General features: G+C 39.3%; 108 protein-coding genes and 1 pseudogene (2 of these 109 cut by a window edge). 39 read left to right on the top strand and 70 right to left on the bottom strand.

Annotated elements, in window-relative coordinates; all coding sequences use genetic code 11:
* The 9 genes from EHW67_RS17605 to EHW67_RS17565 all read right to left on the bottom strand — a co-directional run.
* Window positions 1-175: the 5' portion of an aspartate/glutamate racemase family protein gene (locus EHW67_RS17605; protein WP_126163701.1), read on the bottom strand. It extends 581 nt beyond the left edge of the window; the window shows 175 of its 756 coding nt (coding positions 1-175); it begins with the start codon at window positions 173-175; the stop codon falls past the left edge of the window.
* A 129-nt stretch (window positions 176-304) separates the two neighbouring features.
* Window positions 305-1,114, bottom strand: a complete 810-nt coding sequence (locus EHW67_RS17600; protein WP_126163700.1) for an SDR family NAD(P)-dependent oxidoreductase — start codon at window positions 1,112-1,114, stop codon at window positions 305-307.
* A gap of 122 nt (window positions 1,115-1,236) precedes the next feature.
* Entirely contained in the window at window positions 1,237-2,202 is a 966-nt protein-coding gene (locus EHW67_RS17595) for a 2OG-Fe(II) oxygenase (protein WP_126163699.1), read from the bottom strand.
* Between the two features lie 176 nt (window positions 2,203-2,378).
* Complete coding sequence (locus tag EHW67_RS17590) at window positions 2,379-3,365, bottom strand: zinc-dependent alcohol dehydrogenase family protein (RefSeq protein ID WP_126163698.1); 987 nt, start codon at window positions 3,363-3,365, stop codon at window positions 2,379-2,381.
* 119 nt (window positions 3,366-3,484) lie between these two features.
* The gene (locus EHW67_RS17585; RefSeq protein WP_126163697.1) at window positions 3,485-4,345 is read right to left on the bottom strand and encodes an AraC family transcriptional regulator; all 861 of its coding nucleotides are present in this window, start codon (window positions 4,343-4,345) and stop codon (window positions 3,485-3,487) included.
* Between the two features lie 135 nt (window positions 4,346-4,480).
* Window positions 4,481-5,314 (bottom strand): DUF4437 domain-containing protein, encoded by an 834-nt coding sequence (locus EHW67_RS17580; RefSeq protein ID WP_126163696.1) that lies wholly within the window; start codon window positions 5,312-5,314, stop codon window positions 4,481-4,483.
* 2 nt (window positions 5,315-5,316) lie between these two features.
* The gene (locus EHW67_RS17575; RefSeq protein WP_126163695.1) at window positions 5,317-5,790 is read right to left on the bottom strand and encodes a cupin domain-containing protein; all 474 of its coding nucleotides are present in this window, start codon (window positions 5,788-5,790) and stop codon (window positions 5,317-5,319) included.
* A 19-nt stretch (window positions 5,791-5,809) separates the two neighbouring features.
* Window positions 5,810-6,817: a zinc-binding alcohol dehydrogenase family protein gene (locus tag EHW67_RS17570; RefSeq protein WP_126163694.1), complete on the bottom strand. Its 1,008-nt coding sequence runs from the start codon at window positions 6,815-6,817 to the stop codon at window positions 5,810-5,812.
* A gap of 16 nt (window positions 6,818-6,833) precedes the next feature.
* Window positions 6,834-7,508 carry an NAD(P)H-dependent oxidoreductase gene (locus tag EHW67_RS17565; protein WP_126163693.1) on the bottom strand — a complete coding sequence of 225 codons (675 nt, stop codon included), beginning with the start codon at window positions 7,506-7,508 and terminating at the stop codon, window positions 6,834-6,836.
* Between the two features lie 168 nt (window positions 7,509-7,676).
* Between EHW67_RS17565 and EHW67_RS17560 the strand changes: the two genes are divergently transcribed.
* Both EHW67_RS17560 and EHW67_RS17555 read left to right on the top strand, forming a co-directional pair.
* Window positions 7,677-8,561, top strand: a complete 885-nt coding sequence (locus EHW67_RS17560; protein ID WP_126163692.1) for an AraC family transcriptional regulator — start codon at window positions 7,677-7,679, stop codon at window positions 8,559-8,561.
* 92 nt (window positions 8,562-8,653) lie between these two features.
* Window positions 8,654-10,495, top strand: coding sequence for an SLC13 family permease (locus EHW67_RS17555; RefSeq protein WP_126163691.1), 1,842 nt, complete (start codon window positions 8,654-8,656; stop codon window positions 10,493-10,495).
* Window positions 10,496-10,525: 30 nt separating this feature from the next.
* Here EHW67_RS17555 and EHW67_RS17550 read toward each other — a convergent pair whose 3' ends face one another.
* From EHW67_RS17550 to EHW67_RS17540, 3 genes are all read right to left on the bottom strand, one after another.
* Entirely contained in the window at window positions 10,526-11,308 is a 783-nt protein-coding gene (locus EHW67_RS17550) for a patatin-like phospholipase family protein (RefSeq protein ID WP_126163690.1), read from the bottom strand.
* Between the two features lie 129 nt (window positions 11,309-11,437).
* Window positions 11,438-11,872, bottom strand: coding sequence for an Hsp20/alpha crystallin family protein (locus tag EHW67_RS17545; protein ID WP_126163689.1), 435 nt, complete (start codon window positions 11,870-11,872; stop codon window positions 11,438-11,440).
* 429 nt (window positions 11,873-12,301) lie between these two features.
* Window positions 12,302-13,603, bottom strand: coding sequence for an MFS transporter (locus EHW67_RS17540; protein WP_126163688.1), 1,302 nt, complete (start codon window positions 13,601-13,603; stop codon window positions 12,302-12,304).
* A 189-nt stretch (window positions 13,604-13,792) separates the two neighbouring features.
* On the opposite strand from EHW67_RS17540, the gene EHW67_RS17535 reads away from it, so the two are divergent.
* The 3 genes from EHW67_RS17535 to EHW67_RS17525 all read left to right on the top strand — a co-directional run bounded on the left by EHW67_RS17535 (window position 13,793) and on the right by EHW67_RS17525 (window position 17,364).
* Window positions 13,793-14,899, top strand: coding sequence for a Gfo/Idh/MocA family protein (locus EHW67_RS17535; protein ID WP_126163687.1), 1,107 nt, complete (start codon window positions 13,793-13,795; stop codon window positions 14,897-14,899).
* Between the two features lie 205 nt (window positions 14,900-15,104).
* Window positions 15,105-15,584 (top strand): Hsp20/alpha crystallin family protein, encoded by a 480-nt coding sequence (locus tag EHW67_RS17530; protein WP_126163686.1) that lies wholly within the window; start codon window positions 15,105-15,107, stop codon window positions 15,582-15,584.
* A 226-nt stretch (window positions 15,585-15,810) separates the two neighbouring features.
* The gene (locus EHW67_RS17525; protein WP_126163685.1) at window positions 15,811-17,364 is read left to right on the top strand and encodes a Do family serine endopeptidase; all 1,554 of its coding nucleotides are present in this window, start codon (window positions 15,811-15,813) and stop codon (window positions 17,362-17,364) included.
* A gap of 152 nt (window positions 17,365-17,516) precedes the next feature.
* On the opposite strand, the gene EHW67_RS17520 is transcribed toward EHW67_RS17525, so the two are convergent.
* From EHW67_RS17520 to EHW67_RS17495, 6 genes are all read right to left on the bottom strand, one after another.
* Window positions 17,517-17,939 carry an OsmC family protein gene (locus EHW67_RS17520; protein WP_126163684.1) on the bottom strand — a complete coding sequence of 141 codons (423 nt, stop codon included), beginning with the start codon at window positions 17,937-17,939 and terminating at the stop codon, window positions 17,517-17,519.
* A 65-nt stretch (window positions 17,940-18,004) separates the two neighbouring features.
* On the bottom strand, window positions 18,005-18,553 hold the full coding sequence (locus EHW67_RS17515) for a carboxymuconolactone decarboxylase family protein (protein WP_126163683.1): 549 nt from the start codon (window positions 18,551-18,553) through the stop codon (window positions 18,005-18,007).
* Window positions 18,554-18,637: 84 nt separating this feature from the next.
* Window positions 18,638-19,483: an AraC family transcriptional regulator gene (locus EHW67_RS17510; protein WP_126163682.1), complete on the bottom strand. Its 846-nt coding sequence runs from the start codon at window positions 19,481-19,483 to the stop codon at window positions 18,638-18,640.
* A gap of 302 nt (window positions 19,484-19,785) precedes the next feature.
* A complete protein-coding gene (locus EHW67_RS17505) occupies window positions 19,786-20,886 on the bottom strand; it encodes an MBL fold metallo-hydrolase (RefSeq protein WP_126163681.1) in 1,101 nt (366 codons plus the stop codon).
* Between the two features lie 90 nt (window positions 20,887-20,976).
* Window positions 20,977-21,549 (bottom strand): TetR/AcrR family transcriptional regulator, encoded by a 573-nt coding sequence (locus EHW67_RS17500; RefSeq protein ID WP_126163680.1) that lies wholly within the window; start codon window positions 21,547-21,549, stop codon window positions 20,977-20,979.
* A 167-nt stretch (window positions 21,550-21,716) separates the two neighbouring features.
* Window positions 21,717-22,598 (bottom strand): DUF4382 domain-containing protein, encoded by an 882-nt coding sequence (locus EHW67_RS17495; protein ID WP_126163679.1) that lies wholly within the window; start codon window positions 22,596-22,598, stop codon window positions 21,717-21,719.
* 252 nt (window positions 22,599-22,850) lie between these two features.
* Here EHW67_RS17495 and EHW67_RS17490 point away from each other — a divergent pair, with 252 nt between their 5' ends.
* Window positions 22,851-23,546 (top strand): dioxygenase family protein, encoded by a 696-nt coding sequence (locus EHW67_RS17490; protein ID WP_126163678.1) that lies wholly within the window; start codon window positions 22,851-22,853, stop codon window positions 23,544-23,546.
* Between the two features lie 102 nt (window positions 23,547-23,648).
* Here the strand turns inward: EHW67_RS17490 and EHW67_RS17485 are convergent, their stop codons facing one another.
* The 3 genes from EHW67_RS17485 to EHW67_RS17475 all read right to left on the bottom strand — a co-directional run bounded on the left by EHW67_RS17485 (window position 23,649) and on the right by EHW67_RS17475 (window position 27,679).
* Window positions 23,649-23,843: a cold-shock protein gene (locus EHW67_RS17485; protein WP_126163677.1), complete on the bottom strand. Its 195-nt coding sequence runs from the start codon at window positions 23,841-23,843 to the stop codon at window positions 23,649-23,651.
* Between the two features lie 428 nt (window positions 23,844-24,271).
* Window positions 24,272-26,782: a TonB-dependent receptor domain-containing protein gene (locus tag EHW67_RS17480; protein ID WP_126163676.1), complete on the bottom strand. Its 2,511-nt coding sequence runs from the start codon at window positions 26,780-26,782 to the stop codon at window positions 24,272-24,274.
* Between the two features lie 87 nt (window positions 26,783-26,869).
* On the bottom strand, window positions 26,870-27,679 hold the full coding sequence (locus EHW67_RS17475; protein ID WP_126163675.1) for an AraC family transcriptional regulator: 810 nt from the start codon (window positions 27,677-27,679) through the stop codon (window positions 26,870-26,872).
* 448 nt (window positions 27,680-28,127) lie between these two features.
* Here EHW67_RS17475 and EHW67_RS17470 point away from each other — a divergent pair, with 448 nt between their 5' ends.
* From EHW67_RS17470 to EHW67_RS17455, 4 genes are read left to right on the top strand one after another with little or no spacing between them, the layout of a single operon-like run.
* Window positions 28,128-28,706: a TetR/AcrR family transcriptional regulator gene (locus tag EHW67_RS17470; RefSeq protein WP_126163674.1), complete on the top strand. Its 579-nt coding sequence runs from the start codon at window positions 28,128-28,130 to the stop codon at window positions 28,704-28,706.
* A 31-nt stretch (window positions 28,707-28,737) separates the two neighbouring features.
* On the top strand, window positions 28,738-29,370 hold the full coding sequence (locus EHW67_RS17465) for a nitroreductase family protein (protein ID WP_126163673.1): 633 nt from the start codon (window positions 28,738-28,740) through the stop codon (window positions 29,368-29,370).
* Between the two features lie 11 nt (window positions 29,371-29,381).
* Window positions 29,382-30,380 carry an NADP-dependent oxidoreductase gene (locus EHW67_RS17460; protein WP_126163672.1) on the top strand — a complete coding sequence of 333 codons (999 nt, stop codon included), beginning with the start codon at window positions 29,382-29,384 and terminating at the stop codon, window positions 30,378-30,380.
* A 39-nt stretch (window positions 30,381-30,419) separates the two neighbouring features.
* On the top strand, window positions 30,420-31,097 hold the full coding sequence (locus tag EHW67_RS17455; protein WP_126163671.1) for a type 1 glutamine amidotransferase domain-containing protein: 678 nt from the start codon (window positions 30,420-30,422) through the stop codon (window positions 31,095-31,097).
* Window positions 31,098-31,196: 99 nt separating this feature from the next.
* Here EHW67_RS17455 and EHW67_RS17450 read toward each other — a convergent pair whose 3' ends face one another.
* From EHW67_RS17450 to EHW67_RS17440, 3 genes are all read right to left on the bottom strand, one after another.
* On the bottom strand, window positions 31,197-32,063 hold the full coding sequence (locus EHW67_RS17450; protein ID WP_126163670.1) for an aminotransferase class IV: 867 nt from the start codon (window positions 32,061-32,063) through the stop codon (window positions 31,197-31,199).
* A 51-nt stretch (window positions 32,064-32,114) separates the two neighbouring features.
* Window positions 32,115-32,627 carry a DUF4440 domain-containing protein gene (locus tag EHW67_RS17445; protein ID WP_126163669.1) on the bottom strand — a complete coding sequence of 171 codons (513 nt, stop codon included), beginning with the start codon at window positions 32,625-32,627 and terminating at the stop codon, window positions 32,115-32,117.
* A 198-nt stretch (window positions 32,628-32,825) separates the two neighbouring features.
* Window positions 32,826-34,949, bottom strand: a complete 2,124-nt coding sequence (locus EHW67_RS17440; protein WP_126163668.1) for a M3 family metallopeptidase — start codon at window positions 34,947-34,949, stop codon at window positions 32,826-32,828.
* Between the two features lie 352 nt (window positions 34,950-35,301).
* On the opposite strand from EHW67_RS17440, the gene EHW67_RS17435 reads away from it, so the two are divergent.
* Complete coding sequence (locus EHW67_RS17435; protein ID WP_126163667.1) at window positions 35,302-35,688, top strand: DUF2784 family protein; 387 nt, start codon at window positions 35,302-35,304, stop codon at window positions 35,686-35,688.
* A gap of 113 nt (window positions 35,689-35,801) precedes the next feature.
* Window positions 35,802-36,542, top strand: a complete 741-nt coding sequence (locus EHW67_RS17430) for a phytanoyl-CoA dioxygenase family protein (RefSeq protein WP_126163666.1) — start codon at window positions 35,802-35,804, stop codon at window positions 36,540-36,542.
* 80 nt (window positions 36,543-36,622) lie between these two features.
* Here EHW67_RS17430 and EHW67_RS17425 read toward each other — a convergent pair whose 3' ends face one another.
* The 3 genes from EHW67_RS17425 to EHW67_RS17415 form a co-directional block, all read right to left on the bottom strand.
* Window positions 36,623-38,005, bottom strand: a complete 1,383-nt coding sequence (locus EHW67_RS17425; RefSeq protein ID WP_126163665.1) for an FAD-binding oxidoreductase — start codon at window positions 38,003-38,005, stop codon at window positions 36,623-36,625.
* Window positions 38,006-38,066: 61 nt separating this feature from the next.
* On the bottom strand, window positions 38,067-38,549 hold the full coding sequence (locus EHW67_RS17420) for a cupin domain-containing protein (protein ID WP_238389979.1): 483 nt from the start codon (window positions 38,547-38,549) through the stop codon (window positions 38,067-38,069).
* A gap of 386 nt (window positions 38,550-38,935) precedes the next feature.
* On the bottom strand, window positions 38,936-40,027 hold the full coding sequence (locus EHW67_RS17415) for a nickel-binding protein (RefSeq protein ID WP_126163664.1): 1,092 nt from the start codon (window positions 40,025-40,027) through the stop codon (window positions 38,936-38,938).
* Window positions 40,028-40,282: 255 nt separating this feature from the next.
* Here EHW67_RS17415 and EHW67_RS17410 point away from each other — a divergent pair, with 255 nt between their 5' ends.
* Window positions 40,283-41,593, top strand: coding sequence for an MFS transporter (locus tag EHW67_RS17410; protein WP_126163663.1), 1,311 nt, complete (start codon window positions 40,283-40,285; stop codon window positions 41,591-41,593).
* Window positions 41,594-41,630: 37 nt separating this feature from the next.
* On the opposite strand, the gene EHW67_RS17405 is transcribed toward EHW67_RS17410, so the two are convergent.
* Together EHW67_RS17405 and EHW67_RS17400 are read right to left on the bottom strand one after the other, a co-directional pair.
* Window positions 41,631-43,625, bottom strand: a complete 1,995-nt coding sequence (locus tag EHW67_RS17405; protein ID WP_126163662.1) for a heavy metal translocating P-type ATPase — start codon at window positions 43,623-43,625, stop codon at window positions 41,631-41,633.
* A gap of 54 nt (window positions 43,626-43,679) precedes the next feature.
* Window positions 43,680-44,246, bottom strand: a complete 567-nt coding sequence (locus EHW67_RS17400; RefSeq protein ID WP_317126890.1) for a Fur family transcriptional regulator — start codon at window positions 44,244-44,246, stop codon at window positions 43,680-43,682.
* Between the two features lie 139 nt (window positions 44,247-44,385).
* Here EHW67_RS17400 and EHW67_RS17395 point away from each other — a divergent pair, with 139 nt between their 5' ends.
* Window positions 44,386-45,693, top strand: a complete 1,308-nt coding sequence (locus tag EHW67_RS17395; protein WP_126163661.1) for an alpha/beta hydrolase family protein — start codon at window positions 44,386-44,388, stop codon at window positions 45,691-45,693.
* Window positions 45,694-45,834: 141 nt separating this feature from the next.
* Window positions 45,835-46,410 carry a pseudouridine synthase gene (locus EHW67_RS17390; protein ID WP_126164132.1) on the top strand — a complete coding sequence of 192 codons (576 nt, stop codon included), beginning with the start codon at window positions 45,835-45,837 and terminating at the stop codon, window positions 46,408-46,410.
* A 90-nt stretch (window positions 46,411-46,500) separates the two neighbouring features.
* Here the strand turns inward: EHW67_RS17390 and EHW67_RS17385 are convergent, their stop codons facing one another.
* Both EHW67_RS17385 and EHW67_RS17380 read right to left on the bottom strand, forming a co-directional pair.
* Window positions 46,501-47,199, bottom strand: coding sequence for a protein-L-isoaspartate(D-aspartate) O-methyltransferase (locus EHW67_RS17385; protein WP_126163660.1), 699 nt, complete (start codon window positions 47,197-47,199; stop codon window positions 46,501-46,503).
* A 122-nt stretch (window positions 47,200-47,321) separates the two neighbouring features.
* Complete coding sequence (locus EHW67_RS17380; protein WP_126163659.1) at window positions 47,322-48,008, bottom strand: 3-keto-disaccharide hydrolase; 687 nt, start codon at window positions 48,006-48,008, stop codon at window positions 47,322-47,324.
* Between the two features lie 452 nt (window positions 48,009-48,460).
* Between EHW67_RS17380 and EHW67_RS17375 the strand changes: the two genes are divergently transcribed.
* Complete coding sequence (locus EHW67_RS17375; protein ID WP_126163658.1) at window positions 48,461-50,755, top strand: type IA DNA topoisomerase; 2,295 nt, start codon at window positions 48,461-48,463, stop codon at window positions 50,753-50,755.
* A 12-nt stretch (window positions 50,756-50,767) separates the two neighbouring features.
* Here the strand turns inward: EHW67_RS17375 and EHW67_RS17370 are convergent, their stop codons facing one another.
* The 5 genes from EHW67_RS17370 to EHW67_RS17350 all read right to left on the bottom strand — a co-directional run bounded on the left by EHW67_RS17370 (window position 50,768) and on the right by EHW67_RS17350 (window position 56,113).
* The gene (locus tag EHW67_RS17370) at window positions 50,768-51,385 is read right to left on the bottom strand and encodes a DEAD/DEAH box helicase (protein ID WP_126163657.1); all 618 of its coding nucleotides are present in this window, start codon (window positions 51,383-51,385) and stop codon (window positions 50,768-50,770) included.
* A gap of 260 nt (window positions 51,386-51,645) precedes the next feature.
* Entirely contained in the window at window positions 51,646-52,491 is an 846-nt protein-coding gene (locus EHW67_RS17365; RefSeq protein WP_202912002.1) for a 1,4-dihydroxy-2-naphthoyl-CoA synthase, read from the bottom strand.
* An 86-nt stretch (window positions 52,492-52,577) separates the two neighbouring features.
* On the bottom strand, window positions 52,578-53,828 hold the full coding sequence (locus EHW67_RS17360) for a glycosyltransferase (RefSeq protein ID WP_126163656.1): 1,251 nt from the start codon (window positions 53,826-53,828) through the stop codon (window positions 52,578-52,580).
* A 9-nt stretch (window positions 53,829-53,837) separates the two neighbouring features.
* Complete coding sequence (locus EHW67_RS17355; RefSeq protein ID WP_126163655.1) at window positions 53,838-55,349, bottom strand: DEAD/DEAH box helicase; 1,512 nt, start codon at window positions 55,347-55,349, stop codon at window positions 53,838-53,840.
* A 254-nt stretch (window positions 55,350-55,603) separates the two neighbouring features.
* The gene (locus EHW67_RS17350) at window positions 55,604-56,113 is read right to left on the bottom strand and encodes a DUF6155 family protein (protein WP_126163654.1); all 510 of its coding nucleotides are present in this window, start codon (window positions 56,111-56,113) and stop codon (window positions 55,604-55,606) included.
* Between the two features lie 220 nt (window positions 56,114-56,333).
* Between EHW67_RS17350 and EHW67_RS17345 the strand changes: the two genes are divergently transcribed.
* Complete coding sequence (locus EHW67_RS17345) at window positions 56,334-57,197, top strand: sigma-70 family RNA polymerase sigma factor (protein WP_126163653.1); 864 nt, start codon at window positions 56,334-56,336, stop codon at window positions 57,195-57,197.
* Between the two features lie 517 nt (window positions 57,198-57,714).
* On the opposite strand, the gene EHW67_RS17340 is transcribed toward EHW67_RS17345, so the two are convergent.
* Window positions 57,715-59,532, bottom strand: a complete 1,818-nt coding sequence (locus EHW67_RS17340; RefSeq protein WP_126163652.1) for a hypothetical protein — start codon at window positions 59,530-59,532, stop codon at window positions 57,715-57,717.
* Window positions 59,533-59,555: 23 nt separating this feature from the next.
* Window positions 59,556-61,358, bottom strand: a complete 1,803-nt coding sequence (locus EHW67_RS17335; protein WP_126163651.1) for a response regulator — start codon at window positions 61,356-61,358, stop codon at window positions 59,556-59,558.
* A 212-nt stretch (window positions 61,359-61,570) separates the two neighbouring features.
* On the opposite strand from EHW67_RS17335, the gene EHW67_RS17330 reads away from it, so the two are divergent.
* Complete coding sequence (locus EHW67_RS17330; protein WP_126163650.1) at window positions 61,571-62,860, top strand: dipeptidase; 1,290 nt, start codon at window positions 61,571-61,573, stop codon at window positions 62,858-62,860.
* On the opposite strand, the gene EHW67_RS17325 is transcribed toward EHW67_RS17330, so the two are convergent.
* Window positions 62,857-63,255, bottom strand: a complete 399-nt coding sequence (locus EHW67_RS17325) for an acyl-CoA thioesterase (protein WP_126163649.1) — start codon at window positions 63,253-63,255, stop codon at window positions 62,857-62,859. The two genes, EHW67_RS17330 and EHW67_RS17325, sit on opposite strands and share 4 nt — an antisense overlap.
* Before the next feature lie 327 nt (window positions 63,256-63,582).
* Between EHW67_RS17325 and EHW67_RS17320 the strand changes: the two genes are divergently transcribed.
* Complete coding sequence (locus tag EHW67_RS17320; protein ID WP_126163648.1) at window positions 63,583-63,996, top strand: glyoxalase; 414 nt, start codon at window positions 63,583-63,585, stop codon at window positions 63,994-63,996.
* A gap of 102 nt (window positions 63,997-64,098) precedes the next feature.
* Here EHW67_RS17320 and EHW67_RS17315 read toward each other — a convergent pair.
* A pseudogene (locus tag EHW67_RS17315) lies at window positions 64,099-64,787 on the bottom strand (DUF2461 domain-containing protein).
* A 90-nt stretch (window positions 64,788-64,877) separates the two neighbouring features.
* Here EHW67_RS17315 and epsC point away from each other — a divergent pair.
* Complete coding sequence (gene epsC, locus EHW67_RS17310; RefSeq protein ID WP_126163647.1) at window positions 64,878-65,672, top strand: serine O-acetyltransferase EpsC; 795 nt, start codon at window positions 64,878-64,880, stop codon at window positions 65,670-65,672.
* Window positions 65,662-66,549 carry a cysteine synthase CysM gene (cysM, locus tag EHW67_RS17305; RefSeq protein ID WP_126163646.1) on the top strand — a complete coding sequence of 296 codons (888 nt, stop codon included), beginning with the start codon at window positions 65,662-65,664 and terminating at the stop codon, window positions 66,547-66,549. The genes epsC and cysM overlap by 11 nt, the downstream gene beginning before the upstream one ends.
* 10 nt (window positions 66,550-66,559) lie before the next feature.
* On the opposite strand, the gene corA is transcribed toward cysM, so the two are convergent.
* Both corA and EHW67_RS17295 read right to left on the bottom strand, forming a co-directional pair.
* Window positions 66,560-67,654 (bottom strand): magnesium/cobalt transporter CorA, encoded by a 1,095-nt coding sequence (corA, locus tag EHW67_RS17300; RefSeq protein WP_126163645.1) that lies wholly within the window; start codon window positions 67,652-67,654, stop codon window positions 66,560-66,562.
* A 122-nt stretch (window positions 67,655-67,776) separates the two neighbouring features.
* Window positions 67,777-68,562 carry a tRNA pseudouridine synthase A gene (locus tag EHW67_RS17295; protein WP_126163644.1) on the bottom strand — a complete coding sequence of 262 codons (786 nt, stop codon included), beginning with the start codon at window positions 68,560-68,562 and terminating at the stop codon, window positions 67,777-67,779.
* A gap of 341 nt (window positions 68,563-68,903) precedes the next feature.
* Between EHW67_RS17295 and EHW67_RS17290 the strand changes: the two genes are divergently transcribed.
* Window positions 68,904-69,386, top strand: coding sequence for a hypothetical protein (locus EHW67_RS17290; protein ID WP_126163643.1), 483 nt, complete (start codon window positions 68,904-68,906; stop codon window positions 69,384-69,386).
* Between the two features lie 8 nt (window positions 69,387-69,394).
* On the opposite strand, the gene EHW67_RS17285 is transcribed toward EHW67_RS17290, so the two are convergent.
* Together EHW67_RS17285 and EHW67_RS17280 are read right to left on the bottom strand one after the other, a co-directional pair.
* Window positions 69,395-70,864, bottom strand: coding sequence for a magnesium chelatase (locus EHW67_RS17285; RefSeq protein WP_126163642.1), 1,470 nt, complete (start codon window positions 70,862-70,864; stop codon window positions 69,395-69,397).
* Between the two features lie 18 nt (window positions 70,865-70,882).
* Window positions 70,883-72,025 (bottom strand): vWA domain-containing protein, encoded by a 1,143-nt coding sequence (locus EHW67_RS17280; protein WP_126163641.1) that lies wholly within the window; start codon window positions 72,023-72,025, stop codon window positions 70,883-70,885.
* 77 nt (window positions 72,026-72,102) lie between these two features.
* Between EHW67_RS17280 and EHW67_RS17275 the strand changes: the two genes are divergently transcribed.
* Together EHW67_RS17275 and EHW67_RS17270 are read left to right on the top strand one after the other, a co-directional pair.
* Complete coding sequence (locus EHW67_RS17275) at window positions 72,103-72,918, top strand: DUF1853 family protein (RefSeq protein WP_126163640.1); 816 nt, start codon at window positions 72,103-72,105, stop codon at window positions 72,916-72,918.
* A gap of 132 nt (window positions 72,919-73,050) precedes the next feature.
* Entirely contained in the window at window positions 73,051-73,443 is a 393-nt protein-coding gene (locus EHW67_RS17270; protein ID WP_126163639.1) for a hypothetical protein, read from the top strand.
* Between the two features lie 82 nt (window positions 73,444-73,525).
* Here the strand turns inward: EHW67_RS17270 and EHW67_RS17265 are convergent, their stop codons facing one another.
* The 20 genes from EHW67_RS17265 to EHW67_RS17170 all read right to left on the bottom strand — a co-directional run bounded on the left by EHW67_RS17265 (window position 73,526) and on the right by EHW67_RS17170 (window position 94,148).
* Window positions 73,526-74,935 carry a Gfo/Idh/MocA family protein gene (locus tag EHW67_RS17265; protein ID WP_126163638.1) on the bottom strand — a complete coding sequence of 470 codons (1,410 nt, stop codon included), beginning with the start codon at window positions 74,933-74,935 and terminating at the stop codon, window positions 73,526-73,528.
* 136 nt (window positions 74,936-75,071) lie between these two features.
* A complete protein-coding gene (gene hisIE / locus EHW67_RS17260) occupies window positions 75,072-75,692 on the bottom strand; it encodes a bifunctional phosphoribosyl-AMP cyclohydrolase/phosphoribosyl-ATP diphosphatase HisIE (RefSeq protein WP_126163637.1) in 621 nt (206 codons plus the stop codon).
* Between the two features lie 81 nt (window positions 75,693-75,773).
* On the bottom strand, window positions 75,774-76,529 hold the full coding sequence (hisF, locus tag EHW67_RS17255; RefSeq protein WP_126163636.1) for an imidazole glycerol phosphate synthase subunit HisF: 756 nt from the start codon (window positions 76,527-76,529) through the stop codon (window positions 75,774-75,776).
* A gap of 44 nt (window positions 76,530-76,573) precedes the next feature.
* Complete coding sequence (gene hisA, locus EHW67_RS17250; RefSeq protein ID WP_126163635.1) at window positions 76,574-77,305, bottom strand: 1-(5-phosphoribosyl)-5-[(5-phosphoribosylamino)methylideneamino]imidazole-4-carboxamide isomerase; 732 nt, start codon at window positions 77,303-77,305, stop codon at window positions 76,574-76,576.
* Between the two features lie 124 nt (window positions 77,306-77,429).
* Entirely contained in the window at window positions 77,430-78,014 is a 585-nt protein-coding gene (gene hisH, locus EHW67_RS17245) for an imidazole glycerol phosphate synthase subunit HisH (protein WP_126163634.1), read from the bottom strand.
* Between the two features lie 24 nt (window positions 78,015-78,038).
* Window positions 78,039-79,220 carry a bifunctional histidinol-phosphatase/imidazoleglycerol-phosphate dehydratase HisB gene (hisB, locus tag EHW67_RS17240; RefSeq protein WP_238389978.1) on the bottom strand — a complete coding sequence of 394 codons (1,182 nt, stop codon included), beginning with the start codon at window positions 79,218-79,220 and terminating at the stop codon, window positions 78,039-78,041.
* A gap of 1 nt (window position 79,221) precedes the next feature.
* A complete protein-coding gene (hisC, locus tag EHW67_RS17235; protein ID WP_126163632.1) occupies window positions 79,222-80,280 on the bottom strand; it encodes a histidinol-phosphate transaminase in 1,059 nt (352 codons plus the stop codon).
* 131 nt (window positions 80,281-80,411) lie between these two features.
* A complete protein-coding gene (gene hisD, locus EHW67_RS17230) occupies window positions 80,412-81,695 on the bottom strand; it encodes a histidinol dehydrogenase (RefSeq protein ID WP_126163631.1) in 1,284 nt (427 codons plus the stop codon).
* 2 nt (window positions 81,696-81,697) lie between these two features.
* Window positions 81,698-82,129: a GNAT family N-acetyltransferase gene (locus EHW67_RS17225; RefSeq protein WP_126163630.1), complete on the bottom strand. Its 432-nt coding sequence runs from the start codon at window positions 82,127-82,129 to the stop codon at window positions 81,698-81,700.
* 11 nt (window positions 82,130-82,140) lie between these two features.
* Window positions 82,141-82,998 carry an ATP phosphoribosyltransferase gene (gene hisG, locus EHW67_RS17220; RefSeq protein WP_126163629.1) on the bottom strand — a complete coding sequence of 286 codons (858 nt, stop codon included), beginning with the start codon at window positions 82,996-82,998 and terminating at the stop codon, window positions 82,141-82,143.
* A gap of 240 nt (window positions 82,999-83,238) precedes the next feature.
* Window positions 83,239-84,054, bottom strand: a complete 816-nt coding sequence (locus tag EHW67_RS17215; protein ID WP_126163628.1) for a prohibitin family protein — start codon at window positions 84,052-84,054, stop codon at window positions 83,239-83,241.
* A gap of 19 nt (window positions 84,055-84,073) precedes the next feature.
* The gene (locus EHW67_RS17210; RefSeq protein WP_126163627.1) at window positions 84,074-86,107 is read right to left on the bottom strand and encodes a vWA domain-containing protein; all 2,034 of its coding nucleotides are present in this window, start codon (window positions 86,105-86,107) and stop codon (window positions 84,074-84,076) included.
* 143 nt (window positions 86,108-86,250) lie between these two features.
* Window positions 86,251-87,000 (bottom strand): 3-oxoacyl-[acyl-carrier-protein] reductase, encoded by a 750-nt coding sequence (gene fabG / locus EHW67_RS17205; protein WP_126163626.1) that lies wholly within the window; start codon window positions 86,998-87,000, stop codon window positions 86,251-86,253.
* 185 nt (window positions 87,001-87,185) lie between these two features.
* Window positions 87,186-88,058 (bottom strand): succinate--CoA ligase subunit alpha, encoded by an 873-nt coding sequence (gene sucD / locus EHW67_RS17200; RefSeq protein WP_126163625.1) that lies wholly within the window; start codon window positions 88,056-88,058, stop codon window positions 87,186-87,188.
* A 73-nt stretch (window positions 88,059-88,131) separates the two neighbouring features.
* Window positions 88,132-89,064: a UDP-3-O-(3-hydroxymyristoyl)glucosamine N-acyltransferase gene (locus EHW67_RS17195; protein WP_126163624.1), complete on the bottom strand. Its 933-nt coding sequence runs from the start codon at window positions 89,062-89,064 to the stop codon at window positions 88,132-88,134.
* A gap of 50 nt (window positions 89,065-89,114) precedes the next feature.
* Complete coding sequence (gene efp, locus EHW67_RS17190) at window positions 89,115-89,681, bottom strand: elongation factor P (protein WP_126163623.1); 567 nt, start codon at window positions 89,679-89,681, stop codon at window positions 89,115-89,117.
* Window positions 89,682-89,686: 5 nt separating this feature from the next.
* Window positions 89,687-90,472, bottom strand: a complete 786-nt coding sequence (gene lpxA / locus EHW67_RS17185) for an acyl-ACP--UDP-N-acetylglucosamine O-acyltransferase (protein ID WP_126163622.1) — start codon at window positions 90,470-90,472, stop codon at window positions 89,687-89,689.
* A gap of 3 nt (window positions 90,473-90,475) precedes the next feature.
* Complete coding sequence (locus tag EHW67_RS17180; protein WP_394343595.1) at window positions 90,476-91,882, bottom strand: bifunctional UDP-3-O-[3-hydroxymyristoyl] N-acetylglucosamine deacetylase/3-hydroxyacyl-ACP dehydratase; 1,407 nt, start codon at window positions 91,880-91,882, stop codon at window positions 90,476-90,478.
* A complete protein-coding gene (gene lpxD / locus EHW67_RS17175; protein ID WP_126163620.1) occupies window positions 91,879-92,895 on the bottom strand; it encodes a UDP-3-O-(3-hydroxymyristoyl)glucosamine N-acyltransferase in 1,017 nt (338 codons plus the stop codon). The genes EHW67_RS17180 and lpxD overlap by 4 nt, the downstream gene beginning before the upstream one ends.
* Window positions 92,896-92,918: 23 nt before the next feature.
* Window positions 92,919-94,148: an HD domain-containing protein gene (locus EHW67_RS17170; protein WP_126163619.1), complete on the bottom strand. Its 1,230-nt coding sequence runs from the start codon at window positions 94,146-94,148 to the stop codon at window positions 92,919-92,921.
* Between the two features lie 37 nt (window positions 94,149-94,185).
* Between EHW67_RS17170 and porX the strand changes: the two genes are divergently transcribed.
* From porX to EHW67_RS17140, 6 genes are all read left to right on the top strand, one after another.
* Window positions 94,186-95,730, top strand: coding sequence for a T9SS response regulator signal transducer PorX (porX, locus tag EHW67_RS17165; RefSeq protein ID WP_126163618.1), 1,545 nt, complete (start codon window positions 94,186-94,188; stop codon window positions 95,728-95,730).
* A gap of 164 nt (window positions 95,731-95,894) precedes the next feature.
* Window positions 95,895-96,305 carry a tRNA (adenosine(37)-N6)-threonylcarbamoyltransferase complex ATPase subunit type 1 TsaE gene (gene tsaE, locus EHW67_RS17160; protein ID WP_126163617.1) on the top strand — a complete coding sequence of 137 codons (411 nt, stop codon included), beginning with the start codon at window positions 95,895-95,897 and terminating at the stop codon, window positions 96,303-96,305.
* Window positions 96,306-96,528: 223 nt separating this feature from the next.
* Window positions 96,529-96,717: a hypothetical protein gene (locus EHW67_RS17155; protein ID WP_126163616.1), complete on the top strand. Its 189-nt coding sequence runs from the start codon at window positions 96,529-96,531 to the stop codon at window positions 96,715-96,717.
* A 93-nt stretch (window positions 96,718-96,810) separates the two neighbouring features.
* Window positions 96,811-97,368 carry a hypothetical protein gene (locus EHW67_RS17150; protein WP_126163615.1) on the top strand — a complete coding sequence of 186 codons (558 nt, stop codon included), beginning with the start codon at window positions 96,811-96,813 and terminating at the stop codon, window positions 97,366-97,368.
* 57 nt (window positions 97,369-97,425) lie between these two features.
* Window positions 97,426-98,625, top strand: a complete 1,200-nt coding sequence (locus EHW67_RS17145) for an alanine dehydrogenase (RefSeq protein ID WP_126163614.1) — start codon at window positions 97,426-97,428, stop codon at window positions 98,623-98,625.
* Between the two features lie 3 nt (window positions 98,626-98,628).
* On the top strand, window positions 98,629-99,009 hold the full coding sequence (locus tag EHW67_RS17140) for a DUF4258 domain-containing protein (protein WP_126163613.1): 381 nt from the start codon (window positions 98,629-98,631) through the stop codon (window positions 99,007-99,009).
* A gap of 121 nt (window positions 99,010-99,130) precedes the next feature.
* On the opposite strand, the gene EHW67_RS17135 is transcribed toward EHW67_RS17140, so the two are convergent.
* Window positions 99,131-100,297, bottom strand: coding sequence for a proline dehydrogenase family protein (locus tag EHW67_RS17135; RefSeq protein WP_126163612.1), 1,167 nt, complete (start codon window positions 100,295-100,297; stop codon window positions 99,131-99,133).
* Window positions 100,298-100,389: 92 nt separating this feature from the next.
* Here EHW67_RS17135 and aroB point away from each other — a divergent pair, with 92 nt between their 5' ends.
* Window positions 100,390-101,451: a 3-dehydroquinate synthase gene (aroB, locus tag EHW67_RS17130; RefSeq protein ID WP_126163611.1), complete on the top strand. Its 1,062-nt coding sequence runs from the start codon at window positions 100,390-100,392 to the stop codon at window positions 101,449-101,451.
* Between the two features lie 118 nt (window positions 101,452-101,569).
* The gene (locus EHW67_RS17125; RefSeq protein ID WP_126163610.1) at window positions 101,570-101,896 is read left to right on the top strand and encodes a hypothetical protein; all 327 of its coding nucleotides are present in this window, start codon (window positions 101,570-101,572) and stop codon (window positions 101,894-101,896) included.
* Here EHW67_RS17125 and EHW67_RS17120 read toward each other — a convergent pair.
* The 3 genes from EHW67_RS17120 to EHW67_RS17110 form a co-directional block, all read right to left on the bottom strand.
* The gene (locus EHW67_RS17120) at window positions 101,893-102,414 is read right to left on the bottom strand and encodes a DinB family protein (RefSeq protein WP_126163609.1); all 522 of its coding nucleotides are present in this window, start codon (window positions 102,412-102,414) and stop codon (window positions 101,893-101,895) included. The genes EHW67_RS17125 and EHW67_RS17120 overlap by 4 nt on opposite strands.
* A gap of 105 nt (window positions 102,415-102,519) precedes the next feature.
* Window positions 102,520-102,999: an Lrp/AsnC family transcriptional regulator gene (locus EHW67_RS17115; protein WP_126163608.1), complete on the bottom strand. Its 480-nt coding sequence runs from the start codon at window positions 102,997-102,999 to the stop codon at window positions 102,520-102,522.
* Between the two features lie 111 nt (window positions 103,000-103,110).
* A complete protein-coding gene (locus tag EHW67_RS17110) occupies window positions 103,111-104,211 on the bottom strand; it encodes a M14 family metallopeptidase (RefSeq protein ID WP_126163607.1) in 1,101 nt (366 codons plus the stop codon).
* A 303-nt stretch (window positions 104,212-104,514) separates the two neighbouring features.
* Here EHW67_RS17110 and EHW67_RS17105 point away from each other — a divergent pair, with 303 nt between their 5' ends.
* The 3 genes from EHW67_RS17105 to EHW67_RS17095 are packed head-to-tail and all read left to right on the top strand — an operon-like array spanning window position 104,515 to window position 106,139.
* Window positions 104,515-104,892 carry a helix-turn-helix transcriptional regulator gene (locus tag EHW67_RS17105; protein ID WP_317126889.1) on the top strand — a complete coding sequence of 126 codons (378 nt, stop codon included), beginning with the start codon at window positions 104,515-104,517 and terminating at the stop codon, window positions 104,890-104,892.
* A 51-nt stretch (window positions 104,893-104,943) separates the two neighbouring features.
* Window positions 104,944-105,324: a DNA topoisomerase IV gene (locus EHW67_RS17100; protein ID WP_126163605.1), complete on the top strand. Its 381-nt coding sequence runs from the start codon at window positions 104,944-104,946 to the stop codon at window positions 105,322-105,324.
* A 2-nt stretch (window positions 105,325-105,326) separates the two neighbouring features.
* The gene (locus EHW67_RS17095; protein ID WP_126163604.1) at window positions 105,327-106,139 is read left to right on the top strand and encodes a TerC family protein; all 813 of its coding nucleotides are present in this window, start codon (window positions 105,327-105,329) and stop codon (window positions 106,137-106,139) included.
* A gap of 150 nt (window positions 106,140-106,289) precedes the next feature.
* Here EHW67_RS17095 and EHW67_RS17090 read toward each other — a convergent pair whose 3' ends face one another.
* Window positions 106,290-107,171 carry a hypothetical protein gene (locus EHW67_RS17090; protein WP_238389977.1) on the bottom strand — a complete coding sequence of 294 codons (882 nt, stop codon included), beginning with the start codon at window positions 107,169-107,171 and terminating at the stop codon, window positions 106,290-106,292.
* Window positions 107,172-107,981: 810 nt separating this feature from the next.
* On the opposite strand from EHW67_RS17090, the gene EHW67_RS17085 reads away from it, so the two are divergent.
* The 4 genes from EHW67_RS17085 to EHW67_RS17070 all read left to right on the top strand — a co-directional run bounded on the left by EHW67_RS17085 (window position 107,982) and on the right by EHW67_RS17070 (window position 115,023).
* Window positions 107,982-108,677, top strand: coding sequence for a LytR/AlgR family response regulator transcription factor (locus EHW67_RS17085; protein WP_126164130.1), 696 nt, complete (start codon window positions 107,982-107,984; stop codon window positions 108,675-108,677).
* A 352-nt stretch (window positions 108,678-109,029) separates the two neighbouring features.
* Entirely contained in the window at window positions 109,030-109,428 is a 399-nt protein-coding gene (locus EHW67_RS17080; RefSeq protein ID WP_126163602.1) for a hypothetical protein, read from the top strand.
* A 75-nt stretch (window positions 109,429-109,503) separates the two neighbouring features.
* Entirely contained in the window at window positions 109,504-113,841 is a 4,338-nt protein-coding gene (locus tag EHW67_RS17075) for a CusA/CzcA family heavy metal efflux RND transporter (RefSeq protein ID WP_126163601.1), read from the top strand.
* A 12-nt stretch (window positions 113,842-113,853) separates the two neighbouring features.
* Entirely contained in the window at window positions 113,854-115,023 is a 1,170-nt protein-coding gene (locus EHW67_RS17070) for an efflux RND transporter periplasmic adaptor subunit (protein WP_126163600.1), read from the top strand.
* 215 nt (window positions 115,024-115,238) lie between these two features.
* Here EHW67_RS17070 and EHW67_RS17065 read toward each other — a convergent pair whose 3' ends face one another.
* A protein-coding gene (locus EHW67_RS17065) for an aldehyde dehydrogenase (NADP(+)) (protein ID WP_126163599.1) crosses the window boundary here: on the bottom strand, window positions 115,239-115,343 show its end. The gene runs 1,479 nt beyond the window's last position; the window shows 105 of its 1,584 coding nt (coding positions 1,480-1,584); its start codon lies beyond the right edge, outside the window; it ends in the stop codon at window positions 115,239-115,241.

The raw sequence follows: 115,343 nt of genomic DNA, 5'->3' as shown, positions 1-115,343 counted from the left end.
TTTCCCCCATAAGGTATTTGGTCCTATCGATGATTTTATGCGGTACAGATAGCATGGATACGGGCAAATGTTCTTGGTCCGATGTTGCTTCCGTAAGGTCGTACACCTTCTTAATTAAATCTATTCCTGCATAGCTGCCCACCCCACCAACAATGCCTATCATTTTATTTGTCATACTACCAATTTTGGATAAAATTGTCATTTAAAAAAGAGACAAAGTAATGGTATTATTGTCCCAATCAGTTCTAAATATTTGCTAATTTTTTACCTTACCCATTAAATTTTATTACTATCATGGACTACATCAGGAAATTTGCAGACTATCCAGGACATTATTGGTATTAACAATTAGCGCCTCTATTTTTGCCTGATCATAAGCCTCCGAATGTGCCGGTGCAAACACACCACTGTCGTTGTCAAAATATTTGCCAGAATCATTCTTATAGTGGTCGGCAATTGCCAGTTTCACCAATAAATTTGCACCCTTATCAGCCGGGGCCCAATACTGGCCATAGGCTTCTTTCGCCATTTTTGTGTTTAACAACGAACCCGGGTTCACGGCAATCACGGTTAGGTCCGGTTCTTTGGCGGCTAGATCAAAGCTCCACATGGTCAATGCCAATTTGCTCTGTGCATAGGCATCGTTTACGCCTAATGTAACTTTTCCTTTCAAGGCAGTCATAGAAACAGGGGCTTGGGCCGCAGAACTCAAATTGATGATTCGCGCATCATCCGCCTTTTTAAGTAGCGGCAAAAGTTGGTTTGTTAAAACATAGGGAGCCAAATAATTTACAGTTAAGCGTATGTCTATCCCATTTGGGGCAGCATTCTGCCTACTTTTAAGAATACCTGCATTGTTAATAAGGACATCCAATTTGGGACCCTCATTTTTCATCTGTTCCGTCATATTGGTAATCGTTGCCAAATCAGAAAAATCAGCCACAAACCCCTTAACATTCCCGTTTTTTGACAGCTCCTTAATTTCGGAAACAACATGTGCCAATTTTTCCGGACTTCTACCATGTAGATAGATATTGTGTCCTTCTTTGGCCAATTGTAGGGCCGTTAATTTGCCAATTCCGTCCGTACTTCCTGTGATTAATATATGTTTCATTGTATTTTTCTATGTTGATGAAAACTGGCAACATTTGTATTGCCAGTTTTATATGTTAATGTTTGTTTTTAATAGTAAACTAATTACAAAGTTAACTCCATGATAAATAACTTTTACCCTTTTTAAAACGGTGCAACAGTATCTTTTGGTCCTTCTGGTAAGCTCCAACGTTGGCGAGCGGTAACATTTTCTAATGCAACATCTTTGATAGTATTGCTACTACTGATATTTCCGTAACTACTTGTGCTTCCTCTAGCAATTTGCATACGGTCACCGTACAACCAAACTACTAAATTACTGCGTTGTCCGCTTGTAATTGGGTGTGTTGCGTGTGGTACATTACCTCTGTGAATAATGGCTTTTCCAGGTTCAAAAGTGGTTTGCACCGTTTTACCTGAATCTTTATCATAAAAATCAACTATTGAACCAGTAAATGCTTCGTCTGGTAAGTTGGTATTGATATTTAAAGTTGCTGATGAAGCATCGGTATGTGCGTGTAAATCCTTGTCCTTATCGGGATTGTACTGTATTGAAAATCCAAAAGTTTGATTGTCATAACCATACGTACCCAATAATAATCGAGCTATCGGACGCATAAAACGATCCATAATGTCATTGTAAAAAGCTTGAAAACTTGGCGCTGCCAAATGTCCTTCTGAGCGTGGATCTAACATTATTCCATAACGATTTAATTGAATGCCATAGGGCGCACGTCTTGGAATTCCTGAATTAACAACGTCTTCTAAATACTTACGGAAATCGGCTAAACGTTCTAAATCAAAAAACTGAGTCTCGTACACACCAGGAATAATTTCTTCCCACAAATCGGCTACGGCGTTTTCTTTTTCTGGGTTTTCCCAAGCATCGTTAATGGCTTTTCTCAATTTAGGGTCAAGTAAACTTTCATCTGGCAATAGTAAATTGTCTTTGTTTTCCACTTCCCATTCTGCCCAAGCCTCTTCTAGTAATTTACGGTTATCTTTCCAAAATTCGGAAACCGAGGCTTCACGATTTAAGGAAGCTTCTCTTGAAGGTAATTCCAGAGCACGAGCTAGCTCAAGTGCATTTATATTTATGATTGTTTTCATGATTATTTTTTTTTAAATTTATACTTGCCTTTTTTCTTGTTATTTAAAGCAAAATAAGGCACAAATACCGTTTTGCTTTTGGTAGTAAAAATGGTTGTTTTAGTAAAAGACAAGGTTTGAAGCATTTAATAGGACCGAACAATTATTGAGGGAACAGCGCCAATCCTAAATTATAACTAGTTTTCCACCACTACTTTACCTATAGCTTTTCCGCTTTGTAAATGTGCATAAGCATCACCAACTTGTTCTAATGAAAATGTGTGGTCATCTACTATTGGGGCAAGGTGCCCTTCGTTAGAAATTTTTGCCAAACGCTCTAAAATTGAACCGTGAACGTCTCTTTTAAAATTGTGCAACATGGGTATCAACATAAAAACCACGTGTAAGGATGCCCCCTTGAAATGCAGTGGTGTTAGGTCTAACTCACATAATGATACTGTAGTGGCAATATGTCCGTTTAACGCTACCGCTTCAATGGATTTATTAAGGTTTGGACCTCCAACCGTATCAAAAATAACATCAAACCCGGCTCCGCTTGTGTACTTTGCCGTATAATCACTCACAGATTCTGTCATATAATCTATTGGCGTGGCTCCAAACTTTTCAATAATTGCAAACTGTTTTTCTCCAGCTCCCGTAGCATAAACCTCCGCTCCAAAATACTTTGCCAATTGTACTGCCAAATGGCCCACACCTCCAGAACCACCGTGAATCAATACTTTTTGACCCTTTTTTACTCCTGCCCTGGTCAAACCTTCATAAGCGGTGATAGCCACTAATGGTAAGGCTGCAGTTTCGCGCATTGTCAAATGTTTTGGTTTGTGGGCAACCAAATTGCTGTCCGCTACAATATATTCCGTTAATGTACCTGGTAAATCGCCCAGACCACCTGCACAACCGTACACTTCATCGCCTACTTTAAAACCTTCAACACCTTCTCCAACAGCTTCTACTGATCCTGAAAAGTCCATTCCCAATAAGGCAGGAGTTGCTGGTGATATCGGTAAGTCGGTTCCCATGTTTTTAATCATGGTGTCTATAGTGTTAACGCTGGATGCCGCTATTTTTACTAAAACGTGATTTGCTTTAACTGCTGGTTTATCAATATCGGATGTTGTGAATGTTGCATTTTCTCCGTAATTGTTTAATAACATTGCTTTCATAATCTATTTAAATTTTAATGTGATGTATTATTTACATTACAAAGATATTTTAGAGAGAAAGCTTTGTTTTGGTATAAAACAATGTGGCATTGGTAAAAAATAAGGTTTATGATAATAACCTAGGCCAAATTAGCCTTAAAAGCGCTTAAGCTAATACCTTTATAGGTTTTAAACGTCTTGTTTAAATGACTAGAGTCTGTAAAACCAAGATCCAAGGCAATTTCTGAGTCTTGGGCATCTGTGTACTTTAAGCGGGTTTCTACCAGTTTTAATTTGTAATTGATGATGTATTTTTTAAGTGAAAGATCGGTATGTTTTTTAAAGTACTCACTAATGTAATTATCTGCCATGTGGAATTCATTAGCCAAACTTTTAGTACTTAACAATTCAGAACTATAAATATTGGCGTGAATGTAATTTATAATTTGTTGAATTTTAGAGGACTTTATCTCTTTTACTTCAGAAGAATTTACATACTGAATATTACGAGCAATTAAATGTAGAATTACAGATAACGAATTCTGAATGATGAAAATATCGTGTGTTTGTTTATTTAGATATTCAGTCGCTACCATATTTACCAAAGATACCAAGTGCGCCCTATCCGATGCTGTTTCAAACTGCAATTCGCGTAGTTGATGGCTTTCGCTATTTAAGATTTCTTCAATTTTACGAAACCAATTGTTTACTGGTAACTCTTGGTTATGTGAACTGGTATTTCTGAAAAAATTCTTTAAAAATTTAATGGCAATGGTACTTGTGGCTGTTTCGGCTTCAACGATGTAAATATCATCAGGAACAAATACAAACACACTATTTGGCGTATAATTAACCGTTTTTCCGTTTATTTTAATAGTACCATTACCGGTTTCAAAATATAAAATCTCGAAAAAACGAATATTGGTATACTCACAAAACGAAAAAAATGTTTGGTCTTTGTATTGTTGAATAACGATGTTTTCTAGAATAGTTCTTGCCATAACTACTAATTTAACATTTTAAAAATGAAAAAGCCACACGGACAATTTTCAATGCGGTGGCTATTCTACTGGCAATCAATCAAAAAAAAAAAAAAAAAAACGCAGATACTACTTTTTAAAATTAGTTTCGGTTATTTATTTAATTTTAAAGTTGCCATTGGACCGAATGTAAATAACAGCCTCGGTAGCTGCACTCAGTACGGGAGAAGCATTTTCTTCGGCACTGAAATAAGAACCTGGTTCTAACACATTTTCATCATCTTTTTTAGAAAATTGATGTGTTACTTTACCAGATATAACGACTGCTCTAAAATTTGGACTTAAATTTTTAATACTTCCTTTAAATCCGGCAGGTAGTCTTAAAAGTGTTGCTCGTAACTGGTTGGTTTCATGGCTTCCCCATAAAAAAGCAGTTTCTACCTTGCTTTTTTCTGAAACCCACTCCATATCCTTGGCATGCAACCATACTAGGTTAGATTCGTCTATATTAATTGGACGCTCACCATTATCAAAAGCTTCAGACATTGGTTTTACCAAATACGGACCTTCTTGAATATCCAAAAGTGCTAAATTATCTTCGCCATCGGCTGCGGTAATATGCGCTTCACCCGCTGGTTGTTGCCAGTACGATCCGGCTGGCAACCATTGTTTCTCCGCTTTTTCATCCTCATTGTGCAATAAACCCTTAATTACCACACCTCTGTACGTAATGTTGTGGATATGTGGTGGTGAGGAAAAGCCTTTATTAAACTTTACCAAAAAACCAGATGGTTCGTTCTTGGTACGGTCTCCCCAGAGTTGACCTGCAGCCGGACTTTTATCTCCTCTAAGCGGATTTAACCAACCCCAATCTATCTGATCTTGGGTTACTACCTCGTTTTTACTTTTTGCGTTGTCTGTAGTGGGTGTTTGTGCGGTAGCTGTTATCGTTAATGCTAATGCAAAAACACCTAATGTTAACTTTTTCATACTTACTGTTTTTTGTTTGTGTCCTTTAGATACTCTGGTAAATCGTTGGATAACCAATCTTGGCGTACAGGTACATGTACATCCAAATCCACCGTAGGTTCCATTGCCCAAAATTCATGCGGCACATTTTCTGGGAAAACAATTACTTCCCCACCAGAAACAATTACAAATTCCTCTTTACCATCCATAATGGTCTTTATTTTCACCTTCCCAGATATTATGTATGTTATCTGTTCGTTGGGGTGTTTGTGCCAAGGAATATGTGCTGCCTTTTCCAAATTGAAAATGGTCATTTGTCCTTTTTCACCATGAAACCATTTGCGTGTAATTCCGACACCTATGGTATCAGATTTCATTTGGTCAAAATTGAAATGTTGCACCTTTGAGGTGGCTACAGAATCAATATTCGTAATTTGAGCCGAACCCATTGATCCAATGAAACAAATTATTAGTGGTATGTATATTTTATGAGTCATTAAAGTGTTTTTATTGGTTTTAGAACCCTTCTAAAACAATTTTACCTTTTGCTTTACCTGTTTCTAAAAAAGCGTGGGCCTTTCTAAGGTTCTCGGCATTTATGGTTCCGAAGTGCTCACCTAAAGTGGTTCTGATGGTTCCGTTATCTATCAATTCGGAAACCTTACTAAGAATGTTATGCTGCTCCATCATATCCTCTGTCTGGAACATAGAGCGTGTAAACATTAATTCTATATGGGTAGAAACCGCTTTTCCTTTAAAGGGCATTACGTTTAGCGATTTTGGGTCATCAATAAATCCGAATTTACCTTGTGGTTTAATCAGTTTGGCAATTTCATCTACGTGCTGTTCCGTAGCGTTTAAGCTTACGACATACTCTGGAGCTGGCAAATTGTATTTCTCGAACTCTTCACTCAATTTATTTCTGTGGTTAACAACCGTGTCTGCACCTAATTCTTTTAACCAAGCCGTTGTTTCTTCACGCGACGCCGTAGCAATAACGTTCAACTTTGTTAGCTTTTTGGCCAGTTGAACCAAAACAGAACCTACCCCACCGGCGGCACCGATGACCAATATGGATTTGGAGGCATCATCTTTTGAAACCTCTAATCTATCAAACAACATTTCGTATGCCGTAAGTGTGGTCAATGGTAAAGCGGCCGCTTCGGCACAAGACAAGCTTTGCGGTTTTTTGCCCACAATGCGTTCATCTACAATTTGGTACTCGGCATAACTACCTTGACGCGTAAAATCGCCCGCATACCAAACTTCATCTCCAACAGTAAACAGCGTAACATCTTCGCCAACTTCTTTTACAGTTCCTGTCGCATCCCAACCTATTACCTTCCAACCATCGCCCTCAACAGGCATATTTGCCCTCACCTTATAATCGGCCGGATTAACAGAAATGGCCTTTATTTCCACTAAAATATCTCTTCCGGTTGCTTTAGGCATTTCTAATTCTATGTTCTGCAAAGATTTTACATTGTTAATTGGTAAATTCTCCTTATATCCTATAGCTTTCATTTTTTTTATTTTTTTATTATATCCAAGTAACGATATCCTCCTTGTTTCTTCTGACTTTGGCAAACTCTGGTTCATTTTTCCTATACCCAAAAGCAGCCATATAAGATAAGCCGTATTTGTTTGTGTCCACACCAAATTTTTCTTGCAGCAGGGATTCTGCTTTTTCCTGGTGAAACCCTTCTATTGGACAACTGTCTATGCCTATCAATGCAGCTGCGGTCATCATGTTTCCCAGGGCAATATAGGTTTGCTTTGAGGCCCAATCAAACAACTTCTTATCATTGTCCAGATTGAAATCGCGCTCCTGAAATTCCCTATAAAACTTGGAATACGTTTCTATAACATTGGCCGGAAATTGCTTTACTTCCTTCATCATGGACATGATATAATCGGAATCCCATCTCGTCATGGATGCCTTCATGCTCAAGCCCAACACAAAATGACTGGCCGTATCTAATTTTACCGGTGCTCCCCAAGCCACAGGTTTTAAGGCTTCCCTTAATTCCTTATCCTGTACCACTATAAAGTGCCAAGGCTCAAAACCAAAGGAGCTTGGGGATAAATGTGCCGTTTCCAAAATGAAATCCATATCGGTATCTGATACTTTTTTTAAAGCATCAAATTCTTTGGTAGCATGTCTAAATTTAAAGGCATTAATAATTTCTTCTTTTGCAATGTTTGGTGCGTTCATATTGTATCTTTTTTGCTTTCAGTTTAATTTCTGGTACAAAGATACCTGCCTTAGACTGGTCTTTATTGGTACAAAAATTGGATTTTTATGTACTTTTAAAGGTTATTAATGGATATATGCCACCTAAAATGTTTATTTTAGTTAGTTTTGAATAAAAAATAATGAAATATGCAGGTTTTAGAGACATATAAACCTTTTGAAATACAAGAAATTGAATTGTCGGAATGGAAACAGCGCCCCGTAAAGAACAATTTTTTTGAACTGGTTTTGATTAAGGAAGGTGAAGGAACCCAATGTATCAACTATAACGAATACAATTATAGCAAAGGCAGCATATTTTTGTTGCCTCCTCTAAAGTGTCACTCCTTTACCATAGAAAAGCCAACCCAATTTGTTTTTTTAAAGTTCACCGATTCCTTTTTCAAAAATGCGAAACGAAACACTATTGATAGGAACGAATGGTTTAAGGAAGCTGCCTACATATTATCCAATTACAACCAATTACCAGGAGATATTATTAAGAATGACGTGGACAGGAGCCATTTGGGAAATTTAATTTCCATAATCCTACAGGAATCCAGAAATTATGGAGAGGAATCCGTTAACCTTATCACTAGTTTAATGACCAGTATTTTAGAAATACTGATCAGAAATATTAAAAAGAGCAATTACTTTGATTTTGCCAAAAAGAACACCGAAGATAAAATTTCAAAAATGCTCGTCTATATCAACGAGAATATTAATAAGCCCGAGCTTTTGAAGGTGGAAAACTTGGCAGATGTATTTATGATGTCTACTACCTACGTAAGCGAATATTTTAAAAAGCAGGTAAATATGTCCTTAAGGGAATATATTATCAAAGCAAAGCTAAAACTGGTAGAAATAAGACTTTTAAACTCCAACTACACCCTTACCGAGATTGCTGATGAATTAGGCTTCACCGATGTTAGCCATTTGTCCAAAACATTTAAAAAGTATGTAGGCACCACCATCCGTGAGTTCAAGAACAAGGGGGAATATATGCTTTTAAAGCGTAGTGCCTGTACTGTTTAACCATAATGGGTTCCCAACGCTTTCCTCCTCAAATGGGTTTTCCCAAACCCCTCGATTGTCTTATATTTATGGAAGACCCATAACTATGGAATATGAGCTTTGAGATTGCCTTGATATTCGCGATCATTGGCATAATAGTGATACTGTTTGCCTTTGAGATATTTCCTATGGACAAAATCGCCTTTTGTATTATGGGCGTTTTAGTGTTGTTTGGACTCATAAGCCCCGAAGAAGCCATAAGTGGTTTTTCCAATTCGGCGGTCATCACCATACTATGTCTAATGATATTGGCCGTTGCCCTTGAACAAAACGGCGTAATTTCATGGATGGCGAACGGACTGAAGAAATTTCGAACCTGGCCCGTTTTTTTTATAATCCCCCTTTTTATGTTTGTTACAGGATCCATTTCGGCGTTTATCAGCTCTACGGCGGTAGTAATTGTTTTTATCAAAATCATAACCGAATTATCTGATAAATACAATGTCTCCAAGAGCAAATTACTCCTACCTATATCCTATGCCAGCATTTTAGGGGGCAGTTGTACCTTAATGGGCACCTCTACCAACCTTATCGTTAATTCCATATATACCAATAGAACCGGTGATAGCTTGGCTTTTTTTGAATTTTCCTGGCTTGGGGTCATATTCTTGATTGTCGCTATACTAGTAATAAGCTTTTCTTCACACCTGCTACCTAAGGACCCAAAGGAAAAATTGTGGGAACAATATGATGTGGACAAGTATATAACCACTTTGGAAATAAGTCCACATTCCGATCTTATTGGCCAACAACTCTCCGACACCTTTCTTGGTAAACAGGATATTTCCGTATTAAAATTATTCCGAACGGGATTGGACAGCCCCGCCCCTTTAAAAAAGGCAATACTTCAGGCCGGCGACCGATTGATGCTATCTTGCACCCTGGAGCATCTCATGCAATTAAAAAGAGATACCGAAATGATCGTTTCCCCCAAAGAGGAAGAACCGGGCGTTTACAGCCATTTCGAATTCAAGGATGAAGAAGCAACAACTGACCGTCGTGCCAATAACAAACAAAATATACAGACCATTTTAGTGGAGATGATGATGATGCCAGGAGCCCGATTCCTAGGAAAGACCCTAGGCGAGCTCAAACATTCATTTTTGCACGATGCCATTCCCTTGGCCATAAAAAAAAGAAAAAACCTCCGAAATTTAAAAGAGAGAATGTATACCGATGATATGGATCTAACACGATTAAAGGTGGGTGACCGGGTACTCTTGGAAATTGAAAGGGATAAGATCAAGGATTTTGACCTGTCTGACAATGTAGCCATTTTACAACAATACGAGGCCCCTGAAAGCGCCAAATCTTCCAAGCGCAACCTCACTCTTTTTATCTTATTGGCCGTAATTGTACTTGCCGCAACCGGTACTTTAGACATCCTATCGGCCACCCTTCTAGGTTGCATGGCCCTATTGCTTTTTAACGGGGTGGATTTGGAAAAGGTCTACAAAAAAATTAATTGGCAGATCCTATTCCTATTGGCTGGCATGATTCCCTTGGGGATTGCCATGCACAATACAGGGGCAGATGACTGGATATCCCAGAAATTATTGTTATTGATGCAAGGAAAAGACCCCATGTTTTCTGTTGGCATTTTATTTTTGGTGACCATGTTACTCAGCAGTGTTGTATCCAATAATGCCACCGCCATCATTATGGCCCCAATTGCCATTTCACTGGCAACTGGCATGCAGCTTCCCGTAAAACCCTTTGTCCTGGCTATTATGTTCGCCGCCAACTTTAGTTTTTTCACCCCCTTGGGCTATCAAACCAATACCCTCATCTATAGTATGGGTCTATATAAATTTAAACACTTTTTTATCTTGGGGGGAATTATATCTATTGCACTCCTTATTCTAGCCACTCTTTTGCTCTCTACCATGCTGTAAAATTTATCTGGTACCAAGCTTTGAGCAAGATTAAGCCCGTACGTATTCCTTCAAATACCTTGAAGCATGCTCATACCCTATCATAAAAGCCTTTTCTACAGCCAAATCATCCGAAAACTTAATATATTCCAGATCTTTGGGCCTAAACAAAATATCCACAGCACAGAGTTTTTCCCTACAATTGGCATGCAACATTAATCGCTTGGTACGCTTGGCCAAGCTGATGGGATCATCTAATTTACCCTTGCCAATTTCCTTCATTCCAGAGGTGTAACTTCCTATTACAACGTCCAATTCATCGGACAAAACCTCAATAGGGAAATTATTCATAATTCCTCCATCTGCGTAAAGCATACCATCTATTGTCACGGGACTAAACACTGGCGGTAATGCCGCGGAAGCCAATAAGGGCAAAAGCAGCTTACCAGAATTAATAGTTTTTGGAATTCCTTTTTGAAGATCGGTAACAGTAACAAACAGTCTCCTCTCCATTGCTTCAAAAGTGTCTTTCCCAAAATAATTGGACATAAAATATAGGTATTTCTCCGTATCAAACAGTCCAGGCTTGTTGGTAGAAAAGAAACTGTACCTAAATAGCGGTGTCTCCTTAAAAAAATCCAGCATTTGAGCAAAACTCATCCCCTTTGCATAAAACGCTCCTATGACAGCGCCTGTACCCACACCAGAGACCGCATCTGCATAGATCTCATACTCGTGCAAGGCCTTTATGGCACCAATATGAGCCATGGCTTTTACCCCACCCCCTGATAACACCAAGCCAATATTTTTTTTCTGTAGGTCCTGTAATTTCATTTTCCCCTAGTTGTTTCCGCTCACTAATTCTAAAGACTTAACCCTGCATACATTCATTTTATACCCTGCACCAATTTAGTAGGTAGTCATTTTTTGACAGAATTGGTAGATGGCAACTACAAAATCATCTTAATTAATGTTTATTACCCTTTGGCTAGGAGCAATATTCTTCTTACCAATTTTTAAATGCAACAATCCATTCTTCATCCTCGCTTCAACTTTTTCCGGATCAGCGTTATGTGGCAAACCAAAGGCCCTATAAAAGGAATGATGCACAAATTCCTGACGCAGCCATTGCTTATTTCTTTCTTCGTTGGACTGTTCCACCACAGCATTGATCGTTAGGTAATCATCTACAACTTCTATTTGCACATCCTTTTTTTCCAAACCAGGCAATGCCACAGAAAGTTCAAAAGCAACTTCTCCATCGCTGATATTGGTAGAGGGAATGGTTACCAACTCCTCGTTCTCTTTCTTCCGTTTAGGCAATATCCTATCCACAAAATTGTCCAGGAATGGCGGAATTTTAATTGTCTTATCCAAAGCTTTTCCAAAAATTTTCATAGTGCATTAATTTTATAGGTTAAACAATTAGTACACAAAAAAAACTTCAAAATAGACCCATCGTTTAAGGTCCGTAAATTTCTACCGTAGTGCGTAGTACCGCTACTATCATAAAGTTCTCCAACCCAAATTGGAGAATTACGCCCCTTTATTAATTTGTGCCATAAAACACATTTGACAAAGTTAAAGCATAAAGGTGGCCGTAATCACAAAGATTTATGGATTAAAATACCCAAATACAAACCGACAAAAAAAATGCCAAAATTTACAAAAAGTGGGTTTTCAAAATTAATTTAAAGAAAAATTATGAATTCCATCATAGTCACAAAACAAATAATGACAAACAGTCAAAGTTACACTTCACGGCTCATAAAATTTTGACAGAAAACATAGCTCTGGCCAATACTTTCCTTAGGGTAATCTTAAAGTCTACTGGGGGTTTTTCACCTTTAAAGAGCCAATAACAAGAAACAACAAAAACGCCAAAGCAACATAACCAATATAGCGGTAAGATCCCAAGGTGGTATAGCAATAACTGAAGAGACTTGGTGCAACAGCACTGGCAATGACCAGAAAACTCATTACCTTCCCTGTAATGGAGCCCAAATATTTTCTACCGTAAAACCGGGGCCATGTAACCGCATTGATCACCGCGAACAAACCACCCATAGTACCCAATCCACCCACCAACAAATAAACCCCTATAGGAGATGAAAGCAACAATAGTCCCAATGAGGCCAACACCCCACTGCCCAACATTACAAACAAATAGATTTTATGCTGAATGTAGTCACTGAGTATATTACAAAAGGTAGACACAAAAATTGCCGTGACAGACATAGGCAAGAAAATGGCAATAGCCTCTGCTTTGGAATAATCCTGGCTCCCAAAAATAGACACCACATGAAAGGTAAATCCGGTAACATAAAAACTATTAAAAGCCAAAACCAGTCCAAACATCCAAAAGGCACGGGTTTCTTTTGCCTTTTTTAGGGTAAAGTTAACCTCATTTTCCTCCTTTTTTTGCTGCTCTTCATCCATTGCGTATCCATCCGGTAGCAGATTAAAATCTTCCGGCCTGTTCCTATACAATTGTAAAATACAGAAGCAAAAAATAAAAAGACAGATTGCCATAATCTGCCAGCTAACCTCCCAGCCATGATCATCTATTAGACTGTTGATCAATATAGGGGAACTGGAAAAACCCAAGGATACGGTAATACTGCTAATAGAGTTTATTTTCCCCCTATTTTTTTTGAACCACATCATGATCATATTCCTGGAAGCCATGGTCAATACTCCCTGACCACTGAATCTTATCAAAAAAAACAGGAAGGTCATCAATAGAAAGGGAAGCAACCAGGACTTAAAACCAAAAAAAGCCTTTAAGCCCTCACTTATTTCTACCGATACGGAGCACAACCATAGGGACACCCCTAACAGCAAGGAGGCAAAAAATGCAACAATTCTAGCCCCATAGGCATCAAACCAAATGCCAGCGCGGGCTACCAGGGCAGAACTTATCAAAGTGCCCAGCATATAGGCATTACTGAACTCATTTCTACTTAGCCCTAAAGCATCCTTGACAGGGTCTGTAAATACAGACACACCAACAGTTTGTCCCGGGATACTGGCCAAAACACCAATACTGCCAATAAAAAGTACCACATAGCCATAAAAAAAAGGAAATTTTTGAGGTTTTACCAATGATATTTTAGTGAGATCTCGCATGCTTGGTGATAAAATGCGCAAAGATAATTGTTTTAAAAGGATATACATTTTAGTTATACAAAACACTCCTTAATTAAGCGTGACAGACTGCGGCTCCAAACTGTCCACCAAATATTAAGAACAAAAGAAACCTCGACTGCCCAATTATAACTTCATTTTATTATTTTAGAACAAACAAATACGAGTATTATGGGTTCTAGAAGAAATTTTTTGGAGAAATTGACCATTTCAACCATCAGTATACCAATATTATACAGTCCAACAAAACTGTTTGCGGCCTCCACAGCCCCTTATGAGGGGCCTATTTTAAGGGTTGCCATTATGGGACTGGGAAGTTATGGTACACGAGTAGCCAAAGCAATGGAATCGTGCAAAAGGGCCAAACTGGTGGGCCTCATTAGCGGTACTCCTTCCAAAGTGGTAAAATGGCGTGCCAAATATGATATTCCAGAAAAGAATTGCTACAACTACGACAATTTTGACAACATTAAAGACAACCCGGATATAGATGCCGTCTATGTGATTACCCCAAATGCCCTTCATAAGGAGCAGACCATAAGGGTTGCCAAAGCCGGTAAACATGTTATCTGTGAGAAGCCCATGGGTATCAACGCCAAAGAAGGCCAGGAAATGGTAGATACCTGTAAGGCCGCCAATGTAAAATTGTTGGTAGGCTATAGAATGCACTATGAGCCCAAAACGGTAGAGGTGATTAAAATGAGAAAGGCAGGCGAATTTGGAAAACTCAAGTTCTTTCAAGGCCTTTCCGGATTTACCATCGGAGACCCAACCCAATGGCGCTTAAATAAAGAATTGTCTGGCGGGGGAGCCATGATGGACATTGGTATATATTCCATTAATGGAGCCAGATATATGCTTGGGGAAGAACCCATATGGGTTACGGCCCAAGAAACCAAAACAGATCCTATAAAATTTAAGGAAGGCGTGGATGAAACCATACAGTTTCAGATGGGATTCCCTAGTGGCGCCGTGGCCTCCTGCCTGTCCACTTATGCCATGAGTCATCTGGACCGTTTTTTTCTTAACGGCGAAAAAGGTTTCGTAGAAATGCGTCCCTCTACCGGATATGGCCCCATAAAAGGAAGAACACATAAAGGAGAACTCACACAGCCACACATTACCCACCAAACCCTACAAATGGACGGCATGGCCCAACTTATTTTTGAAGAGGTGCAGCCTATTGTCCCTGTAGACGGGGAAGAAGGAGTTAAGGATTTAAAAATTATCGACGCCATATATAAAGCCGCTAAAACAGGTGAAAAAGTAAGCCTGTAAACACCTAGGAAGTATGACATATTGACATTACTCATTGTCTTAATAACCGACATTATGTCGGTTTTTTATTGCTTCGACTAAAGCACGGAGAACAATATCCAGACGTCCGAGACTAAAACCACTTTGGCATTTTGTTTGCATTTTATAGGGTGAAATCAATTTGTATTTCAACTGACTTAATGTTTAACTTAAAATTTTTATTATTATGAGCACTTTAGTTAATGTTCCTAAAAATGGAAGTTTAGCAAACGTTAATTCACAAACAAGCTTCCCTAATTGGTCAAATTGGATAGACAATTTCCTTAATAATGACCAATTGCCTTTATTGAATAGTTTAAATTTTAATCGGGGCATTACACTTCCTAAAGTTAATATTTTGGAAACAGCAGACGCTTACGCTGTGCAAATGGCAGTTCCTGGTCTAAAAAAAACCGATTTTCATATAGACCTTGAAGAGCAGCTTTTATCTATTTCCGCCGAATTGCAGGAAGAACACGATAGCCCTGATGCGCAGTATACCCGCAGGGAGTTTGGATACTCCTCGTTCAAGAGAACGTTTAGCCTACCGGAGACGGTAAATGATGATCAGATAGAAGCCAGCTATAACGACGGAATCTTAAGCATTCACTTGCCTAAAAAAGAGGAGGCCAAACGCAAACCTGCAAAAACCATTAAAATTTCATAATTAAACCCAAGAATTTTAGGTATTGGTAGGGGGCACTATAGGCCCCCTACCTACCCATTTGGGTTGGTACTACTTTAAGAGAGCCCATTTCTTAATAATTGACCCAAGAACTGCAATCAGGGGCAATATTGTATGGGAACATTCCAGTGTTTGCAATTACTTTTAAGTCAGATAAGTTAGAATGAAACAGCGACAAAATAATTTGTAACAATAAAAATTGGATAAGATGAAAAAGACAGTATTTATTTCAGCCATATTATCCCTATTAATTAGTCTGGGTGTTGTTTGGGGATACCAAAATTTTGGCAACAACACCGTTGAAATTAAACATGTGCCAGCTACTGCTACTTCTAAGGTACTATATGCTGCCAATGCGGATGGGGAAATAGCCCCTTTGGATTTTACCAAAACCACCGATAAGGTCCTAAATGCCGTGGTACACATTAGTTCTAAGCGAAAGATACCCAATAACACTGGTCAGATGTACCAATACCGGAACTTGCCAGATCCCTTTCAGGATTTTTTTAAGGAAAGTCCGTTCGGAAATTTCTTTAACAAGAGATACGAATATGGACAACCTAACGAAAAGAAAGATGGGGAGTCCCAAAAAATAAAACCCAAAAGCTTACCTGTAATGGGCACGGGCTCTGGAGTAGTAATTAATGAAAAAGGTTACATCCTTACCAACAATCACGTTATAGACCATGCCGATGAAATAGAGGTTACACTACATAACAATGGCACCTATAAAGCTACGGTGGTTGGAACCGACCCCTCAACAGATTTGGCCCTTCTACAAATTAAGGCAGATGATCTAACTGCCTTGCCCATGGTAAATTCAGACGATGTAAAAGTAGGGGAATGGGTATTGGCCGTTGGCAACCCTTTTAGTCTTAATTCTACTGTAACCGCAGGTATTGTGAGTGCCAAAGCGAGAAACATAAACATAAACAAGGATAAGTTTGCCGTTGAAAGTTTTATACAGACCGATGCCGCCATTAACCCGGGCAACAGTGGAGGGGCATTGGTTAACCTAAACGGTGATCTTATTGGTATCAATACCGCAATAGCCAGTAGAACGGGATCATACAGTGGATATGGTTTTGCCGTGCCCAGCAATATTGCCAGTAAAGTAGTAGAAGACCTACTAAAGTACGGGGCCGTACAAAGGGGTATGCTTGGGGTAACTATTCGTACAATGGATGGACATTTGGCCAAAGAAAAAGACATTGCCCTTCAGCAAGGAGTATACGTGGAAAAGGTTGCCCAAAATAGTGCTGCCGATGAAGCAGACCTAGAGGAAGGAGATATTATTTTAAGCGTAGATGGCAAAAAGGTTTTAAATTCCCCTATGTTACAAGGCATGATAGCCGAAAAAAGACCCGGAGACAAAGTAAAGTTAAAGATAAGCCGTAAGGGAAAAGAGAAAGAAATTAACGTAGTACTAAAAAGCCGACAAGGAAGCACAAAATTGAAGAAAAAAGAACATCAAAAAATACTCAACCAATTGGGTGCCGAATTGGAAAATATTGATAAAGAACTAGCCGAGAAATTAAATATTGACGGTGGCGTTAAGGTAACCCAACTTTATGCTGGCAAGCTTAGACTACAAACACAAATGCAGGAAGGGTTTATCATTACCCACATCAATGGTAGGAAAATAAAGGATATAAATGATGTTATGGAATCCTTGAACAATCAAAAAGGCGGTGTGATGATAGAGGGCATCTACGAAGAACTTCCCGGAAAGCATTATTATGCCTTTGGATTGGATTCCTAAAATTGGGTATCTAGATCGCATTCTTTATAAAAATACCAACAAAAAAAGAGACCTTATTGGTCTCTTTTTTTGTTCAAATTAAACGCCTAAGATTTAAAATAGGCCTACTAAACGCCAATAGCGATAAAAATCAGTGGCACTATGACCATCTACTAGGCTAGTACAGCACTCAGTTCTTCGGATTCTCGGAATTCCCAATCGCCACGTACCAATCTGGTTACATAACAATTGTCGGCCTCTTTAATCAATATATTACGCTGCTCATCCGTAAGATCCCCTTCAATATGGATACGGGAGGTTACAACTGTCTTAAAATTGCCATCTTGCTGCCTTTGGGCCAACTGCTCCAATTGGGCATCCACTTCACCTATCTCCCAGCCTTTTCTTCTAGCCACATTTCTGATGGTGGCTACCTTACACATAGAGATACCGGCCAATAACAGCTCTACCGGGGAAAACCCTAAATCCGTTCCCTTAGACGGTATGGGTTCATCGCCCAGAATAGCATGTTTTCCATTACTGATTACAGATTGATAGCCTATAGGTAAATTCTTAATATTTATTTTTGTGCTCATAGTTTTGCTTTTTACCGCCCCTTCCAACTTTTTTATAAGAGGGGCATTCATTTACTATAATTTCTTTAAACGCTTGTTGCCTGTAAGGGTTGGGCCAAAGGAAAGTCGATTTCAAAATCGGCTAAATTGTGAATTAGGTTACTTATGGTCTTATCTCCAATAACAATAACTACATCAATCAAATTGGCTTCGGTATATCCTGCTGCAAAAAACTGTTCTTTAACCGTGTCTGAAGCCCTACCGTTATTTTCAACTGTAGCCCGAACAAATTTTGCCAAGGCATCTAGCTTACCATCAAAACTGGCCGTAGCATTCCGGATTTCCAATATTTGATCCTCGGTAAAACCGTTCATTTTACCAATCTGGGTATGTGCGGACAAACAGTAATTACAACCGTTAAACTGACTTACTACTAAATTAATAACCTCTTTCTCCTTTGCTTTTAAGGTTGATTTACGATTCTGCAGGGTTAGATAATCGCCCAATGCCGTTTCATTCTTGGCATAATAGGCGTATAAATTAGGCACAAAGCCTATCGCCTTTTCCAGATTACTGAAAATTGCTTGATTGTTGGCAGATACTTCCTCTTTAGTGGGGACTTGAAATCTTTCCATTGTCTTAAAATTTAAATTGTTATACTTTTTTTTAACAATGCAAAGATGGGGAGTAATCAAGGGTAGCTGTTAGGTAGTACTTCCCTAAGAGTTGGCAATTGTTCCCATGTTCCCTTTTCCTTTATATTCCGATGGGGAAATTCCCTCATGCTTCTTAAAAAAACGACTAAAGGATTGTATGTCCTCAAAACCTAGTTCATAGGCTATTTCCTTAACAGGACTATCAGTATAGTACAGCTGCCGCCTAGCTTCCAACATAATGCGTTCATGGATGAATTTTAAGGGCGACTTCGCATTCATTTTTGAAAAAATATTGGAAATGGTCTTAGGTGACCTATGAAGTATTTCGGCATAGTCCACAACCTTGTGCTTAGTCCTAAAATACTGCTCTACCAAAAAATTAAATTCTCGTATCAGATCCGTCTCACTCTTTTCCTGAGGATAGTTTTCTTGACTTTTATAGAGACGGGCACATAGTATCAAATAACGCTTTAACATCATTTGCAGCATACTTATCTGCAAATTATCATTGGATTGCATCTCCATAACAAACATTTCCCACAGGGTTTCAAATTTTATATAATCGTCCTCCGAAATTCCTATCACCGGGAGTTGCGAAGCTCCAAAGAACAATACCCCTTTACAGCCTACCTCGCTATCGTGATCCAAAATACAATAGAAAGGCCTGTTGAATCTTAAAAATCTAATTTTTCCTATCCTCTTGGGTACAATACGGTGAAATTCCGTTAAAAAAACAATATGGCCTTTGGAAAAGATCTCCTCTTTTCCATCTATTACCAATACATTTTTTTCTTCCTGAAACCACAGAATGCTGAGACTACCCTCTATATGCTCTTTTAAAACATCGCAATTACTACTATCAATTGTTTTTAAATAGAGGTATTCCTGTGTATTTCCAATAAATTTCATAGTACTATGGCTATTTCTGTATTTTAGGGCTCCAAAAGAACACATACTGCTATCATGCAACAGAATATCAGTTTATCTCCGTCCTTTTTAAAGTTAAGTAGTCGTAAAAACCCTCAAAACTTGCATCACCATACTTCCATAGCTATTGGCCGAGAATAATTTATAATCCACTCCCAAGCAATAAATAAACTAAAAGCAACAAAAGTTCCAAACAAAAATTACTGATGGAATTTAACACAACTTAGACATACAAGGCAATAGCTTATAATCCTTAAAAACTGTAATTATGCACAAAACTCAAATTATTTCCACCATTCGGAGGTCGACGCTTCTATTTTATTGATGTTGATAGGCTCCCCTATTCTTGGAGTCAGCACCTCTAGGTTTAATTCTTTAGCTTTAACCGAAACCCGTTCTACGGGCTCCGTCCAAGGGTGCATGGCCAGTTTAAAGGCGCCCCAATGAATTGGCATAATCAGCCGTGAACGCACATCTAAGCCTGCCTGTGCAGTTTGTTCCGGGAACATATGGATATCTGGCCACATCTCATTATACTGCCCACATTCTAGCATCGCAATATCGAACGGACCAAATTTATCCCCTATTTCCTTAAAATGGGGTCCATAACCACTATCGCCACTAAAAAATATTTTATTGTTGTTTGATTGTATCACCCAAGAACTCCACAGAGTTCTGGCTCTATCCGTAATTCCTCTCCCTGAGAAGTGTTGGGCAGGGGTGCATCGTATTATTATATCCTCATGGGAGGTTTCTTGCCACCAATCCATCTCCATTATACGCTCTCTTTCAACACCCCATTCCCGTAAATGTGCCCCAACTCCCAAAGGGACGTAAAACATTTTTACCTTGTCCTTTAGTTTCTGAATGGAGCCATAGTCCAAATGATCGTAGTGGTCATGGGAAATGAGTACGACATCTATATTGGGAAGTTTTTCCACATCAATAGGAAGCTCCTTGCTAAATCTAGTGGTGGCAAGCATGGGGTGCGGTGCAGGTACTTTTCCAAACATCGGGTCTATCAAAATGGTTTTGCTGCTTATTTGCAATAAAAAAGTAGAGTGACCAAACCAGACAAGACGTGTACTGTCCTTTTTCTGAACAATTTCCAAGGAATCCAGCTTATCAACTGGAATATCCATAGGAGGTTTTGTATTAGGTAGAGAACCGAAAAATCCGGCCAAACTTTTACCCATATCCCGCATACTCATGTCAAGTTTAACCTCTTCTTTGTTAATAAACTTTCCACCCCTATAATTAGGAGATTTTGCATACGCCATTTTCTGCTCCTTTGTGGGAACCCCTCCAAACTCGGGGCTTAAATACAAGAACATCACCGCAATTAATATGATCAAAAGAAATCCGCCTCCAATTATTATACCCATATTCCTTACTATTTTTTTAATTATTTTCATCTTCTAAGTGCAAATCCATTTATTTAATCGAATATTTATTCTATTATAATTCAAAAAAAATTAACTTTTTATGGCGTCCCAAACCATGGAGAACATAAGGTCCATATTATTCTGGCTGAGTTCCATTTTATCATGAATAATCAACTTCACCGTTTCGCCCATAACTGCAATCAATATTGCCATAAGGATATCGTTATCAACATTTTTAAGTAGCCCCTCCTTCTTTCCTTGGTCAATAAGTGCAGTAGATAGCTTACTTTTTCTCTCCTTTACCGAATTGGGTAATTTCCCATAATATGGGGATTTTTTCAATTGTTCCAGAAAACTCATTTCCTTCCTATGATTTATACTAAAATTGACCCAAAACAACCAAACTGTTTTTAATTTTAGCTTAAAAGGCAAAGCTTCCACTATCTCCTGTTCACTTCTCTGACTCTCCCTTTCTATTAGGTCTACAGCTATAGACATTATTAGATCTTCCTTATTCTTATAATAAACATAAAGTGTTGATACAGATAGCCCCACGCGTTTGGCCAAATCTGCCATTTTTACACCGGCAAACCCCTTTTCAGAAACAACACACAAGGTGTTTTCCACAATAGCCAGCTGTTTTGTTTCGTCTTTTACCCTCATCTTGTAAAAATAACATATTATATCGAATAAATATTCGTTTTATATAATTTTTCAACACATTTTGTCCCCCCCCAGGACCATAACTATAACCAGCTTTAAAAATAGTCATGGCAAAAAAAAGGTGTGCCTTAAGGCACACCTTTCCAAACCCGATAGAGTCTTATATTTTAATCCTGAACAACCATATTAAAGTCTTGTACGGTCCTATTACCCGCAATAATTTCAATATCGGCAGCCGTTTGAATTTGATAACCATCCAGCTCCACTTCCACATCATAGGAACCGGCACTTAGCCCCAAAACCTTATAATATCCGTCTGCATCACTAAATGTAGTTGTATTTAAGGTGTCGGCCGCGAAAACTGCCACTTGAGCTCCTTCCAGCCCAACAACAAGATCTTCCTGCAAAGTGGACACCATTCCAGATAATGTACCAGCAGTAGACAGATTGCAAGCCTTGATTACGGGTTTAAAATTAAATCCCTTAATATCCGAAATTAAGTTTCCCCCGCCCCTGGCAACAAAGGATTTACTTACATCAAAATCCAACAAAAGATCGGAACTTAATCCACCACTTACCACTATTCCCGGTTTAATAAAGACTTTGATCCCTGACTGTTCTCCGCTAGGCACCTTTAAATCATACGTAGTGCCATCAACCAATACCACGTTAACACCCTTTACATAGACTCTTACCAGATCATAGGTCCCCACCGGAACATCAACATCCACCAAATTAGTAGTAACACCGTTGGTCAGATCCAATAAGTTTACCTGAACTTCCTCTTCCATCAGTACTATGAAAGAAGATTCATTATCATCGTCCACATCATCATTTTCTTCCAAATTTATATCCATATCCCCTTTATAACGGGCTTCTACCTTAAAAACAGTAACATTGGCTTCCGCTACCATATCATGTGGGAAGGGAGCATCTGTTAGATCAATGGACAACTTTCCATAATCACTATTTCGGTCATCATTATCCGTACAGGATGCCATAACTATAAAAACCAATAATAATACACTTGATAATAAACGAACTTTCATAACTCCAATTTTTAATGTTAATATCAATAGGCCTAAGCTTAAACAACAAAGCGTTATACAAGATAACAATCAAAGTTGGGCAATACCCTACCCATTTATTCATTTATTTCCATTTTTTCGATGAAATACAGACTTTTTGTTACTTTTTCTCTTACAAGTGAGAAATCAACCTACTGAATTCCAGTTGTTTTTATAATCATCAACGAAAAATCCTTAACTTATAGATAATTTATCATCCAAAGACAAGCCAAGATGAAAAGAACAGATTTTTTAAAAAAAGGCTTAATAGGTATGGGGTCACTGGTTGCCGTCCCCACCGTATTGCATGCCTGCTCCAAGGATAAGGATCCATTCAATGAAAAGGAAGAGCTAGTGGAATGCGAATTATCACCCAGTGAAACCACTGGTCCATTTACCATTAAGACTCCTTCCCAATTAATGAGGGAAAATATAGTTGGGGACAGATCCGGGGTTGCAATGCTCATTACCATTAGTGTGCTGGACAAAAGCAACAACTGTAACCCTTTATCCGGTGTCCTTGTAGATATTTGGCATTGCGATGCCCAGGGCTACTACTCTGAATATGGAAATACCTCCTTACAGGAAGAGGATTTTACCCAATCGCATTTTCTACGAGGCCGACAAACAACGGATGCCAATGGGAACGCCAGTTTTATAAGTATTTTCCCAGGATGGTATCCAGGTAGGGCTCCGCATATTCATTTGGAAATATTGACTGTCAATGAAACCTCTATACGGGTGAGTCAAATTGCCTTTCCAAAATCAGTTTGTGATACCGTCTATACTTCTACAGACTATAAAGGGGAGGCGGACACCCTAAATACGGGGGACAGCGTTTTTTCGGATGGGGTAGACGGGAATATGACCGACTCCCTTACAGGCAATAATACAGATGGTTATACGCTATTGAAGACGATTGTAGTATAATCTATCAGTATTTAAATGAAGAATTCTGGATTATAGCAAAAAAAAAAGACCGTCTAAATAATTTAGACGGTCTCTTCTTTTCATTAAACTTGGAAGTATATATTATATAACTTGTACGTTTACTGCATTCAATCCTTTTTTACCTTCTTTTAGATCAAAAGATACTTCATCTCCTTCACGGATTTCATCGATCAATCCAGAAATGTGTACAAAATGATCTTTTTCAACACCTTCTTCGGTGATAAAACCAAAACCTTTAGTGTCGTTGAAAAATTTTACTGTTCCTTTACTACTCATCGTAATGTAATTAAATTTATTATAATATTATTTTGCAAATATGGTGCTAATAATTTAAACAACAGCAGTTTAGTTCCAAATCTTTTGAAAATTCACCGAAAAAAGTGGTTATTTTTACCTCAAGCCCCTATTTTCATGACCTCTAACCGATTAATTTTCAGTTATTCCCGTATTTTTTGAGCTCATTTTATCCTGTTTTAGGTTAAAGCCTTCTTAAAAAGCTATGACATAAATGCGTGAAGTAGCATAAAATACCATATTTGAATTTAACTATATCCTAGTGTTTACTGCTAGCGTTCACCACAAAACAATGGTAGTTTATGATTATAGGTTGTTATACAGATAGATAGATCCTCTATAACAAAAAAGGTTCGGCAAAGTAAATAGCCGAACCTTTTTTAAATTGTCTTATTACTATACCGGAGGTATTAAAATTCTTTTTTACCAAATTCGCTCTCTATAAACTTGGACTTATTTTTAATAGCATTAAAGGTATATGAAAGATTTATAGATATCATGTCTACCTCATACCTGTAATTGGTTGTGGTATAAAATTCATTCTCCTTAAAGGTGGTTATTCGCTGTTCATTGGTATCAAGCATTCCCATATCTATATTTTGCCATTGCAAGGTGGCCGTTAACCTATCGTCAAAAAACGACTTCCTAAACGTTAGGTTGGGGGAGTAAAACCTTGAATCTTCACCCTGGGCTGTATTGGTATCCGATAAATAATTGAATGTAAATTGTAGGGAGGCATTTTCCCAAAAGGAATAGGTAGAATTTAGGTTCAAAGAATAAATGGTAGCACTACTGTTTACATCGTAGTTTCTACTAACACCATCTCTGTGTCTAAAGATAAAGGCCCCGTCTATATCATAGGAATAAATATTGGCCCCTATGTAATTGGTCCAATTATCCGTTGGCTTTAGTTGCGCCCCTATTTCAATTCCCAAGGCACTACTTTTTCCTACATTGGAATACACTCTATTGATTATACTGTCCAGTACCGCCCCATTGGCTTCATATGCCAAGGTATTTACTCGGTTAATTACATTGTCTACATGTCTATAATAAGCAGTTGCGCTAAATGAATTGCCTCCTCTTAAACTTTTGGTCACTCCCAATTCTACCAAATCAATAAATTCTGGTCTTAATTGATTGTCCCCTTGTTCAAAAACCTCTGAATGCTCCCTCTCTGCAAAACTGTTCATTTTAAGGGTGGTTGTTCTTTCTACCCTTTTGCTGTAGGCCGCCTTTAATTTTGTCCTATCATTAACGGCATATTGCAGGGATGCCGAAGGGAACAACTTTACGAAATTGTACTTATAGGTTTGTTCTGGATCGGCAGTCCTTAACTCTTCCGAATAGGTACGGTCCATAGATTCCAAACGCACACCTCCTGCATAGTCCCATTTACTGCTTGCCCCTGTTAGTTGAGCATATCCGGAATGAATGGTTCTCTCAAGGCTTATATTACTGGAAAATTCCGGTACCAATACACCGTCACGCTCATAAACAAATTCGCCAGTATGGTCAATATTCCTATATTGATATCCTGTTTCCAGCATCCCGAAAGAAAAAGGTCTAAATTGGTAGTCTAGATTTACCCGATACCCGTTTAAGGGATTGTCATTGGTATTGTATTCTTGTTGATAAACAATATTACGATCATTAAGACCTAAATTATCGTTATAGGTAGGACCTCCCAAAAAAGTGTACTCATAAAGTAAAGAAGTAGATAATTTGGAATCATCGTTGAATTTATGGGCATAATCAAAGCTCCCCAAGGCAAAATCTCCCTTTCTGGTCCTTAGATTATGATTGTAATACTGAAAAGTATACTCCCTATTCCCACTGCCAATAGGAGAAATGGCATGATTGTCATAGTAGTCAATATCTGCCAAACGGTCTACTGTATGTTTCCCTGCATAAAAGCCCAATGAATAGGTGTCAGAGTCGTTAGGGGTGAAATCTACGCTAAATCTGCCGTTGTAACTAACGTCATCAAAACTACGCTCCCCATCAGACGGTAAAAAAGTTTGTTTGTCCTCGGCCTGGTTAATTACAAATACTTCCCCTTCCCTTCTTCCTGTTTTATCGTTGCGCTGGTAACTGGTACCAAAGGAAAGGTTCCATTTATCCGTTCGCCTGTTTAGGGTAGCATCAATTCCGTATCGCTGGGCAGCTTCCTTGGTGTCATAAGGCTCTATGGAAGGTAGCCCGCCACGCACATTGATCTGGGTAAAGACCCCATTGGTTGCTCCTTTTTTGGTAATAATATTTAAAATACCGCCCTTTCCTTCCGGGTCATATTTGGCGGATGGTGCAGTAATCAATTCCACCGTCTCTAGGGCATTGGCTGGTAATTGGGCCAGTATGGCACTGGCATCTCCTTGGGTAGGCTTACCGTTAATTAGGACTGCAAATCCCTTACTGCCACGAACACTTATACCGCCTTGTACATCAACGGTTACAGATGGCAGATTCCTTACAACATCAATGGCATTGCCCCCTTGGCTATTTTGGAATTTTTTGGAATCGAATACCTGACGGTCTATTTTATGTAGCACCGTGGCCCGTTGTCCCTGTACCACAACTTCTTCCAGTTGGTTGCCAAAGGTTAGCCCCACTTCGGACAGATCCTGCTTGGGCTGCTTTTTATCAATACTAATATTGGAAATAGTTTTGGTATCATACCCCATAAAAGAGGCCTCTAAATAATAGGTTCCCGGTTTTACTCTTTCTATGATAAAGGACCCATCCCCCGAAGTTACCACTCCCGTTACCAGGTCACCATTGGCTTGCTTGTACAAGGCTGCAGTAGCATATTCCAAAGGTGAACCGTCACTTGCATCGATAATCTTTCCGGAAATTTGGGCTGTCAAGGCTTGTACCCCAAAAAATAGGCCTGCCATAACTAAAATACTCTTACTATACATAAATGTCTAATTTGATTTTGGTCCGACAAAAATAGGAGACTGGACAAACTTAAAATGGTGTATTTGAAAAAGGAATGGTATTTACAATTACATATGGGATTTTTTATACTGCAAGGGCGTTTGTTGGGTGTATCGCTTAAAATATTTGGTAAAATGGGAGGTGTCCTTAAACTCAAGAGCGTAAGCAATATCACCAATAGATTTATTGGTGTATAACAATTGTCTTTTCACTTCCCTGATAATATGTTCGGCAATTACATCAGAAGCAGTCTTCCCAAATGCTTTATTACATATGGCATTGAGATTCTGTGAGGTGGTATGGAGGCTATCCGCATAGAAAGAAACATTATTTTTTAAATCTCCCGATAATAAATCAACAAACTGTATAGCCTTATCGTTATTGTCCGCTCCCTGTGCCGCAGCGTATTTCACTATTTTTGACAAAATGGCCTTTAAACCTCCTTCTACCACTTCCTGATTCAAAGGATCTTGCTTCATTTCCCAACACATTGCATCAAATAAAGCTTGCAAGGAAAGATCCTTTTCGTTGACAAATACTTTTTGACTATTACTCAGTTTAATTAATTGGGTATTGATATACTTGTCCAGTGTTTCTTCCAAAAACGACTCCTTAATAATAATTACGTACCCTTGGGGTACCGTATCTATTTCCCAATGGTGTACCTCATCCTTCTTTACCAAGAACAACAACGGAGGTTCTATTTTATGGCTTTTCATGTCCAGATGATGAAAGCCACTACCTTTAACAAAATAGATAATTTCCAAGTACTTATTGTGCTTATGGGGCTTGGTATAGCGTTTGGATATATCAAAAGGCTCAATTTTTATACCTACTTCCGAAGCAATCTTGTTATAAGTCCTTATGGTATCTTTCAAAATAATTTGATTATTATATAGCCTGTTTCCAAAGCATCCTAGCCGTAAATGTAAAAATTACGGTTGTAAGGTATATTTCACAGCCTTAACTTTAAGATAACTTTATAATAACCCAAAACAAACCCAAGATTGCCCAATCTTAATATTTCTCCATGGGGACAAAAAATAACCTTATGACCCCCATATTGAAAATGCATTCACATCTAACTGATTATAAGTATGATACAACGCCACTACCCATTACACTCTTCTTTTCCCCTATATGCCACAACTGGTCTAAATGCCCCTTTTAACTACCCGCTTTTAGCCATTTATTAACGGCTAAGTTGTAATCTTATGTTAAGACCTTATAAAAGAGAATGAATATTCATTTTTATCGATATCTTTGTACCCGCCTACCAACAAATTGCGGTATAAACAGGGTATAAAAATTAATATAATAGAATATATGGCTAAACTTCAAAAAAGTCTTGAAAAGCGGGAAGCTTTGGTAAGAGCAACCATCCATTTGGTAAATAACAGCGGTTTTCATGCCACCCCTATGTCTAAAATTGCAAAAATGGCCAATGTCTCCCCTGCCACCATATACCTTTATTTTGAGAATAAGCAAGACCTTGTAAACAAGGTATACCTCGATGTCAAGACCAAATTTACGGACTATGCTTTTCAAAATCACAATGAAGACATTCCCGTAGCAGAAGGATTTGAAAAAATTTGGAAGCGAATTGCCGATTTTAAACTAAAAGAAGTGGAAGAAGCCATGTTTCTGGCCCAGTGCGACAATACGCCCATGATTGATGAGCCAAGTAGGCAAGAAGGACTAAAACACCTGCAACCCTTATTGGATCTATGGCATAAAGGCAAACAAGAAGACATTATAAAACCGTTATCGGATTATTTGCTCTATGCCTACTCCATTAACCCCCTATCCTTTTTAATGGTTATGCAGCAGCGCGGGGTCTTTAAAATAGATCAAGACGGCATAGAAGAGGCCTACCAAGCGGCATGGGACAGTATCAAGAAATAAAAACTTAACTCAACATATTAAATACATATCAATGGAATTATTGGATAAATTAAAGTGGCGATATGCAGCCAAGGCGATGAACGGGAAAAGAATCCCACAGGAGAAAATAGACCGCATTATAGAAGCAGCACGATTGGCTCCTACGTCCAGTGGATTACAGCCGTTTGAAATCATGGTGATTACAAACCAACAAATAAAGGAGAGTATAAAACCCATGGCTTGGCACCAATCTGTTATTACAGATTGCTCCCATCTACTCGTATTTGCAGCTTGGGACACTTATACGGCCGAACGTATCAATAAGATGTTCGACCTTACCAACGAAATACGGGGATTTAAAAACGAAGGATGGGAAAATTACCGACAGATGTTATTGGATTCCTATCCTCAAAGAGACCCTGAGGAGAATTTTAATCATGCGGCCAAACAAGCGTATATTGCTTTTTCCCAAGCTATTGCTGCGGCCGCCTTTGAGGGCGTTGATGCTACCCCCATAGAAGGCTTTGACCCCACGGCTGTAGACCGTCTTTTGGGCTTAAACGAAAAAGGACTAAGAAGTGCCGTACTATTACCTTTGGGATATAGAAATACAGAAGCGGATTGGTTGGTAAATTTGATAAAGGTTAGAAAGAGTACTGAAGACCTGGTAACCCTAATAGATTAAAACAAGATATTATGATACAGACTATTTTATTAAAACAAAGACCCGTAGGCACACCTGCCCTATCGGATTTCGAATTTGTTAAGGAAAATGTGGAACTAAGCCTTAAAGACGGTGAAATACTGTTGGAAACAACATATATCTCTGTAGACCCTTATTTAAGGGGAAGGATGAACGACGCCAAATCGTATGTGGCGCCATTTGAATTAGGTAAACCGATAAGCTCCGGAATTATTGCCCAAGTGGCAGCTTCCAAAAATGAAGACTTTAAAAAAGGTGAATTTGTTTCCGGCATGCTAAATTGGAAAACACAACAGATATCCGATGGAGAAGGTTTATTAAAAGTGGACAAGGACAAAGCCCCCCTAAGTGCCTATTTGGGTGTTTTGGGGATGACCGGACTAACAGCCTATTTGGGCCTCACCCAAATAGGGAAACCTAAAAAAGGAGAAACCTTGATAGTCTCTGGCGCAGCCGGTGCCGTGGGTAGTGTTGTAGGACAAATTGGAAAAATTCTGGGCCTTAGGGTTGTGGGCATTGCCGGTACAGACGAAAAAGTGGAAATGTTAACGTCCAGATTCGGTTTTGATGAAGCCATTAATTACAACACCACTACTAATATGAGGTCGGCTATCCAAGAAGCCTGTCCAGACGGAGTGGATATATATTTTGATAATGTGGGTGGACCTATTTCCGATGCCGTGCTGTTCAATATCAACAAATTTGCACGAATGATTATATGCGGGGCCATATCGGTATATAACAATACAGAAATGCCAAAAAGTGTCAGCGTACAGCCTTTCTTGGTAAAGAACAGCGCCCTGATGCAGGGGTTTATCGTATGGAACTATGCTGATAAATTTCCTGAGGCCATGGAGCATTTAAGCAGCTGGCTCACCGAAGGAAAACTAGACTATACAGAGACTATCGTGGAAGGTTTTGAAAACACCCCACAGGCTTTCTTAGATCTATTTGAGGGTAAAAACAAGGGTAAGATGGTGGTAAAGGCCTAAAACCCTACTATTATTCTATTAACTAAAAAACATCAAGACATGAATATCTTATTTGTATTGACCTCCCATGACAAACTGGGAGACACTGGAAAGAAAACGGGATTCTGGATAGAGGAATTTGCTAATCCATATTATACCCTTTTAGATAAAGGGGCCAATATTACCTTGGCCACCCCAAAGGGAGGTGCTGCACCTATTGACCCTAGTAGCGATACGCCAGAGTCCAGCACCAAGGACACCGAGCGCTTTAAAAAGGATGTGGTTGCCCGTGAGAAAATCAATAATACCTTAGTATTATCACAAATTGACCCCTCAGATTACGACGCCGTTTTTTATCCCGGAGGACATGGTCCCTTATGGGATTTGGCCAATGATGCCGATTCCATTAAATTAATAGAGTCCTTTAATAAACAAGATAAACCCATCGCCTTCGTCTGTCACGCTCCAGCAGCACTAAAAAATGTTAAGAATGTAGACGGTACCCCTTTGGTAAAAGGAAAAAAGGTAACTGGGTTTACAAATTCCGAGGAGGAAGCGGTTCAACTTACCAAGGTGGTTCCCTTTTTAGTGGAAAACATGTTAAAAGAAAACGGTGGAGACTATTCCAAAAAGGCCGACTGGACTGCTTATGCCCTACAGGATGGGAATTTGATAACCGGTCAAAATCCGGCTTCTTCAGAACTGGTAGCCGAAAAATTACTGGATCTACTACATTAAAACTAAGTAATAATAATAATAATAGGTACTTGCAACCCGAAAGGTTTGTAAGTGCCTTATTTTTTGTTGTAACTCCCATTCTTTTCTGTTTTAGAACTACTACTTTAGTGTACTATTTCTCTCTTTAAGTTCCTTAAAGGCCCATTGTAGTTCTTTTGTAACACCTTCAATAGTATCTCCATGATAAAAGAAGTGGTCGTCCCATTGTTTTATAGACGCAATCTGGGTGTTGGTTCCTGTTAGAAAGGCTTCGTCCATTTTCACCACCTCTTCTATGGCTATTGCCTCTTCCATCACCTTTATACCCAACTGGGCACAAAGTTCCAACACAATCTTCCTAGTAATGCCACTTAGGATATACTCATTTTCAGGATGGGTATATACCACCCTATCCCTTACAAAAAACACGTTACTGTGTGAGGCTTCGGTAACCAATCCTTCCCTAAACAGAACTGTTTCGTAGCAGCCCTTTTGGGCTCCATACTCATTGGCCATCACATTTCCCAACAGGGAGGTCATTTTAATATCACAACGAGACCATCTAAAATCGTTCATACTAACCACCTGTGCCAGGACATCATTAATATCTGGTAAGGTCTGAGCAGTAGCATACATCAATATAGTTGGTGTTATTTGATTTGGATAGGCATGTTTTCTTGGAGCCACTCCCCTAGTTATTTGTATGTATAGCAGGCAATCTTTCCCATGCAGTTCTGCTGCATCTAGCAGCTTGGGAATTTCTGTATCCAAAAGCCTAACATCAAAGTCAATTTTAATTTTTTGCAACCCTTCCTGCAGTCGGTCAATGTGGGCCTCCTGGTATAGAAATTGTCCGCCTATTTGCGCCATCACCTCATAAATGCCATCACCAAACAAAAAACCTCTGTCAAATACAGAAATTTTTGCCTCGTCAGGAGCTAAAATGTCTCCGTTCAGATAAACTTTAGGTGGATAAATCTTATTCATGCAATAACTGTATAATATTTAATAATCAATATTTATTCTTTCTAATTTCTGCTACTCCTTAGCTTGGTGATCATAACTCAATACCCGTTTCAACTGCCAAACCCCATTTTGCAGAGTAAAGACATGTGAAAATTTAGCGATTCCCGTAATATAGATGTCTTTATCAGCTTCTTTGATATAAAACTCATGAACCCCATGCTGTATTGCTCCATATAAAACATCATTTTGATATAAGGGAAATACCTCCATGCTACCAGCTACTAATTTACGGATAGGCTTCTTTACCCCATTCCCGCAAATGTTTTGTTTTATTGCTTCAAAAAACGCCTCCTTGGAAGTGCTTAACCCTGACTTATCATGGTAAAACTCAAGGTCCACCGCAATATAGGGCTCCATTTCCTTTAGCTTGCATTGATTAAACCCTTCTACAAATAGAATACTGTCTACTTCCTTAATGGTTTGGTATAGCTCTGAGGACGAGTCTAGCTGTGCATGGCCAAAGGTGTACAATAAAGAAAAAAGGACAATAGTAAAAGCCTGTTGGTAGTAGGCTATATTCCCCATAATGGCAATTTTTAGTGTTACTGCCTTAAAGATAACACCCTTTTTATCTTGTTTGGGAATTTTGGTGTATAAATTACATACCCCATGTTAATACCAAACCCAAAAGGGGCTAAACCATTAAGACAAGTATTTCCAAACTAAAAAGAGACCCTGTACAGGCCTCTTTTTTTTATAATTGATATCAAATCTTTTATTGTGTTATTTTAGTCCCCTTGCTTTAAGCATGGGATCTATCTTAGGTTCTTGGCCGCGCCAATCCTTGTACATTTTCTCCAATGGAAGGGTATTTCCTCTGGAAAGTACCATGTTTCTGAAACGCTGACCATTTTCCCGATTCAGTCCACCATGGGTCTCAAACCAATTGTAGGCGTCGTGGTGCAGCATTTCGGTCCATAGATAAGAATAATAACCTGCTGCATAACCGCTACCAAAAATATGGGCAAAATAAGTTGAGCGATAACGGGGCGGTACGGCGGACACCACATCCAGTTTTGTTCTTCGTAAGGCTTCTTTTTCAAATTCATTGGCATCCGTTATTTCTGTTTCCGAAGCAATGATATGCCATTGCATATCCAAGTTGGAAGCCGCCAAATTCTCTGTAAGACTATAGCCTTGATTAAAAGTACCCGATTGCTTTATTTTATTTATTAGTTCTTGAGGAATAGGCTCCCCGGTTTTATAGTGTAGGGCATAATTCTTAAGTACTTCAGGGTATAATGCCCAATTCTCATTAAATTGGGAAGGGAACTCCACAAAATCCCTTGCCACAGAGGTACCGGAAAGAGATGGATATTGTTGGTCCGCAAAAAATCCGTGCAAGGCATGTCCAAATTCATGGAACATGGTTTCTACTTCGTCATAAGTCAACAAGGCCGGTTCCCCTTCTGTAGGTTTGGGATAATTACAGACGTTATAGATTACCGGTTTTTTCTGGTAAAGATGCGACTGGTTTACAAAATTGCTCATCCAAGCTCCTCCCCGCTTGCTTGGCCTTGCAAAGAAATCGCCATAGAATAATCCCAATTTATCTCCGTTCTCCTCAAAAAGTTCATATACCAATACGTCCTCATGGTAGGTTGGGATATCGGTCCTGACCTTAAAGGTTATACCATACAACCTTTCTGCTGCATAGAAAATTCCTTTTTCCAAAACGGTCTTAAGTTCAAAATAAGGTTTAATCTGATCTTCGTCCAAGTCGTATTTCACCTTACGTACCATTTCTGCATAGTGGTTCCAATCCCATGGTGCCAATGTAAAGCCTCCCCCTTTTTTCCGGATCATATTTTGAATTTCCTCAGCTTCCTGAGCAGCTTTGGCAGTAGCAGAAGGAATCAGTCCGTTAAACATCTTAAAAACATTTTCCGGTACTTTAGCCATAGTTTTCTGTAAGCTCCATTCCGCATAATTACCAAAACCTAACAAGGCACTTTTTTTGGCCCTTAATGCCGCAATTTCAGTGATAATGCCCTTGGTGTCTTGAGGGGTACCATCTGCCCTGTTCCATGCTGCTTTGAATATTTTTTCCCTGGTTTCCCGTTTTTCCAAAGACTGTAACAAAGGTTGTTGGGTGGTGTTTTTTAGTGGAATCTTCCACCCTTTGCCTTCCTTGTTTTCCAAGGATTTTAGCTGCGCCTCCGAAAGACCTTTCAAATCGGATTTTTCCGTAAAGACTACCGCTCCGGCATTATTGGCCTCCAATAAGGTCTTATTAAAGGATGTTACTAAGGTAGCCAAGCGGGAATTGTACATTTTTAAGGTTTCTTTATCGGCATTGGATAGATTGGCACCGGCAATTTCAAAATCCTCAAAATATTCTTCCAATAATTTCATGGATTCCGCATCCAAATCCAGGCTTTCTTTGCGATCATGAAGACTTTTTACACGTTGAAACAATTTCTCATTGAGATATACTGCATCCCTAAGTTCTGAAAATTTCGGCGCCATTTCCTCCTGTACAGCCTGAAGGGTATCATTGGTATGGGCCCCGGTCAGGGCCGAAAAGATATTTCGAACCCGCTCCAAAAGCACTCCGCTTTTTTCCAAGGCCAAAATGGTGTTTTCAAATGTAGCCGCTTCAGGAGTGTTGGCAATTTTATCTATGGCCTCCATTTTTTCTGTAATTCCTTGTAATAGGGCCGGCTTAAAATGACTGTTTTCAATAACCCTAAAATCAGGTGCATGGTAGGGCAAACTACTTTCTTTAAGTAGTGGATTTTCATTAGTATTCATAGTGTTTTGGGAAGTTGATCGGTCAGAGGTTTTGGAGTCCTTACAAGCAGAAAACAAAACCGCCAACAGTAGTATAAAAGAAATATTTTTCATTAAAAAACTATTTTAACAATTGTTTGCTAAGGTAAATAAATTCCGTCTATGTTGGCATTGCCACTCCCATTGTCCATATATTCCTTTTAGTATATTATTATTAAAGAAAAAATTCAAGGAGTACAGTGGTCTGCAGGAAGGATGATTATAGATTAAACAAATCTCCTTATTTGAGTCTTATTCCTAATATTAATGCCGAGATCACTAGGTATAAAAGATTTTGAAATACTGTGGTATACATAAATTTTCATGGACACTACACCTAAGGTTTCCAAAGGGTAACAGGCTACTTAGAAGGTGCTCCAAAACATCAATAATTTCCTATCTTGTAGGCCAAACAACAATAATCATTATGGAGGATTTACTTTTAAAGATAGCCAATATCTTTTTCTACCTCTTTCATACACTACTCATTGCCTTTAACCTATTCGGCTGGCTATTTTCCGCTACTAGAAAACTCAATCTCCTTAGCTTATTGTTAACCTTTGGTTCTTGGGGATTGTTAGGGATATGGAAGGGCTGGGGCTACTGCTTTCTAACAGACTGGCACTATGACATCCTTAATAGGTTGGGGCACTACCAGCTACCCTCAAGTTACATCGCATTCCTGACCCTAAAACTAACGGGATGGTTGCCCCAGGCCGAATTTATTAATACCCTTACATTATGTGCTGCCATTACGGCGCTTTGCTGTTCCCTATGGGCTAACCTGATTGCCCCTATGTCAAAAAGAAAATAATTATCCCATTGCCAAAAATAAATCCAATATAAATTGTATCTTTTTTGGGTTGGAACAAAAGTAAAATTTTACCTTAACCAATATAGAAATACCAATCACTATACCACAATTTTATGCTTACAAAAGAAGAATTGGAGACATTGGACCGTCAGGGATATGTATCCTTGGGGAAATTATTGACCGATGAACAAGTCAAAGCTATAAACAACAGAATTGAAGAACTCCTTGACCACGAAGGCGAAAATGCGGGGTCTGAATTGGCCGAATCCAAATATATACGACACCCCAAAGAGGAAGGTGCTGACCGTTTGGCCGATCTGGTTAATAAAGGAGAGGTTTTTGATGTGTTTTATACCCATCCGCGGGTACTGGCCGGAATTGCTGCCGTACTAGGTCCCTCCTTTAAATTATCTTCCCTTAATTATAGGGCCGCCAAACCAGGTCAGGGCCAGCAGAAACTACATGTGGATTGGGGCAACACCATGGTGGATGGTGTTTATAAGGTATGTAACTCCATATGGTTGCTGGACGATTTTACAGAAAACAATGGGGCTACGCGCATTGTTCCGGGAACCCATAAACTGGGTATACCGCCACAGGAGAAAATGGAAGACCCCAGCCTTCCCCATCCTGATGAAACAATTATCACTGCCCCTGCAGGGTCTGTTTTTATCTTTAATTCCCATGCTTGGCACGGTGGAACCACCAACCTTACTTCTAAACCACGAAGGAGTATCCACAGCTATTTTTGTACTTCGGAACAGCCACAGCAAGTGGACCAAAGGAAATATATTACGGATGAAACTAAAAAACGTATAGGCCCCGATGCGCAAAGAACACTTGACGTTCTATAACCTAAAGGTCTAAACCTTTAATTTGCTTTAAACGATAGGCCTGTTATCCAATAAAGAACAACAGACCTATATATTCGCTTCTATGGTGCTATATTTTGGTTTACCCTAAACAGGTTATTGGGATCGTACTTTTGTTTAACTTCTACCAATTTCCCATAATTCTGACGGTAACTTTCTTTTACCCGTTCCTGCCCTTCCTCCATCATAAAATTGGAATAAGCACCCCCTGAGGAATGTGGATGCAATTCATTGTAATAATCCTTGCACCAATTGGTTATTTTATCGGCATTTGCTGGATCGGGATCTACACCTACAATAACTCCGGCGTATTTTGCATCCCTATAGGCCCACGGGGTATCCTTATCTCCTACCCTAGCTGCTGCCCCACTTATGGGGTATAAATGCATTTGCGAAAGAGGTGTCGGAATTTTTGAACCGTATTTTAAATGCCCAGCCCTAACTTCTGGACCTAATTTATTGAAAAAGTCGGCCCTCCAATACCATTGCATTCCGGGAGGCATAAGTCCATCAAACATTGTTTGAATGGAAGGATAGGGCATTTCACCTACATGTTCAAATTCTGGTTTTTGGGCCAATACAGGTTTAAAAACTTCCTGAAAGGTCTCTGAGCGACCCGTATAGCACCAGACTATTCCACAGAACTTTCTATGGTGCAATGACTCCGGAAAAGGTGCCCCAGGGATGACCATGGTGGCAATAAACCCATTTAGGTCTTCCGGAGCGTCATGAATAAAATCATCAAACCACTCCATTATTTCTTCTATTTTCTCTATGGGCCATAAAGTAGGTCCTCCAAATACATTTTTTAAAGGATGGGCCTGAAATTTGAAGGACGTTACAACCCCAAAATTACCACCCCCACCACGAATGGCCCAAAAAAGATCAGGATGCTGCTTTGCGTTCACGGTTACAAAAGAACCATCGGCCAACACCATATCGGCGTCCAATAAATTATCTATTGTAAGACCGAATTTTCTGGAAAGATAACCTACACCACCTCCCAGTGTTAACCCTCCTACTCCTGTTGTAGAAATCATTCCACTAGGAATTGCCAATCCAAAGGCATGGGTGGCATGATCTACCTCTCCCCAAAGATTTCCTCCTCCCACACGTACGGTATTGTCGGAGGTGTCTACACGAATGGATTTTAGGCCAGACAGGTCTATTACCAATCCGTCATTACAGGATCCCAATCCTCCTCCATTGTGTCCCCCGCCCCGTACTGCCAACAGCAAATGGTTTTCCCTAGCAAAATTTACCGCAGCCATAACATCGGCAACATCCACACATTTGACTATTATTCCCGGACGTTTATCTATCATGGCATTGTACAGCTTGCGGCTATCGTCAAAATTTACATCGGACGGCAATACCACTTCCCCTCTTATTTGTTTTTTAAAGGATGCTATAAGTCCGGCATCCATTTCCGTTACCATTTCCATAATTATATATTTTAGGTGTGTTAATACTTCACTCTTCCGAGCATTCTGCTTCGTTAATTTCTTACTTATTTGACTCTATGGGAAAAGCATCCAAGGGTTCTTCAAAGGCAATGAAAAGAACACATGGATCTGCACCAACACATTTGGCAGTATGTGGCTTGGCTGAGGGACCATAAGCATATGACCCAACTTTCATGGTCTGCATGGGTTCTCCTTCGTAGGTAACCTGCAATTCCCCAGAAACAAGAATCATACGTTCTACCGAGGTATGCCAATGTGATGGTATTTCATAATCAGCAGGGACCTTAAAGAAAATATCCAAATTTTTACTTGCGGGATTACCGTGCAATACGGCTACGGTACAACCTTCGGGCATAAAAGACGTACATCCGCCCCAATCTAAGTCTTTGTCCTCATGGGTCCTCACCAGGGACATTTCCATTCCCTCCCCATATTGGTTTTGGCCATAAAAGGAAGCACTTAATAGCAACAAGGTGGTGAACACCGCTATCTTAAATTTTGAAGAAACAACATTCTTTGTCATGGCTAATAGTTTTAAGGTTAATAATCTGTTTGTGTTAATAAAAGAGTTTACTATTCAATTAAACCTGAACGATTTACGACAGCAGAGTACAACCCAGAAAATATATTGTACACAGTACTTCCCATATGTAAACCCAGGACTTAAGTACAATGATTGGTAATTGCTGGTCTATTTGTTCAGAAAACTAGGAGGGGTGCTTCTACATCCAATACCGTGGTCCTATCTTATTGCCACTAATGGATTTCTTACTTTTAAACAGGTCAAATTATCCTGTAGGTATAGTTGATATCGTTGATATAAAATTAGTACAAATATGGGCGATGAAGGTCTAAATTTTGTTCAATTCATTACAAAATTGAATCATAAGGCCATACAAAAAGAAAAAGTTAGGCCACGTACAGACGCATATAGTCTGAGGGAAGAATTCCAAAAGTATCCATAAAGCATTTTGAGAAGTAAGCCGGACTGTTAAAACCGGTGCTATAAGCTATTTGGGAAATGGTCTTTGTATCTTTATGTAACAATTGTTTAGCCTTATTAAGACGGTATTCCTTGATAAAATTATTGGGCGATTTTCCAATAATAGAGAGCATTTTACGGTATAATTGTGATTTACTGTAGCCCAGGTCTTTACTTAAGTCTTTGGAACCATAATACGGATCTTGCCAATTCTTCCCCATACAGTCCATTAAAGCAATAACAAACCCCTCTTCTCTTGAGCTAAGGGCTTTCATAAACTCACTGTCCAAAATTATATTTTGATTTTCACTCTCATATAATTCCTTCACCTCACTGGACAACAGAATTTTCTCCGAGCCCATATCACTAAAGTGCTCTGCTTTTTTTATGGTATCTTCAAATATGCCATCCTTATCAGTTACCGGAACCCCAGCATATAATCCTATACTTGGCGATAATCCATTTTTGGGCCGGATTTTTGCATGTAATGCCTGGGCGCAATGCACAGCAGCGGTAACGGAATTAAAGGACACTAAAAATTTGTATGTACCTTGTCTTACCACCCTGCCTAAAAAGCGTTGTACCAAGAACTGAATTGTTGCAATACTTTCTCTGGATTCTTTTAATAATTGATCGCGTACCAAGCCTTTAAAGAATTTTCGGTCAACATTAATGACCATTAAGATTCTAAAGGCAGGGTCATTAATAATGTTCAATTCGGTCTTTTTGGACTTTTCAGGATCTTCTATACGTCCTAAAAAGGATTCCACTATGGCACTTTCCACTTCAATTATTCTATGGGGAACATCGCCATGGGCATGATTGTGCATATCTTGAATAGCTTTCCTATTGGGTGCCGCTATAAGACAAAATGCCGTACGGCGCTTTTCATCACACCAATAGGTCATACCCTTGCAGCCATATAAATGCTCTATTTTTAAATCTTCCCTATGCATTTGAGCCACATGCGCTGCGGTAATTTCTTCTGGAATATCATGACGGTCCATGAAAATTGGCATATGCTTTCTTTTGTATACAATTTAGTGATTTTAATCTAGTTATGGATTGTTTTGGTCTATTCATTTTACCAAATACAGAGTACCTTTTATTGGTTATTGCCCCAGACTGGATATTGCAGATTAATTTACGATAAAACCTACTTCCACACCAAACGGGGCCACATGGATAAAGCCTTCAAAGAAACCAATTAACTTGGACTGTGGTGCTTAAATGAATATCTTGTAATAATTAACTATCCACTATTGCCATAGCCTATGAAGCCCATTCATTTCACGGAGAAACTATATGATTATTTAAACAACGAGGAGGACGCAAGAATCTGTAAGGATATTAATGAGGATGCCTGTAAATATACCCCCAGGAATTACTTTTTGCTAATGCTCAGCAACATCTTTACCAAATTGGGCGACACCCTAAGTAACCCCAAAACCGTTTTGGCCTGGGTAATGAGCTATATAAATGCACCTGTATACCTAATAAGTTTTATTGTTCCCATCCGTGAATCGGGCTCAATGCTTCCACAGATTGTAATAGCAAGTTTTATCCGTACCAAGAGTAAACGTAAATGGGTATATGTAATTGGGGCCATACTACAATGTGCATCCATGATCGGTATTGGTTACGTTTCCTTGACCACAGAAGGGGTATTGGCCGGTTGGCTGGTTATTCTTTTCCTAGTGACCTTTAGCCTCTCCAGAGGATTGTGTTCGGTGGCGTCCAAAGACGTATTGGGTAAAACCATCCCTAAGACACGCAGGGGTAGATTAAAGGGATATACTGTTGCCGTATCCGGAATTCTGGTATTGATTGTGGGGCTGTATATGCTGTATAAGTCCAACAGTAATACCGGTATCCTCTTCTATAGCTACCTTATATTTTTCGCTAGTGCCATGTGGTTATTGTCAGCTTTTATCTACTCCCAAGTACGTGAATTACCAGGGGAAACCTCCGGTGGCCGAAATGGATGGAAAGAGGCGTTTAAGCGTATTGATATAGTACGTTCCGATAAACATTTTAGGCAGTTCATCATTGCGCGTTCCCTTCTGTTGTGTTCTGCTTTAACGGCTCCTTTTTATGTGTTATTGGCCCAAACCTATCTGGGAAAGGAGAGCTACCTCTTGGGACTATTCATTATTGCAAACGGACTCGCCTCTGTAATCAGCGCTCCCATATGGGGCAAAATGGCCGATAAGTCGAGCCGAAATGTAATGGCTTTTGCAGCTGTAATAGCCTCCCTCCTTGGAATAATAATGTTTGTTCTTATCAGCTATATACCTTGGGCCCGAAACGAATATTGGTTATACCCTATCGCTTTTTTCGTGCTAGGTGTTGCCCATAGTGGGGTTCGTATGGGAAGAAAAACATATATAGTGGATATGGCCGGCGGTAATAAGCGGACAGACTACGTAGCTGTAAGCAACACAATTATTGGTTTTATCCTACTGATCACCGGAGGGATCAGTGCCGCTGCAGCAGCTATCTCCACCGAAGGTATCATTTTGGTTCTCTCCCTTTTTGGGGTGGCTGGCGCCTATGTAAGCTCCCAATTGCCCAATGTGGAATAACACCCGCCCTCCTTAGAATAAATAATCAAAGGGGGGGTTATTTATCTAGCTCATAGCGAAGCAATCGCAGGGCGTTGAGCACCACCAAAAGAGTAGAACCCTCGTGTATGGCCACAGCGACACCTATTTTGGCCAATCCCATTAAGGTTGCAGGAATTAAAATGGCCACTATGCCCATACTTATCCACAGGTTTTGTTTTATGATTACCTTGGATTGTCTACTTAGGCCAATTACAAAAGGTAGACTTTCTATTTTATCGGACATAAGGGCCACATCCGCTGTTTCCAAAGCCACATCACTGCCTGCGGCTCCCATGGCAACCCCCACTGTACTAATGGCCATGGCAGGGGCATCGTTAACACCATCGCCCACCATAGCTATCTTGCGTTCTTTTTCTTTTAGTTTGCCCACAACCTCTACCTTGTCTTCGGGAAGTAAATTGCCCATGGCCTCGGTAAGCCCAATTTGCCTAGCTATGGAATTGGCAACCCCCTGGTGATCCCCTGTCAACATAATCATCTTATTAATTCCTATTTCCTTCAATTGTTCCAAAGTAGCTGCCGTAGCTTTACGTGGGGCATCCATAACACTTAATAAACCAATCAGATTGTCGCGGTACCCAACCAGCATAACGGTATGTCCGTCTTCCAACAGTGCATCCATTTTTTGCGCAGTATCCCCATCAATAGGAATACTGGCATCCTTTATAAGTTGGAGATTTCCTATATACACTTTATCTCCGTTATAATAAGCCACTACCCCCTTTCCCTGAACCACCTTTAGTTGGGACGATAGTTGCTTCCTTTCTACCCCGTATTCCTCTACAAGCTCCTTGGAAATAGCTTTGGCCAAGGGGTGTGTGCTTAAACTTTCTACATCCAAGACCAACTCAAGAAACTCTTCTTTGTCAAAACCGTTCATGGGCTGTACATTGGTAAGCCTTGGCTTTCCTTCGGTCAGAGTACCGGTTTTATCAAAGGCAATAGTCCTTAGGCTGCCCAACTCTTCCAAAGCAAGCCCCCCCTTAATAAGCACACCTTTTTTGGCCGCCCTGGCTATGGCACTCAATACTGCGCTAGGTGTTGAGATTGCCAGGGCACATGGACTGGCAGCAACCAATACGGTTATGGCCCTATAAAAACTTTCCCTAGGGGTTTCATCCAAAAATACATACGCAAAACAAAGACCTAGAACCAATATAACAACACTGGGAACAAACCATTTTTCAAATTTTTTGGTAAGCCTTTGGGTGGGCGACTTTTTGGTTTCAGCTGCACTCACCATTTTTATTAGACGTGAAATAGTGGCATCCTCATTCAATTTTAAAACTTGGACCTCCAGTAAGTCGTTCCCGTTAATAGTCCCCATAAAAACACTGTGCTCCGAGTCTATTTCCTCAAAATTGGTTATTGGGGTATTTGTAGGGAGAGCAGTCTTATCTATGGGAATACTTTCCCCAGTAATAGGCGCTTGATCTATACTACTGCTACCTTTTACTATTACTCCATCGGCAGCAATTTTACTATTGGGCCTTACTACAATAATATCGTTCAACTTTAATTTCCCTACTGGGATTTCCCGAATATCACCCCCATCTTTCAACAAAGCGGTTTTGGGGGACAACTCGCCCAATGCCTTAATGGATTTTTTGGCCTTGCCCATGGCGTAATGTTCCAAAGAATGTCCCAAACTAAACAAGAACAATAAAAGTGCTCCCTCTCCCCAGCTATCAATGAAGGCCGCACCTATAGCAGCAATGATCATTAAAAAATCGATTTCGAATTCGCCTTGTCCCATTTTCTCCACTGCTTCAAGCAAAGCATAAAATCCTCCGAAAAAATAAGCAGCTATGTAGCTAATCAACGCTGCCCATCCAGGAACTTGGGACCAAGTAGTCATAATAAGCCCTAAAAAAAAGAAAAAACCACTTAAAATTGAAAAATAAAGTTCCGTGTTTTCTCCAAAAATTCCCCCATGCGCATGATCATGAGCGTGATTATTTAATTTGCTGTGTTGCTTCTTATTGGACATTAATCAATGTTTTAAAACAAAATTACCATTAATGTCCGTGCAATGGTTGTGCATTTACCCACTACAACTATCGCATATCCCTTTTATGAGCATATTGATGTCTTCGGGCACAAATCCATCCGGAAGATTAATTTGTGGTATCCTATGCTCCGTTAAACAGATAGTTTCATTGCAATGGGTACAATGAAAGTGTAAATGAAGATCCGAGTGTTTTTTCGCTTGATGTTCATGTTGACATAAGGCATATTTTGGGATTCCCGTTCCATCATCAATTTGATGGACTATTCCCTTGTCTTCAAAAGTTTTTAGGGTCCGGTAAAGAGTAGTCCTGTCCGACTTATCAAAATTCTCCTCTACCAGACTAAGACTAACCGCCGCATTCTGTGACCCCATAAACTGATAGATCAAAATACGCATCGCAGTTGGTCTTATTCCCAAATCTTTTAAATGTTTTTCAATTTCTTGCATATCAACCAATTCCCTTGAAGATTCCCAAAATATTAAAGGTGACCTAAAACCAATATAGATCTGGAACAGCAAGGTATTATTTTCCCCGCTATCCCTAAAATAGAAGTAGAAATAAAGTACAATGCTCCTTTGATTCCAAGTCCTGTTGGCCACCAACCCGCTACTAAAACAGGCTCCTGCAAAATACCATAGTTTATAATATCCTTAGTACATGGATGTATTACCTATATATACCAAACCATATCAAATTATACCTTTAAAATTTTGTACATTTAAAGAAAAGCAACACCACATGAAAAAAACCTTTCCACACCCGGCTATTCTTTATACAATCTCACTTGTTATTTTTATTCTCAGCGGCACACTATATGCCCAGACCAGTTCCTTTATATATGGAGACCCACTTCCAGATGCTCCTGAGTTGGCCATTAGAGGCGACTATAAGGTAGGGGTCAAAAGTTTGCAATTCGTAAATAAGGACCAGGTAGATATCTTAAAGTCCAAAAACGGTGCAGCCCCCCTTTACGATCGGCCATTAACAGTGGAGGTCTGGTACCCGGCTAATTTGGACAAGGGAATTGAAGAATTTGTCACCTACAATGAAGTGATGGGCACTGCCAATGATTCCTTAAGGCCATTAATGCCCTTCACCTTTAATGGTAGGGCGGCTAGAGATGCCTCTCCATTGACCATGAACGGACCTTTTCCTCTATTGATCGTGTCCCATGGATATGTGGGATCCAGATTTCTTATGACCTATCTCACCGAAAATTTAGCCTCCAAAGGCTATGTGGTAGTGGCCATAGACCATACCGAATCTACTTTTAAGGACGCCAATGCTTTTCACAGCACTTTGTTAAACCGAGCCAAGGATATCTCCTTTATTTTAAAAGAGATGGCCGATATAGGTAAAAATGGAAGGCAACATATTTTATCCGGCATGATAGATTCAGAAAATATTGGCATCATTGGTTATTCCATGGGTGGTTATGGGGTTTTGAATGTGGCCGGAGCCGGATACAGTGATGGTCTCGCCGGTTTTTTTACACAAATGACCGGGGGCAGCAACGCTATAAGTAAACTGACTATGAGCAATCCCGAATATCATAAAGTAGACCCGAGGATAAAAGCAGTAGTGGCTTTTGCTCCATGGGGAATGGAGCGGGGGGTCTGGGATATGAACGGTTTAAAAGGCCTTGAAACACCCACCTTTTTTATTGCTGGCGATCAAGATGACATTTCCGGTTACGAGAAAGGTATCAAAGCTATTTATAGTGGAGCCGTAAATGCTAACCGCTACCTACTAACTTATAAAAATGCCAGACATAATGTAGCTCCCAATCCACCACCTGTGGAATCCTTAAAAGAAGGCCTACATATTGATGAATACTATAGATATGCCGAACCAAGCTGGGATGAGCGAAAAATAAATAACGTTAACCAACATTTCTTAACAGCCTTTTTGGGGATTCACCTTAAACAAAAAGATTATTCAAAATATTTGGAGATACAGGAAAATTCCAATGAGGAGGATTGGACCGGATTTAAACCGCGTTCCTCCACCGGAATGGAATTGCTACACGCCAAAGCTGTGGATTAAAGTCTGCTGTCCTAATAGACGTATCATGTTATAACGGGCTTATCAAAATATTTAGCTCGACCCTCGTATGGCTTTAAAAAAATAGTGAACTTTGCAAACAGAATAAATCTGATAAAAACCACCCCCGCATATAAGGAATCCATGCACCTTCATTTTAAAATTTACAAACCCTTTGGCATGCTCAGCCAATTACATTCCAATGATGCCAAGGAATCCCGGAACAAACGGTTTTTAAGTGAACTCTATAATTTACCTGATGGTATTATGCCCATTGGGCGGCTCGATGAAAAATCTGAAGGTTTGCTCCTACTTACCACCAACGGAAAACTTAGTGATCATATAAATCGCTCAGGTGTGCAGAAGGAATATTATGTGCAGTTAGACGGGGAAATCACGGAGGAAGCCATCATTACATTGGGCCAAGGGGTGCAAATTGGGTTCCACGGTATAAAATATAAGACTAAACCCTCTACCGTTCGCAGGTTACACAGCTTACCTGCCTTAGCGGAACCGGATAAGCGGATAAGGGCTGGAAGACACCGTCCTTCTTCTTGGATAAGCATCACTATTACCGAAGGAAAGTTTAGACAAGTTAGAAAAATGACCGCCGCTGTAGGTTTTCCTACCCTGCGCCTCATAAGAGTACGAATAGGAAATATTCTGCTAGAAGATCTGTGCCCTGGAAATATAACACCTTTAGACAATTTGCTCTTATAGTGCTGTTATAGATTATCAAATAAACCCTGTTTATACCATATTGCAATTCTGGTAAAAAATGCCCCTATATACCATCAACTCCCATAAAAATCAATTGTTCCTTGTAAAGGGCACAAACCGGACCGGAATTAGTTTTCTGGTGACAATTTTATCCTTTTTTTTGGTCACTTTTACCAATTGGGTAATATGTTCCTTGGTCCTCACAGGAATAATCATACGCCCGCCGATTTTCAACTGGTCCAATAAGGGCTGTGGAACAGAATCAGCCCCAGCTGTTACCATGATGGCATCAAAAGGAGCTTTTTGTGGCCAACCATGGTACCCGTCTCCCCATTTAACCATTACATTGTCAAAGCCCAGCTTCTCCAATCTATTTTTAGATGCAAGAGCCAACTCCTCCACAATTTCTATGCTGTACACGGAATCTACAATTTTACCCAACACTGCTGCTTGATATCCCGAACCCGTACCTATTTCCAATACCCTATCCGATGACCTTAAATTCAATGTTTCGGTCATAAAGGCTACTATATAGGGTTGGGAAATTGTTTGCCCGTAACCAATAGGCAAGGGACCATCAGAATAGGCATGCTCAACAAGTTCTTGAGGAACAAATTGATGTCGAGGTACATTTAACATGGCATAAAGGGTGGCGGGATTCCTTATTCCACGATCCTGAAGCTGAGTATTCACCATTTCTTTCCTTTTCTTGAAATATTGGTCCTGGGCCTCTAGGAAATTGAAGCCCAAGAGAAGAAAAGTGAGTAAAAAAAGAAGCTTTACATTCATCTTATTTATAATTGCAGTGGCAAAAAACCAATACGTATAAGATACAAAAAGCTACTTTAAGGACACTAAAGTGACCTAATCCAAGAAAAACGTTCGCCTACACCAAGTACCAATAATGAAATTTATGGGGTCAGCGAGGTAATCGGGGTGAGAAAGACTTTTCTAAATTCTACTTCCGCACCTTCGGCCTGAAGTGCTATTTGTCCACTGTTTGCCGTGGCATTGTAACCATGGTTAACCAAATCGCCATTTACCCATACCTTTATTTCATTGTTAAGGCACTCTATGGTCATGGAATTCCATTCTCCCAAAGGTTTTTCGGACCCGTCCGTAAGGTTCTTTATCCTCCTCAACTTGCCTTCGGTAATACCCCAGTCTTTTTTTGGCCCTCTTCTTTCTTCCATATTATCGGTACTAATATCCTGCACAATGCACCAAAAATCCCCTGCATTCTTGTGCATCATTTGCACCTCTATAGATTTAGGGAACATATCATACAGCGATCTGGGAGTAGAGGCAAAGACCAACACACCACAATTTCCTGGTTCACCCGCAAACCTATACTCCACTTCCAATCTAAAATTACTATAAACGGCATCGGTAATAAGATGCCCTTGAGGTTTCCCCAAACTTACCAGTAGGCCATCCCTTATGATAAAGGGATTTATAGCATTGGGGTCCTTATCCATTTCAGGGACATCTACATGCCATCCATCCAAATCCCTTCCATTGAAGAGGCTTTTAGGGGATGGGGAATTACAACTCATTAGGCAACAAAAAGCCATTAAAACAAGGTGTTTACTTTTCATCTATTTATATTAAATATGGTTTACTAAAACATTCCCAAATCTTCCGGCATTGTCTTTATTACACCTTGCACCACCTAATGCCTTAGGGTACAACAACCCCTTTACTGATCCAAACCTTCAGTTTGGATTTTTACTTCTAATTGTCTCGCTTCTTCATTTTCACATCCTCTATAAATATATTGCTTTCCATTCAAAATTGGTCCCGTTACCCCTATAAATCGCAATTAATACAGCATACATCCTTTTTTTTCTAATTGTAAATCCCTCTTTCCGCCTATGGCCCCACAACTTTCCAGAGCCCTAAAGTTGTTGGCCTACTCTTCCTGCACTATATCACATTAGGTTATAGTGACCAATAAAATTAACACATAAGGACTAAAATCCACTTTTAAGGACCTATGAAGATTCGGTTTAAATTAAGTATTTTGCACCCCCTAACAAAACCCTAATAAGTGAAGGTTTGTATTGCAGAAAAACCAAGCGTTGCCCGTGAAATTGCCCAAGTCTTAGGTGCCAACACCAAACACGATGGTTATTTTGAAGGTAATGGTTATGCGGTAACTTTTACCTTTGGGCATCTATGTACCTTATTTGAGCCCAATGACTATAAGCCCCATTGGAAAAGCTGGGACCTCAATAATTTACCCATGCTCCCCGAAAAGTTTAAAACCAAGGTGGTAGATAACAGTGGGATACAAAAACAGTTTAATATTGTTAAGGGTCTTTTTGAAAAAGCAGAGCTGGTCATCAATTGCGGGGATGCGGGACAGGAAGGGGAACTTATTCAGCGCTGGGTTATGCATCAGGCTAACTACGATGGGGAAGTAAAACGGTTATGGATCTCCTCCTTGACCACCGAAGCCATTAAAGAAGGTTTTTCCAAGTTAAGACCCTCTGAGGAGTACGACAATCTTTATTATGCCGGGTTTTCCAGGGCTATTGGCGATTGGCTGCTGGGAATGAATGCAACACGACTCTATACGGTGAAACACGGCGGGTATAAACAAGTGCTATCCATAGGGCGGGTACAAACCCCTACTTTGGCCATGGTGGTAAAAAGGTTTACGGAAATTGAAAACTTTAAACCTCAGCCCTATTGGGAATTGCAGACCGTATATAGGGACACTGTGTTTAACTACGAAGAGGGACGTTTTTTAAAGCAGGAAGAAGGGCAGGTTGTAGCCGATGAGGTTAAGAAGCACGATTTTGAAATAATATCCATTACCAAGAAGAAAGGCAAGGAATATGCCCCTAAATTGTTTGACCTCACCGGACTGCAGGTGCATTGCAATACAAAATTTGGATTAACAGCCGAAGAAACACTTAAGATTGTACAGAAATTATACGAACAAAAAGTTGTTACCTATCCCAGGGTAGACACTACTTTCCTTCCCAACGACGTATACCCTAAAGTGGCAGGAATATTTAAGGATTTAAGTCAGTACCAATCCTTGACCGCACCCCTATTGACAAAAAAAATTAAGAAATCTGCCAAAGTTTTTAACGATAAAAAGGTTACGGACCACCATGCTATTATACCCACAGGTGTTGAAATGAATTTGGCAGGCCCCCAACTACAGGTCTATGACAGTATTGTTAAACGGTTTATAGCTGTTTTTTATGACGATTGCGAGGTTTCCAATACAACGGTAATAGGAAAGGTTACCAATATCTCCTTTAAAACAACCGGCAAGGAAATATTAAAAAAAGGGTGGCGGGTTGTATTTGAGACACCAGCCACCAAAGAAAAAAAAGAAGCAGGTCTGTTACCTGTTTTTGTTAAAGGGGAAAAAGGGCCTCATGAACCATCCTTCATGGAAAAACAGACCAAGCCTCCAAAACAATATACCGAAGCCACCTTGTTAAGAGCAATGGAGACCGCCGGCAAGCAGGTTGATGATGAAGAAATGCGCGAACTTATGAAAGAAAATGGTATAGGGAGGCCTTCTACCCGAGCCAATATCATAGAAACGCTGTTTAAACGCAAGTATATTAAACGAAACAAAAAACAGGTACTGCCAACGGTAACGGGAATTCAATTAATTGAAACTATTCAGAACGAATTACTAAAATCGGCAGAACTTACCGGTCTATGGGAAAAACAATTAAAAGATATAGAAAAAGGATTGTACAGCCCCTCCCTATTCATAAGGAATATGAAAAAAATGGTGGACAACTTAGTCTATGAGGTACGTAGTGAGACCACCCGCGCCAATATTTCCCAAACCAAGGTGGAGCAAAAAAAAGAAGTTTCAAAAACTAAAAAAAAGACAAAAACAGTGGTAGGGCAAACCTGCCCCAAGTGTAAAAAGGGCAGACTCTTAAAAGGAAAATCTGCCTATGGTTGCAGCTCCTATAAAAGCGGATGTGATTTTCTATTGCCATTCTATGTTTACGGGAAGAAAATATCGGAAAAGCAGTTCATCAGGCTCTTGGAAAAGGATTGTACCGTAAATTTAAAGGGCTTTAAGCAGGAGGATGGCAAGGAGCAGGAAGGACTTGTTCGATTTAATGAACACTATAAATTAGTTCTGGAACCCAAAAAGATAGCCAATAAGAAGGATACCCTCCCTAGTTGTCCCAAATGTAATGTGGGGCATATTGTAAAAGGGAGAACCTCATACGGATGTAGTAACCATGACAATGGATGTGATTTTAGGGTTTCCTTTGAGGAGGTAAAAACAAAAGCTGCCAACAAACCTTTGACAAAATCCTTGGTTCTTGCTATTCTAAACGGGGAGCAGTAGAGTCCAAAAACCCTATTTACCAGCTTTTACAATTAGTGCATTGGCCATAAACAATTCCTGCATACGTTCCATTCGGGCATCAAACTTGGAAGAAAAAATAAGATACTGACACCTATCCAAACTCTCGGGGATACGGATGACATCGGAAAATGGACTGGGTTTGGACAAAAATTCCGCGTCGTCTACCACAAATAATTTCAATTTCCCAAGGTTTATCCCATTTAGGTAAAAGAGCTTGCTTAGCCTTTTGGGCGTGGCAATAACAACATCTACCCCTTCAAAAATATCATTTCTTTGGGCTTCAATATTATGTTCCTCATATACGGGATATATACGCAAGTCCATGCGTTTGGTAAATCTTTTAAAAGTTGCCTCCAAAGACAAAGCTGCCTCCTTGTCCTTAACATAGATCAATGCCCTGGGAGCTTCCTCAAAGGCCGCACAATTCAATTTTTGCAAGGTACTTATAACTATGGCGGTAGTCTTGCCCGCTCCCTTAGGGGCAATTCCAAAGATACTTGCTCCCCCTTTAATTTGGGACAAAACCCTCTTTTGGAATGGCAGAGGCTCCTTAAAACCTGCTACATCCAATGCTTCTATTAACTCTTCCTGGATTTTTTTGAACCCCATGATCTAGTATTGATAATTTAAAAATTAGTTTTTTTAGGAGGACTGATAACAATTTTCCCTACCTATACCACAATTATACATCAGTTCACAACAATAGTTTCCTTGTAATGTACTTCTCCCCTACATTAGCAATGTAATAACGAAGTAATAATTTTTTTCATTTTCATATAGTGTTCTCGTAAAAGAGCCTTGTTTCTAAAGACAAGGCTCTTTTTAGTTTTGGGTATTCATGAAACTACAAATACCAAACTGCCTTTTATTTAAGGGATCCAACTGTTCTTATCAAAATTGGGCTTGCGTTTTTCAAGGAAGGCGTTCCGTCCCTCTTTGGCTTCTTCCGTCATATAGGCCAACCTGGTTGCCTCCCCGGCAAACACTTGCTGTCCTACCATACCATCGTCTGTTAGGTTCATGGCGAATTTTAGCATTTTAATGGAGGTAGGCGATTTTTCCAGAATTTCCTGGGCCCAATCATAGGCCGTATCCTCCAGTTCTTCATGGGGAATCACTGCATTTACCATGCCCATTTCCAAGGCCTCCTGAGCTGAGTAATTTCTACCGAGGAAAAATATCTCCCTTGCCTTTTTCTGTCCCACCATTTTTGCCAAATAGGCCGATCCGTATCCGCCGTCAAAACTGGTTACATCGGCATCTGTCTGCTTAAATATAGCGTGTTCCTTGCTGGCCAAGGTAAGGTCACACACCACATGAAGACTGTGTCCTCCTCCAACTGCCCATCCAGGCACTACAGCTATAACCACTTTTGGCATAAACCTGATAAGACGTTGTACCTCCAAGATATTTAAACGGTGCATACCATCTTCCCCTACGTAACCCTTATGGCCTCTGGCCTTTTGGTCGCCTCCACTACAGAAGGAATAAACGCCGTCTTTGGTAGAGGGGCCTTCCGCGGAAAGAAGAACCACCCCAATACTGGTATCTTCCTGGGCATCGTAAAATGCCTGATAGAGTTCACTGGTAGTTTTTGGCCTAAAAGCATTTCTTACATTGGGCCTATTAAATGCTATTCGGGCCACACCCCCGCATTTCTTATAAGTAATATCTTCAAATTCCCTTACAACCTTCCAATCAATTTTTTTTTGCATTTCAAAATAGTATTAACAATACCAAAGATAACACACTTTGGTAAATTTGTGGTGCACTTGTCCATTATAGCCCAAGCGTCCCAGAATTATGTTTTCTTGTTTTTGGCCGTGATCCATTTGGACATATATTTGGTACTCGCCATGGAATGGTGCAGCAACATGGCACCAATAAAATTACCCGACCTATGTTGGTTCAGTGTTGTTCCTACTTGTTCTATTTTTTGGGACAACCGTTGTTGTAGAACCGCTTTATCATAGCAGCTATTAATAATATCCATACCATTTTTTTGGGATATAAGCCATTTCTCGCGGTCTAAGTATAATTCTACCGCTGCATGGGCAAAGTCCTTTGGCGCATTGGCAATGCATCCATTCCAAGGCATGTCCAAACAAATACCCTCCGCCCCTATATGGGTGGTAATACTGGGGGTGCCAAACAACATACTGTCCAACAATTTTCCCTTTATCCCCGCACCAAAATTCAATGGGGCCAAACTAAGGCGCGCCCTTGTAATTACTTCCTGGGCATTAGCTGCATGTCCCATTACATAAAAGCCCTCTTTTGGTTTATGCATTTGCTGTATTTCTTGGGGCAAATAAGCTCCGTACACATAAAGATTAGCTTTAGGCAATCTCTTACGGATCAAGGGCCAGATCGTCAGCTTTAAGGTTTTAATGGCATCTACATTGGGGGCATGCTTGCCATTACCAATACAGATAAAATTTTTTTTTTGATCAAAATCCAACCAATCCTTTCGCTGCTCGACATCAATTTCATTGTACATCATAGGTAGATGCAACAAAAGATCTGGGTCCAATTTCAATTCCTCGGTCAATAATTCCATTTCATAAAGGGAAATTATCAAACTAATATCGCTCCGATAGATACTGGCTATTTCTCTTTTGGTAAGGTCTTGATCCAACCAGCTCTTAATGGAGAAAGGTTGCTTTTTTTTATGTGACAACTGCCTGGCCGTTCGCAAGGAATGTAGGTCTTCGGTATCCAGTATTCGCATGGCCTGAGGACAGTGTTCTGCTACACGCCAGCCAAACTGCTCCTCGGTGAGAAAACGATCAAACAGCACAACCGTGGGATTTAATTGTCCAATGAACTCATCAAAACTATAATGGTTAAGTAAAATGGACTGTGTACGCACCCCAATACTTTCCAGGTCATAGGAATATTCGCTTTCTGCAGCCGTACTGGCAAAGGTCAGCTCATAATCCTGTTTTAGAAAAAAACGTATCAACTGAAGCATCCTCCCACCAGCGGCAGTGGTACCGGGCTCTGGCCAATTGCAGCCAATTATCAATACTTTTTTATCTATTGCGGCCATTGCTCTTTTCTACATGCGTTGGGCAAATTTCTGGGATATTTTAGAACGTAATTTACGTTCATAATCCTCTTCCAGCCACTCTTTGTAATTTTTTGTATTGTTCATTATACAGTACGAATATTGACGTACCCTATAGGCTATTTCCTCCTTTAGCTTTTTTGCCAAAATACGGGCATCAAAAACATCTTCGCTATTCTCCACACAGATGGTGGCATGTTGTTCTATACTCTTTTCCAGAACAGTCTTGGACTTAAGGCCTTGGGCGAAAACCTTTTTATATTCTGCCTTGATATCGAATTCTATATTTTTTGATTTACCGAACAATTCCTTTAGTTCCGGTGGCATTTCGTAGACAAAATCCCTTTCAATTTCTTCGTCATTCTTTATACTCTCCAAATAGAAATCGGGGAAATGAAAAATTTCCTGCCAATCTATAGGTGCATCCCAAAGACCAAATCGAGCCACATTGTTGCCCAAGTCTACCACGGTAAACTCATTTTTGTTAGGTAATATCCTAGACCCCCTTCCTATCATTTGAAAATAAAGGGTTAGGGATTTGGTGGCACGATTAAGGATAATAGTTTCTACGGTAGGTTCATCAAATCCAGTTGTCAAAATACTTACCGATGTAAGAATGGCATCTGGGGTTTTGGAAAACCATTCCAAAATCTCCTTGCGTTCCGATGCACTGTTCTTATTATCCAGGTGCCTAATATTGTACCCGGCCTTTCTAAAGGTGTCCCGTACATATAAAGAGGTGTTTATTCCGTTATTAAAGATAAGCGTTTTGGTGCCTTTGGCTATTTCTTCATAGGCACTCACCAATTTAGAGAGCATGTTTTGATTTCCATAAAGCTCATCAGAAGACTTTACGGTATAATCTCCACTAATACCCAATTTTAAACTTTTTAAGCTAACATCATAGCTGTACATATTGGCCTTGGCCAAAAAGTTTTTGCTTATGAGCGACGAAATGGACTCCCCAACAATCAATTTTTGATAATTGTCCTTCATGGGTAGCTTAATATTGGAACTCAACGGAGTGGCCGTAACCCCAAGAATAATTGACTTATTAAAATACTTGAATAACTTTCTAAAGGAATTATAATGTGCTTCATCTATTATGACCAGGCCAATATCGTTTATCTTAACCTTATCATCCTGCAGTCTATTGTTGAGTGTTTCTACCATGGCAACAAAGCACATATAATCATCTTGGTCACTCAACTCTTTTACCTCACTGTTAATTATTTTGTTCTTAACACCAAATCCACGCAACATCCGTGAGGTTTGATTACTTAATTCAATCCTATGGGTAAGTACAACTACCTTTTTTTTTGTTTTGTTGATATACCGCTTGGCAATTTCAGAGAAAACCACAGTTTTCCCACCACCGGTAGGCAATTGATAAAGTAAGTTTATATCATCTGGAGATTCGTCCAAACACTTAAAAATAGTGTTCAGATCTTCCTCTTGATAATCGTATAGGGTTTTTTCCTTGGTTTCTTTAGGTAGCTCCAAATTGGATCAATAATTTTAAATTAAGAACAATCAAACCTTACAAAATTAAGAGTTTTTTATGCTCGAATGAAATTTAATATTTAAAACATACAGCCCGATCCCTCTTTGAAACCTATAAAAGGGGTATGATTGACAAGGAAGAAATAGCCCGATACCAAGACATAAGGGCTATAACAAACCTCATGTTGAAAATAAACCAAGACAGCTATTGTACACCACAATTAGGTATTGTAAAACCTATTTTGGCTATTATATCAATCTATAATATCCAAGGATTTGGAGAAGTCCTCCTGATTTGGCCAACGGTGTTCATTGGTAAAAACATAACAGGCAACTATTCGCTCCCTAAAATCACTTAATAAGCCGTTCACTGCAATATGCTGCACCAATTCTTTAAAGGAATTGGCCATGCTTTTATAAAAGGCATCTGGGACTTTCTTTTCTGTAGAGAACGACTGTGCTATTTCCAAATTGAACAACATCACATCTGCTATCAAATGTGGGGCTACCCCTAATTTAGTAAAATGCTTGATATACTTTTGGGCAACAGAACGTCTTGCCTTGGGCCTTTTTCTTTTAAGGGGAAAGTACTCATTGGATATTTTTACTTTGGCCTCCTGTACCAATTTGTCTTCCTTAGGGTTGAAAACAAAATCATAATATTCCTTAACCACCGGAAACCTGTTATAAAGATCCATAAGTTGGGTCTCCAACTCTTCTTTATCCAATTCGGACAAGTATTTTGCCAATGCTCTTTTACTCATATCATTTGCTACTTCGGGATTACCATAGAGGAATATTGCAGTCTGTTTTAACCTCCAAGACGCCGCAAGATGGCAAAATATTATTTATAAGCAGGAAATCCATGTTCAATATCTTAAACTTCTCATAAATTATGTATAAGTATTCCTACTTCCCTTGGAAAAGACGTAATAATAATGTATAATGATAGATTAATACTTCTAATTCCAAATAAAGATATATATGAGGCAACTAAAGATTATCAAGCAGGTAACCAACAGAGAATCAAAGTCATTGGACAAATATCTGCAAGATATCAGTAAAATTGAGTTGATCACCGCTAATGAGGAGGTAGAGCTAGCACAGAAAATAAGGGATGGGGATCAAATAGCGTTGGAAAAACTTACAACAGCAAATTTAAGATTTGTAGTTTCTGTTGCAAAACAATATCAAAATCAGGGATTAAAGTTGCCCGATTTGATCAATGAAGGAAATGTAGGATTGGTAAAGGCTGCCAAACGGTTTGACGAGACCCGAGGATTTAAGTTTATTTCCTATGCGGTTTGGTGGATACGCCAATCAATATTACAGGCCTTGGCCGAGCAATCCAGAGTGGTTCGCCTGCCTTTGAACAAGATTGGTTCTATCAACAAAATTAAGAAGACCTTTTCCTATTTGGAGCAGGCACATCAGCGCCCACCTTCTCCTGAGGAGATAGCCAAGGAATTGGAAATGACAGTGAGCGAGGTAAAACAATCACTAAAAAATTCAGGAAGACATGTGTCCATGGACGCCCCTTTAAAGGAAGGAGAGGATTCCAATCTCTATGATGTTATGCGCTCTGGGGAATCACCTAGGCCAGACCGTATACTGCTACAGCAATCCCTAAATACGGAAATAAATAGAGCGCTGGACACCTTATCTCAACGCGAGGCAGATGTTGTTAAGCTTTACTACGGTATTGGGGACCAACAATCCATGACTTTGGCTGAAATTGGTCAAACATTCGACCTAACCAGGGAGCGCGTAAGACAGATAAGGGAGAAGGCTATCAGAAAACTACGGCACAATTCTAGAAGTAAATTATTAAAAACCTATTTGGGATAACAAGGTATAAAAACCATAGGGCCGGATAAACACTGCTTATCCGGCCCTATGGTTTTTAATTAATTCTACTAAGAAAAACTCAATTTATTGATATTATAATCAATTAAAATCTCATTTAAATCTTCAATAAAGTTTAAATAAGCCGCATTGTCTGGATTTTGTTTTGCCATCTTTTAGGGGTTTTAGATTTTCAGTTTAAAAGTGAACTACATATAGTCCAATTCAACTAATTGGTTTAAACTTAAAATTTCATTTAAATCTTGTAGGAATAATAAGTATTCCTCTCCGTAGGTATCGTATAACATAGTAAGACTTGGTTTAAGTTATTATTGCTTGGGTCAATAATTATATGGTAAACATATTTATATTTGGTGTTCAAATCAATTAAATGTTGTGTACTTCATATTTTTAGTTGTCAAATCACAAGTTCTTAAAGTTTGGTCCTTTTCTACCTATTAGGATATGGAACCCAAAGAGTTGCAAAAGACAACCCTAATAACTTAAAGAACGCTATAGGTTATTTGTTTTTTAAAAATTTATGTCCCAAGTCTTTTAAGTGACCTAGAAAATTTAGGTCTTCTGAATCCTTTTTCCCTTCATTGTCTTCAACCCTTGACGTCTCTTGATCATGGCCAACACTGGAGCGCGACAGTTCAAAATCAATATTGAATATATCTATGGAGCCTGTGTCTTCCTGGCCAGTACTTAATACACTATTGTGTTTTTCCTTAAATGGATGAGCCGCTTCTGATACCGGCATGGCATTGTTATCCTGAACAGATGCACAGCCGTAACTACTAAAACTTAAGGTCTTTTGGGTCTTGGGAGAGAATATGGCCCCATCCCTGACACTACTATTTAAATCCAAATCCTGATTGGCGAATAGGCCGGTTCCTTCTTCTGTGCCATCCTGGTAACTCAGTTCCAACTTCATTTTTAGCACTTCCGATACTATTTTAGCCTTATCCGCAACACTTTTTTCAGGGTAATCAATCAGGGTTTCCAAAAAATAATACTCATTAAGTCCCCCCACCTGCATAATTTCTTCCAAAAGAATAAGTTGTGATTCGGTATCTACAGCATGAAAAAAATGGTTCAAAACATAATGGTCCCCTATTTTTACCTTTGTTGAATCAATGTAGTCCTCATCTATAACCATGGGATATTCCGACAAAAACCTATGGATAATTTCCTTGATCAATACGCTTATTGATTCATTTTCTTCTTCATCCAACATTTCATTCAATAAGGGAACCTCACGGATATCCCCCATTTCGACTATAGATTGTAATAGCTTTACTTTTTTGTATTCCCAGTCCGTATAGAATTTGGCTGCAGGGATGTCCATTTCACCCAAATCCAAAATATTGGTTTCCTTGTCAAATAATACCTCATCTTGTAGCTGTTCCCGTGTGTGCGACTCCAATATTTGGGTAATCTGACTTTTTAGATGCGGGTCAATGACTACTTCATAATCTACATCCAAGTCGTTAATATCTACCATAGATTCTGTTTCCTCCGCCTCTGAATTTTCAGCATCCATTATCATTGGCAAGAAATCGATATTTAAAAAAGAAGACTCAACTATATCTTTACCCTCATTAGGGCTGTCTACTATTTTGTCTATCAAGGTATTATACACCTCCTCATAAGGATCAGGTTCTTTATTTTGTGCCCTTAAACACTGCATTAAGAAATCAAGATCGCAGTTAATCAACAAAGCCTCGTGGAAGGCCTTTGTGGCCTCATCTGCCATTTCCTGATTTTGTGTGACCAAAGGAATAAAATTCATCTCAATTACCTCATCACCTACAAAATTGCTTGGGTATTTATCTTTTGGCATATTGTCCTGGGGGTCTTTCATTGTTGTTTCTAAATCTTCTTGTTTGTCCTCTACTGTACTAGTCCATTTCCTGGGCATAGCTTTATTGGAGGTATTATGGCCTTTGGCCTGGGCCTGTTCAAAGGCCTCAATGTGAAGTTTAAATTCTTTATAGAGGGAATAAATTCTTTCCCGGGATGTATCTGCCAGATCTGCATCCAGTTTTAGGAGGATTTCTGACAATATTACTTTGTTTCCAGGTACTCTCAACAGTTTCCACAAGGATACCTTGAGGTCTTTACAGAAACCACTATACTCGTCACTTTTACTTTGGCCATAAAGCAACAACTGACAAACTATGGCCATTATTTGACTTCTACTATTTATATTATTATCCGATTTTGTTCGCAATTTGTTGGTTATATATATAGTTGTTAAATAAGCTATGGTCAATACAGCAAATAAGATTGTTAAATCCCATAATAGGTTGTCATGTACATTGGGAGTTTTCACGTATTTGCTCTTTTTAATGGCTTTTAGTTCTTGTTGTCCTTTAGGCTTTCCAATTGATTATCAATAGCCTTTTCCACCATGGGATAGGTCTTCAGGATTTGGTTATATAAAAACTCTATGCTCTTTCTATTCTGGTTAGTCTTACAGCAGACTACAATCTTGCTCACCAAGGCATATAAGCCATGTGCCTTCATCATGGACAATCCGGTTTTTACTTTATGGGCTGCAAATCCCAGCTTCGTAAAATTGCCCTGTGGGATATATATGTTGGCCTTTCCAATAAATTCCAGGATATTTTGCTTAAAAAGTACTATCAACTCCTCCAAAAGATCAATTTCCCCCATACATTCCTCAAGAATATTGGAAAGATTAGCCGAACATAAGTCAATCTCCAATGGGTATAAATCCGTATTATTGGTATTACCAAACAAGGCCTTGGAATCCAAGTCATTTTTACATTTATACATGCTAGCCAAAAGTTGGTCCGGACTATAGGGTTTCTTTATATATTCCTTTATGCCCAGGGCTTTACATTTTCTAAGATGGCTATTGGAAAATTCCCGGGACAATGCAACTATGCTAAGGTCTTTACCGCTGTTCAAAGCAAATTCACGTATAGATCGTGCTATTTTAAAACCGTTCATCATGGGCATTTCAATATCCAACAATACCAGGTCTACCGTTTGGTCCTGCAGATAATTTATACCTTTTATGCCACTGTCTGTCACCAATACTTTACAGCCCCATTTTTTTAAACGCTGTTCCATTAGCTTTTGAATAAGGATATTGTCCTCAAAAACAAGCACATGCATTCCTGCTATTCCTTTTGATGCCGTTTTCAGGTACTCAGCATCGTATTCGGCAACCGTTACCTTACCCTCTTGTGACCTAGAAAAGGGAATGGTAAACTTATGGGTCCATTCTGCCTTGTGTCCCTGGGGCAAGGTCATGTACCCTTTTAAATTTTGTATGGTCTGTTTGGCTATCTCAAAACTTAACAGAGTACTTCCCGTAGCTGATGCTCCCTGGTATTGTTCCCATTTAGCACCTTCATTTGTTGAACTAGAGCTGTTGTTCGGAGTAGGCAGTCCAGATTCCGATATTATAAATTCCAAATCATAGTGCTTGGCATGCTGTTGCTTTACTCTTAATTTTAAACTGATATGCCCTTGGTCCCTCCCTTTTATAATGTTCCCCAATAAGGTTAACAGTATTTGCGATAATTTGGAAGGGTCTCCGCTTAGTGTTTCCGGAACATCTTCATCCATTTCCAACTGTAGGCTAACCTCTTTGTTCAAAATAAGGGTATTGCACAGATATAGGGTGTCCTTAATAATGCTGTGGAAATTAAAATCTATTTCGCCTATAGGATCCTGCCCCTTGCTAAGATTGGCATATTCCAACAACTCATTAATAATTTCCAAAAGATAATTGGATGAGCCACTTATGGCATTCAATTGTTGTAGTTGTCTAATAGAAAGGTCGCTCTCCTTTAAAACATCTACAGATTTGAGAATGCTATCAATGGGCGATTTTATTTCCTTACCTACTCCCGCCAAGAGGGAAGCTTCCCTATACAACCTTCTTTCCTGTGGATTCCAAGCAGAATCATTACCTTCTTGAGTCAAATCCAATCCCTGCCCATCCTTACAAGGGGAGCTTGGATTAGTGTTAGGTCCCAACACTTTTTCCTCTAAACGGGATTTGAACGACACAAAGGACTTCTTTAATAGTGAGGCCTCTTCGGAGGTTAGTTCCTCAAACGAAAAATGATTTAGTTGCCCTTCCAGGTTTGTTAATTGGGACAGTAGGTTATTAGTTTTCAATTTTAGGTTGTTATAAAATGGTTATAGGTTAAATCAGTTTTTAAATTGCTGGATTCAGAATTAAGCAGGCTTAAACTCCTAATTTTCCAGTATCGTCTGGTCACTGAAAGTTTAAAACTCACTTTTTAATATGCTGTTTACAACTAAATGTTATCTAGGCTTCATTTTTTGTTGTCAAATAGCGTTATTTGTATGTATCAAATAAGAATATTATGAAGTATTTCATCGGATTATTATGTTCTTTAGCTTTTTTGTCCTGTAAGGAAAAACAAGAGGGAGCTGTTGAGGGATTGGAAGAAAAGGCATCAAGAATCCATGAAGAGGTCATTACCATCGATACCCACAACGACATAAATGTGGCCAATTTCACCAAGGAGGTAAATTACACCCAGGAGTTGGACAATCAAGTAAACCTACCAAAGATGAAAGAAGGCGGGCTAGATGTAAGTTGGCTAATTGTCTATACCGGTCAAGCAAGCTTGGATGAAGCGGGCTACGCCACTGCCAAGGAAAACGCCATGTCCAAGTTTAATGCCATCCACAGACTTTGTAAAGAACTAGCCCCTAATGAAATTGAATTGGCCTATACCTCGGAAGATGTTTATAGAATTGTAAAATCCGGTAAAAAAGTGGCCATGATAGGAGTTGAAAACGCCTACCCAATTGGCGAAGACCTATCAGAATTTGAAAACTATTACAACTTAGGGGCACGCTATATTTCCCTTTCCCACAACGGACACAGCCAATTTTGTGATTCCAACACCGGGGAAGCCAATAACGTATGGTTACACAACGGTTTAAGCGACCTTGGAAAAAAGGCGGTGAGCGAGATGAACCGCCTGGGCATCATGATAGATGTATCCCATGTTTCCAAAGAATCCATGAAGCAGATGATTGCCCTGTCCAAAGCCCCTATCATTGCCTCCCATTCCTCGGCCAGATCCCTATGTGACCACAGCAGGAATTTGGATGACGAGCAATTGCTATTGATGAAAAAGAATGGCGGTGTTGTACAAACTGTAGCCTTTAGTTCTTATCTAAAAACAAAAAAACACCAGGCCCATGCCGATTTCATGCCCGGTTATTACAAAGAAGTAGCAGATTCCTTGGGGATTGAATGGTTTAATAAGGATGAATTGGCCAACTTGGGAGAAGAAAAGAAAAAAATATTTAAAAATAACTATTCAAAGGTAGTGGCTTTGGCCAAGGATTTGGTTACCAAAAAACAAGAAGCTCCACAAGCCGTTGACGTCGCCGATTTTGTTGACCATATAGATTATATGGTAAATTTAATCGGGATAGACCATGTAGGGATTAGTTCTGACTTTGATGGTGGCGGTGGTATAGCGGGTTGGTCCGATGCTTCGGAAACCCCCAATGTTACCTTGGAATTGGTAAAAAGGGGGTATACCGAAGAAGAGATAGCCCAACTTTGGGGCGGTAATTTACTCCGTGTTTTAGACGAGGTACAAGACGTGGCCAATGGCTTGAATCCTAACTAGGATTCTGCAGCCGATAAACGGTCCTTGACAAATTCTATCTTCGTTTTACCATGAGGCTTGGGGTTCCCATCGGCCCCAAGGTTTACCATAATAATATTGTCTACGGTAACAATGGTTTCCCTGGTCATCTTATTACGAACCTCACAATTAAGGGTCAGAGAGGTTTTTCCAAATTTTACAACATCAATGCCAATTTCCACAATATCCCCCTTTAAGGCCGTGCTCATGAAATTAATCTCCGACATATATTTGGTAACCACACGCTTATTTTCTAACTGAATAATACTGTACAAGGCAGCCTCCTCATCTATCCATGCCAGAACCTTGCCTCCAAACAAGGTGCCGTTAGCATTTAAATCCTCTGGTTTTACCCATTTTCTAGTATGAAATCTCATAGCTTTTATATTATTTTTTGACAAAATTAATAAAGAAAATTTCTCCATCCATGTCATCTATAAGTTAAGTTTGTCGAATTTGATATATGAAAATTACATCTTATTTTTTTGGTCAATTTAGGAATAAAGTAGGGTGATAATAACGAAGATACCAATTCCGAAACAAGAGAATCCAGAAATAAAAAAGATGCTTCAACATCCAATTATTCAAGAATTTCCCGGTCTCAAGCCATATTGATCCAATGTTCATAACCTAGTTAAAAACTATCCAGGAGAGGCCCATTATCCAGAAACTGGAATGCCTATCTTTATAAAAACACCTATGATATGAGCGACAGGTCCCATAATCTTTTGGAAATTCGTCCTATAATCCCATCGGCCAAAATATCGGAACAAATGAGTATGGGGGAGCGGTTTCAAAACCAAACCTTACGTCCGGTAATTAAAATGCAGAACTCTTTACTGCTTATGGTTTTTCAGAATTACATCACTAAACATAAGAATAGCTTTTATGATCTAGGGTTGCAAAAACGATTGTTTTTTATAGAGAATGCCATTCAAAAGGATATCAAATTTAGAAATTCCTTAAAGGGAATTATCATAGGGCAATTTACCACGGAGGAGTATCAATTATACATTCAAAATTCCTCCTCCCTAAATAAGCGCATGATGCAGATGGTTATTGAACGTCTTAAAGACCAGGTTCAATTTTTTGAGGATATCGCCTTACAACCTGCATGATATCAAAATCTTCAGAACCTAAGAACCTGCAGTAATAAGCCCCACTTACATCATCTTTAAAAATGTAAGGGTTGTAGAAAGCGAATTGGATAAAATATATGGTTATTCCAACAGGGATTCCCCGTTAATGTTGGTGGTAAGTATATCGCTCATAAGATCAAAATAGGGACGCGTTGCCCTAAATGCCCGGTCTATATCCTCTATAAAATGGGCAGAAAGCACTTCTTGGTCCGAAAAATTCTTGACAAAAATAAATTGCTTCCTTTTAATGAGGTCTATATTGGGGTGGTTTTAATAAATCCTGCAGGGGCCGTTTTTAATTCATCGCCCTGCATATCTCCCCATACTGCGTGAAACTCATTATCATTAACTACAGAGCGTATACCACTTGCATCGGCTTCAAACTCTTTGCGTATTCTTAACAAATCGTCCTTATTGGGTCCCCAAAAACCTACCGCCGCAAAGGTTTCCTTAGGCTTGATCCGCAGGTAATACCCTCCTCGTAATTGTAGGCCTGCTCGGGTAAAAGAACCGGCAAAATGTGTTTTATATGGTGTTTTGTCCTTAGAGAAACGTATATCCCTATAGATTCTGAACATTTTTAATTTTTCTATTTCGTCGTGTTCATTTAACCTGTCCATAACCAAAGTATAAAATCCCTTAACCCTGGATTCAAGCGCTTTGTATTCCGTTTTATGGTCCGCAAACCATTCCCGTGTGTTGTTTTTTTCCAGATTTTTTAAAAATTGGAATACATCTTTCGTAATTACTTCTTGTTGTACACGACCCATAACACATTATCTTTGTGTTAAAGTTAACCAATTTAGCAAAAGATGATTTTGAAATAATGGTTAATTTTGAATGAACTATTAAAATTAGAAATGGATAAGGCATCTATAATAAAAGACATAAAGGAGCACAAAAAACAGCCCAATCTTAGGTTTGAACTTAAGGAGAAGACAGAGTTGTTTACCAATAGGCTATTCTACACCTTGTTTGATATTGACACCCCAGTGGATGAAAATTTGGACAAGTTGGAAGAGGAATTTGATACCTTGGTGAACCTCGCCTGTTGGAATGTGGACAAACCCTGCAAAAAGGTTTGGGAAAACTTTGTGGTACGCTTACCCAAGATTTTAGAAAAATTAAATTTGGATGCGGAAGCAATAGTTAAATGTGACCCTGCCTCACTTTCTATAGAGGAAGTATATATGGCCTATCCAGGTTTCTATGCTATTGCCATTTATAGACTGGCGCACGAGCTCTATACAGATGGGTTTCCCTTGGTGCCTAGGCTTATGACTGAATATGCACATAGAGAAACAGGGGTAGATATCAACCCGGGCGCACAAATAGGTAGTTCTTTCTTTATTGATCATGCTACTGGTGTGGTTATTGGGGAAACTGCCATAATAAAAAACAATGTCAAAATTTATCAAGGGGTAACCTTGGGCGCCCTGTATGTGGCAAAAAAATTGCAAAAAACAAAGCGGCATCCAACCATTGAGAACAATGTAACCATTTATGCCAATGCCACCATTCTGGGTGGGGAAACGGTAATAGGTGAGAACTCTGTAATAGGGGGAAATGCGTGGTTGACCGAATCTGTTCCTGCCAATTCCACTGTTTACCATTCCCCAATCATTAAAATAAAAACCTTACCGCATGTCTCATAGTATATTGGATACCATTGGCAACACTCCATTAGTGTTATCCAAAGTTGTTAACCAGAATCCCAATGTTAAACTGTTTTTTAAGCTTGAGGGCAATAATCCTGGCGGAAGCGTTAAGGACCGTGCAGCACTCAATATGATTCAAGGAGGGTTGGAGAGAGGTGATTTCAACACAGATTCCAAACTCATTGAAGCCACAAGTGGCAATACCGGTATTGCCCTGGCCATGATTGCCGGAATTTATGGATTGGACATAGAATTGGTAATGCCCGAAAACTCTACCAAGGAAAGGGTACAGACCATGCGAGCCTATGGAGCAAAGGTAACCCTGACCCCAGCCGAAGTAGGTATAGAGGGAGCTAGGGACTACGCCGAACAAAAGGTGAAGGATGAAGGTTTCGTTATGTTCAATCAGTTTTCCAACAATGATAACTGGAAGGCACATTATAAAAGTACAGGGCCCGAAATTTGGAGGGATACCCAAGGGAGTATTACCCATTTTGTGTCCTCAATGGGCACTACAGGAACCATAATGGGTACCTCTACCTATTTAAAGGAAATGAACAAAGACGTGCAGATTGTTGGGGTACAACCCGCCGATGAAGCCAAAATACCGGGAATTAGAAAATGGCCCAAGGAATACCTTCCAAAGATTTTTAACCCTAATAAAGTGGATCAGGTTTTAGAGGTCAGTGAGTTGGAAGCCAGGGAAATGGCCAAACGATTAGCCCAGGAAGAGGGGATTTTTGCTGGCATGAGTAGTGGTGGTGCCGCAGCAGCAGCAGTAAAGCTTGCTCAAAATTTGGATAAAGGGGTCATTGTTTCCATAATTTGCGACAGGGGCGATAGGTATTTATCTTCCGATCTGTTTGATATCTAGAACCATTAGGTCAAATCCATTTTTTTCTTTTAAAATAAAATAGCAAGCCTATAAAAATTGCTATCATGAGCCCCCATACATAGAAGTATCCGTTTTGATACTGCAGCTCGGGAATATTTTCAAAATTCATACCGTAAACCCCTACTATAAAGGTAAGTGGGATAAATATAGAGGCCATGATGGTAAGGACTTTCATTACCTCGTTCATTTTATTGCTCATGTTACTCATATACATTTCCATGAGGCTCATGGACATTTCCCTCAAAATATTTAGGCTTTCATTTATTTCTGTACAATGATCCATGGTATCTCGGAGAAATAATTTGGTATCCTTGCTAATTAAATGATGCTCAGTATCTATTAGTTTACTAATCAACTCCTTTACCGGGTATATATTCCTTCTAATCCTTAGTATCTCTTTCTTTAACTCTTGAATGTCATGGGCGGTTTTATTACTGGGGTCATCATACACTTCCTCTTCCAAAACGTCTATTTTATGGTTTACATATTCCAGCACCAAAAAATAATTGTCTATAATGGCATCCAAAAGTGCAAAAAATAAATAATCGGCTTTTTTAGCCCTAATTCTACCTGTACTGGCCCTGGCCCTTTCCCTAACGCTATTAAAGACGTCTTCCTTCATTTCCTGAAGAACCAGAACGGTATTTTCCATTAAAACTATTGCCAAATGCTCTGTAACCAATTCATTGTCTGCATTTATATAGAGCATTTTAAAGCTGCCAAAAATATAATTTTCGTATTCATCTACTTTTGGTCGCTGATGGGTATTAACGGCATCTTCAGTAGATAATGGGTTTAATGCGAAGGCTTGCCCCAAATTTTCAATAAACCCTTCATCACTAATTCCAATCACATTGATCCAGGAAATAGATGGAGATTCCTTATATGCCACCATTTTTTGCAAATTGGACGGGGTATACACATCAATTGCAGATTCCTTAATGTCCTGCTTATCGTACTCCATTATATTTACTATACTCCTCACCCCTACCCTGTTCCCAAAATAGGTAACTGTTCCCGGAGACTTGCCCGTCTTCAGGTGGCGTTGGGACTGCCGTTTTTGTGTTGGTTTTTTTTTAGCCATAAATTGGAATTTTATTTGTTCCTAGAATACATGTAATAACACTAATTTACAATATACATGCTGTCTACCTCTCAAAATTCAAGGGATTATTTTCGAGATTTTTACATCTTGTGTCCCAATAACTATTCAAACTGTAGATCATTCAACAATAGGCCAGATCCGGGTGCTACAAAGGTTAATTCGCAGGAATGGTTATTGCTCAAAGAGGCCTTAATTTCTTCCCTATTAAGTTCCCCTTTACCCACTTGGATCAAGGCTCCCATAATCATCCTAATTTGATATCTCATAAATCCTGCTCCACAAATGCGCAGGGCGTAGCTTTTATCGGGAAAAAAATTGGCTTCCAAGATATCATTTTCAATTATCTCACAGCTGTCTATTTTTCTAATTACTTTGGTGCCAGGTTGTAGACGCGCCGTATAGGCAGTAAAATTATGGCTACCCTCAAATAATTTGGCACAGTCTTTCATTAATTCCAAATCCAGATCCTCAATGATATTGGCCAAAAAAGGGGCGCAAAATGGGTGATTTTTTTGCCCGAAGGAGAATAAATATACATACTCTTTCAACTTGCTCTGTTGAATTACATTAAAGTTTTCATCAACTTCGTTTATGCCAATAGCCCTAATATCTGGAGGGAGGTTTTTATTAAAATTTTCTAAAAAAGTATCCAACTCCGCTATGGGCTCCTTATCCAAAAACAATTCAAAAGCAGCATTCAGGGCAGAAACTTTGGCATCTGTACGTCCAGCACCCAAAATTTTAAATTTCGAGTCGGGCAATATGTACTTTAAGGTCTTATCCAACATCCCCTCTACCGTCTTTAGGTTGGGCTGTTTCTGCCATCCGCTAAATCTAAAGCCCAAAAATTGAACACGGATAAGGTAGTAAAATCGAACTGCTTGCATGGGTTGTTTTTATTGGGCTTAGACACTTCTTTAAGAGTAGAACACCAAAGTTGTCTTGTCCTCCATTAATTGTTTACGACAATAATACCCCAAACCTTTTAAAAAGTGCAAACATCTCTTAAAAATAATCAATTCTTAAGACCTTTGAACGCTCACTTGCCCTCTTTTAATAATGGCACTGACCCAGACCCGGGGGGTGTTTTTTGACGAGAGTTTAATACCGTTCTTCCCAAGCCCTTTTTTCTATCTTATTTTTTTGTCTATTCAACGAAATTTTATTTCACGATCAGGATTTTACTAGTATCTATGTAGTAGAATGTTTTATTTATTAAGTATTTACTATGTCAAGCCCTTCTAACCTACTATTACCAAAAACCAATGTATTACTTACCATTGTTGTGCTTTTAGCCTTGATCGTCTTAAGTTTTTATGGTATGTACGGGAATACTTTTTTCTTTAATAAAGCGGAGAATTATATTTTTCCATTACTGACCTTAACACATTTTCTGTATTTGTATGTACTGTGGTTTAAGATAACGGAAAGAGAATACCCTGATTCAATCATGAAAAATATTGAATACATCATGTACGGAATAGTCCTCGTCTACGGATATGAAATTTTTTCCACCTATACCATATTAAGTACCCATAACGAATTTCAAGACCATGTTATCCCCAACACCTTTATGCCCATGGGCATTTTAATTGTGACATTACAGACTATTTTGGTATGTCTTAGCATTTGGTCATTTGCCATTAGAAAAATAAGGGTTGGAAAATATGACTTTGATTACCTAAACAACCATCTTGACGCTTGGGAATAGGTTTTTTATCACAACCCCCTTATAAAACTTCCGTAAACATCCTTAATTTGATACCCTATGGTATAGCGCTGTTTGCTAAGTTTTTTATGGGCCACCAAGCCCCATAACAATAATTCTTTTAAGAAATAACTGTCTTCCTTTTCATACTCTGGCTGATATTTAAGTACCAACTGTTGCAAGGGAATAATACTATCTAGTTTTTTCTTATATTCAAAGTCAGAAGCCTCATCCAAAAGATCGAAGCCTTCTCCATCAAAAAACCAGCTTACCAGTTCGTCATAAGGCCCTTCGGCATCCTTACGCTCCAGCTTATCAATTTTTGGAAAATAATTTGAAAAAAGTGACTTTACGGCATCTTCTATCAAGATTTCGGCAACACTTCCAGCTCCTTCCTGCTCCCCTTCATATACCAACTCAATTTTACCAATGATGGATGGGATTACGCCCATAAAATCACTTAATCTCACCATGGTTGATTCTTGTCCGTTCTTTAAAACCCTTCGCTCAGCGGTACTCATAAGATTTTCAAAAGAGGTAATGCTCATTCTAGCGCTTATACCACTTTTGGCATCCACATATTCACTCTTTCTAGCCTCCCTACTAATCTGTTCCAATAGATCTTTCGCCAAATCTGGAACATACACCTTATTGGTCTGCCTATCGTCCAACTTAGACTCTTGTTCCGTGATCTTACGTGCCGTTTCTATATCTTCCGGGTAATGGGTAAGAATCTGTGAGCCAATACGATCCTTAAGAGGAGTCACTATACTTCCCCTATTGGTGTAATCCTCGGGGTTGGCCGTAAATACAAATTGTAGATCCAAGGGCAAACGCAATTTAAAGCCACGAATTTGGATATCTCCCTCCTGAAGAATATTAAATAGGGATACCTGTATCCTTGCTTGGAGGTCGGGCAATTCGTTGATCACAAAAATACAGCGGTTGGCACGTGGGATCATTCCAAAATGGATAACCCTATCATCTGCGTAGGACAAACGTAGGTTGGCAGCCTTAATGGGATCTACATCCCCTATTAAATCGGCAACAGTAACATCTGGGGTAGCTAGCTTTTCATAAAATCTGTCGCTTCTATGCAACCATGTTACAGGGGTTTCGTCCCCTTTTTCCTTTATTAAATCCTGGGCATATCTGGATATAGGGTTAAAGGGATCATCATTTACTTCGGAACCCTCAACCACAGGAATATATTCGTCCAACAGATGAACCATAAGCCTGGCCAATCGGGTTTTTGCCTGCCCCCTTAGCCCCAAAAGATTAATATTATGCCTAGATAATATAGCTCTTTCCAATTCCGGTATCACCGAGTTGTCATACCCCCATACCCCAGTAAAAGTGGTCTCTCCCAATTTTATCCGGGCTATTAAGTTATCCCTCAACTCATCTTTTATACTTTTCGTTTTATATCCACTCTGTTTAAGTTCTCCTAGATTTGTAATGTTTTTAATGTTCAATTCCATGCGTAGGTATGTATTATCTTATCCTTTTAGTCTTTTTCTTCTGTTTTGCTCATAATCCTCAAATATCATTTCTCCAAGCCCCTTGAGTCCCGTAAAAAAGGCCTTGCCTTTATTGGCCTCGGTAAAGTGCCTAACAAATTGTGTTAAATAGGGGTCCTGTGCAATCATAAAGGTAGTTATGGGAATGTGTAATTTTCTGGCCTGTCTCGCCATATCGTAGCACTTCTCCACAATATAGTCGTCCAAGCCCACACTATTTTTATAGTAGCTACCATCCGCCAATCGCAAACAACTGGGCTTCCCATCGGTAATCATAAAAATTTGTTTATTGGTATTGCGCTTCCTGCGCAACATATCCATGGCCAACTGTAGTCCGGCTACGGTATTGGTATGATAAGGTCCCACCTGCAAATATGGAAGGTCCTTGATAGGTATTGGCCATGCATCGTTGCCAAATACCAAAATTTCCAGGGTATCCTTAGGATATCGGGTAGTAATAAGCTCGGCCAGGGCCATGGCCACTTTTTTGGCAGGAGTAATCCTATCTTCGCCATATAGGATCATACTATGGCTAATATCGATCATAAGGACCGTACTCATTTGAGCCTTGTATTGGGTATCCTCCACAACCAGATCCTCCTCTGACAAATGAAACTCCCCTATACCGTGATTTACTTGGGCATTTTTTAAGCTTTCGGTCATAGAAATACGCTCTAGGCTATCGCCAAATCTAAATTCGCGGTACTCCCCTGTATGCTCATCACCCCTACCGGATAAACCAGTTTTATGATTGCCGGAGCCGCTGCGTTTTAACTTTCCAAAAATCTGGTTCAAAGCAGCCTGTCTTATGATACGTTCCATTTTTGCCGTAATGGACAAATTGCCTTTCCCATCTCCTGACCCTTCACCATTACCTTTCTTAAACTCCTCGCGTAAAAATCCTTTCGCCTTTAAATCTTCAATGAAATCGTCTATAGTGTAATTCTCATCGGTAAGTTCATATTCCTTATCCAGTTCCCTCAGCCAATCCAGAGCCTCGTCCACATCACCTGAAGTATGTGTGACCAATTCCCTGAATATATCAAAAAGCTTTTCGAACGGACTCTGTTCGGGGGCTTCATAATGAGTAAATCTAAACCCTTTTCTTTTGTTCTCCGTCATACTATAAAAATAATTAATTTGAACTAGACCGTTTTCTTTTTATGGAAAACTTAACGGTTTACCTATATTAGTATCGTATGAACCAAGAAAACCTTTCATACTTTAAATCGTTTGTTGAAACCCCACCGTTGTGGTCCGGGCAATATGATAGTTTATCGCAATTTGTATTTCCAGATATAGATTTTACCAGTCTCAACGTAAAAAGAATCCCTCCCCATTTAAGGCTTGGCCATAAAATAGAACATATTTTCCTTCAACTCATCCAACATTCCGAACAGTTCAGATTAATAGGGCACAACATACCGGTAAGGAGGAACAAAATTAGCCTGGGAGAAATCGATTTTATAATTCAAGACATTGAAAATCAAAGCTATATACACATTGAACTAACCTATAAGTTTTATTTATTGCGCAAAGAAAAATCCGCGTTGGAATACAACTTGATCGGTCCCAATCAAAGGGACTCTTTCTATTTAAAAAAAGAAAAAATTAAAAATCGTCAAATTCCATTATTAAAAACCCCTGAAGCAATTGAAGCCTTAAAAGCACACGGTATTGCCCTCAACGAAATAAGCCATCGAGTATGCTTTAAATCACAAATATTTATACCTTTTAGCGACCATAATGTAGCGTTGGCCCCTTTTAATACACAGTGCATTGCCGGAAAGTACCTGTCCTACAAAGAATTTGATTCAATGCCCTTTGCTTCCTCACATTACTATATTCCGTCTAAACAGGAATGGCTTTTGACGCCGCATGACCAAGTACCTTGGCTTAATTTTAACCAGGTACTTCAGGAGATGACCAATAAATGGTCCAACAATATTTCAACCATGCTGTGGGTCAGAGACAACAAGGCGGAAATTGGAAAATTGTTTTTGGTTTGGTGGTAAATTGAATATGAAAAATAACTACCTGCATTACAGTCAACCGGCACTGTGCAAAACTAATAGGATTTTCTGCATCAACAATATTAGGCATATTGTTCCGTTCCATTAACATTAATCCATAAAACCCCCAATCTTATGCAAAGAATTTACCTGTTATGCTTTTCTCTATTTATTTTTTCAATGGCCATGGCCCAAGATGGATGTGACCAGATATATTCTACCGCCTCCTATGCTTTAAACCACTCAAAGAAGGCTTTAAATGCCAATAATTACGACCATCAAAAGTATTATGCCGGTAAGGCCTTGGATTCTTATGATAAGATTCTAGTCCTGTTGGAGGGATCTAAATGCGAGTCCCTTACAGAACAGGTACAAGATATTATAGCGGATGCTGTTAAGGCATCAGATCCGGTTGATTGGGACAGAGGTCGGTATTACAGTAAAAAGGTTTTAAACAGTACCCAAGAATTAATAACCTTGTTGGATAGTGGTACGGAAATTGCTGGCTTGGAAACGAGCCCTGAATAAAATCGGATCGATAACCTAAAATAAAAAGTCCTTGTTTTAAAGCTATAAAACAAGGACTTTTTAGTTATTTAATTTTGTGGTTTTATGAAACAATTCCCAAAGGCTGGGTAGTTTTCCAATTGCCCCTGGTAAAATCCGGAAATTCCTGCGGTGCTCCATTTTGCGCTACAGAAACCTCACTCAAGGTCCCCATGGCACTCCAGTAACAACCTTCATAAACATTTTGATCTAGGGGCTCTCCTTTCCTTAGACACTCTATAATACGGTATCTCATAATGAAGTCCATTCCCCCATGACCACCCATTTTCTTAGCCAATTCACCAAGTCGGAGATATAGCGGGTGTTCGTATTTTTCAAAGACTTTTTGCAATTGCTCCCCTTCTGCCCATTCATGGTGATTGTCCGGTCCGCCTTCCACTCCTCCTTCCAAAGCAATTCGGGTAGGGAAGCCGGTCAATGTTCCCTTGGTGCCTTGAATTAAGTTATGCCTAGTATAGGGTCGTGGGCTGGTTTCGTCCCACTGTACCATAATAGTCCTCCCCAAAGCGGTTTTTACAATGGAAGTATTTATGTCTCCCTTAAAATCCAATTTGTTCCATTTATGGTCGGCAGGAAAATTCTTGGCTGCATAGAGATTCCTCCCTTTCCCAGGTGAAGAGAAGGAGTTTATAAACTTAAAATTATCCTCTCCCCTGGCCAGGTTCATATATTGCGCAACAGGTCCAAGTCCGTGGGTAGGGTACAAATTACCATCGCGCTTGGCATAGTGATAAGTTCTCCACGAGCCTGTACCCCTATCTACTTGGTGCATTTGGCCTCTTAACTCATGAATATAGGCAGCCTCACCGTGAAGCAACTCCCCTATTACACCCTGACGGCACATATTTAAATACAGTAGCTCTTCCCTACCGTAATTAACATTCTCCATCATCATACAATGCTTCTGGGTCTTTTCGGAGGTGTCTATAATTTCCCACATCTCTTCTATTGTAAGGGCCAATGGCACTTCTACAAAAACATGGGCACCTCTTTTCATGGCTTCAATAGCCATTGGCGCGTGTAATTTCCATGGGGTACAAACAAAAACCGCATCGGGCTTTTCTTTCTTTAGCATCTTCTTCCAATGATTTTCCCCCTTGGTATAAAGCTTAATATCCTGATGGCGGGTACCACCGCCGTTTTCCTTGCATTTATTGGCCGATTTCTCCGCCAAATCCTCATATAGATCACATATGGCAACGACTTCGGTGCCCTCAATGGATGCTATTTGATGTGCATGCCCAGATCCCCGAGCCCCCACACCTATAAAAGCACACTTTACAGTATCCAACTTAGGAGCAGCAAAACCTCCCATATAAATAGAACCGGGACTAGCGGCAGGTGTATTATTTAAACTTTTTTCCGCTAGGTTTTGGGACCAGGCCGGGGCCATTGCCATACCCATTCCGGCAATGGAAGTCTTTCTGATAAAATCTCTCCTATTTGATTTCATAGTCTAAGTGCTTATTTGTGATGAATGTTATTCAATATTTCTTTAAATTTTTGAAGATAAGTTAATTTTTTTAACCAAAAAAAACCAATCTGGAAATATCACAATTTTCAATACCACAAGATAAGCAAGCCTACAACTAATGGCGGGCCTGAAGTACCGCTACAATATCTTGTAGTGTATACCCTTTTGCCTGCAAAAGGATAAGATAGTGAAATAAAAGGTCGGCGCTCTCATTCTTAAACAGATCATCGTTGTCGTCCTTGGCTTCTATAACCACCTCTACGGCCTCCTCACCTACTTTCTGTGCCACCTTGTTAATACCACTCTTAAATAGGGAAGACACGTAACTTGGTTTAACGCCTTCGGGAATTGGAATTATTCCCTCTGCCTGTTCTTTTCTATTCTGAATAATCTTTTCCAATTCTGACAAAAACCCGAAGTCGGTCTTATTTTCTTCCCCCCAGCAGGTATCGGTACCCTTATGGCAGGTTGGTCCCACAGGATTTACCAAGACCAGCAAGGTATCATTATCGCAATCCAGCTTAATATCTACCAGGTTTAAAAAGTTACCACTTTCCTCTCCCTTGGTCCATAACCTTTTTTTGGTACGGCTGTAGAAGGTCACCTTTTTGGTATCCATTGTTTTGCTGTAGGCTTCTTGATCCATATAGCCAAGCATAAGTACAGTTTTGGTGATTGAATCCTGTATAATGGCCGGAATCAACCCGTCTTGGTTCTTGTTAAAATCTATATTCATAATCATTTTTTCAAAATGTATGTAACTGGTCATCTGCCTGGAATGGGAACACGCAGTACAGTCCCAAAATTCCCGGTCACACTACAGTCTAACCGCGATATTATTTCGTTTTAATTCTTCCTTTAAATCCTTGATTTCTATTTCCTTAAAGTGAAATACACTTGCAGCTAAGGCTGCGTCTGCCTTCCCCTCAACAAAAGTATCGGTAAAATGATGCATTTTCCCCGCCCCGCCAGAGGCTATAATGGGTATATTTAGTTGAGTTGATAATTTGGCCAAGGCTTCATTGGCAAAACCATCCTTGGTTCCGTCATGGTTCATAGAAGTAAATAAAATTTCTCCGGCCCCACGTTCTTCCACTTCTTTCGCCCATTCAAAAAGGTTAAGTTCTGTTGGGACCTTACCTCCTACCAGGTGTACCAACCATTCACCATCTATCTGTTTGGCATCAATGGCCACAACAATACATTGGGAACCGAATTTTGCTACCAATTCATTGATCAATTGTGGATTTTTAACCGCAGATGAATTTATTGATACTTTATCCGCCCCATTATGCAACAATATATCCACATCTTCCACTGAAGAAATGCCACCGCCTACGGTAAAGGGTATATTTACTTTTTCGGCAACCCTGAGCACTAGGTCTGCCAATGTTCTTCTGCGTTCCTCCGTAGCCGAAATATCCAGAAAAACCAGTTCATCCGCGCCGCTTTGGGCATAAATCGCAGCCAATTCAACGGGATCACCTGCATCCCGTAAATCCACAAAATTTACCCCCTTTACAGTTCTTCCATTTTTAATATCCAAACAGGGTATAATCCTTTTTGTTAACATTTGCTGTTCTATTTTTAGTTTTTGGAGCAATTCTTTATTGAAACCTATTTACAATCTAGAATAAACTTTTCCAACTGTTTTAAACTTATTCTATTCTCATAGATAGCCTTGCCAATTATAGTTCCTTCACACCCCAATTGGGCCAACTTAGGCAGCTCTTCAAAGGTAGAGATCCCTCCACTGGCAATTAACGATATGTGAGGTCCACAGGCCTCCAGGATCTTAGTATACAATGTAAAAGACGGACCTTGCAACATCCCATCCTTACTTATATCGGTACAGATAACCGCCCTGATACCTTCTTCCTGATAGGATTGGATAAAGGGAACCAATTCCTCCCTGGATTCTTCCATCCATCCGGAAACAGCCACCTTCTCATCCTTGGCATCTGCCCCCAAGATAATTTTTTCAGGTCCATATTTATTGATCCAGGAAACAAAGGTTGCCCTATCCTTAACAGCTATACTACCTCCCGTAATTTGCTGGGCGCCACTTTCAAAAGCTATCCTTAGATCTTCGTCGGTCTTTAAACCACCACCAAAATCTATTTTCAAGTTGGTGTGGGAAGCTATTTTTTCAAGCACCTTATGGTTTACAATATGTTTGGATTTTGCCCCGTCCAGATCCACCAAATGCAGAAATTCTATACCGTGGGCTTCAAACTCCTTGGCTACCTCCAAAGGGTTCTCGTTATAAATCTTCTTGGTATCATAATCTCCTTTGGAAAGCCTAACGCATTTTCCTTCAATAATATCTATTGCGGGTATAATCCTCATACTGTCAATATATTACACTCTATTTGTTCAACTAAAAATCTAAATCTTTATTTCTTATCCAAGATCAAAAAAACCATCAATTTTATTAAGCTCTATCCGCCGTTCTATAAGACACCTCAGCCTACTAAATACCTTCTAAAAAATTTCTCAATATCTGTTCCCCGGCGTCACTGCTCTTTTCCGGATGAAATTGTGTCCCGTAAAAATTATCCTTTTGCAATGCCGCACTATATACTATTCCATATTCGGCTTGAGCTATTGTTTCCTTACATATGGGAGCATAAAAACTATGCACCAGATATATATGTTCATTCTCTCTTATCCCCTTAAATAGGTCCGATTTTAAGTGGTTTATTTGGTTCCATCCTATTTGAGGGACCTTTACATCATTGGAAAACTTAAGCACATCCACATCAAAAATTCCCAATCCTTGGGTATTTCCTTCCTCAGAAGAATGACACATTAACTGCATCCCCAAACAAATTCCCAAAACCGGCTGTCTTAGCTCAGGAATAATCAAATCCAATTTACTCTCCCTTAACTTTTTCATGGCACTACTGGCCTCACCTACTCCTGGGAAAATAACCTTATCAGCCTCTCTGATCTCGTTGGCATCGCTACTTAATACAGCTTCATAGCCCAAGCGTTGAAAGGCAAATTTAATGCTTTGTATGTTTCCTGCCCCGTAATCTATAATTACTATTTTCATTTCAATTATCCTTGCACACTATTATTACAATACTCCTTTTGTACTAGGCAGTACCATTTTTTCCACATCGCGTTTAACGGCCATTTTAATTGCCTTGGCAAAGGCCTTGAATATGGCTTCTATTTTATGGTGTTCATTAACACCCTCTGCTTTTATATTTAAATTGGCTTTAGCCCCATCGGTAAAGGACTTAAAGAAATGATAGAACATTTCCGTTGGCATTTTCCCAATCATCTCGCGTTTAAATTCCGTTTCCCAAACCAACCAATTACGACCTCCAAAATCAATGGCTACTTGCGCCAAGCAGTCGTCCATAGGCAAGCAGAACCCATATCGTTCTATCCCCAATTTGTTCCCCAAGGCCTTATAAAATACCTCTCCCAAGGCTATAGCGGTATCCTCAATAGTATGGTGCTCATCTACTTCCAAATCCCCTTTCACTTTTATATCAAGGTCCATTTGTCCATGGCGGGCCAATTGATCCAGCATATGATCAAAGAAATCCAATCCGGTATTGATATTACTCTTTCCGGTTCCGTCCAAATTCAGTTTTATATAAATATCGGTTTCATGGGTCTTACGGCTAATTTCCGAAACCCTGTCCCTTAGTTTTAAAAACTCATATATTTTTTCCCAATCATTGCTTTCCAGGGCGATATAGCTGTCCAATTCCTCCCTTTTTACTGTAATTTCGCCGGTTCCCAAATTAGTTTTATCGTTGATAAAAATACCTTTTGAACCCAAATTCTTGGCCAGTTCAATATCTGTTAAGCGATCACCAATAACAAAGGAATTGGTCAAATCATAATCCTCTGAAAAATACTCGGTCAATAACCCTGTGCCCGGCTTTCGGGTATCGGCATTTTCATGGGGAAAGGTGCGATCCAGAAAAACTTTATCAAAAACCACCCCTTCATTTTCAAAGGATTTTAAAATAAAATTATGTACCGGCCAAAAGGTGTCCTCTGGAAAAACATCGGTTCCAAGACCGTCCTGATTGGTAATCATCACCAACTCATAGTCCAATTCCTTGGCAATCTTCCCCAAGAAAGTAAATGCTTTGGGATAGAAGACCATTTTTTCAAAAGAATCTATTTGCTCATCAACGGTTTCCTTGATTATAGTGCCGTCCCTATCTATGAACAGCACCTTTTTACCTTTGCGGTTTCCGGCGGTGGGATTTGAATTTGTATCCTGACTCATCATCTTATGCGTTTATAATTTTTTGCAATGCCTTTATTAATTTCTCGTTTTCTTCTTGGGTCCCTACGGTAAAACGTAAACTGTTTTCACAAAGGGGCTGGGTGGTCCTGTTCCTTATAACGATACCCTCACTAAGTAATTGATTGTATCTTTTTGTAGCATCATCCACTTTTGCCAATATAAAATTGGCATCTGAGGGATAAATTTTCTCTACAAAATCCATTTGATGCAATGCCTTATACAACATTTCTCGTTGTTCAAGGATATTCTTCACTTCCATGTCTACGGCCTCCTGGTCCAAAACCCTTTCCAAAGCTCTTTGCTGGGTTAACTCATTAACATTATAGGGTGGTTTTATTTTATTCAAAATCCCAATAACCTCTTCCGAGGCAAAACAAAGGCCCAACCTTATCCCTGCCATACCATAGGCCTTGGACAGGGTTTGTGTTATTATTAGGTTTGGATAATTTTTTAACTCATTGATCCAACTTGGCTCATTGGAAAAGTCGATATAAGCTTCGTCTATAACCACCAATCCATTAAAATCCTCCAATAATTTCTTTATAAAACCACGGGAGAAACTATTACCAGTAGGATTGTTGGGCGAACAGAGGAACAACAATTTGCTCCTGTCATCCACTGCCTCCAAAATACCATGGACATTGGGCTCAAATTCTTTGGTCAACAATACTTCCCTATTTTCTACATTGTTGATTCCGGCCAGTACCTTGTACATCCCATAGGTTGGAGGTAAGCTTATAACATTATCTTCCTTGGGCTCACAGAAGGCTCTAAAAATAAGGTCTAGTACCTCATCACTGCCGTTGCCCAGAAGAATCTGTTGGGCGGGCACCCCTTTTTTTTCCGCCAAGGCCTCCTTTAAGCGTCTTTGAAGTGGATCTGGATATCTATTCACCCCTGTCTCATATGGGTTTTCATTGGCATCCAAAAACACCATCTTGGAACCATCAGAGATGTATTCATCCCTAGCCGATGAATAAGGACTTAACCCCTTAACATTTTCCCTGACTATTTCGTTAATATTGAATATTTTGGTTTTCATATTACTGTTTAGTTTCCACAATTAGGTATTTCTCCCCTAAATGAAAGTCCCATCCTTTTCCTAGTTATACCAAAGAATATTGTTTGCGGACAGACATCCTCTTTTTACTTTGCCTTTTGCCAGCATGCAGTCTATTTTAAACTGTCTAACCTTAGGGTGACGGCATTTTTATGTGCCTGTAGTCCTTCAGCCTCAGCCATAAGCTCAATGGTATTTCCTATATTTTGAATTCCTTTTTCCGATATTTTCTGAAATGTCATGCTCTTCATAAAGCTATCCAAGTTAACACCGCTATACTGTTTGGCATATCCATTGGTAGGTAAGGTATGATTGGTTCCAGAAGCGTAATCCCCTGCACTTTCCGGGGTAAAATTCCCAATAAAAACAGAACCTGCATTATAAGCCTGATCTAAATAAAATTCTTCGTTTTCCACACAAAGAATATAGTGCTCAGGTCCGTATTCGTTTATAATATCAACGGCCGTTTGCCCATCTTCAACATAGATCAACTTACTGTTTGCTATGGCTTTTTCTGCAATCCCCTTTCTGGGCAACAGTTTAATCTGTTGCTCCACTTCTGCCTCTACGGCATCTATTAGATCTTTGGAGGTAGACACCAAAATAACTTGGCTATCGGCTCCGTGTTCAGCCTGACTCAAAAGGTCTGAAGCCACAAAGGATGCCTTGGCCGAATCATCGGCCATCACCAACAATTCACTGGGACCAGCAGGCATATCAATGGCCACGCCATGCTTTGTTGCAATCTGTTTAGCCACCGTAACAAACTGATTTCCTGGGCCAAATATCTTATATACCGCAGGAATGGTTTCTGTCCCAAAAGTTAAACTGGCTATGGCTTGTATACCGCCTACCTTAAATATTTTAGTAACTCCACACAGGCTTGCCGTGTACAGGATTGCCGGGTGTATTTTCCCTTCTTTATTGGGCGGGGAACAAAGTACTATTTCCTTACAACCAGCAATATTAGCCGGTACGGCCAACATTAAAATGGTAGAAAATAAAGGTGCCGTACCACCGGGAATATATAAGCCCACTTTTTGAATAGGCCTCTTTTCTTGCCAACATTGGACACCATCGGCTGTTTCTACGGAAACCTTATTGGTTCGTTGGGCTTCATGGAATTTTTCAATATTGTCCTTGGCCTGTTCTATAGCCAATTTTAGGTCATTGGATACCAAGGTCCTCGCCTCCTCCAATTCTGCAGTTCCAACAAGAAGGTCTTCCACGTCTACACCGTCAAATTTATGGGTATACTCCCTCACCTTCTTATCCCCCCCATCCTTTATTTCCAAGAAAACGGAATTTACGGTCCCTTCAATATCCGCCACGGTTTGGGTAGGTCGCTGTAGCACCTTTTTCCAGTCGGTTTTTTTTGGATTATATATTTTGTTCATCCCTATAATACTTTTTGCATATGGTAACCAATGGCTTTATAGCCCTGATCCTCCCAAAATTGAACGCCTTTTTCATTTTTTATATAGCAGTTGATCTCAGAGCTCTCACATCCTATATCCACAGCGTGTTCCAGTATCCTGTCCAACATTAAGCGTCCAACTCCCTGACTTCTATATTGGGGCAAAACAAAGACATTGTCCAATTCCATGTGTTTACCTACATATAGTTTGTTGAGTACCCACACCCCACAGATACCAATCAATTTCTCCCCATCATAAACCCCCAAACATTTATAGCCCATAAGCAACATTTGCTTCAGCCTACTTACAAGGGTTTCCATAGGAACCTCATAATTGTTCAAGATGTTCACCAAAGGTAGAATTATATCCATATTCTCTTTAGGAATAAATTCAAACCGAAAATCAGTATTCATTTCCATGATCTCTACAGCACCATTTTCTCTATAGGACAGACCAAAATACCTTCTGCCCCAGCTTTTTTAAGTTCTTGGATCACCTCCCAAAACTTGTCTTTATTGATTACGGTATGAACAGAACTCCATCCTTCTTCCGCCAAGGGCAGTACGGTTGGACTCCTCATACCCGGTAATAATTTTATAATCTCATCCAGCTTGTCGTTTGGTGCGTTTAAGAGTACATATTTGGACTGTCTGGCTTTTAAGACCGACTGTATCCTGAACTTTAGTTCTTCCAACAAACTAGTACGTTCTGGAGATATCTGGGGCGAAACCGCTAAAACGGCCTCACTGTGAAGCATCACCTCTACCTCCTTTAAGTTGTTTTTAAACAGTGTACTACCGCTGGATACAATATCGCAAATGGCGTCGGCAAGCCCTATATTTGGGGCAATTTCTACCGAACCATTAATAATATGAAGGTCTGCTTTAACTCCCTTTCCGTCCAAATAATTTTTAACTGTATTTGGGTAGGAAGTTGCAATTCTTTTCCCCTCAAAATCCTGGACCGAATTGTATTTAACCGATTTGGGAACAGCCAAGGACACCTTGCATTTGGAAAAACCCAGTTTCTCTGCAATGGAAATATCATTCCCCTTCTCTATCAATACATTTTCACCAATAATAGCAATATCTACCACCCCATCCCTTAAGTATTGTGGGATATCGCCGTTCCTAAGGTAAAAGACCTCTAATGGAAAATTCCTTGAAGATGCTTTAAGCTGATCTTTTCCATTGTCAATGGAAATACCACAATCTTTTAGTATTTGCAGTGAATCTACATTAAGACGACCACTTTTTTGGATAGCAATTCTAATTTTTTTCATTTTATTTTTTTGCTTTTGGCCTGAACAAATCTAACAGGTTGTTAAATACAAAACCCGTTTGATTGCTCAAACGGGTTAGAATATAGTTTAGATACAACAATACATTTCTAGCTCGCTTGACTGCAAGTTATGAAATGATGATGATGTGTCTTGTTTCTTCTCATGCTATGGCAAAATTAAAACTATTTTTCAACCTTGAAAAATTTATACAGAACAATTTATTTCAAAATTGTTAAATTATTATTGATTGCCTAAAATAATGGGCATTCCAGATTCACCACTACCAATTACGATTACTTTTGCATTAGGGGACTCTGACAATTGAATAGTAGCATCTATGCCTTTATCCTGAAGAATCTTATCGGTCAAAGAAGCACTAAGGATCATATTTGCATCAGCTTTACCCTGAGCTTCTATCCTTACTTTTTCTGCTTCTTTTTGCGCAGTAACCAATCTAAACTCGTACTCCAACGACTCCTGCTCTTGTTTTAGTTTTCGCTCAATAGCCTCTTTAATGGCCGGAGGAAGCGTAACATCCCTTACTAGTATCTCATTCAACTGAATGTATTGCTTCTCAACAATTTTTTTGGTTTCCTCAAAAATCTCCTGTTGAATGGCATCCCTTTTACTAGAGTACAATTGTTCTGGCGTATACCTTCCCACAACACTCCTTGCAACAGATCTAATTGCAGGCAACAAAACCCTACCTACATAATCTTGGCCTTTTTCCTGATGCAGTTTTCCTAAAGACTCTCTTTTAGGCTCAAACCATGCAGAGGCATCCAATTTAATTTCCAAACCATTGGATGATAATACCTGCATCTTTTCAGATTTTTCCTGCTGTCTTACCTCATAGATAAACACCTTGTTCCAAGGGGCAACCAAATGAAAACCTTCCCCCAATGGCGCCTCATCGGTTACCACACCACCGCCAAAGGTTTTGTATAACACGCCGGCTTCCCCTGACCCTATGGTAATGGCCGATTTTGAAATTAAAATGATAACTAAAATAACAGCGAATATCACTGGCAATGCAATCTTTGGTAATTTGTCCATTTATTATATTTATTATTTATTAAGTTAATCCATTATATTTTCTTAGAAACCATTCCAGCCCCAAGGCTCCAATGATCACCAACAAAAGAAATTTAAAATTAATTAAAGGTACGATAATTTGTTTGCTTTTTTGGGTTGGCACGTACCTAGAATCCGTTTTAAGCTGCCCCAATAGGGAATCCAATTCATCTGGAAAATACAATTCACCCTTGCTAAGGCTAGCCAAACTCTTCAATTTACCATGGTTACTGGAGGTATATTGTTTTTCCGCATCAAAATCCAGAATTGTAAAACTTCCTGATTTACTTAGGTTTTCCTCCTTTACAGTAGCGGTAAAAGTATATTCCCCAGCCGAAAGATTCTTTAAGTCGCCCTCATAATACCCTTCCCGAAGTAACATAGGAAACTCCATACTTTCTTTGGTATTTTTTTCATGTACCCTTAGATTAATTAACGCGTTGGCATCAAAGATAAAGGCCTCGTCAAAGTAGTTGGCCCTTATCCTAGCCTCATTACTATTGTTATAAATAGGTTTATAATCCAAAATAAACCTGTTCTTGGCCTTTGAGGTAGATAAATAGAGAATAAGTTTTCCCAAAAAGCCATCAAAATTCACAAAAGATTGGTCGTTTCTATAGCTTTGCAATCGCCACTTCCATATATTCTCCCCTATTAAAACGGCGTGTTTCACCGTTCCTTCTTCAGCGATGGCCAACATAGGCGATTCCATTTCCACACCTTTGACACGCATATTCAACAAGGTCTCATTTAACCCCAATACTACCACGGGGCCTGTATCGCTCTCCAAAGGCGGAAAACCCTCAAAACTGTATTCTGAAATATCAAATTTTGTAAAAGCCTTGTTGGGAGCAGCAAACACCTCTTGTATAGGATAGCCCGTTTCTATTATAAAGTAATTCTGGGCTGCGTTTATAAAATTGAGATCAGTAGACTTTCCCAATACCATAAAAGAGCTGGCCTCCCGCAATTGGATCTGCTTATAAACCCTATCAAAGCTTGCATCGGGCTGGTACAGGATAAAAAGGTCTACCGATTCCAATTTGGAAGCTTCCACATTGGATTTATAAATATTCACCAACCGCTGCTCATTACTCTCAATAGACTTCTTTAAGGTTCCAATATCCGGATGGACAATATTGGAAATAATGGCCACATTGGTTTTTTCATCCAACACCTCCAGTGACACTATCTTTTCATTGTTCTCCACATTTTTTTCATTGGTCAAAGGCGCTACACGGACCTTAATGTTTTTTACGCCAACGGTACTGGCATCTAGCTGGGCTGTAATAACTTTGGTATTGGAAACCAAGGATAAGGATACCCCTTCACTAAAAACCAGTTTATCATCAACATATACCTTAACTTGGGTATCAACCTCTTGCTTCCCATCATAAGAAATAAACATTTCCAAGGGAAACTTATTTTTTAAAAAAGCATATCTATTTAGGTTTAGCTGACTTATATAAAGATCTTCATGGCTGGTAGTATCTCCCAATACTACCGGAAAAACAGGAAACTTTTGTCTTTCACCATAAAATTCATAATCCTCACCCACCGTCTGGTTACCATCCGTAAACAGCACTACTGCAGTATTAGAGCCCTTGTATATTTCATTTAGGCTTGCCAAGGCCTTTGAGATATTTGTTCCTTCCTCGTTAAAGGTTAGACTATCCGCGGTATTTAAGCCCTCCCCAAAACTGTATTGAGCAATATTAAATCTGTCATTAACCTCAGTTTCTCCAGAAGTAATTCGCCCAAGCAGGGACAGGACTTTAGCACTATCAGCAGCTTTTATAGAAGAGGAATTATCCGTTAACAAAACCAAATTTGCCTTCTCCACCTGGTATTGATTCTTAACAAATTTAGGGTTGACAATAAGTAAGAGGGTGGCAAAAATTGCCATAAAGCGCAAAAAGGAAAGAACAATATACAGCTGTCCTTTCCTTTTATTTTTGTAATAATATTGAAACAGTACCAAGCCCAGTGCAACTATTGCCGCCAGCAATATAAAAAGTACTGTCTGTATTTGCATATTATCGTATTCCTGTTAATTGGTCACAGTGTAAGCCTAGATAATGGCTCTTTATTTTGATCGACTGCAAAAAAAGTTATTTTTACACCGAAAATACTTCATTATCAATCGCCTACGCCCTATGGTATCTATCAACTAAATGACTAGGTAAGCATTCCCCCATCAACATTTAGAACCTGTCCTGTGATATACCCCGATAGATCGGAAGCCAAAAACAAACATGCATTGGCCACATCCTCAGGACGCCCACCTCTTTTTAAAGGAATACCATCTCTCCAACCCTGTACTACCTTTTCGTCCAATTTATCGGTCATTTCCGTTTCTATAAACCCTGGTGCAATTGCATTGCACCTAATATTTCTAGATCCCAGTTCCAAAGCAATGGATTTGGTAAATCCGATCATACCGGCCTTTGAAGCGGCATAATTGGCCTGACCTGCATTACCTTTAACTCCTACTACGCTACTCATATTAACAATAGACCCTTTTCTTTGCTTAAGCATAGTGCGTTGCACCGCTTTGGTCATATTGAAAACAGATTTTAGATTTATCTCGATAACCGAATCAAAATCGTCCTCTCCCATTCTCATAAGAAGATTATCCTTGGTAATTCCTGCATTATTGATCAGAATATCGATAGTGCCACCAAAATCTTCCAATACTTGGGCAACCAATTTTTCCGAATCTTCAAAACTGGCGGCATTACTCTTATATGCCTTAGCTTTAATTCCCAAGGCGGTCAATTCCTTTTCCAAGGCCAAGGCAGGCGCCTCACTGGAACTATAGGTAAAGGCTACATTTGCCCCTTCTTTGGCAAATACTTGGGCTATACCCGTTCCTATTCCCCTACTTGCTCCTGTTATTATTGCAGTTTTTCCTTCTAGTAGCTTCATTTGTATTATATCTTAGTTGTTGATCAAATATAAGTTATGTTTTATCCGTTTTAAAATTTTTACCTCAAATGCGGGAAAAAATTTTATACCCTAAACTTTTAGGCATAAAAAAAATCCCGTTTACACTGAACAATCCCGACATTAGGGGTACAGCATAAACGGAATGTAATGTCTTTAAAATGGGCTTACCCCAATACCTGCTTAACTTTTAAACCGATTTCGGCCGGAGAATCTACCACGTGAATACCACATTCACTCATAATTCTCTTTTTAGCTTGAGCAGTATCATCACTACCACCAACGATAGCACCGGCATGACCCATTGTTCTACCTGCAGGAGCGGTCTCACCAGCAATAAAACCAACTATAGGTTTTTTACTTCCACTGTCTTGGTACCATTTAGCAGCATCGGCCTCTAATTGCCCCCCAATTTCACCTATCATTACCACACAATCAGTCTCCGGGTCATTGATCAATAATTCTACCGCCTCCTTGGTGGTTGTTCCTATTATTGGATCCCCTCCAATTCCAATGGCTGTAGTGATGCCCAGACCTTGACGAACAACTTGGTCAGCAGCTTCATAGGTAAGGGTCCCTGATTTTGACACAATCCCTACATTACCTTTTTTGAATACAAAACCTGGCATAATACCAACTTTTGCCTCTTCTGGAGTTATGACCCCAGGACAGTTAGGCCCTACCAAACGGCAGTCCATATGTTTAATATAGTCGTATGCCTTTACCATGTCCGCAACGGGAATCCCCTCAGTAATGGTAATTATAACTTTAATTCCAGCGCTAGCAGCTTCCATTATGGCATCGGCAGCAAATGCAGGTGGAACAAAAATGATGGTGGTATCGGCCCCCACTTTTTGCACCGCTTCTTCAACCGTATTAAATACGGGCCTTCCCAAATGTTCCTGTCCACCTTTTCCTGGAGTAACACCACCCACTACATTGGTGCCATATTCAATCATTTGTTCGGCATGAAAAGTACCTTCACTACCTGTAAACCCTTGAACAATAATTTTGGAATCCTTATTTACTAAAACGCTCATTATATATTTGGTTTATTTGATTGTCGCAAAAATAAAGTTTTGAAAATGAATTCTAAACTATTCTTTTGCTTATTTATTTATCTAATCTTTTTATAATGGAAGGGATTTGCTTTACATAGGCTATTTGTCGTAATTTTTCCCTGGCCTCCTCAACAGGGCTTCCGAAATAATTTTTACCCCCTTCCAAGGATTTTGATACCCCTGTTTGCGCCATGACTACCGCTTTTTTCCCTATAGTGGCCGCACTGGTGACCCCTACCTGGCCCCACAAGGTAACCTCATCCTCAATCACCACACAACCAGCAATACCTGTTTGCGAAGCAATAAGACACCTCTCACCAATCACCGTATCATGGCCTACATGTACCTGATTATCCAGTTTACTGCCTTTTTTTACCAAGGTGTCGCCTGTTACTCCCTTGTCCAATGTGCATAGGGCTCCTATATCAACATCATCCTCAATAACAACACGACCTCCAGATAACAGTTTATCATATCCTTCCGGTCTTTTTTTATAATAAAAGGCATCCGACCCCAAGACCGAACCTGCGTGAATGGTGACATTGTTACCAATTACACAATTGTCATATATAGATACATTGGAATGAATGGTACAGTTATCTCCTATAACCACATTGTTCCCAAGAAAACAATTGGGCTGAATAACAGTATCCTTACCAATCTTCGCCAGGGATGAAATAGAATTTTGAGCCTTTATAAAAGGTTTAAAGAAAAGCGTCAGCTTATTAAAATCCCTAAAAGGATCGTCAGAAATCAACAAGGCCTTGCCTTCGGGACATTCCACCTTTTTATTGATCAAAACAATAGTAGCCTTACAGTTCAATGCCTTGCTATAATATTTGGGATGATCCACAAAGACTATATCCCCCTTTTCCACAACATGAATTTCATTCATGCCCATGACCGGGAAATCATCGCTCCCCACATATTCGGTACCGATTATGGTGGCAATTTGTTTTAAAGTATAAGGAGTAGGGAATTTCATAATTTTCCAATTCTAGTTACCTATGTACGGCAGTCCGCCCAAAAAAGGCACTATTCCTTAACACGCTCCATATAAGAGCCTTTTTCCGTATCAATTTTTATCTTATCCCCTTCATTGATAAATAGAGGAACATTAACACTTGCCCCAGTTTCCACCGTAGCAGGTTTAGTGGCATTTGTTGCCGTATTACCTTTAACACCTGGTTCGGTATAGGTTACCTCCAAAATAACACTCGCCGGCATATCAACGGATAAGGGCATACTATCCTCTGTGTTAAAAAGAATGGTTACCACTTGGCCTTCCTTCAATAATTGAGGTGCATCCAAGGAACTCTCTTGAAGAGCAATCTGATTATAATCATCCGTATTCATAAAATGATAGGTTTCCCCTTCGGCATAAAGGAATTGATAGGAACGTGTTTCCACCCTTACATCCTCAATCTTTGCCCCTCCGGAAAAGGTATTGTCCAAAACCTTGCCCGTACTTACACTTTTTAGTTTGGTACGAATAAAAGCTGGTCCCTTCCCTGGTTTAACATGAAGAAATTCGATTATTTTATAAATGTCGTTGTTGTACCTGATGCACAATCCTTTTCTAATATCTGATGTTGATGCCATATGTATTAATTTGTACTAAAATATCCTTTCATAATCCCCCTCTGGGAATCTCTTATAAATTGTAAAATCTCATCCCTTTCCGGAGTAGCTTCCATTTCTGCCTCAATGATCTGCACGGCCTGGGTATTGTTGTAGTTCTTTTGATAAAGAATTCTGTATATATTCTGAATCTCCCTAATTTTATCGGATTCAAAATCTCTTCTTCTTAAGCCAACGGAGTTGATCCCTACATAAGATAGAGGCTCCCTAGCCGCCTTAACAAATGGGGGTACGTCTTTCCGTACCAAGGACCCTCCGGTTACAAAGGCATGCCGTCCAATGGACACAAATTGATGCACTGCAACCAAACCGGCCAAGATAACATTATCCCCAATGGTAACATGTCCTGCCAAGGTTGAATTATTGGAAAAAATACAATTGTTCCCTACAATACAATCATGGGCCACATGACAATATGCCATTATAAGGCAATTGTCGCCAATAACGGTTTTCATCCTATCGGAAGTCCCCTTATGTATGGTTGCGCATTCCCTAATAGTAGTATTGTCACCAATTACAACAGTAGTGTCCTCTCCGTCGTATTTTAGGTCTTGGGGAGGCGCTGATATAACGGCCCCTGGAAAAATATTACAGTTTTTCCCTATCCTTGCACCTTCCATAATGGTAACATTGGAACCTATCCAAGTACCATCTCCAATAATTACATTATTATGAATAGTGGTAAAAGGTTCTACTACGACATTTTTGGAAATTTTAGCTCCTGGGTGAATATAAGCCAGTGGTTGATTCATCCTTTATTTCTTTTTAACTATTTGTGCCATCATTTCGGCCTCGCATACCAACTTGCCATTGGCGTAAGCGTAGGCTTGCATATGACATATCCCCCTTCTAATAGGGGTTATTAAGCTACAGTGGAAAATCAACGTATCGCCTGGCAATACCTTCTGCTTAAACTTTACATTGTCTATTTTCATAAAAAGTGTCAGGTAGTTCTCGGGGTCGGGAACGGTACTCAACACCAATATTCCTCCTGTTTGCGCCATGGCCTCTACTTGCAGTACACCGGGCATTACCGGTGCCCCTGGAAAATGCCCTACAAAGAAAGGCTCGTTCATGGTTACATTCTTCATCCCTACCACATGCTCATCTGACAATTCCAAGATCCTATCTATCAACAAAAAAGGTGGCCTATGCGGCAACATATCCATAATTTGATGGATATCCATCAATGGCGGTTTGTTAAGATCGTACTGAGGAACATGGTTCCTTTTTTCCATTTTTATGATCTTGGACAATTTTTTGGCGAACTGGGTATTCACAAAATGACCAGGTTTATTGGCAATAACCTTTCCCCTGATCCGGGTACCTGCCAATGCCAGATCTCCTATAACATCCAACAACTTGTGCCGTGCCGCTTCATTGGGCTGATGCAAGCTTAGGTTATCCAATATACCGTTGGGCTTCACGGATAATTTTTTCTTATTAAAGGCCTTTTCCAGTTTTTTCATGGTAGAATCGGAGATCTCCTTATCTACATAAACAATAGCATTGTTTAAATCACCTCCCTTTATCAGACCGTTTTCCAACAACATTTCCAACTCGTGCAAAAAGCTAAAAGTTCTTGCATCGGCTATCTCGGTCTTAAAATCGCTTAAATTCTCAAGATTCGCATTTTGTGTCCCCAAAACCTTGGTACCAAAATCTACCATAGTGGTCACCTGATAAGTATCAGCCGGGATAATAGTAATTTCACTTCCGGTTTCCTCATCCTTGTAGGAGATAACATCCTTTACAACAAACTCTTCCCTGGGGGCTTCTTGCTCTACAATACCCGCTTTCTCCAACGCCTCAACAAAGAACTTTGACGAACCATCCATAATAGGAGGTTCTGGGGCGTCCAACTCTATTAGTGCGTTATCTATTTCCAATCCTACAAGGGCAGCAAGCACATGCTCTGAGGTCTGTATTTTTACTCCACGCTTTTCAAGATTGGTTCCCCTTTGGGTATTTACCACGTAATTGGCATCTGCTTCAATGACGGGTTCTCCCTCCAAGTCTACGCGCTTAAAGGCGTAACCAAAATTCTCCGGGGCAGGAACAAACTTCAATGTTACATTTTCCCCTGTATGCAAACCAACACCTGTTAGTGTCACTTCCTTTGCAATTGTCCGTTGTTTTGTAGCTGTTTTAATCACCGTCAATCCTTTTTTTCAATATGTTCTAATCTATTAATTATTTTCGGTAAGTTCTTAAAATGCACGTAGGACTTGTTGTAATCCCCGTAATTCAAGGCTGGTGAGCCCTGAAGCACTTCATCGTCCTTAACATTCCTACCAATACCGGACTGGGCCTGTATCCTAACGCGATCCCCTATGACAATGTGCCCTACTATTCCCACCTGACCGCCAATCATACAATGCTTACCAATTTTAGTAGATCCTGCAATACCAGTTTGGGCCGCAATTACGGTATGTTCCCCAATTTCTACATTATGGGCAATTTGAATTTGATTATCCAATTTAACCCCTTTCCTAAGAATAGTGGAACCAAGAGTGGCTCTGTCTATGGTGGTACCAGCACCAATGTCCACATTATCCTCCAAGATAACATTTCCGGTCTGCGGCACCTTTACATATTCACCCTTATCATTTGGCGCAAACCCAAATCCATCTGCCCCTAAAATAACCCCACCATGAACCACGCAATTATTCCCAATCTTGGTTTCCGAATATATTTTTGCTCCAGCAAAGATTATTACATTATTGGCTATGGTAACATTGTCTCCAATGTACACATTTGGATATATCTTAACATTGTCACCAATACTGACATTGTTTCCCAAATAAGAAAAAGCCCCTAGATAAAAATCATTGCCGTAGGTAGCGGAATCGGATTTATAAACCGGCTCCTCAATCCCCACTTTGTTATTCTTTACCTGGTTGTAATACTCCAATAACTTTGAAAATGATTTATAGGCATCATCCACCTTAATAAGGGTGGTTTCCAATTCTCTGTCCGGAACAAAATCCCTATTAACTATGGTTACGGATGCTTTGGTTGTATATATAAAGGAAGTATACTTCGGATTTGCCAAGAAAGTTAACGCTCCTTTTTCCCCCTCTTCGATCTTCGCCAATTTATGAACGGCAATTTCCGGATTGCCCTCGACATCTCCTTCTAAAATACCCGCGATTTGACTTGCAGTAAATATCATGGGGACAAAAGTAAGAAAAATAGTTAAACGGAAACTTTAGGATAGCACATATAATATTTGGTAACAGTCCGGGACAAGGTTTTTAAATATTGTTGATCGGAAGCCTTGGCCACATCGGTAATCCTACCATTTGCTCTTAAGATATTAATATTCTGCCTTTGAGCATTATAGGCTTGATTGGTTATTTCACCCGAAAAGACAAAATAAGCGGTTTCCTCATCGGTTAGTGCATACTTATTCTTAAAAGCCAAAAAGTGTTTGTGTAGCTTTTCAGAATTTAAAGGCTTGTTTTTTAGCTTAACGTGCAGTAACTTTCTATTGATTATCATTTTACACAGTCGCGATAGTACAAAGTCGTCATGACTCTGCCACGCCTTGATAGATGCCAAGATATCCACATCGTCCAATTGGGCAAACATTTCCAAATTAGCCTGTGTAAAATCCTCTTTAGAAATATTATTCTCCATAAAAAACTGAAGGGCCCCATAAAATTCTATGGTTTTCCCCGCTACCAAAAGTTCCTTGGCCCTTTTTAGGATTTTTATCAATAATTGCTCGGCCACCAGACCGGTTTTGTGCAAATATACCTGCCAATACATAAAACGCCTGGCCATTAAAAACTTCTCAACAGAATAAATACCTTTTTCCTCCACGACCAACTCGCCCTTAACCACGTTCAACATGGTAACCAGCCTTTCCGAGTTAATATTGCCTTCGGCAACCCCGGTATAAAAACTATCGCGCTTTAAATAATCCATCCTATCAATATCCAGCTGACTGGAAACCAATTGATTTAAAAACTTTTTTGGGTATTCCCCTTTAAATATGGCGATAGCAACATCCAATTTACCCTTATATTTTAAGTTTAAACTCTCCATAAACAATAAGGAAATATACTCGTGGTTTATCCCCTCTACTATACTGTGCTCCATGGCATGGGAAAAAGGTCCGTGACCTATATCATGCAGCAATATTGCACAAAGTAGCCCTTGTTCTTCCTCATTACTGATTTTTACAGACTTTTGTCGCAATGCCTGAATAGCTTGCTGCATCAGGTGCATACTGCCCAGAGCATGATGGAAACGGGTATGATGGGCCCCTGGATAAACCAAGTAAGACAATCCCATTTGGGATATTCTTCTAAGTCGTTGAAAGCAGGGTTCCGCAATTAGATTAAAGATAAGTGTGTTGGGTATACCGATAAATCCGTAAATTGGATCATTGAAAATTTTAAGCTTATTTGATTTTTTCAAAAGCACATTTCTTTAGGCAGACAAATATAAGGACTAAATGAACAAGATTACAATACTTTGGGTAGATGATGAGATAGATTTATTAAAACCGCATATTCTCTTTTTAGAGCGTAAAAATTACCAGGTAATTACCTGCCTCAGTGGACAGGAAGCATTGGAAGAAATAAAACAGAGGCATATTGATATAGTTTTTTTGGACGAAAACATGCCCGGGATTTCCGGTTTGGAAACATTGAACGAAATTAAGATCATCAACAATTCACTTCCCGTTGTCATGATAACCAAGAGCGAGGAGGAATTAATTATGGAAGAGGCGATCGGCTCCAAAATAGCCGATTATCTCATTAAACCCGTAAACCCCAACCAGATACTTTTATCCCTAAAAAAGAACCTGGACCACTCACGATTAGTTTCTGAAAAAACCACCGCCAATTATCAGCAAGAGTTTAGAAAAATAGCCATGGAACTGGCTATGGTAAACAGTTATGAGGAATGGGCAGAGCTGTACAAAAAACTTATTTACTGGGAGTTGCGGCTCGAAGAGATTGAGGATTCAGGCATGTTCGAGATACTGGAATCCCAAAAAACTGAAGCCAATCAGCAGTTTGGGAAATTTGTAGAAAAGAATTACGTTGATTGGTTTGGCAACAAAAATGGCCCTATAATGTCGCATACCCTATTTGCCCAACTAATTAAACCAGAGTTAAAGGACAGCAAAACGCTACTGGTAGTAATAGATAACCTGCGATATGACCAATGGCTGGCCATAGAGGAATCTCTCAATACTTTTTATAGGAAACGGAAGGAGACCCCATATTACAGTATCTTGCCTACGGCAACCCAATACGCCAGAAACGCCATATTTTCTGGACTTACTCCCTTGGATATGGAAAAAAAACACCCTCAATGGTGGAAGAACGACACGGATGAAGGAGGAAAAAATTTGTTCGAAGCGGAGTTTTTAGAGGCACAATTAAAAAGGCTCGGGTTAGATCTAAAGTGGGACTACCACAAGATTAGCAGTATCAAACAAGGAAGACACTTATCCCAGAATTTCAGGACACATAAGAACAACGATCTAACGGTCATAGTCTACAACTTTGTAGATATGCTCTCACATTCCAAAACGGAAATGGAGGTAGTAAAAGAATTGGCTGCCAACGATAAAGCCTATAGGTCCTTAACAAAGAGCTGGTTTAAAAATTCACCCCTTTTGGAAATAATACAACAAGCTCAAGGCTTGGGCCTAAAATTAATAATCACCACAGACCATGGCACCATAAACGTTAAACAACCCTCAAAAGTTATCGGGGACAAAGAAACCAGTCTAAACCTGCGCTATAAAACAGGAAGGAGCCTAACCTATGAAGAAAAAGATGTGTTGGCCACCAAGGACCCCAAAAAAATATTCCTGCCTAATATAAATGTAAGCAGCTCCTATATTTTTGCCAAGAACGACTTGTTCTTTGCATATCCCAATAATTACAATCACTATGTAAGCTATTATAGAAATACATACCAACATGGAGGTGTATCCATGGAGGAAATGATTATACCCTTTGCTGTATTGGAGGCCAGGTAAAAATAAGCCCCACTGCCCAAAGATTGATTTTGCTTCACTTAGGCTTTCCTAGCAATATCCCATAAGGATCCTATTTGCGGTATAAAAAAACATATATCCAACAACTAGGATTTTAATTTTTGACAAATTGGATTTAAATTGCGCGAATTATTAAAGTAAAACAGATGACCGTTCCCTATACCATTTCCCAAATATCGGGAGTAGCCAAGCAGATAATTGCGAACACCCCCAATAAAATACTTTGTTTTTATGGGGATATGGGCGCGGGAAAAACCACTTTGATCAAGGCTATGGTTAAAGAATTGGGCGGAGGCAACACTAGTAGCAGCCCTACCTTTGGAATAGTTAATGAATACGAAAAGGAAAATGGTGATTTTTTGGGATATCATTTCGATTTTTACCGCCTGGAGGACGAAACTGAGGCCTGGGACCTGGGATTGGAAGAATACCTCTCTTCTGACGGGTGGGTATTTATGGAATGGCCCGAAAAAATAGCAGGATTACTGCCAGAAAACCGGACGGATATAAAAATTGAAATACTGGACGAAAATACACGGGAACTTAGCATGAGCTAGAGACAAATAAAGTACTTCCTTACCTATCTGCCCCACAATTTTTAACCATTTTTATACCCAAAAAATCAGCTTCCTTTGACTGTTCTACCAGAAAAGCAAATTGACTAGATATCCACTTTTTTTCGCCAAAACGATCAAATTAATCGATGAAACGTAAGCTATGTGGATTTTTTTTATAGTTTTGTGGATATTAACCCTTTATCTTAACCTAAAATCTTAAACCATGATCACAAAAAAAAATCTTTTCGCTGTTTCACTTACAATCTGTTTTGCTTTCGTAAGCTTTTCTTGTTCCCCTGACAATACGACGGAAGAAGATGCTTTATACGAACAAAATATTGACAGGACCAAAATAAAAGTACCTGCAAACGGTATTGACAGGACCAAAATAAAAGTACCTACCAACGGGTAGTTAAAATGAACTAAAATTAATAGGGTTTCTATATACTAGGAACCCTTTTTTTTTGTTATACTACTAGTAAATTAATTTTCTACTAGTATTTGCATGCCTAACTTACATAACGATCTTGACAACAAACCCGCAAAAAGGAAGTCAAGAAGTATTCTCATCGGGAGCATTGTGGCCATCATTATAGCCCTAACCCCCTATATTTTCTATACTTACAAGTATTTCCCTATGAATAGCTCCTTGGACCTTTACTTTTTTACCTACGAAAGTAAATACCAAGAAAGCATAAGCATGGTAATGTGGTTATTTATGGCCAAATTTGTTCCATTGCTACTTTTAGTACTCTGGTTTTTCACTTGCAAGCATTGGTGGTATCATGTAATACTTATTCCGATCGCCATGTTCGCTTTTCAGATTGTATCGGTTGTATACGAGGATAGATTTCTGGACGAGGTGGAATTATACTGGCTATTGCCCATTATGACGATTGTAATACCCTTTGTTTACTTCATTCGATTGAAACTATTTGACAAGCATGTTTTAGGTATTGATTTGGAAGCAATGGACAAGGAAATAAAGTCTTATAAGGAGAAAGAGAAACAACAAAAAGACCACTTCAAAAAAGAAGGGATAGCTAAAGAAAAAATATCGTAATTTTGAATTTGCTATGTTTCAATATAAGTTGAAATGTAACGAACAGATTTACAGCATATGAGCCAACATCCCTCACCTTTTAGCAAGCAGCAATTACTGCCTCAAGAAGAAACTTTGGAAATCCTTAGACAAAAAGGGGAACTTTTTATCGGGTTGCCCAAGGAGAACCAATACCAGGAAAAGCGTATTTGCCTTACACCAGACGCTGTGAATGCAATCACTGCCAACGGACATAGGGTCTTGATTGAGTCTGGTGCTGGCGATGGGGCCAATTATTCGGATGTTGATTACACCAATGCCGGGGCCGAAATAACTAGGGACACCAAAAAAGTTTTTGGCTGTCCAATTATTTTAAAGGTAGAGCCCCCCACCCTTCAAGAAATAGAGATAATAAATCCACAATCTACTATTATATCTGCCCTACAGATTAAGACCCAAAGCAAGAAATATTTTGAGGAATTGGCCAAAAAGAGAATTACAGCCATTGCTTTCGAATATATTAGGGATGACGATGGAAAATACCCTGCGGTACGGTCTTTAAGTGAAATTGCCGGGATCTCCTCTGTTTTGATCGCTTCAGAAATTATGGCCGCTACCAATAAGGGAAACGGATTAATGTTTGGCAATATAAGCGGGGTACCTCCAGTAGAGGTAGTAATCATAGGTGCCGGTACAGTTGGTGAGTTTGCTGCCAGATCTGCTATAGGATTAGGTGCCAACGTAAAGGTGTTCGATAATTCCATCTCCAAACTAAGGTGTATACAAACCAATTTGCGACAAACCGTCTACACGTCCACCATACAACCTAAAAATTTATTAAAAGCCCTAAAGCGTTGCGATGTGGCCATTGGAGCCACCCGCGGAAAGGACCGTTCACCAGTTGTAGTATCAAACACCATGGTAGAACAGATGAAGAAAGGAGCAGTAATCATTGATGTAAGTATTGATATGGGCGGCTGTTTTGAATCTAGTGAAATTACGAGCCACGATAACCCTATAGTAGTTAAAAACGGGGTATTACATTATGGTGTACCCAATATACCCTCTAGATACCCAAAAACCGCATCCATTTCTATTAGTAATATTTTTACCCCTTACTTATTAAAAATAGGGGAAGACGGTGGTTTTGAAAATGCCCTGCGATTCGACAAGGGGTTGCGAAGTGGGCTATATTTGTACCACGGTATTTTAACCAATAAATCTGTTGGAGAATGGTTTGACCTTTCTTACAGCGATATTAATTTCCTTATTTTTTAAGTTATGGCATTTTTAAAGCGATTGGGCTTCTTTTTATTCGGACTTTCCATTGGATTGGTCTTTCTTACTATTTTTTTGAAAAAAAAATCAGAGGAAACGGGAACCCAATTCTGTTATTTTCCCAATTGCAGAACATTAAAAGACATACGATCCAAGCCTTTGTCCTACTCCGAAACCATTGGACAGTTAGTTCAGAACAACCAATTGGACAGTTTGGATATAAATGGCTTTCTACACAACGGAGATGTTGATTTTAGCAAAAGTGAAACCAAAACCACTCCTTGTAAAACCTATTATATAGAAGGCACTATAAACGAAAAATCAGCCACCTTAAAAGTAAAGAATTGTCCGGACAAGGCCGTAGTGGAAGACCTTGACTATTAATACAGCTTAATTTACAATACAAACTCCCTAACCACGGGAGCACTAATATTACTAGGACTAGTTTTTAGGTTACAAGATAGTCTAAAGTTTTAAAACCGAATAAAACAGCTTACCGTAAATCTTATATTTTTCGCCTTTTTCGTTCGGTTTTTAACAGGCTTAGTTCCCTGCTGGTCTGCCCGGCAACCGAGGTATTCTCCTCAGCTCTTCGAATCAGGTACGGCATAACATCCTTAACAGGACCAAAGGGCAGGTATTTCGCTACATTATATCCCTCTTTTGCTAAATTAAAGGATATGTGATCGCTCATGCCATAAAGCTGACCAAACCAGATTCTTGGGTCGTTTACAGCTATATTTTTTTCTTTCATTTGCTCCATTAATTTATAGCTGCTAAACTCATTATGAGTCCCGGCGAAAATTGAAAAAGTATCCAAATTATTGATCATATATGTCGCCACATTGTCAAAATTACTGTCGGTAGCCTTTTTTGAATCACATATGGGCGTAGGATATCCCATTTCTTCCGCCCTATCATTTTCTTTCTCCATATAAGCACCACGGACTACTTTGATCCCTATTAAATAATTGTGCCTTTTGGCATCCTGATGAAGTTCTTTCAAATAATCCAGTCGGTCCCATCTATACGTTTGTAGGGTATTAAAAACTATAGGCTCTGATTGATTGTACTTCCTCATCATCTGCTGTACCAGATCATCTGCAGCCTTTTGCATCCAGCTTTCCTCCCCATCAATTAATATGGAAACCCCCAGCCCATGTGCTTTTTTACAAACCCTATCATACCTATTTACCACACGCTGCCATTCTTGTTTTTCTTCATGGCTAAGCTCTTCGCCTTCCGTTATTTTCTGGTAAAGCGCAAACCGTCCAAAGCCCGTAGGTTTAAAAACAATAAATGGTATAGCCTTGTTTTGTTTAACAAAATCCAAGGTTTTCAGGGCTTTTTCATAACAGGAGTCCAGCTGGTTCTCTACCTCCTGCCCTTCCACGGAATAATCCAAAATAGTACTCACCCCTTTCCCATACATCTTATCAGCTACCACTAGGCACTCCTCCTCATTGACCCCTCCACAAAAATGATCGAAAACAGTAGCCCTTATAAGCCTTTCTACCGGCAAATGTGCCTTTATGGCAAAATTGGTGACCGCTGTCCCAATTTTCACCAAGGGTTCATTGGCTATAAGCTTGAACAAGAAATACGCCCTTTCCAATTCTGAGTCGGTTTTAAGAGCAAAAGCAGTTGCAGTATCCTCAAAAATTCCTTTCATTTACCTTAAATTATTCAGTAACCAAATATAAGTACACATTTTGTATTCCTATGATATAAAATAGTGTTTATTTTGCCAGAAATTAATCTATAATGAATTCTATTACCACAGCCACTTATTCTGTTCATTTCAATGAAAATGCTTATTTGGCCCTTAATGATCATTTGGCCAACAGCAATTATTCCAAAATTTTTGTCCTAGTGGACGAAAACACCCATAATTGTTGTCTTCCTGTTTTTATGTCGCATATTGAAGGTGAATACGATTTTGAAATTATAGAGATCGAAGCGGGAGAAATTCATAAGAATATAGCTACCTGTACGCAGGTATGGGAAGTATTATCAGAATTGGATGCCGATAGAAAGAGCGCCATGATCAATCTTGGAGGCGGAGTGGTAACGGACCTGGGAGGGTTTGTAGCTTCCTGTTTTAAAAGAGGAATAGAATTCATCAACATCCCCACCACCCTATTATCTATGGTGGATGCCTCTGTAGGAGGGAAAACAGGGGTAGATTTGGGGCCATTGAAGAATCAAGTTGGCGTAATCAACCAACCACAAATGGTACTAGTGGCAACAGAATTCTTAAAAACCTTGGACCAAAGACAGTTGCAGAGTGGGTATGCCGAGATGCTAAAACACGGACTCATAAGCGATGCCAGCTACTGGGATACCCTGAAAGAAATTACAGGGTTTGAAAAATTGGACAAACTTATTTACACTTCGGTATCCATTAAAAACGAGGTGGTGCAAATAGACCCCACCGAGCAACACCTGCGAAAAACACTAAATTACGGACACACCCTTGGTCACGCCATAGAATCCCATTTTCTGGAAAGCGAAGAGCACGACCTACTGCTTCACGGTGAGGCTATTGCCATTGGAATGATCTTGGAGGGCTTTCTTTCCTATAAACTTACGGGCTTGAGCAAAAATGAACTTGAGGACATCAAAAAAACCTTTTTGGCCCGGTACCCAAAAACCAGCTTTACCAAGAAAGACATTGATATGATACTAACACTTTTGAAGTTCGATAAAAAGAACTCACATGGGAATATTAATTTTGTACTACTAAAAAGTATTGGCAAAACGGCAATAGACATCAAAGTGACACCCGAATTATTGAAAGAATCTTTTTCCTACTACGCAGAATAACAGATACATATACTAAAAATTAGGTTTTCACAACTCTTTATAAATTTCAATCTATAAATTATATAGTTTAGGTAACATAAATAACCCCTGGTAATCCGGGATAAAAAAAAACCTGACTATGTTACGCAAACTTGTTGATCACAAAAAACTAAACCTAGATGTTGCTTCAAGACTAATAGAACGCTATCCAGATGGCTACGGCGATGAGGATATTATTGTGTTCAAGAACATTAACGGAGAAATTATAGAAGCCGTAGAAGTAAAAACAGAAGACACTATCTACTTGGTTAAAATAAGTAAAAGCCTTGCCAATTTTATATCCAATTTTGAAGAAAATATGGAGAAGGAACTGCAAACCAAAAATACAGAGATTGCATACCACAATCCAGCACAGGAGCCCGAATTAAATCTAAATACAGATGAAGGGGACAACAATTGGGACTAAACCAACAAGTATCTATTACTGAGGATTTTCTGATGATGCTTTAAATGACCACAGATAACAAATCCCAAAGTAGCCACCGTCCATTCAATGTTACTAGCTATTCCTTTTCGCATCAAATCTTCTTTCCCAAGACTTTGAAAAAGAGTAATACTGGCATCCCTGACCGAATTAAACTCGGTTATCAAACTTTTTCTGCTCCTTATATTGGCATTGGAGTGCAACACGTATTGCTCCTGATCAAAACCGGGCAAGGTAGTCTTATCATTTCTCAAAAAACGCAGCGCCCTATATTGAAATATGCGCTCAGCATCAATAACATGTAAGATAACCTCCGCGATGGTCCACTTACCCTTTCCATAAGCGATTTTTAATTTTTCGGCCTTGATTCCCTCAATAAATTTAGTGAATTCAGTTTTTCCGGATTTCAACAACACCATTAAGTCATTATCGTCCAGTTGAGATAAATAGGTTGCATAGTACTGATCATAGGCCTCCTTGGGCAAACTTGATTTGTTCATAACGCTATTGTTTTTAATTACAAACTGGGATATTTAAACCAAAAAATCCCAAACATAAATATGCCTGGGACTTTACGACTTCCTTTTTGATAAATAATTTCTTATTTACATCTCATTAAAAATAGTATGCATTAGACGTTTCTTGTCATTAATGCTTTCTTCCAATGATATCATAGTTTCTGTCCTATCTATACCTTCTATATCATCTATTTTAAAAATGATATTTTTTGCGTGATTGGTATCCTTGGCACGTATCTTACAAAAGATATTAAATTTCCCAGTTGTAATATGGGCCACAGTAACATTAGGAATTTGATTCAATCGTTCCAACACAAACTTGGTCTGATGCGTTTTTTCAAGGAATATACCCACATATGCTATAAAGGCATAGCCCAATTTAACATAATCCAGAGTAAGTGATGATCCTTTTATTATACCAGCTTCCTCCATTTTCTTAACACGCACGTGAACCGTACCTGCAGAAATTAAAAGTTTTTTGGCAATATCCGTAAACGGTGTTCTGGTATTGTCTATCAACATATCCAGAATTTGGTGGTCAATTTCGTCTAATTTTACTTTACCCATTATTGTTGAATTTATTTGCAAAAATAAAAAAATATCAAATTAATTGTAATAAATCTATCATTTATTTATGAAAAACGTAACGTTTTCAGCTTTTTTGAAAATTTTTCCAATTCAATTAACTAAATTTAAGAAATTGGTCTCCAACCTTAAAGCATCTAAGTCCTTAGTTTTTAATAAATTATAGGTAGTATGACCATATTTACCCTTTAACTCGCCCACTTCTTCAAGTTTAGGCCTGAATTCTATATCCCCATCAACCAAAGTTTCTACATACAATATACCCGCACTACTACCTGGAGTGTATTTAGGGTTTATTAAATGAACATTTTGAATCAATACATCATAAAAATTCTTATTGTTATCCGGAATTTTAAAATAGTCATCCTGAGCGTACTGCCCAATGCTTTTATTTGAAATAACCTCCAAGGCCTTTAATATGGATATAAAAATGTATTTCCTAGTTTGCTCCCTTTCATAGTCTCCTGGAAAGTGACCGGATTCAAATAAAATGGTAGGCGTATTCAACATCTGAAAAGTATCCCCCACACAATTACTATTAAAACCGTCATCATACCTACCTATCTGGCCCGGGATATATTTTTGTAATTCCTGATTCATAGCAACAATCAGCTGCATGCTTACCCCTCTAGTAGTAGATATACTTCTCTTGGCATCATGTGCAGGTGCTAAAAAAGAAACCGTTGCAGGTTGTGCCGTTTCACCAACATTAAAAATGGTCCGTTGATCATGTAGATTAAAACAGAAGTCGGGCTTAAATTCATCAAACACTTTTCTCAGCACCAAACTCTCGGGCTGTGTTCTTTCCTGGGCATCCCTATTTAAATCTACCTCATTGGCATTTACCCTTGTGTACGCCATGGCGCCATCGGGATTTAACATAGGAATAATCTTCAGGGTGCAGCTTTGCAATATTAAGGTAGCCAATTCAGAATTACCTTTTAAAAAATTAATCAAATCCAATACCGCTTTTGTGGTAGTAGATTCGTTACCATGCATTTGTGACCACATCAATATTTTGAAATCACCACTGCCCAAAACCATACTTTTTATTGACACCCCTTTAACGGATTCTCCCTCCAAGTGAATTGGAAAGATCCCTGGGACTGTTTTTAAAAACCCCTCAATCTCTTTATGGGTAACATACCTTCCTTGAATTGTTTCTTCCTTGATCTCATCATAATTGAACTGCATGCCTGTAATATAATTTTATTAGAACCCTGCAAAGGTAACCTCAAAATTGATTACAATTGTAAACCCTTTAATTTACTTTTGTAAACACCTTGTTTACATATTCCCTCTTTACCCATCACTCAAGAAGGCAAGGATGAAATAATCTATTAAAAAAATTTATTGTTTAAGCACAATATATTATTTTTCAATGTATTATATCTTTCTGTTTAATGTATTAATTTAACAATATGATAGATTTTATTAAAGATTTTTACAGTCTTTACGTTTCAAAATGACTACTTTTACATAAATTAAATTACAATTGTGAACGTTGCTGATTTTACAAAAAGAATAGATCGGATTTTAAAATTCCACGATTTATCTGCCTCCGCTTTTGCCGATAAAATTGGGGTTCAACGATCCAGCATCTCCCACTTACTGGCAGGACGCAACAAGCCTAGCCTAGAGTTTGTAATGAAGGTAACCGCAGCCTTTCCCGAAGTTGACCTCTACTGGCTCCTACACGGGGAAGGCCACTATCCAAGTAAAGCAAAGACAGCCCCTACCACACAACCCCAGCCGGAGAAAAAAATAAAAGTCGACACCCCTAAACCCTCTCCTCCCCAAACCAAGGAGATCGACAAAATTGTTATTTTTTACTCCGATGGCAGCTTTAAGTCCTACTCGGAAAAAGAGTATTGAATTTTCATTTTTTTTGTACGTTATAAGTTTCAATTTTCTTTATTTTGCAGCATGACAAAATACACTACCATCATACTTGTAATTCTTGTACTCACCTTAAGCTCCTGTTATGAGCCCGAAAGGAACTGCGGCGATTTTAAAAACGGTAAATTTTCGTTTACAGCAGAAATAGAAGGACAGGAACACACAACTATATTCTCAAGAACCGATTCCATTGAAATTGATGTGTTTGAAGGAAAAGTAGACACTTCATCCGTTAGATGGATCAATGACTGCGAGTACATTGTAAAGAAACTCCATCCCAAAAACATGGCCGAAGAGAAATCTATCCATATGAAGATATTGTCCACTACCGATAATTCTTATACTTTTGAATATAATGTTGTAGGAAGCTCCAAAAAATCCAAGGGCACCGCAATTAAAATTCAATAACCATGTTCGAAATACTTTCAAGTCCGGACGCCTGGGTAGCCTTGCTTACTTTAACTTTTCTGGAAATTGTATTGGGTATAGACAATATTATCTTCATTTCCCTAATTGCAAACAAACTACCTAAGAAAGACCAGGCCAAAGCAACCAATCTAGGCTTACTTCTGGCTATGGTACAGCGTATCATATTGCTTTTTGCCGTTTCGCTCTTAATTGGGCTTAAAAACCCCTTCTTTTACATTGAAACATCATGGATGTACCTAGGGGTAAGCGGACAGGCTCTAATATTATTTTTTGGAGGCATCTTCCTATTGTACAAAAGTACCTCCGAAATTCACGAAAAAATAGAAATGCCGGATCACGATGAAAACCAGATAAAATCCAAGGGGATCACAAGTTTCTCCAAGGCCCTGGTTCAAATTGTCCTGATCGATTTTATCTTTTCAATAGATTCCATTCTTACCGCCGTAGGTATGACCAACGGAATAGGCAACAAACCAGGCGACGCCCTATTGCTCATGATCATTGCAGTGGTTATTTCAATAATAATCATGATGGTATTTGCCAATCCAATTCGTATATTCATAAGCAAACACCCCTCGATGCAAATATTGACCCTCGCCTTTTTGATCCTTATTGGTTTTATGCTAATAATGGAGGCCGCACATTTAAGCCACGCTAAATTCTTTAACCAAGAAATAGGGGCCATTCCAAAAGGCTACCTTTATTTTGCGATTGCGTTTTCCCTGTTTGTAGAATTCCTGAACATTAGAATGAAGAAAAACAAGCCAGTACCACAGGACAACAAAAGTAAGTAACGACCTATTCTGGCGGCACATTTATTCCACAAAAGCTTTTGTTGCGATTAGGATCTCAATGGCAAATCAAAAACCCCTTAACCGTTCGCGCTACTAAACCAAGAAACAAGACAATCCTTCACTTGTTAGGCCGGGAAGGCAACTAAAGAATCACGACTTTTCACCCAAAGCTTCTTCTTTGGGGTAATATTTGATTTTTCTGGTTTTATATGAGTTATCCGGGGTTACAATCTGCTTGATCCAGTTCTCTGACTCTGTACTATCATACTGATATATATACTCCTGTACCCTCTCGTACTTTTCGGTTTTAGTCCTTGAACTGGCCAACACCCCCTTTTCATTATAGGTGTAATCCACACTTTCCACAGTCACGAAAGCCTCTTTCTTATCATCATACACAAACTTCTTTTCCGAAACCAATTTATCATCACCCCCAATAACCTGCTCCAACGCTTTTTGCGGCTCTCCTTCCAAAAATTCCTTTGTCAAAACCAATTTGCGCATTTCACCACCCTCACCTTTTATCTTAGAGGTTCGAACCGACTTCAAAATAACATCATTTAAATAATAAGTCTCTGTAAACTCCCCCTTATACAGCTCATATTTTATATGGGTTTCATCTATCCCATTATCATTGGTTCGTTTAATACTCACAAGCCTTCCATCCTCCCCAAAATAATACTCATACTGATCCAAAAACTCTTTATTATAAGACACTATCTTTTCGGTAATTTTTTTGGATTCGGTAGTATCCAATTCATAAAAATTGGCAATCGAGGTATTTTTAACAAAAACACCGTCCCGATAATTTTCTACACGCTTCTCCAACAATTCCCTTCCCGCTAGTTTATACAAGGTAACATCGTAGTCACCGTCACTGTATCGCGTAACGGCTTTGGTCAACGCCCCCTCTTCATTAAAATCGTATTCCTCTTTTCCGTAATCGGTTATAACCAAGCAAGATTTAACCGGGCCTCGAAGATCAAAGTCCCCCAGTTGAAACACCTTTATTTCCTGCGCTTTAAGGCTCACAGAAAACAATAAACCAAAAAAGAACACAAGAAAACAATAAATAGTGATAGCACATTTTTTTACCATAAACCAAAATTAGACTATTAAAAAATATTTTGAAAACAAATTAAGACATAACAACCTTACAAATCTAACCTTTACCACACTACACACCCTCGCTCCCCATTAACCTGGACTATATGTCTTAACCCAAAGATGCACCAACACTTGTCAAAACCACAAAACACCTTTCAAAAAACTAATTGAAAATATTTAAACTTATTATTTATATAAGGTAATACAAATACCTGTAATACAATATTTTTTAATTAAATATAAATACCTTTAATCCATTATATGAACATCATACAGATTTACAATAGCCCAATAATGCCTATCCGAAACATCGTCAATAAAGACTAACAAGAAAACACAATCGCCACACACTTATGACCAACCAACAAACCCCAACTATATCCCTAAAAAACTATCACCACACTAACGGAACAGCAACACAAACCCATTTGCAAAAAGGTGATTTTTCTTACAATTTTAGCTGCTTTAAAACTGTAAGCAGCAACCAAAAACCCTGTACTGCCCCGATATACTGGTGCTGATAGATTAATGGTAATTACTATTTATTTTTAATACAACATACTGTATATTTGTCCGCAATAAATGCCAAACACTAACCATGGGGCATTAAAGACAAACCGGCATACTACTACCCCCTGAAAAAAGTAGCGCTTACCAAGGCTATCCCATATCTTTGGGCACAGCCCCCTCTTTAATGGTTCATGGGTGTTACCTTAGAATACGACCATGAAAAACATTAAGTTAAAATGCCTACTTATAGACGACTCCACCACTCAACGACGTGCGGTGGCAAAACTCGTCAAAGAACACCCTAAATTACTATTAGTCAATGAACTGGACAACGGCCTATGTGCCCTTAAAGAACTATCCAAAACCCCTGTAGACCTAATCTTTTTGGATATTGAAATGCCCGGATTAAGCGGTTTTGATCTTTTGGAATCCCTAGAGTCCAAACCACAGGTTATTCTTGTTTCAGGAAATCCCAATCACGCTATGAAGGCTTTTGATTACGATGTAACAGATTACCTAAAAAAACCTTTGGACAAAAGCAGGTTTGATGTCGCCATTAAAAAAGCGCTGAACACCTATAAATTACAAAACAAAGAAACAGTTAAACCCCAGTACATCACCGTAACCAACAATCTTAAAAAAACTAAACTATTCCTACATGAAATTATGTGGATAGAAGCTTATGGAGACTATGTAAAGATTATTACGGAAGAAAAAAATACACTGGTCCTATCTACTATGAAGGGATTTGCCCAGCAACTGCCACAGAATAAATTTCTAAGGATACACAAATCCTACATTGTTAACTTAGAAAAAATTGAGAACTTCAATGGCTCAACCGTGGAATTATGTGGACACACCATTCCTTTGAGCAGACACAAAAAAGAAGCACTTATGGAAGCATTGGTAGTTATAGAGTAAGAAAATTTTATCCAGGATTCATCTTACAAAAAACCTCTTATACAAATACAATTACCTAATTCTTTACTTTAACAAAAGTAGTGTAAGTTATTTGTTTTGAGATGTGAAATTAATTAAAATAAATTCCATTCAAAAAAAACAGATCCATGTCCTATATACTGGTCCATAAACACAAGCCCTCCAACAACCTATTCCTACCCGACCCCAATAACAACAACGACTAACACTTTTGCAACTTCTTTTCCAAGCATGGTCCCCAATAAACAACCCGTGTTTTTTTATTAGGCTTAACCCAAACCAATATTCTAGGCTTCTTCATTGGTAATAAATAATTTATATCTTTATACTTCCAATGAGCAAATTATTTTCCATAACCCTGTCTTTACTGCTTTTGATCCAAAGTTTCAATATGGATCTAGTAGATATTGCCCAAGTGGACGATTTCTTAACACACGCCAAATTCCACAAGCAAAAATATGGCGACAATATTTTTGCATTTATATCCAAGCACTATGGCGAACTTAAATTACAACACGAACAGGAGCACAAAGAAGAACATAAGGATCATGAAGAACTTCCATTCAACCACCAGACCTGCACCCACAGCCCCTCAGCCTTTGTGTTAAACTGGGTTGACCTATCGTTACCCAAAACCCCATTGATCCAAGACACCAGCTCAGAATTCTTTTACCAAGAGACATATTCCCATTTGAAAAATTCGGATATTTTCCAGCCTCCCAAAATAGCATAATTCATTTTTTTACTTAAAATATTCATTGAGCAGACTGCCCTAATAGCCGTCTGCACAACTAATTATGTATAAATTATGCTATCACATATTATTCAATTCAGTATAAAGAATAAATTAATTATTCTTTTACTAACCCTATTTATTATAGGTTTTGGACTTTATTCCATTACCCAGATCCCCATTGGGGCGGTTCCCGATATCACCAACAACCAAGTACAGGTCATTACCACCTCCAAAAACCTTTCAACCCAGGATATGGAACAATTCATTACCTACCCTGTTGAGCTGGAGATGGCGAATTTGCCCGGAGTAACCGAAATACGCTCCGTTTCAAAGTTTGGACTTTCGGTGGTCACCATTGTTTTTGAGGACAAAATGGGAACCTACCTACCCCGACAATTGATATCCGAAAAACTAAAATCGGCCTCCGAAAAAATTCCAGAAGGTTTCGGCACACCCGAAATGGGACCTATTACCACCGGCTTGGGAGAGATTTATCAATATATCCTAGACACAAAACCAGGCTACAAGGACACTTATTCTGCCATGGATCTGCGTACCATTCAAGATTGGATCGTTAAAAGACAGTTGTCTGGTATCCCTGGCGTGGTAGAAGTGAACACTTGGGGCGGCTATTTAAAACAATATGAAGTAGCCATCAACACTCAAAAACTCAACGCCATGAATATTGGCACTTCCGATATTTTTACTGCGCTGGAGAAAAACAACAGCGTATCTGGAGGCGGATATATTGAAAAGGTAAACCAGGCCTATTTTATTCGTGGTGAAGGCCTGATCAACTCCCTTGAGGACATAGAGAATATCGTAGTCAAAAAGATCAACAACCTCCCCGTTTACATCAAAGATGTAGCCAGTGTAGGCTTTGGAAGCGCAACGCGATTTGGAGCCATAACAGGAAATGGGGAAGGTGAAAAGGTGTTGGGACAAATTATGATGTTAAAGGACGCTAATTCCAAGAAAACCATAAACGCTGTCCACGAACGCATTGAAGCCATATCCAAAACCCTTCCAGAAGGGGTATACATTAACGGCTTTCTCGACAGAAGTGAACTGATAGGCAAAACCACCTTTACAGTAGCCGAAAATCTTGTACTAGGCTGCCTGATTGTTATTTTTGTTGTGGTACTCCTTCTAGGAAACCTGCGATCTGGATTGGTCGTCGCTTCCATAATTCCCCTGTGTTTGCTATTTGCTCTTTCCTTAATGTATTTATTTGGCGTAGACGCCAACCTTATGAGCTTAGGGGCCATAGATTTTGGGATTATTATAGACGGGGCAGTTATTATTGTAGAATACATCGCCTACAAAATAACACTGAACAGCAAAAAACTACAACTCCTAGCTCCAGGCGAACAACAAACCCTGAAAAACGAAGTCACCATCACAGGAGCTTCCAAAATGATGAACTCGGCCGTCTTTGGTCAATTAATCATCTTAATTGTATTTATCCCCATACTCTCTTTAAGTGGAGTGGAAGGAAAAATGTTTAAACCCATGGCACTGACCTTCAGCTTCGCACTGTTAGGCGCCATGTTTTTATGCTTCACCTATGTACCGGTGGTCACCTCCCTTTTTATTAAGCCCACAGTCCAATCTCCCAAAAACATTTCTGTTCGCTTGATGCGCTTTTTAAACAGATCCTACGACCCTATTATTAGATGGTCTCTAAGGCAAAAAAGACTGGTTTTGTCCCTTGCCGCCCTACTACTTGCCATCTCCGTATATATTTTCACCACCATGGGAGGCGAGTTTGTCCCCACTTTGGACGAAGGGGATTTTGTAATACAGCCTATATTAAAAACAGGGACCTCCTTAAGCAAAACCATTGAGACCACCACGAGAATAGAAAAAATCCTATTGGACAATTTCCCGGAAGTAAAACAGGTGGTCACTCGAATAGGTGCTGCAGAAGTACCCACAGACCCGATGTCCATGGAAGACAGTGACGTAATCATCACCCTCAACCCCAAAAAAGAATGGGTGTCTGCCAAGACCAAGGATGATCTGGCAGACCAGTTTAAAGAGGCCTTGGCCGTAATCCCTGGTATGGAAGTAGAATTTACCCAACCAATTGAAATGCGATTCAACGAATTGATTACCGGGGTGCGTGCAGATATAGCGATCAAAATTTTTGGGGAAGACCTCGCCATTCTAAACAAGAAAGGAAATGAAATAAAAACCCTCATTCAAGATGTGGAAGGGGCCGCCGATATCACGGTTGAAAAAATAGCCGGATTACCACAGATGAACGTAAAGTTCAATAGGGCAAAAATTGCCCGGTACGGACTCAACATCTCAGATCTCAACAAATTGATCTCCATGGGATTCTCCGGCAGCGATTTAGGAAGTGTATTTGAGGGCGAAAAGCGATTTGACCTAACCCTGAGGTTGGACCAAGACAGCAGAAAAGACATCTCAAATCTAAAAAATCTTTACGTAGATACTCCGGTTGCAGGCAAGATACCCCTAAGTGAACTAGCCAACATCTCTTACACCACTGGAGCTGCAAAAATATCCAGAGACGATACCAAACGAAGAATTGTAGTAGGCATCAACGTAAGGAACAGAGACCTCCAATCCGTAGTTGACGATGTTAAAAGCCTGATTGACGCCAATTTGAATCTACCTGCAGGTTACAACATAACTTATGGCGGCCAATTTGAGAATTTACAAAGCGCCAAGGACAGATTAAAAATTGCGGTCCCGATTGCCTTGATCTTAATTTTTATACTGCTCTATTTTGCATTTAAATCCATAAGAGAAGCCCTAATAATCTACTCTGCCATCCCTTTGGCTGCTGTTGGGGGCGTACTACTATTATGGAGCAGAGACATGCCATTCAGTATTTCGGCCGGCGTAGGCTTTATAGCGCTTTTTGGCATCGCTGTACTTAATGGTATAGTTTTAATAGAACACTTTAAGGAATTAAAAAACAATGGAATGGAAGATTCAGAGGAATTGATCATCCAAGGATCCAAAGACCGCCTACGTGCTGTTTTGCTTACCGCTTCTGCGGCAGCCCTGGGCTTTTTACCAATGGCCGTTTCCACCAATGTAGGGGCCGAAGTACAACGCCCATTGGCAACTGTAGTTATTGGCGGACTCATTACCGCTACCTTATTAACCCTGGTTGTCCTCCCAATACTCTACTCTATTTTTCACCAAAAGAACAAAAAGGAACACATGAAAGCAGACAACACTAAAAAACTACTCAGCTTATGCGTTTTATTTTGTTTGTGCAGCGGAATATCAACTGGACAGGAGAACGGGCTCAGCTTTAACGAAATAAGAAGCATTGCACTAAAATCCAATTCGACCCTAAGAGCCGCAGAACTCTCCGTAAACGAATCCCAAACCCTTATTGGCTCTGCGTTTGATTTTGATAAGACCGAATTTTATTATCAATACGACCAGAGCAATCTGGCTTTTAACAACAGACCCTTAAAAGTGTATGGAGTTCAACAAAACATACTCTTCCCTACGGTATATTTTGCCCAAAAAGGCATCAACAAGATTAATTACGACATTGAAGAAAACAGAAATGAGATAAAAAAGCAAATTTTTGAACAAGAGCTAGCCTCCAATTATCACAATCTACAGTATACCAGACAAAAGGAGAAAACTTATGCCGAGCTCACAAAATTGTACGAACGCTTTTCACATGCCGCCAAACGACGGTTTGAACTCGGTGAAAGCAATTATTTGGAAAAAATAACCGCCCAGGCCAAACAGAAAGAACTTCAAGTACTTTACAAAAAAGCTATTGAAGACACCAATATAGCTTATAACGAACTAATGAAAACCGTTCAACCAGATTCCCTCCTAATCATAAAGACCCTTCCAATGGAAAAATTACAAATAACAGAGGTTGGCAGCTCAAACAACCCATATCGCACGCTCTACGAGAACAGGACCAAACTTTTTGAAGCCAAGAGCAAACTGCAACAGCACAAGACCCTGCCCGATTTGAGCCTTAATTATTTCCAAGGCACCAATTCAACCCTAGGTGAACATTTGTACGGTTTTAGGCTAGGTATTAAGATTCCATTATTCTTCAGCGGGAACCTATCCAAAATAAAGGCCGCCAAGATAGCGCAAGTAAAATCCCTGGAAGAGACAAAGGATTTTCTAAAGCAATACAATGCCAAGTACCAATCACTTATGGGTGAACTTAAAAAATACAAAGAAATCCTTTCCTACTACGAGACCGAAGGAAAAGGCTTGGCAGATGAAATTATCAAAACCGCAAGCAGGGGATACCAAAGTGGGGAAATTGATTTTTTCCAATATATACAAAGCATGGAAAACGGCTACCACATCACCCTGTCATATCTAGAGAACCTAAACGCATACAACCAAACGGTGATTGCCATCAATTATTTAAACTTTTAAAAAAACAACATTATGTTACATATACAACATACCTCTTTTCTAATCATCCTTTTATTATCCATTACGGGTTGCGGTGAGACCAAAACAGCAAACAATACTCCTAAAAATTTAGAAGAAAATGAACAGCACCAAACGACCATTACCATATCACAAGACCAGTTTGAAGGAGAAAATATGATTCTAGGGAAATTAGAAACACAAAATTTCCCAACCCTGGTCAGCGTTACCGGTGCTATAGATGTACCACCACAAAACAGGGCTATTGTAAGTAGTTTCACTGGTGGTTATATAAAAAGAACCCCACTTCTCATTGGAGACAAGGTTAAAAAAGGCCAAGCTTTGATTACCTTGGAAAACCCAGAATTTGTGCAACTACAACAAGATTACCTAGAGGTTGCAGAGCAACTCACCTATCTTAAATCGGAATTTGAGAGACAGGAAAAGCTTGTAGCAGAACAAATAAGCTCTGAAAAGAATTTTCTAAAAGCCAAAAGTTCATACAAGCAAAATTTAGCGATGTATAATGGCTTAAGAAAAAAACTTCAAATGCTAAACATCTCACCAAACAAGGTAGAACAAGGGATTTTGGTCTCCCAGGTTACAATATACGCCCCCATCAGCGGCAGTATAACCAAGGTAAACGTTAACAAAGGCATGTATGTATCCCCTGCCGATGAGATCATGGAAATCATCAACACAGACCATATCCATTTAGAATTATCCGTTTTTGAAAAGGACATCCTTAAAATTAAAAAAAATCAACAAATACGATTTACTATCCCTGAAGCTTCTCCCACTTATTTTGAAGCTGCGGTATATTTGGTAGGAACCTCTATTGATCCGGACAGCAGAACGGTAAAGGTACACGGACATCTGCACCATGATGAAAATTACAATTTTGCGGTGGGCATGTTCGTAGAGGCAAACATTATTACTGAAGAAAAGAGTCTATTGGCCCTACCCAACGAAGGGGTACTTACCATGGATGAAAAGCAATATGTACTAACCGTAAACTCACAGGACGACCAGCACTTGATATTGGAAGCCAAAGAAGTAAAAGTAGGCGACAGCTACAATGGATATACAGCTCTAACGGATATAGGCAATTTAAAGAAGAATGACCAATTTGTAGTGCAGGGCGGCTTTAATATATTAGGGGAATCTGGAGGCCACGACCACTAACCTTGTTTTTGACATATGAATAGGATTTGATCTCGGTGACCAACACCTCCCAATGCCCTTAAACACTACACGCAATTAACAACCAAAAGCCAGGATAGAAATACAATTTCTATCCTGGTTTCTTGCTTTAACCTTAATTACAAAAACTTAAAGCATTACTTAATATAACAAAACACAAACATCTTTATATAAGGCTGTTTGTGTTTTGTTATAATCTAAATTTTCTGCGCACTATTAAGCCCGTTTACCAATCGCATAATTCCAAGAGGATTGCTATCCTTAAGGGCGTCGGGCAATAGTGTTTCTGGCCAATTCTGAAA

The organism is Arenibacter aquaticus (genome assembly GCF_003957295.1).
Taxonomy (GTDB): Bacteria; Bacteroidota; Bacteroidia; order Flavobacteriales; family Flavobacteriaceae; genus Arenibacter; species Arenibacter aquaticus.
This window is presented reverse-complemented; position numbering and strand designations above follow the sequence as displayed.

What these genes read in the sequence shown, in the direction of transcription:
- EHW67_RS17540 (WP_126163688.1), bottom strand. Translation starts at nt 13,603, where the DNA reads ATGCGAGATCTCACTAAAATATCATTGGTAAAACCTCAAAAATTTCCT.
- EHW67_RS17150 (WP_126163615.1), top strand. Translation starts at nt 96,811, where the DNA reads ATGCCTAACTTACATAACGATCTTGACAACAAACCCGCAAAAAGGAAG.
- tsaE (WP_126163617.1), top strand. Translation starts at nt 95,895, where the DNA reads ATGACCGTTCCCTATACCATTTCCCAAATATCGGGAGTAGCCAAGCAG.
- EHW67_RS17405 (WP_126163662.1), bottom strand. Translation starts at nt 43,625, where the DNA reads ATGTCCAATAAGAAGCAACACAGCAAATTAAATAATCACGCTCATGAT.
- sucD (WP_126163625.1), bottom strand. Translation starts at nt 88,058, where the DNA reads ATGAGCGTTTTAGTAAATAAGGATTCCAAAATTATTGTTCAAGGGTTT.
- EHW67_RS17445 (WP_126163669.1), bottom strand. Translation starts at nt 32,627, where the DNA reads ATGGGGAATATAGCCTACTACCAACAGGCTTTTACTATTGTCCTTTTT.
- EHW67_RS17115 (WP_126163608.1), bottom strand. Translation starts at nt 102,999, where the DNA reads ATGGGTAAAGTAAAATTAGACGAAATTGACCACCAAATTCTGGATATG.
- EHW67_RS17295 (WP_126163644.1), bottom strand. Translation starts at nt 68,562, where the DNA reads ATGCAAGCAGTTCGATTTTACTACCTTATCCGTGTTCAATTTTTGGGC.
- EHW67_RS17075 (WP_126163601.1), top strand. Translation starts at nt 109,504, where the DNA reads ATGCTATCACATATTATTCAATTCAGTATAAAGAATAAATTAATTATT.
- EHW67_RS17515 (WP_126163683.1), bottom strand. Translation starts at nt 18,553, where the DNA reads ATGGAAAGATTTCAAGTCCCCACTAAAGAGGAAGTATCTGCCAACAAT.
- EHW67_RS17330 (WP_126163650.1), top strand. Translation starts at nt 61,571, where the DNA reads ATGAAGTATTTCATCGGATTATTATGTTCTTTAGCTTTTTTGTCCTGT.
- EHW67_RS17465 (WP_126163673.1), top strand. Translation starts at nt 28,738, where the DNA reads ATGGAATTATTGGATAAATTAAAGTGGCGATATGCAGCCAAGGCGATG.
- EHW67_RS17225 (WP_126163630.1), bottom strand. Translation starts at nt 82,129, where the DNA reads ATGAATACTGATTTTCGGTTTGAATTTATTCCTAAAGAGAATATGGAT.
- hisG (WP_126163629.1), bottom strand. Translation starts at nt 82,998, where the DNA reads ATGAAAAAAATTAGAATTGCTATCCAAAAAAGTGGTCGTCTTAATGTA.
- hisB (WP_238389978.1), bottom strand. Translation starts at nt 79,220, where the DNA reads ATGATGAGTCAGGATACAAATTCAAATCCCACCGCCGGAAACCGCAAA.
- EHW67_RS17265 (WP_126163638.1), bottom strand. Translation starts at nt 74,935, where the DNA reads ATGAAATCAAATAGGAGAGATTTTATCAGAAAGACTTCCATTGCCGGA.
- hisIE (WP_126163637.1), bottom strand. Translation starts at nt 75,692, where the DNA reads ATGAATATAGATTTTAACAAGAACCAAGACGGGTTGATTCCGGCCATT.
- cysM (WP_126163646.1), top strand. Translation starts at nt 65,662, where the DNA reads ATGTCTCATAGTATATTGGATACCATTGGCAACACTCCATTAGTGTTA.
- epsC (WP_126163647.1), top strand. Translation starts at nt 64,878, where the DNA reads ATGGATAAGGCATCTATAATAAAAGACATAAAGGAGCACAAAAAACAG.
- lpxD (WP_126163620.1), bottom strand. Translation starts at nt 92,895, where the DNA reads ATGATATTTACTGCAAGTCAAATCGCGGGTATTTTAGAAGGAGATGTC.
- EHW67_RS17585 (WP_126163697.1), bottom strand. Translation starts at nt 4,345, where the DNA reads ATGGCAAGAACTATTCTAGAAAACATCGTTATTCAACAATACAAAGAC.
- EHW67_RS17430 (WP_126163666.1), top strand. Translation starts at nt 35,802, where the DNA reads ATGCTTACAAAAGAAGAATTGGAGACATTGGACCGTCAGGGATATGTA.
- EHW67_RS17415 (WP_126163664.1), bottom strand. Translation starts at nt 40,027, where the DNA reads ATGCCAATTTTCATGGACCGTCATGATATTCCAGAAGAAATTACCGCA.
- EHW67_RS17595 (WP_126163699.1), bottom strand. Translation starts at nt 2,202, where the DNA reads ATGAAAACAATCATAAATATAAATGCACTTGAGCTAGCTCGTGCTCTG.
- EHW67_RS17380 (WP_126163659.1), bottom strand. Translation starts at nt 48,008, where the DNA reads ATGAAAAGTAAACACCTTGTTTTAATGGCTTTTTGTTGCCTAATGAGT.
- EHW67_RS17210 (WP_126163627.1), bottom strand. Translation starts at nt 86,107, where the DNA reads ATGCAAATACAGACAGTACTTTTTATATTGCTGGCGGCAATAGTTGCA.
- EHW67_RS17425 (WP_126163665.1), bottom strand. Translation starts at nt 38,005, where the DNA reads ATGGAAATGGTAACGGAAATGGATGCCGGACTTATAGCATCCTTTAAA.
- EHW67_RS17410 (WP_126163663.1), top strand. Translation starts at nt 40,283, where the DNA reads ATGAAGCCCATTCATTTCACGGAGAAACTATATGATTATTTAAACAAC.
- EHW67_RS17575 (WP_126163695.1), bottom strand. Translation starts at nt 5,790, where the DNA reads ATGACTCATAAAATATACATACCACTAATAATTTGTTTCATTGGATCA.
- EHW67_RS17555 (WP_126163691.1), top strand. Translation starts at nt 8,654, where the DNA reads ATGAGCTTTGAGATTGCCTTGATATTCGCGATCATTGGCATAATAGTG.
- EHW67_RS17285 (WP_126163642.1), bottom strand. Translation starts at nt 70,864, where the DNA reads ATGGAATTGAACATTAAAAACATTACAAATCTAGGAGAACTTAAACAG.
- hisF (WP_126163636.1), bottom strand. Translation starts at nt 76,529, where the DNA reads ATGTTAACAAAAAGGATTATACCCTGTTTGGATATTAAAAATGGAAGA.
- EHW67_RS17320 (WP_126163648.1), top strand. Translation starts at nt 63,583, where the DNA reads ATGAGCGACAGGTCCCATAATCTTTTGGAAATTCGTCCTATAATCCCA.
- EHW67_RS17420 (WP_238389979.1), bottom strand. Translation starts at nt 38,549, where the DNA reads ATGACAAAGAATGTTGTTTCTTCAAAATTTAAGATAGCGGTGTTCACC.
- EHW67_RS17490 (WP_126163678.1), top strand. Translation starts at nt 22,851, where the DNA reads ATGAAAAGAACAGATTTTTTAAAAAAAGGCTTAATAGGTATGGGGTCA.
- EHW67_RS17215 (WP_126163628.1), bottom strand. Translation starts at nt 84,054, where the DNA reads ATGGACAAATTACCAAAGATTGCATTGCCAGTGATATTCGCTGTTATT.
- EHW67_RS17070 (WP_126163600.1), top strand. Translation starts at nt 113,854, where the DNA reads ATGTTACATATACAACATACCTCTTTTCTAATCATCCTTTTATTATCC.
- EHW67_RS17345 (WP_126163653.1), top strand. Translation starts at nt 56,334, where the DNA reads ATGAGGCAACTAAAGATTATCAAGCAGGTAACCAACAGAGAATCAAAG.
- porX (WP_126163618.1), top strand. Translation starts at nt 94,186, where the DNA reads ATGAACAAGATTACAATACTTTGGGTAGATGATGAGATAGATTTATTA.
- EHW67_RS17440 (WP_126163668.1), bottom strand. Translation starts at nt 34,949, where the DNA reads ATGAAAAATATTTCTTTTATACTACTGTTGGCGGTTTTGTTTTCTGCT.
- efp (WP_126163623.1), bottom strand. Translation starts at nt 89,681, where the DNA reads ATGGCATCAACATCAGATATTAGAAAAGGATTGTGCATCAGGTACAAC.
- EHW67_RS17155 (WP_126163616.1), top strand. Translation starts at nt 96,529, where the DNA reads ATGATCACAAAAAAAAATCTTTTCGCTGTTTCACTTACAATCTGTTTT.
- EHW67_RS17535 (WP_126163687.1), top strand. Translation starts at nt 13,793, where the DNA reads ATGGGTTCTAGAAGAAATTTTTTGGAGAAATTGACCATTTCAACCATC.
- EHW67_RS17120 (WP_126163609.1), bottom strand. Translation starts at nt 102,414, where the DNA reads ATGAACAAATCAAGTTTGCCCAAGGAGGCCTATGATCAGTACTATGCA.
- EHW67_RS17590 (WP_126163698.1), bottom strand. Translation starts at nt 3,365, where the DNA reads ATGAAAGCAATGTTATTAAACAATTACGGAGAAAATGCAACATTCACA.
- EHW67_RS17510 (WP_126163682.1), bottom strand. Translation starts at nt 19,483, where the DNA reads ATGAAATTTATTGGAAATACACAGGAATACCTCTATTTAAAAACAATT.
- EHW67_RS17435 (WP_126163667.1), top strand. Translation starts at nt 35,302, where the DNA reads ATGGAGGATTTACTTTTAAAGATAGCCAATATCTTTTTCTACCTCTTT.
- EHW67_RS17570 (WP_126163694.1), bottom strand. Translation starts at nt 6,817, where the DNA reads ATGAAAGCTATAGGATATAAGGAGAATTTACCAATTAACAATGTAAAA.
- EHW67_RS17505 (WP_126163681.1), bottom strand. Translation starts at nt 20,886, where the DNA reads ATGGGTATAATAATTGGAGGCGGATTTCTTTTGATCATATTAATTGCG.
- EHW67_RS17600 (WP_126163700.1), bottom strand. Translation starts at nt 1,114, where the DNA reads ATGAAACATATATTAATCACAGGAAGTACGGACGGAATTGGCAAATTA.
- EHW67_RS17455 (WP_126163671.1), top strand. Translation starts at nt 30,420, where the DNA reads ATGAATATCTTATTTGTATTGACCTCCCATGACAAACTGGGAGACACT.
- EHW67_RS17565 (WP_126163693.1), bottom strand. Translation starts at nt 7,508, where the DNA reads ATGAACGCACCAAACATTGCAAAAGAAGAAATTATTAATGCCTTTAAA.
- EHW67_RS17290 (WP_126163643.1), top strand. Translation starts at nt 68,904, where the DNA reads ATGTCAAGCCCTTCTAACCTACTATTACCAAAAACCAATGTATTACTT.
- EHW67_RS17485 (WP_126163677.1), bottom strand. Translation starts at nt 23,843, where the DNA reads ATGAGTAGTAAAGGAACAGTAAAATTTTTCAACGACACTAAAGGTTTT.
- EHW67_RS17390 (WP_126164132.1), top strand. Translation starts at nt 45,835, where the DNA reads ATGCACCTTCATTTTAAAATTTACAAACCCTTTGGCATGCTCAGCCAA.
- EHW67_RS17545 (WP_126163689.1), bottom strand. Translation starts at nt 11,872, where the DNA reads ATGAAAATTTTTGGAAAAGCTTTGGATAAGACAATTAAAATTCCGCCA.
- EHW67_RS17140 (WP_126163613.1), top strand. Translation starts at nt 98,629, where the DNA reads ATGGCATTTTTAAAGCGATTGGGCTTCTTTTTATTCGGACTTTCCATT.
- EHW67_RS17530 (WP_126163686.1), top strand. Translation starts at nt 15,105, where the DNA reads ATGAGCACTTTAGTTAATGTTCCTAAAAATGGAAGTTTAGCAAACGTT.
- hisD (WP_126163631.1), bottom strand. Translation starts at nt 81,695, where the DNA reads ATGAACAAAATATATAATCCAAAAAAAACCGACTGGAAAAAGGTGCTA.
- EHW67_RS17370 (WP_126163657.1), bottom strand. Translation starts at nt 51,385, where the DNA reads ATGGGGTTCAAAAAAATCCAGGAAGAGTTAATAGAAGCATTGGATGTA.
- EHW67_RS17145 (WP_126163614.1), top strand. Translation starts at nt 97,426, where the DNA reads ATGAGCCAACATCCCTCACCTTTTAGCAAGCAGCAATTACTGCCTCAA.
- EHW67_RS17450 (WP_126163670.1), bottom strand. Translation starts at nt 32,063, where the DNA reads ATGAATAAGATTTATCCACCTAAAGTTTATCTGAACGGAGACATTTTA.
- EHW67_RS17135 (WP_126163612.1), bottom strand. Translation starts at nt 100,297, where the DNA reads ATGAAAGGAATTTTTGAGGATACTGCAACTGCTTTTGCTCTTAAAACC.
- EHW67_RS17385 (WP_126163660.1), bottom strand. Translation starts at nt 47,199, where the DNA reads ATGAATGTAAAGCTTCTTTTTTTACTCACTTTTCTTCTCTTGGGCTTC.
- EHW67_RS17270 (WP_126163639.1), top strand. Translation starts at nt 73,051, where the DNA reads ATGCAAAGAATTTACCTGTTATGCTTTTCTCTATTTATTTTTTCAATG.
- EHW67_RS17480 (WP_126163676.1), bottom strand. Translation starts at nt 26,782, where the DNA reads ATGTATAGTAAGAGTATTTTAGTTATGGCAGGCCTATTTTTTGGGGTA.
- EHW67_RS17365 (WP_202912002.1), bottom strand. Translation starts at nt 52,491, where the DNA reads ATGCAAAAAAAAATTGATTGGAAGGTTGTAAGGGAATTTGAAGATATT.
- EHW67_RS17520 (WP_126163684.1), bottom strand. Translation starts at nt 17,939, where the DNA reads ATGAGCACAAAAATAAATATTAAGAATTTACCTATAGGCTATCAATCT.
- EHW67_RS17495 (WP_126163679.1), bottom strand. Translation starts at nt 22,598, where the DNA reads ATGAAAGTTCGTTTATTATCAAGTGTATTATTATTGGTTTTTATAGTT.
- EHW67_RS17110 (WP_126163607.1), bottom strand. Translation starts at nt 104,211, where the DNA reads ATGCAGTTCAATTATGATGAGATCAAGGAAGAAACAATTCAAGGAAGG.
- EHW67_RS17095 (WP_126163604.1), top strand. Translation starts at nt 105,327, where the DNA reads ATGTTCGAAATACTTTCAAGTCCGGACGCCTGGGTAGCCTTGCTTACT.
- EHW67_RS17080 (WP_126163602.1), top strand. Translation starts at nt 109,030, where the DNA reads ATGAGCAAATTATTTTCCATAACCCTGTCTTTACTGCTTTTGATCCAA.
- EHW67_RS17550 (WP_126163690.1), bottom strand. Translation starts at nt 11,308, where the DNA reads ATGAAATTACAGGACCTACAGAAAAAAAATATTGGCTTGGTGTTATCA.
- EHW67_RS17100 (WP_126163605.1), top strand. Translation starts at nt 104,944, where the DNA reads ATGACAAAATACACTACCATCATACTTGTAATTCTTGTACTCACCTTA.
- EHW67_RS17470 (WP_126163674.1), top strand. Translation starts at nt 28,128, where the DNA reads ATGGCTAAACTTCAAAAAAGTCTTGAAAAGCGGGAAGCTTTGGTAAGA.
- EHW67_RS17560 (WP_126163692.1), top strand. Translation starts at nt 7,677, where the DNA reads ATGCAGGTTTTAGAGACATATAAACCTTTTGAAATACAAGAAATTGAA.
- aroB (WP_126163611.1), top strand. Translation starts at nt 100,390, where the DNA reads ATGAATTCTATTACCACAGCCACTTATTCTGTTCATTTCAATGAAAAT.
- EHW67_RS17525 (WP_126163685.1), top strand. Translation starts at nt 15,811, where the DNA reads ATGAAAAAGACAGTATTTATTTCAGCCATATTATCCCTATTAATTAGT.
- EHW67_RS17280 (WP_126163641.1), bottom strand. Translation starts at nt 72,025, where the DNA reads ATGACGGAGAACAAAAGAAAAGGGTTTAGATTTACTCATTATGAAGCC.
- EHW67_RS17195 (WP_126163624.1), bottom strand. Translation starts at nt 89,064, where the DNA reads ATGAAATTCCCTACTCCTTATACTTTAAAACAAATTGCCACCATAATC.
- EHW67_RS17275 (WP_126163640.1), top strand. Translation starts at nt 72,103, where the DNA reads ATGAACCAAGAAAACCTTTCATACTTTAAATCGTTTGTTGAAACCCCA.
- EHW67_RS17360 (WP_126163656.1), bottom strand. Translation starts at nt 53,828, where the DNA reads ATGGCCGCAATAGATAAAAAAGTATTGATAATTGGCTGCAATTGGCCA.
- EHW67_RS17125 (WP_126163610.1), top strand. Translation starts at nt 101,570, where the DNA reads ATGTTACGCAAACTTGTTGATCACAAAAAACTAAACCTAGATGTTGCT.
- hisH (WP_126163634.1), bottom strand. Translation starts at nt 78,014, where the DNA reads ATGAAAATAGTAATTATAGATTACGGGGCAGGAAACATACAAAGCATT.
- hisC (WP_126163632.1), bottom strand. Translation starts at nt 80,280, where the DNA reads ATGAAAACCAAAATATTCAATATTAACGAAATAGTCAGGGAAAATGTT.
- hisA (WP_126163635.1), bottom strand. Translation starts at nt 77,305, where the DNA reads ATGAGGATTATACCCGCAATAGATATTATTGAAGGAAAATGCGTTAGG.
- fabG (WP_126163626.1), bottom strand. Translation starts at nt 87,000, where the DNA reads ATGAAGCTACTAGAAGGAAAAACTGCAATAATAACAGGAGCAAGTAGG.
- EHW67_RS17580 (WP_126163696.1), bottom strand. Translation starts at nt 5,314, where the DNA reads ATGAAAAAGTTAACATTAGGTGTTTTTGCATTAGCATTAACGATAACA.
- lpxA (WP_126163622.1), bottom strand. Translation starts at nt 90,472, where the DNA reads ATGAATCAACCACTGGCTTATATTCACCCAGGAGCTAAAATTTCCAAA.
- EHW67_RS17350 (WP_126163654.1), bottom strand. Translation starts at nt 56,113, where the DNA reads ATGAGTAAAAGAGCATTGGCAAAATACTTGTCCGAATTGGATAAAGAA.
- EHW67_RS17395 (WP_126163661.1), top strand. Translation starts at nt 44,386, where the DNA reads ATGAAAAAAACCTTTCCACACCCGGCTATTCTTTATACAATCTCACTT.
- corA (WP_126163645.1), bottom strand. Translation starts at nt 67,654, where the DNA reads ATGGCTAAAAAAAAACCAACACAAAAACGGCAGTCCCAACGCCACCTG.
- EHW67_RS17460 (WP_126163672.1), top strand. Translation starts at nt 29,382, where the DNA reads ATGATACAGACTATTTTATTAAAACAAAGACCCGTAGGCACACCTGCC.
- EHW67_RS17500 (WP_126163680.1), bottom strand. Translation starts at nt 21,549, where the DNA reads ATGAGGGTAAAAGACGAAACAAAACAGCTGGCTATTGTGGAAAACACC.
- EHW67_RS17325 (WP_126163649.1), bottom strand. Translation starts at nt 63,255, where the DNA reads ATGAGATTTCATACTAGAAAATGGGTAAAACCAGAGGATTTAAATGCT.